Source organism: Corynebacterium sp. (assembly GCF_022712275.1).
In the GTDB taxonomy this organism is placed as follows: domain Bacteria; phylum Actinomycetota; class Actinomycetes; order Mycobacteriales; family Mycobacteriaceae; genus Corynebacterium.
The window spans coordinates 1-104977 of the sequence record NZ_JALAGU010000055.1 but is presented as its reverse complement, the minus strand read 5'-3'; the positions used below and the strand labels follow the sequence as shown (position 1 = coordinate 104977).

Sequence of the window (104977 nt, the reverse complement as noted above, 5' to 3'; positions counted from 1 at the left end):
GGGCCGGAGCGGGGTTGGGTGATGGTCCCCCTGCCGTTGCTGCGCCGTCGCTTCGCTGGCCGTCCCCGTACCCGAGGTAACACCGCAGACTCACGGGTTTCAGAAATGTGACATCTGGACCCGATAAATCGGCTCCGCCGTGGATATTCAATCCAACGGACGGGCACACCAGTCTGGAATACGTCCACAGCAGATATGCGACGGTTGAGTCCCCTAGCGTGGTGTCAATTCCCCCGGCAGGTTCACCGTCTCCTTGCACAGTGAAGGCCACCGCGGGAAGCTCTGTAGGTTCCGCCTAAAGAATCCACAAAGGAGCTGTGCCCACGATGGCCACACCCCATTCTGCCGTATCCACGCTCATCCAGAAACTCCTCGACGATCCCAACGTCGCCCACAACGACATGTTCCGCGAACTGATGCAGGCCGGCCTCCAGGACCTCGTCAACGCCGAAGCCTCCGCCACCATCGGCGCCGCCCCCTACGAACGCACCAGCGAACGCAACAACCGGCGTAACGGCACCCGGTCGAAGAAGATCTCCACCACCTCCGGCGATGTGGACATCAACATCCCGAAACTGCGGCACGGGTCCTTCTTCCCCTCGCTGCTGTCGCCCAGACGCCGGGTCGACAAAGCCCTGCACGCGGTCATCTGCCAGGCCTACATCGACGGAGTATCCACCCGCAAAGTCGATGACCTGGTCAAAGCTCTCGGCATCGACTCCGGAATCTCGAAGTCCACCGTCTCGCGGATCTGTGCCGACATCGACGAGGCCGTCGAGGAGTTCCTCACCCGACCGTTGACCCACACCTGGTTCCCCTACGTCTACCTCGACGCGACCTACGTCGACGTCCGCCGGGGTGGTGGGGTCCACAACAAAGGCGGCAGGGTCATCTCCCAGGCCGTTGTCGTGGCCACCGGCGTATCTGCCCAGGGTCGTCGAGAGATCCTCGGCATGGCCGTCGGCGATTGAAGAATCCACCGACATCTGGACCGAATTCCTCCGCAACCTGCGTGAACGCGGCCTGAAGGTCTCCACCGATACCGATCCGTTAGGTGTGGCGTTGGTCATCTCCGACGCACACAGCGGTATCAAGGCCGCGACGACAGCGATCCTGCCCGGGGCCGGCTGGCAACGCTGCCGGGTCCACTTCGCCTGCAACGTCACCCAGAAGTTGGGCTCAAGGCACTCCAAGCCGATCAACGCGCTGATCTCCGCGGTATTCGCCCAGACCGATCAGCAGGCGCTGGTCGCCCAGTACAAGCAGGTCACCACCGCACTGAGGTCCTCGTGCCCTGACGTCGCCGACATGCTCACCGCCGCGGAAACGGACCTGACCGCGTTCACCGGCATGCCGGTGGAGCACTGGGGAGAAGATCTGGTCGAACAATCCGATTGAGCGGCTCAACCGGGAGATCAAGCGGCGCGCTGACGTTGTCCAGGTGTTCCCCGACCGGGCGTCGGTGACCCGGCTGATCGGTGCTGTCCTGGCCGAACAGCATGAGGAGTGGCAGTACGGTGAGCGTCGGTATCTCTCAGAGATCAGCATGAGGAAACTCGCCCACACCCTCTACGACCCCGACGACGGTGTCCACGACTCCGCTGACGCGGTCGGGGTTCCGGATGTGCAGTTCATGATCGGAGCTTGATGACCGTGATCCCCACGGTCCCCACGGTCCCCATGGTCCCTATGGTCTACGACGACGGCTGAGCTGGTCGACTCGTCGCTGACAATCCCCCTGTTCACAGGGACCGACAAAGAACACCACTCAAAGAGACTTGACCGCAGGTCTGAAAGAATCGCCTACTCGGGAGCTGTCTACTCCGGGTTGACGATGCTCTTGAGAAGCTGCTGAGTGGCCGGATCTGTCGAGTACACCACCACACCCCTCATTCCGCGGGTAAGCAGCACGCGGTAGCCATTGCGCAGGCGCTGGACAGCGCTGTTCTTCGTGTCGCCGGGTACTCCCTCCCGTTCCTGCTTCCTGGCCAGCCGCTTGAGCGTCGTGTACTCGGACGCCTCGTAGTCGGGTTTCAGCCTCGCCTGGGTGGCGTCGTACCGCAGATCGGGGCCCATGATCACGCCGCAGTAGTCGAACTCGAAGCCCTGTCCGGAGAATATCGAGCCAGCCTGCTTCGCTCCCTTGTCCTCGAATGCCCAGAAGTCAGACTTCGGGTAACCCTCGGTGTTCGACGGCAGGTTCCACTGGATAGACCAGTCGCCTATGACGATGTCATAGGGGACATCCTCGACATGGGAGAATGACTTCTTCGTTTCCGGATCCTTCTGCGTCCACGGCCAGCAGAAGCCCGCCATGATCCGTGGATCCTGCTCCGAGTGCGCGGCGAGAATCTGTTCCATCTGTTCGGGGGAATCCGCGACCTTGACCCAGAAATTCTCCTCGTCATGCCACACGGCAGGCTCATCGTCGACGAGGTGGTCCACCCAGGACTCGAAGGTCTTTGAACCACCGCTTCGGTGCTGCTCCTCCAGCTCGTAGAGCTGGAAGTCTGCCCCGATGAGGTCTGCGACTTCCTTCACCTTCTCCGTGGTGAGGTAGTCGGTGGCCGTGGTCTGCTGCCAGTCATCCATCATCAGCACCAGGACCTTGGCGGAGTTCGCCAGCTCCCGGAGCTGCGTCATGTTGAAGCGCTCCAGCTCCTCCTGGATGTCCTTCCGGTTCGCATTGCCGGTGCGGACCGTCCACTCGTTGAGCCGCTGGGCCTCATCGACGATCAACAGATCGAGAGAGTCCCAGATCTCGTCCTTCCAGTAGGTCCGGGCAGAAGTGATCGTCTCCGCGACCGGCTTTGTCTCCTTCGATCGCTTAGCGACCTTCTTCAGCGTCTCGCGCAGCGAGGTAGAGTTCGTTGCGAAGGAGACCTGCCGCTCGGCAGCGGCTTCCCTGCCCAGAAGGTTCATGCAGATCCAGGTCTTGCCGGAGCCGGGCTTACCGTTGACGACGATGATCGTCTTCCCTCTGGGATTCCGGGGGTCGAGGGCGTCGTTGAACTTCTTCTGGATGTCGTTGACGACCTCCCGCTGCTCTTCACTGAGTGGGAACGTTTCCGGATTCTGGAAGATCTCGCCTGCCGCCTCCAGGATGTCCTTGCTCTTCTTCGGCGCGTTGTTCTCGAGGGCCTCGGCAACCACGCGTCCGTTGATGTTGTCGAAGTGCTTCTGAAGGAATGCGGTGAACGCCGCGTCCCCGCTGGTGTCGCCGGAGAACAATCGGTCGGCGTACCACTGCCCGGCAGACTTCAGCGACTGGAGAGACTCTGCGGTGGCGTTGTGAAGGTAGGCGGCGGCCTCCGTGGTGGCTTCCTCCGGGTGGAAGCCTTCAATGTAGTGCTGGACTACCTGCGCGTAGCCGAATGCCTGCCGTACCGGATGCTCGACCTTGCCGTAGCGCGCAGCGATCTCGGAGACCCAGTTGTTGGTGGGGTCCCAGGTAGCTTCGCTCCACTGCTTCAACTCGATGACGAGCACGCTGGGCAAGCCGTCCTTGTATCCGGAAAGGATCACGTCGGCACGACGGTGACCGTACTGAGGCGGGTTGAACTCCAGCGAAACGTAGACGCTGGACAGTTCGGCATCGCGGATCACCTCGGCGATCCGCGGGAGGCTGTGCTTCCAGGATCCTTCTTCTCCGGTGTCGCTGATGCGCTCGGCAGCAGACTTCTTCTTCATCATGGACCGGATCAGGTCATCGATGGCGGCGGGGCGGGTGGAGTTGTAGAAATTCTCGGCGGAATCCACGTAACGGGAACGGTCGGCCATATCGGCTCCTTGCAGCACGAAATTCGTGCGACGTGGAGGCGTGTCCCAGTGGAAGCCTGTCGGGGTCGCTTGTCAGATGAGGTGGCGCGCAGTACGCCGGAATGTGGGGAGCGTCGTCCTGCTACGGCAGAAGCGACGGCTCAGGTCAGTCGGCTCCCTGACCGAGGAGCTGTCTGAGCACCTCGCGGGTCCGCCGGTCGGGCGAGTAGATCAGCGTGCCCTGCATCCCGCGGGTGAGCAGGACCTTGTAAACGTGCCGGATCAGTACGTCGAAGTCGTGGTCGGTCAGTGACTTCTTCCGCAGCGCCGGATCGAGGTTGGCGGCGCGGACCGTGCGGAAACCACCGTCGCGCCAGACCATGTCCGGGCCGATGATCACGCCGGACCAGTCGTACTCGAAGCCCTGGGCCGTGTAGATGCAGCCGACCTGGCCGAAGCCGCCGTCGCCGGTCGCCCAGAGGAAAGACTGAGGTGCGTTGCCGACTCTCCTCTTCTCCGGGTTGTTCCAGGGCTTCTCCCAGTCACCGATACGGACATCCGGGGCGAGCTCGGTCTGTCCCTTCGAGACCTTGCTCCATCGCCAGCAGAAGCCGGCGGCGATACGGGCGGAGTACCCCTCGGCCGCCTTGAGCGACAGGATGCGCTCCATCTCCTCCGGGGTTTCAACGACTGAGATCGCGACCTCATGCTGAGGTTTCAACACCGGTGGATGCTCAGGGTCGAGGGCATGGACGGTGATGTTGGGTACTGCTGCGACATCGAAGTCTGGAGTGAAGACGGAACCGTCGGTGTCGGCGTCCTCCGTGGCGTCCTTCGTGGCGTCCTGCGGGGGATCGGCAAGCCCGAGGACCTCCTCGACCCAGTTGGTGTAGACCAGACTGCCGCCGCAGCGGAACTGCTCGGTGAGCTCCACATGCTGGACCTCAAGGCCCTTGGACTTGGCAAACTCCGTGATCTCGTGGAGGGACCCCAGCTCGCCGGGGCGCACGACCTGGTTCTCGTCCAGGAGGAACACCGGGGTGCGGGCGACATCGATGAGCTCATCGATCTGTGGGCGACCGGTGCGCAGATGGGCCTGGGTATACCGGTTGGTGGAGGTCTCCCGGATACGGTGGGCCTCATCAGCGATGAGCACGTCGAGGGAGTTTTTCTCCGCCTCCAGGAAGCTGTTGAAGTACTGGAAGAGATCCTGGGTAGCGCGGTGCCGGTGGCCGGCAATCTTCTCCATTGTCTGTTTGAACGCCTGAGACCCCGTGGCGTGCAGGACTTTCTTTCCCCGCCGGGCCAACTCGCCGAGCAGTGACAGCGCGACGACCGACTTGCCGGTGCCAGGGCCGCCAGAGACGACGATAACTCGCTTGGCGTCCGTCTTGTCCGCACGCTCCACCGCGTGGAGGACCATGTCGACGGCCTGACGCTGCCGGTCGAGGAGGATGAACTGCTCGCGGTCCCGGATCTCCGCGGCGGCGGAGGTGAGCAGCTGCTGGGACGGTGCGACCGCGGATTCGATGAAACGGTCGATGACGGAGGCATCCCGGACGGGGGAGATGCGGGCCTTCAGGAAAGAGGCGAAGGTCTCGATGTCGGCACCGGTGAACAGCTCCGAACGCAGGTCGGAGGTGTAGTCGTCCAGCTCGACGACGGCGGCACGGTGACTGACGTTGTGGAGGAAGACCGCTCCCTGGACGCTCTCAGGGTGACCGTCGAAGATGGTGAGGAAGTTGGTGAGCAGTTCCCGGTAGGTGTCAACCTGGCGCAGCGGGTGCAGGCGCGGACCACCGAGCGTGCCGGGCACGTCGACCAGTTTCGGATCGTCCTCGAAGAGAGTCGCTGAACTCCATTGCTTGAGTTCGATCACGACGAAGGAAGGGAGCCCGGTTGCCGGGTTGGTGCCGGCGATGATCGCGTCCACCCGCTTGGAATTCAGGGGAAGCTTCTGCTCCAGAAGGACGTCGACATCCTCGAGCCCGGCATGGGTGAGGACCTTGGCCAGCTCGGGGATGCTGTTCTCCCAGGAGCGGCGCTCAGCCGAGGAGCAACCGAGACCTTCGTATCCAGCCTGGGTGGCCATATGGTCACCGAGGTCCTTCGGGTTGGCGAAGCGGGACAGGAGCTCGGCGGCAGTCGTCCGAAGCAGAGGCATGGGGTTCTCCAGGCAGCACGAATACTCGTGCGACGTGGAGGCATGTCCCAGCGGAAGCCTGTCGGGTCGCTCTTACCTGATTCACAGTACCTGGTGGGGTTCGGTGCGGGGGTGGGATGGTGGCGAATGTCTTTGTGGAGGAACAGAAGACCATGAACCCCGAAGGCCGGGGTAGTTCATTGTTTGACAGTCAAGTTCGATGACATCCACGCTGAGCTTCGTGCCGCGTTGCCTGAAGTGCTGATGGGCCGCTGAGCGCCCCGGGCCGATTACACTGGGCGACCGTGAACCTCCCCGCCACTCTCGCTGATGTCGCCACCGCCGCTGGAGTCTCCCGTTCCACCGCCTCGCTGGTGCTCAACGGTCGGCCGGGACCTGCGAGTGCGACGGTGGAGAAGGTGCAGCAGGTGGCCGACGAACTCGGCTACCGGCCCGACGTTCGCGCGCGGCGGTTGCGCGGGGCGAAATCCCACTGTGTCGCCCTGCTCACCACGGTGCCCGAGGCTGTCGCCGGTGACGAGTCCGGTTACAGCTTCCAGATCGCCCTGGCCGTGCCGCTGTCCCGCCTACTTCTCGCCCGCGGCTATTCGATGCTCCTCGTCCCACCACTGCAGGACATCCGCCAGCTCGACGACCTCGACATGGACGCCGCCGTGATCGTCGAACCGCGTAGCGGGGAACCCCTCACCACCGAACTGCACCGCAGGGGCGTGAAGACCGTTGCCGTCGGCGATGCGCCGGGGCTGCAGGTGGACGGAGTGGTCGACCGCGGTGCCTCCGGTGCGGACGTGATGCTCGCCCATCTCCGGGACGTCGGGGCCCGGCACATCGGGGTGCTGCTGGGGGAGGCGGACAACTCCGTGACGGTGAGCGTCCGCAACTATCTCCGGCAGGTAACTGGTGACACGTCAGCAGGCTCCGGCCCCGATAGTTCCGTGGAATACCTGGTGACCACCTGCCAGGTCGACCGGGCAGCGGCGAGGACGGCAACCCGTGAACTCCTTGCTGCCCAACCCGAAACCGACGCGGTCTACGCGCCCACTGACCTGCTGGCGCTCGGTGTCCTAGATGCAGCGGCCGATCTAGGGCGTGCCGTGCCCGGTGACCTGCTCGTCGCCACGAACTTCAACGGGCCGCGCGCCCTGGGGGCAACACCGCCGTTGACCTCCCTGGACCTGGACATGACGGCGGTAGCTGAGGCCTGCGCCGAGCTCATCATCGAGAGCGTTGACGGGGGGGCGGAGGACGGCGTCCTGCGTCAGGATGTACGGCAGCCGGGCCTCGTCATGCGCGGCTCCACCGTGCCGGGCACCTCCACCGTTTCGGGCCGGTAAAACCTTCCACCTCCGGCGTGCGGATCTCAGAATTGTGTATTTCAATCGATTTAAACCAGGATAGAGGACAATCGAGAGGAAACCGACCATGTCCACCGCAGCCGCCCGCACGGACCAACACACACCCACCGGCCACCAACTACACCCCGTCGACACGATGCCCGCCTGGCCCCGGGCGATCATTCTCGCCCTCCAGCACGTCATCGTGATGATCTCTACACCCATCGCATCCGTCTTCCTCATCAGCGGGGTACTCCAGCTCGACGGCGACGTCACCCGTAGCGTCCTCTGCGTGACCCTGCTCGCCTGCGGCATCGGATCGATCCTGCAGTCCATGGGCTGGCTGAAACTCGGCGCGAAACTCCCGTTCGTCATGCTCCCCGGCGGCGCGGCCGTGGCGATCTTCATCCAGATCGCCACGGAACACTCCGCCCCCGTAGCAACCGGTTCCGTCATCATCGCCGCCGCCGTCTGCCTCATACTCTCCCCGCTGGCGGGTGTGATCGTGAAGGTCATCCCGCCGGTTGTGCTTGCCGTGATGATCACCGTCATCGGCGTAAACGTCGTCAAGATCGCCGGTGGCCTGATCTCCAAAGACGAGAAAGCCCCGCTGTGGGCGATCGGCCTGGCCGCCGCGACGGTCGGGGCCATCATCGTCCTGCAGATCGTGCTGCCCCGACGCTTTCGCTCTGTCGCGATTCTCCTCGGCATGGTCGTCGGTACCGTCCTCGCCGCAGCAACCGGCCACTTCGAATCCGTGAGCACCGATGATGTGCTCCGCCTGCCCACCTGGCTGCCCTACGGCTCGGTGACCTTCGACATCGTCGCCGCTGTCCCGCTCATCGTCTTCAGCATCGGTTCCATGGCCGAGGCCACGGGCCAGACCACCCTGAACGCCGACATCGTCGGCAAGAAGATCGACAAGGGCGCCACTGTTGCGGCCACGGTCCGTGGTGACGCGCTCACCTCCCTTATCGCCGCACCGTTCGGCGGCCAGACGATGCTCACCAGCGGTGAGAATATCGGCATCGTCCGGGCGACCGGCGTTACGAGTCGCTTCGTGACTGCACTGGCCGGTGTCTTCCTCATCCTCATCGCCCTCATTGGACCGGTCGCCGATCTCATCCAGTCCATCCCCGCACCCGTGATCGGCGGCACCGCCGTCTACGCCTTCACCATGATCGTCGTCTCCGGACTGCGCATGTTCCAGGGCATCGACATGACCGACGACGCCAACTTCCTCACCGCCACCGCCGGATTCGCCGCCGGCCTGCTACCGATCCTCGCACCCTCTCTCTACCTCAACCTGCCTACCGACCTGCGACTTCTGCTAGGCAACGGCGTGACCATGTCCGCCATCGTCGGTATGGTCGTCGCCGGACTGATCCTGCTGTGGAAGAAGGCCACCCGATGACACCTGATGCACTGTGCTCACTGCCGGACTCTTACGTCCTCACCCCAGGACACACCTGGACGGCCGACAGATTCCTGACCGGACAAGCGGTGGTCGTTGAGAACGGGCAGTTCGCGTGGGTCGGCCCAGAGTCCGAGCTGCCGGAGATCTACTCCGACCACAGCCGTGTGGAACTCGGCGACCATGCCCTCGTCCCCGGCATGGTCGACTGCCACCAGCACCTGGCCCAGACACTCGGTCGGCCCTACGCCTTCGGTGAACCCTCTGAAATCTTCCGTCGGGTGTGGGTTCCGCTGGAAGGTTCTCTCAACGAGGATGAGCTTGCGGTGAGTGCACGCCTTGGGCTGGTGGACGCTCTGCTCGGCGGCTTCACCGCCGTCGCCGACGCGGGGGCCCGGTCAGCCCACGACCCGGGCATCATCGCCGACCAGGCCCGCAAGGTCGGAGTGCGGCTGGTCCTGGGCAAGATCAGCCACGACATCGGTGAGGGTACTGCTGACGCCGTGGTCGCCTCCGCGGAAGAGCACCTGCGACGCTTCGCCGGCGACGACTGGGTCCACGGCTCCGTCGCTGTCGCCACCCCGGAGATGGCGACCCCAGGCACCTTGGCGCGGCTGGCGGACCTGTGTCGGGCGGAGGACGCGGTGCTGCAGACACACGTCAATGAACACCTGGCAGGTGTGGAACGTACCCTTCTCGCCACCGGGCGGCGTCCTCTCGGACTTCTCGAGGACGCCGGCGCGCTCGACCGGCACCTTCTCGCCGCGCACACCACGCTGCTGACGCCGGAGGAGAAGATCCGGCTGGCACACTCCGGTGCAGCCTGGTCATATAACCCTGTCGCCAGCGCCTGGAAGGGCAATGTCATCGCCGACGCCCTGACCATGCTCGCTCTCGGTGCACGCACCGGACTCGGGACCGACGGCACCCGGGCGGACGCCTTCCGCCTGATGGATGCCGCCGAGACCGCCCAGCGTTTCGCCTCCGCCATCGAGGTCGGTGACCCTGTCGCCGGTGGTGGTGACGACTGGCTGCGGGCGGCCACCACTGGTGGGGCGGACGCGACGGGCCTCGGAGACGAGGTCGGGTCCATCGCCGCCGGGTTCCGGGCGGACATGCTCGTGCTCCGACTCGACACCCCGGACTTCATCTGCCCGGTCGACCTCGCCTGGGAGCTGGTCCGTCTCGGTCACCGCGATCAGATCCACGCGGTGATCACCGACGGGACGACCCGTGTCCTCGACGGGGAGTTCCTCCACCTGGATTACGACCAGCTCATCGCGGACGCCAGGACGGCGTCCGCTGCGGTCTGCGCGCGGGCAGGGCTCGGTCGACGGGGACATCACGGCGGGCAGCGATGACCACCGCCACCATCGTTATCCTGTCCCTGGTGGTCTTCGTCGCGGCCCTGGTGCAGGGGACCAGCGGCATCGGTTTCGCACTCATCGTCTCTCCGGTGGCGACACTGCTGGCACCGGAGCTGGTTCCGACGATCGTGCTGTTACTCATGCTGCCGCTCAACGCATTTGTCGCATTGCGGGAGTGGCGGTCGATTGATTGGCGGGGCGGGGCGTGGATCAGCGCCACCCGGATCGTGTTCACTCTGGTCGGGCTGCTGATGGTGGCAGTGCTTTCCACCACCGGTCTGACTGTCCTGGTCGCCCTGGTGACGATCGGCGCGGCCCTGGTCAGCCTTTTCGCGCCGCCTTTCGCACCGACCCCGGCCGCGTTCCTCGCGGCCGGCGCAGTGACCGGAATCAGCGAGACAGCGACGGGCGTGGGCGGGCCTCCGATGGGCCTTGTCTACCAGCACAGTCGACCGGCGGTTCTGCGGTCCACCGTTGCGACCTGCTTCTTCATCGGGGAGGTGGTCTCCCTGGTCGCGCTGACGGTCACCGGCTCCGCGCCGGACGGGTGGCTGGGAGACTCCCTTGTCCTGCTACCTGCGCTCGTGCTGGGCACCGTGGGCAGTACCCTGGTTGTCCGCCGCTTCCCATTGCTGGATCTGCGGATGGCGGTTATCGTCTTCTCGGTCCTCTCCGGTGCAGTTCTGCTGGTGCAGGCGGTGGCGTGACGGGCGGGGTTCTTTACCGTCAGCCCAGTTCAGCCAACCGATCCATATAGCCGGACATGGACCCGTCGATGATCGACTGGTGTACCGCACCGGCGCCGAACATGGACTCCATGGCGAAAAGCCCTGAAATCACCGCCAGTACCTGCTCGGCAGTCATCTGGTCGACCGGTGTCGCGGCGGTGAAGGAAGCCAGCGGCTGACCACCCAGATCCTGCATCCAGGAATCCCGCCGGAACTCAGTGAATTCGCCGGAGAACTCGGTACGGAGATCAGCGGTTCCGGAAGGCTCCGGTTTCAGCTCCGCGTCCTCATCCATCTCCGCCCGGAACTTGGTGAGAGCAGCGTAACGACCAGTGGAACCTCCGTCATCGCCCTTCCCACCATCGTCTCCCCCGGAGAGCGAACCGCCAGACACGCCACTCGCCGCAGCATCCTTCGACGGGCGGAGTGTGAAGATCAGCTCCTCGGGATCGAGGTGAAGGGCCTCGAAGACCCGTCTGAGCAGAGTCACCTTGGTGTTGGTGTCATTGTTGACCCACACCCCGAGGCCCGGATCGGCCACCCGAAGCCCCCGCTTTCCCTCGTGCGCGGCAGGCTCCGTGGTCAACAGGTTGTCGGTTCCGGCGAACCCCAACAGCGCTGCACGATGCTGCTGGAGCAGCACATGCAGCACCTTGGGTACGAGGTTCGCCCAGTCGGTGACGGTCTCGGAGACATCCCCGTACTCGTAGGCTGTCACCTCGCGGCCACGGAACGATGTGTCGGTCCCCATCGGCTCGGTCGGACGGACCACCTCAGGAGGCCGGAAATCGGTGTCGACGAAAGACCAGTACTCGAGCGCCTGGTGGACGAGCCGTGCCGACCGGGCACGGAGAGCGTCCTCGTTCCAGTGATCGGCAGACTTCACGTCCGCGTTGAGCCGGTACGGCGAAGAATTGAACCCCTCAGGCATTGTCTTCTTCTTCTGGAATGACGAGTTTGAGTAGGCCGAGTTATAGCCGGTGACCGTGAGATTGCCGATACGGTTCTCCCAGGTGTCGTGGATGTCCACGGCATCCGGTCCGAGTTCTTCCTCCCACGCACGGGTGAGGGTCTGCGGCATGATGTGCTCCACCGTGAGGTCACCGGAGGCGATCTTGTCGGCGATGTCCCGGTTGTCCTTCGAGTCACCGTTCTCCAGGACGTCGAAGAGGTACCGTCGGTGAGCCGGTCGTAGACGGTAGGTGTCCCGCGTTTCAAAGCTCTCCCGGAAGTCAACGTCATTCGGAAAGCGGCCGGAACCACCGTCACGACGGCGCAGAATCCAGGTGAGTAGATCTGCATAACTCTGGTGGGCGGTCCGGAGTTTGCGGAGTTCGCTGTACGCCGTGGCGAAGATCTTGTTCAGTGCATTAGCGCCGACCTGACATATCGTCCGTCGGAAAAGGTAGGACTCGATGATGTGGAGGACAGCATCAAGGTCACTCTCAGTGGTTTCACCGCGCCGGGCGTCCGCGACGACCGGCATGAGGAACGGATGAACCACATCACCGACAATGAGGTTCGCCCGGCTGAGCCGACGGTCCACGGTCGAGAAGCCGGTCGATGCGTGGGTGATGGCGCGACTGTTCTTCGAGTACTCGTAGATGTCGTCGAGAATCTGCGGGACCGAGTCGTCGCTGCGCTGCACGAAGAGTTTGAAGGCCTCGAAGATATCCGATTCTTTCGGCGTCTTGTTCGTCTTCGAAGTCAGGTACCAGCGGATGAACCAGTCCGTGCGGTAGTCGACGTTCTCCTCGATCGGGTTCCACCGCTGCTCGTAGAGCCGGTTCTGTTCCTCGAGCTTCTGGTTCATCAGCACGAAGTTGCGGATCTTGTCTGATTCGCTGAGGTTGAGTCCGGTGGAGTTCAGGGACTCGAAGATCCGCTGCGGATCATCGTGGGCTTCCAGGTCCAGGTGCATCACCTCAAGACGGGAAACGGCGTCCCACACCTGGTACGCGGTGAGATCGGTTGTGCGTAGCCGTTCGCGGAAGTAGCGGTAGTTGGCGGTGACATTGGAGGAGTCGACGAAGTCGTCCTCGGGGCCGAAGAGTGCCATGTAAGCTGCAGCGTCGTTCTTCACCGGCTTGAGTTTGAACTTCAGGCTATTCGGGTTGGCATCCACCAGCAGGTAGTCATCGACGAGCTTGCGTCCGAGGTCAGGGTCTTTGCCGACCTCGACATCCCCGGCGGCCACCGAGTGTGCGATAGCGAGAATGAGCAGACTGATCGTGGTGAGCCGCTGCTGGCCGTCGATCACGATCCAGGTCCACGAGTCCTCGGATTTACCGACAACGGCACCGAAGAAGTGCTTGGGCTGCTTGTCCCGGTCAGCGTGGGCGAGGGCTTCGAGATCGTCGAACAGTCGAGCGCACTGCGGCGTTCCCCAGTCGTAGTTGCGCTGGTAGACGGGGATCTCCAAGGTCGAGTTCGCCTTGTTGTAGATCTGCCAGATCTCGGTCGGCTGGCCCTTCATCGTGCTCCCTCAGGTCGTGGACAGGAAAGACTCGTCAGCAAGTGTATCGGGGGAGCAGGAATCAGCCCTCGAACACCGACGCCGACCTGTCCTGCCCACCCGCTACAGTTCTTCACTGTGACTAATGAGAATCAGGGACTCTCCTTCGCCGTGGTCGATGTGGAGACCACCGGCTTCACCAACCGCGACCGCGTCCTGGAAGTGGCCGTCGTCCACGCAGAGGCCGACGGGACCGTCACCGGGACCTGGAGCACGCTGGTCAACCCGGACCGGGACATCCCCAACACCCGGATCCACGGCATCAGCGCCGCCGATGTCGTCGGCGCACCGACCTTCGCCGACATCGCCGGAGAACTCTCCGACCAGCTCAACGGGCGGATCTTCGTCGCGCACAACGCCGCCTTCGATTCCCGGCTTCTCGCAGCGGAATTCGGGAGGCTGGGGCTTACCGACACCCCGTTCACAGGCGCCAGCCTGTGCACACTCACGCTGACCGGTCGGCTGCTCCCCGGCTCCGGCCGGGGGCTGTCTGCCGCACTGTCGGCAGCCGGGATCGTCAACGCCCACGCCCACGCCGCACTCGGCGACGCCGAAGCCACCGCCGAACTGCTGGGCCACTATCTCCACCGTGCCCCGGAGACCGTCGCACAGTTGCTCCGGGGCGTCCATCCGGTGTCGATATCCCGTGCCGATCTGACTGCACCGGCGTCCCACGTCTCGGATTCGCCGGCGATCCTCCACCGCCGCACGACGAAGGCCACCGCACCGGACGGCCGGTGGCTCAACCAGCTCGCCACCGGCGTCCCGGTCGTCGGACAACCGAACGTGGATGCCTACCTCGACCTGCTGGCCACGGCGATGCTCGACCGCGAACTCTCCGTCCACGAGATCGGTGAACTCACCGACTGTGCCGCCACCCTCGGCATCGGCCGGGACGAAGCCCTGGACCTGCACGCCGGTTTCGTCCGGCAGCTCGCAGTGCTGGCCTGGGCGGACGGCATCGTCACCGAGGAGGAGCGCGAGGAACTGCACGCGGTGGCCCGTGCCCTCGGCGTCGCAGCCGCAGCGGTCGACGCACTGCTTGATTCTCCGGTCACAGGCGGTGACGACGGGCCCGGGCAGTCGGCCGGTACCGGGTTGCGTCTGTCCCCCGGGGATCGCATCACCTTCACCGGGGAGACCGAGATCCCGCGCGCCGTGTGGGAGGCACGCGCGGTCGACGCCGGCCTGGACGTCGGCGGAGTGATCAAGAAGTCAGTCCTACTTGTCGCCGCCGACCCGGATTCCCTCAGCTCCAAGGCGAAGAAAGCCCGGAGCCTGGGGGTGCCCGTGATCTCTGAATCCGGTTTCGCCCGCCTGCTCGGTGAACTGGAGAACTCCGGGAGCGGTGCCGTCGATCCCCGCCTGGTGGTCGCTGCCTCGCATCCGGAGGCGGAGACTGTCGTCGGCGAGTCGGAAGACCTCGGGGACGACCTTGGAGAAACGATGCAGACCGGCGGATTCTACGATGACGAGGACGCCGTCCCGGTCGTCGAACTGGGGGACGAGGGTATGACGTTCGATGCGGACTCCCTCGGCAGCGCTTTCGACACCGCCGTCGGACTGCTCGGATTCATCGCCCGTACCCAGGGCAGTCTGCGCGCGGCGGTGGAACACGCAGGAATATCCGCGGTCGACGGGGAGCTTCCCGCCCACGTTGAGGCACTGCTTGCCCAGGCAGGAGAGGAGTCCGGCTGCTTCCACCTGGCACTGTCACAGCGCAGGGGAACTGTCGCCGATGTCCTCGGCCGGTTCTGGGAGTCCTGTGACGACCGTGATCAGCGGATCCTGCGTGACCGGATTATCGCCGAGAAACCGGCGACTCTCGACGAGATCGGACAAGCCGTCGGAGTCACCCGCGAGCGGGTCCGGCAACTCCAGAAGAAGCTCACCGCCCGCCTACGTCCAATGATCATCGCCGGGCCGGTCGCCGACCTGCGGGCCGGGGTCCGGGCGCACGCGTACCCGGTGGGGACGCTCGAACAGATCACTGCCGTCTTCCCGGAACTGGCTTCTGCCCTGCCCGGATGGGACGCGCCGTTGTGGCGGATCCTCGATGCCTTCGACGACGACTTCCGGATCGAAGACGGCTGGGTCTGTTTCCCCGATCTGCCGACCGCAGCCCAGCGCACCGGGAACCTCCTGGCACCGATGATCAACGACGAGGGCGTCGCGGAGCTGTCCGACGTCCTCGACCAGTCAAGCCTCGATGACGCGGCGACGCTCACCCAGTGGCTCACCACCTGCGGTTACCTCGTTCTTGACGACCACGTGCTCACACGTGTCGGGTCGCATCCGGCGCGGGCAGCGTCCCTGTTGTCGATCGCCGGCAGGCCGATGAGCGTCTCTGAGATGTACGCGGGCATCGGTAGCTCGAAGTCTGAACGGTCCTTCCGCAACGGTCTCTACAACAGCGACGATCTCATGCGCGTGGGAGTCGAGCAGTGGGCCCTGACCCGGTGGGGACTGCCGGAGTACACCGGCATCGCCGACCTCATCGGACAGCGGGTGGATGCCGCGGAGGCGGACGGCGCCGAAGGCGTCGTGCTGTCCGATCTCGTCGATGAACTGACCCGGGAGTTCGGTGTCTCCGCGAACTCGGTCACAACGTACGCAGCGACCGGCGACTTCACCTCAACGGGCGGTGTGGTCCGACGCCGGACCGAACCGATGGTCAACAACGCCACCCCGGAGGAGTCCAACGGCATCTACATCCATGACGGACGCTGGTGCAACCTGGTCACCGTGACGAAGGACCATCTGCGCGGTTCCGGGACCTACATCCCCAACGGACTGACAGCGATGCTGGACCTGGAATGGAACGAACCACGGATGATCCCGAGCGATTACGGTGAACAGCGCATTATCTGGGGCAACCTGGGCACCAGTTCCGTCGGGTCGATCCGACGGTTCCTCGAACCCCTCCAGATCACCGAGGGTGACCGTATCTGGATCGACCTGCACGACGGGGAGCACTTCTCCGTGACTCCGGCGCACTCATCGGATGCGGCGGAACTCGACGGACTGGACTGGCTCGTCGACCATGTCGGGGAAACTCCCGGGAAGGATGACGCGGCGTCCTACGGGATTGTCGCCGAAGCCCTCGGTCTGGCCCCAGATGCACCACGGCGAAAGGTCCTCGCCAGGTTCCGGCACCGCTCGGACGCCGAGGCAGTGGAAGTCCTCGAGAGAATCTGGATGTAGCGGAACGCCTCCGGGACGGCGATGCGAAAAAAGTGACCGCCGCTCTGTCCAGGATCCCCGACGTGGCTATCCCGCAGAGCTGACAGTATCCGACACGGCTTCCGGTCACTGATTCTGCAGTCACGGCGACACTCCGTTCGGCCAGTGGAATGGCAGGGAAGGCCTAACGCCCCCGGAACTCCGCCGCGAGATTGTCGAACTTCCCGCGGCGCACGGCGTCCTCCTCGTCCCAGCGGACAGCGTGCAGGGACAGACGCGCCGCACGGTCCGCCCACAGGTTGCCCTCACAGTCGGCGTGTCCCTTCACCCACCGGACCTCGGCATTGGGGTGGCTCTTCTTCTCGTGGACCGCATAGCTGCGCAGTGTCGACCAACGCCCCGGAATGGACTCCAGATCCGCCCACCACTGCAACGCCGGACGGGAGTCCGAATGGACGATGATCCTGCGGGCAGAGTTGCAGAACAGCATCACCCCGGCGGCGATCGCCGCAGTCTCCGCGACCCGGATCCGGGCATGGTCCTTGATGAACTCCCGGTCCAGTACCGCAGAGGCGACAACCCCCAGCGCCGGGCAGGACATCCCGATCGCCGACCACGGTGAACCCGGGACACACGAGGCATCCGTGTATACGTCGATCTGCTCCGGCTTCTCCTCCAGATCAGGGAACTCGGAGACCAGCAGCGGACGGTCCCCCGAACCCCACCAGCGGTCGGTGTAGCGGGCCCGGATCTCGAAGTTGTTCCGGTAACGCTCAGCAACCGAGCGGGTGGCAGGGTCGGTACGTACCCGCTGGTTTGTCGGCGGGTTCAGGACTCGACCTGACGAGCCAGCCAACGTAATGACATCCGGAACACCCCTGGACAGTGCCGTCATCGTCGTCAGATCCACGCTGTGGCACCGCTCCACGCCGGAAATGCCGAGCCCCGCTGACACAAGACCGGAGGCGACGTAGGTGGAATCGATCGGGAAAGGCTTGTTCCGAGAGGACGAAGGGTGCAGGCGCACCTGCAGCGGCAGGGGAGAGCGGCCGAGCTCGGGATGCCCGGCGATCCACTGCGCGAGGCTCTGCACCACCTGGCCCCGGTTCCCGGCGACCACCGGTGAATACGTGCCGCGGATGCTCACACACCCGGCGAACGTCGAGAAGCCGGGGCGGAAGAAATCATTGAGCTTGCGCACCGTGATGTCCACCGGAAGGTAGACCGTCGTGCCGGCACCCGCGGTCTGTGTCCGCGCTCTTCGCCGGGGCATACACGCGGGGCTGGGTGCGGACGGGCGACGGGTCGGGGCAGTACTCGCGGCGAGGGCGACGGTCACGGCTTCTCCTGTGTTCTGTGGGCGACAGGAGAGCAACCTAGTGGTGGTCAGGACGGGGAACCGTGGTGATCGAACACGGTGTTCGGGTGGCGGTGTCCATCGCTGCTACGCTCCGATTCATGACCTCTCCGGCCCCGCAGAGCACACCGGACCACGGCGACCGACCGCTGATCACCGCGATCCGCTCGGGTGGGCAGACCGGTGTGGACCGGGGTGCCCTCGATGCCGCCCGCGCCGTAGGCGTGACCACCGAAGGTTGGTGCCCCGCCGCCGGATGGGCGGAGGACCTGCCCGAGGCGCCGGGATTGCTCGTGGACTACCCGGAACTGCGGGAGACTCCCTCATCCGAACCAGCCCAGCGCACGGAGTGGAATGTGCGGGACAGTGACGTCACGCTGATCATCGGCTCCGACGTGGAACCGGGTGGCTCCGAGGTGTCACCGGGAACCACGTTGACGAGGGGCCTGGCGTCCTTCCACGGTCGTCCCGTCCGGGCGGTGGGAAGGGAAGACATCGAAGACGCCTGCGGGTGGTTGCAGTGTCAGGGCACCGGACTCACCGTGAACATCGCCGGGCCGCGGGAGAGTGAGTGGCCCGGCGCATACGAGGCGGCTTTCCGGATCGTCGGTGAACTGCTGCGGCGCAGTTCTGGTCCGCCGTCAGCCACTCGTTGAGAGTATCGCCGGTGGTGGGGCCGCCAAGGTCGGTCCAGACAGCGGCCTCTCCGTTGTGATGAGGCGCAGTGCCTCCACACCGGTACGAGGCGTGTCCTGGCCCCGGCGGTCCTTTAACCAGGCACGGTGAGGCGCGAGCGCAGAATCGGACAGCTCGGCGTCGGGGATATCCTCCAGCCGGGGTGCCTCACCCCACCCGTCATTGATTGCCAGGGTGAAATACCCGACAGCGAGCAGCCGCAGCACCGACAGTGCATCGGAGAACGTTGCCTACAGACACGACCCCGGCCCGGAGCCGTGGTTCACAACATGCCGGACGCCGTCATCGTCGAGCCAGAGACGGAACGTGGAACCCTCCCCGCCGTTGTAACCGATCGCGTACAACCGTTCCGGATCCGGCAGGTGGCCCTCGGGGAAGAGGTTCCGCGGCCCGCCGAAGAGCTTGGCGTCCGCCGTGTCGTGGACGTCGGGGTCGGCGATGGTGGCGTACTGCTGGCCGGGAGCAGTCCCGCGGACGAAACCCGGCGCTTCACACCGGTCGGCGAGGCTGAGGAACTCCTCCGGAATTGTGAAGTGGTCGGGCATACCTGCACCCAACTGGTCGCGGAAGGTTATGTGGTTGAGCGTAGCGCGAGGCGGGACGGGAGGAACGGCGAACGGGCCAGGCTGCTACGCAGACACCCGCCCCGCCTTACCCGCCCGCTGAACCGTCCACCGGTTCTCCGGCACGTTCAGCCCGTAGGACGAGCGCAGCGTGGTTCCCGGGTACTCGGTGCGGAACAGGCCACGCTCCTGGAGGATCGGCACCACCTCGTCGACGAACACCTCCAGGCCACCGGGGTAGAACGGCGGCATGATGTTGAACCCGTCGGCTGCCCCGGCCCGGAACCACTCCTCGATCGTGTCCGCGACCTGCACCGGCGTACCCGTGAACACCCGGTGCCCACGCGCCCCGGCCAACCGGCCGAGCAGCTGACGCACCGTCGGGCGTTCCCGTTCGATGATGCCCGCCACCACCTGCGACCTGCTGTGGTTGTTGTCCAACGTCTGCCCGGTCGCCTGCACCGCGGACAGCGGGATCACCGTGTCCAGGTCATCCTCCGTGAAGTCCAGGTCGAACAGGCCGTTGAGCGTGGGCAGGTTGAACGCCGGGTTGATCAGCTCGGTGAACCCGGCCTCCAGCTCCTTCGCCTCCTTCTGCGTCGCCGCGATGAACGGTGACAGCCCCGGCAGGATCTTCACATCTTTCTCAGACCGCCCGGCCGCGACGGCCCGGGCCCGGATATCCGCGGCGAAGTCCACCGCGTCCTCCAGCCGTTGGTGGGCGGTGAAGATCGCCTCGGCGAAGCGTCCGCCCAGGGCACGGCCCGCGTTCGAGGACCCGGCCTGGACAAGTACCGGATGCCCCTGCGGCGAGCGCGGCACATTCAGCGGCCCCTTCGTGGACACGTACCGGCCCCGGTAGTCCGCCGGATGCACCCGGGAGGGGTCGGCCCAGCGTCCTGCGACCGGATCGACGAGCAGGGCGTCCTCCTCGAAGGAGTCCCATAACGCGACTACTGCCTCGACGAACTCGGTGGCGCGGGCGTAGCGCTCCTCCGCCGACGGGTGCCCGGTCAGGCCGAAATTTGCCGAGGCGACGTCGGCGGCGGTGGTCACGATGTTCCAGCCTGCCCGTCCGCCGGAGATGAGGTCCAGGGACGCGAACGCCCGGGCGAGGGTGTAGGGGTCGTTGTAGGTGGTGGACGCCGTGGCGACCAGACCGATGTGCTCGGTCCGCGCCGCGATGGCCGAGAGCAGTGTCAGCGGCTCGAAGCCCGCGCCGGGGCGTAGTTCGACATTGCCGGTGACGGCCGGGGAGTCGGCGAAGAAGATCGCGTCGAGCCGGCCACGCTCGGCGGTCCCGGCGATGTCCACGAAGTACTCCGGGTCGAGCAGTCGCTCCGGGGTGGTGGCGGGGTGTCGCCAGGCGGCCTCGTGGTGGCCCTCGGGGTAGACGAAGGCGTTGAGGACGAGCTGGTCGGTACGGTCGGTGTAGCTGGTGCGGTCGGTCATGTCAGTTCTCCTGTGGCGTAGGGGTTGAACTCGTTGGTGAACAGGTCGTCGGGGTTGACCTCGTCCTCGTGGAACTCGCCGTTACGGACCAGCCAGTCGGTCCAGATGCTGAACTCCTCGGGCTGGATCACACCGCCGGGTTTCGGTATCGACGAGCTGCGGTAGTACTCGGCCAGCGCAGGGTCCTCGTCGCGGTCGCGGCCCGCCATGATGGTCTTGTAGCGGTCGATGACGGTCTGTCGGTCGGTGGTCTGCAGCCAGCGGATCGCCCGGGCGACACCCTGGGTGAAGTCGGCGACCGCGTCGGGTGACTTCTCGATGAAGTTGTCGCGGAAGATCCAGGAGCCGTAGGAGAACTCGTCGAAGAGGTCCTTGTCGGTGTAGATCTCCCGGAAGTCCCCGGACGCCGCGGCGCGCTGGAGGAAGGGTCCGCTGACCGCGCCGACGTCGATCTGCCCGGAGCGCAACGCCTCCTCGTTGTTCACCGGTTCGACGACGACCAGGTTGACCTTCCCGATCTCCTCAGGCGTCAGGCCCTGCTGGCGCAGCCATTCGCGCGTGATGAACTCGGCGTGGGCACCCAGGGTGTTCATACCTATGGTCCTGCCGATGAGGTCCTTGCCGGTGTGGATGTCCGAATCCTTCTTGACGAGGAAGCCGTTGTAGGTCTCGGCGTCCGCCCCGTAGGAGTCGACGACGCCGGTGATCTTCGCCCCGGACGCCCGGAGCTTCGCGATCGCACCGTTGAAGGCGGAGCCGAAGTCGGTCTCGCCGGTCGCGACGTTCTGGATCGAGATCGGCCCCGAGGAGGTGTCGCTGACGCGGTTCAGGGCGATGTTGTCGAAGTAGCCCAGGTCCTCGGCGAGCTCGGGGAGGTTCACCGAGCCCGGCGTCCCCTGGTACTTCAGTTCATAGCGTCCGTCGGCGAGTTCGGTGGCCCCGCCGGTGCCGGCGCATCCGGCCAGTGCGAGGGAGGCCAGAAGGGAGAGGACGCCGAACAGAGAGAGCAGCAGGCGTCGCATCAGCGCCACCTCGACAGTCGACGCTGCACGGCGAGCAGGCCGTAGTTCGCGATCAGTCCGAGCGCGGCGATAGCGATGATGCCGACGTACATGTTGGCGATCTGGAAGTTGAGCTGGGACGCCTGGATGAGGTAGCCGAGCCCGGACTTCGCGCCGATCATCTCCGCGGCGACGAGAACGAGGATGGACGCCGCCGCCCCCATCCGCAGGCCGGTGAAGATCGAGGGCACCGCCGAGGGCAGCACGACCTTGGTGAAGATCTGGTGCGGACGCAGGTTCAGCGACCGGGCGGAGCGCACGAGCAGCGGGTCCACGGTACGTACCCCGGTGAGCGTGTTGAGCAGGATCGGGAACAGTGCGGCGTAGACCACCAGGGAGATCTTCGCGGTCTCACCGATGCCGAGCAGCAGAGTGACCACCGGCAGCAGGGCGAGGGCGGCAGTGTTGCGCAGGATCTCGAGGACCGGGGTGAGCAGGTCGGCGAGGAAGCGGTACCAGCCGATGAGCAGGCCGAGCGTCACCCCGGCGACGACGGCGATGCCGAAGCCGATGACCGAGCGCGTCAGGCTGGCCCCGACATGGTGGCCGAGCGTGCCGTCGGTGGTGAGCCGCCACGCCGCATCGAGCACATCACTCAGCGGCGGCAGGAAGATCGGGTTGACCCAGTCATTGCGCGGCGCGATCTCCCACACGGCGAGCAGGATCAGGATGAGCAGCGAGCGGGTCGCGGTGCGTCCCGCGAAACGTGGCAGGGCGTGCAGGATGCCTCGGGCGCGGGAGGACGCGGTGGGCGTGGCATCGGAGTCCGGGGTCGTGGGGTGCTCAGGGGAGGACGCCGGGTCAGCGCCGGCGGGTGAGGTGGTGGACCCGGGGGAGGTCCCGGTGGTGGCGTAGGCGTCCGGTGTGGTGGATGTGGAGGTGAGTGTCGTGCTCATCGGTGGGCTCCTGTGAGGGGTCGTGGGGTGGTCTCCTGCTGGAGCAGTGCCCAGAGGTGGTGACGCAGGGTGCGGAAGTCCTCGGTGGAGCGGGCATCCGGCACCGAGCGGTCGATATGGACGTCTTCCAGCGCCCGGATCCGGCCCGGGCGGGCGCTCATCACCGCGACGCGGTCGGAGAGGTACACGGCCTCGTCGATGCTGTGGGTGACGAAGACGATGGTCTTCTGCGTCTCCTCGCGGATCGTCAGCAGCAGGTCCTGCAGGGATTCGCGGGTGAAGGCGTCAAGGGCGGCGAAGGGCTCGTCCATGAGCAGCACATCCGGGTCGTAGGACAGGCTGCGGGCGATGGCGACGCGCTGTTTCATGCCGCCGGAGAGTTCCCCGGGGTGGCGGTCGGCGAAGTCGGACAGGCCGACGAGGTCGAGGTAGTGGCGGGCGGTCTCGCGCCGTTCGCGCCGGGAGCGGACGCTGTTCTCCAGCCCGAACTCGACATTGCCCAGGGCGGTGCGCCAGGGGAGCAGGGCGTACTGCTGGAAGACGATGCCGCGGTCGGTGCCGGGGCCGTCGACGGGTCGGCCGTCGATGAGGATCTCGCCGCCGGTCGGTGTGGTCAGGCCGGTGAGCAGGTCGAGGAGGGTGGATTTCCCGCATCCGGAGGGGCCGAGCAGGGAGAGGAACTCACCGTCACGGACGTCGAGACTGGTGCGGTCGAGCGCGGTGACGGTGTTACCGGAGGTGCCGGCCGGGAAGATCTTGGACACCTCCCGGACGGAGATTTTCGGTGGGGAGTGCGGTTCAGAGGAGTTTGTCATGGCGCGGAATACTGCCAACCGGCTCCCGAACCATCAAGAGGTTCAGTTCTCGTCACGCTGAACAACAGGCGGGTGGTTGACAGCGGTGACCACGGCTGTCCGGGGCCAGGTCACGCGAACAGCATCATGCAGTCCCGGTCCTGGAGGCCCAGGTCAGTGAGCGCATCCGTGGCGAGGAAGAGTGGATCCTCATCCCGCCGCGCCGGGGAGAACGCGTCCACGATGGCGTCATCGTCACCCCCGTCGAGGGTGTCGGCGCGGGATTCCGCCCGCTCGGCATCCGCATCGAGGGCCCCGGTGAAGGAGCTCCACGGGTCCGGTGCGGTGGAGACCGTCGGACTCAACTCGTCCATCTCTTCGGCAGTGCGGCGCTTCTCGGTGGCGATGCGCCCGGCGGCGTCCCGGATCCCTGCGGTGATCTCAGGCAGGTCCTCGCGGGAGAGTACCGGCCGGGTGACGTCCCGGAAGATCAGCTCGCTGTCCTCGGGGAAGTTCTCGCCGAACCGACGCTCGACGATCGCGGTGCAGATCGACGCCGCCTCCCGGTAAAGGCCGGTGTCCGGGTCCTCCGGCGGCACCAGGGTGAAGACCTGTGCGCAGTCGTGGGAGCCCATGCGGTCCTGGATCTCCTCGGGGAACTCGGCACCTGATTCGCCGGCGAGGCCGAGGAAGGCGCTCTTCATGGCGTCCTCGTCACCGGACTCCAGGGTGCTGATCTGGTCGTTCCACACCTCGGCGGTGGCCTGCCAGGCCTGCCACCACGCGTCCAGCCCGTCCACCTCGGCGACGGGGTCCTTCAGAGACTCCAGCGCGGTCTCCCGGTCATCGACCCGTTGCCGGAGCTCCGCGGTGGCCTCGGTGATCAGGTGCGCGTCGGGGGTATCCCCGGTCATCAGGGCCGTGGCCACCCCGGTCGTCCCGCTGTAGTCCTCCGGCAGATCCTCGGCGGAGCGGTCGTTGATCACCTGGGAGCAGGCGGTCGCCAGCCTGCTCTCTGCCGACCGGTCGGTGGCTGAGGCCGTGGTCGTCGGGGTCGGGTCGGCGTCGTTCCCGGAGCAGGCGACCGTGGCCGCGCAGGCGAGGGTGAGAACCAGGGCCAGGGTCGCGCGGGAGATGTCCATGTCATCAGTATCCGGTACGCGGTCACCCCGCGGCACACCCTCGGCTGTCCGCAGGTCGAGGTGGCCTCCACCCCGGTGAACCGGTCGCCGGGCCGGCAGTCCGGTCCCGTCAGGACGCCGCGCAGATCGGCGTCCTCCCGGATGATCTCGCCGAAGGACCGGCCGTCGGTGGTCAGCTCGCGCGAGTCGAACACCGGCGAGGCCATCGGATCCGTCAGGTCGATGCCGCTGAGGTCCGGGGCGGAGGACGCAGCGTCTTCCGCGGCAGCGGCGGTGGCCCCATCATCCGGGGAGTCGCCGAAGAAAGCGACGGGAGAGTGCAGACGGGATCGTCGGATCCTCGGCTGCGAAACTCGACGGGACGCATCCTGCGGTTTCGGCACTCCAGTGTGGAAACCCCGCCCGGTCACCCTGGGACGGGTGACCGGGCGGGGCAGAAGGAGAGAAGTCCTACAGGGGGCGCCCTACCGAGCAGCGGAGCGGACGCTGTTGGCCTCGCGCTCCAGCTCCTCGATCTCTCGGTTGAGCTCGGCGGCGTGCTCGACGGCCTCTTCCCGGGATGCGGCGGCGGGATTGGAACCCCACATCGGTCGGCCGTTGGTCTCCGGAAGGTAGCGCAGGGCGATCAACCCGATCGCACCGGCGATCATGAGGTAGTAGGCGGGCCACATCAGGTTGTCCGTGGCGGAGATCAGGGCCTCCATGACCGTGGAGGTCGTGCCGCCGAACAGGGAGATCGACACGTTGAAGGCGATCGCCAGGGCACCGGCGCGCACCACCGTCGGGAACAGGGAGGGCAGGGTCGACGGCATGATCGAGCTGAAGCAGATCAGCGACAGTCCCATGATGAGCATTCCCAGGAAGACCGTCACCACGTTGTCGACCCGGACCAGGAGGATCGACGGGATCGCCAGCACGATCAGCGAGACGCAGCCGGCGAGGACGATCGGCTTGCGTCCGACACGGTCCGACAGCCTGCCGAAGACGGGGATCAGCAGCAGGCAGATCAGCATGACGATGATCTCGAGGATATTGGCCGTGAGGCTGGTGATCTCGAAGCCGTCCTGCCGGTTGCCGACCTCGTCGAAGTAGGAGGGCATGAAGGAGGTCAGCATGTAGTTCGTGACGTTCCAGGCGATCACCAGGCCACAGCAGACCAGGACGGAGGGCCAGAGGGACGCGATCTTCTTGAACTCGTGGCCCTCGAAGTCGCGGGCCGCGTGGGTCTCGCTCTCCGGTGCGCTCTTGGCGGCCTCCTGTGCCTCGAAGGCGGGGGTGTCGCTGAGCTTGGCGCGGAGGTAGATGCCGATGAAGCCCAGTGGAAGGGCGACGAAGAAGGGCAGGCGCCAGCCCCAGGACTGCATGGCGTCGTCGCCGAGGACGGACTCGAGGATCACCGCGACAGAAGCACCGAGCACGTAGCCGCCGAAGGTACCGACCTCCAGCAGGCTGCCGAAGAAGCCACGTTTACGGTCCGGGGCGTACTCCGCGATGAAGGTCATGGCGTTGGAGTACTCGCCGCCGGTCGAGAAGCCCTGCAGGAGGCGGCAGAGCAGCAGCAGGAACGGTGCGGCCATGCCGATGGTGGCGTAGTCGGGGATGACGCCGATGAGGAAGGTGGCGGTCGCCATCATGATCATCGTGATGGCGAGGACACGGTTACGTCCGATGCGGTCGGAGAGCGGTCCGAAGATCAGGCCGCCGATCGGGCGGACGAGGAAGGAGACCGCGAAGAGGCCGGCGGTGATGATCTTGCCTGCTGCGCCGGAATCCTCCGGAAGGAACACCCCCTCGATGGTCAGCATGAGGTAGCCGTAGACGCCGAAGTCGTACCATTCGGTGACGTTTCCGATGGCGGCGGCGTTGATGGCGGTTCTGACGGTGGCGGGCTCGGTGACGGTCACGTCGTCTGCCTTCCACCTCTTTCCCTTGGTGGGGGTGGGGGTCTTCGGGTGTGATCCGAACATGGCTGGGGTCAGCCGTCCTTCCGGGGTTCCGGGGTGTGCAGTGGGTGGGGTTGTCCTGGGCCGCGGTCCTTTCGTCGGGTCTTGACGGACGGGTCCCGTGGCACGGAGTGCACGGGACCGTGAGGACGCCGGGGAATGGCGTCCGGTAATGAAATACTCGTTCTACTGTATAGTCGCCTTATCAATATGAGCAACCTGATCGCCTCTCTCTACTGAAGCTGAGAGGCGAAGTGACCGGCGTTTACGCAGGTATCCCCCGTGAATCTGGGGTGAACTACATCGTCGCAGGTCGGGGGAATATTAGGGAGTGGTAAGACCGGTCCTGGCGTCCGTGGTTCACCTCGGACTCATCAGAGCCCGTGCCACTCTGAAGGGGCGGGAGTGGCACGGGCGAGAAGAGGTCAGGCCTTGCCTGCGTCCTTCACCGCGTAGAGCGGGTGGTCCAGGCGCCAGGTGGCCAGGGTGATCAGGGTGCACAGGATCGCCAGGACGGCGAGTGTGTCATCGGTGCCGGCGGAGACGAAGAGTACGGCGCCGGTGAGGATGCCCCCGAGGAAGCCTGCGTAGGTCACCGCCTGGGAGACCCACACCCAGCGGCTCACGCGGGCCATGTGGAGGGCGAACCCCTGGCCCATCTTCACCAGCGTCCCGGTGACATAGGACAGCGGCATCGCGACCTGGTTGTTGCGGCTGACGGAGGTGTTGAGTGCGCCGAGTCCGAAGGCCAGGCACAGGACGGGGATGACGCCGAACAGGTCCGATGCTCCCTCGGTGGCCACGTCCGCGAACCAGGCGAGATAGGCGGCTCCGGTGGTGAGGACCGTGGCGCCGTGCCGGGATTTGCGCCACCAGCGGATCCTGGCCCAGGTCGCGACCATTACACCGAGGATGAAGACGAGGACGGTGGTCAGGGCGCTGATACCCAGGACATGCTCCCCCTTGGCATGCTCGAGGATCATCCGCTCGGTGTTGCCGGTCATGAAGGTGACGTACCAGCCGTCGGTGTGCAGCCAGGCAGCTGCGCCCATCGCGCCGGCCAAGGCGGCAAGCACGATGCCGAGGGCCATTTCACGACCGTCGTGATAGGGGCCGAGGGCGGGGTGCGGGGTGCTCGGCGGACTGTGCTCGTCCGGTCGGTTGACCGGGGTAGCTGTGGTCGGGGTATGCGTGGTCGTGGGATGTGAGGGCACGATCGGGCGCCTTTCCGGGTAAGGGTCTGTCTGGTCTGTCCCGTCTGGCCGGACGGCCAGATCGGTCCCGGGGCGACACCGCCGGTGCGAGGAGAGTCGGCGGTGAGTCCCGGGGTTGGCCAGTCTATGTGGGGTGTACGCTCTTCACCTCATGATTCCGGACACGTCCGACCAGTGTGGAGATGCAGGTCACAGTGCGCTCATGGTTTCCCCGCCTGGCTCGCGCGAATGCTGCTACTGTTTTCAGGAAGGGAACTCACCGGGTTCCGGGGATGACGGCGAGGGGCCGTCGCATACGTCGAGACGAAAGCCGACATGAAAGTTGAGGGCGGGGACATGGGGTTCACGCATACGCGCGCAATGACCACACTGGTGGTCGCCACCTTCGCGGTCCTGATACTCACCGGGTGCTCCGGAGGAGAGTCGGAGTCGGGGAAAGCACGATGGAGGGGGAACACAGCCGACGGACCAGCAGGGGTTCCGACGATCAGCGTCCTGCCGCCGGGTTCGCTGGCCCGGGAATGGAGATGCGGGAATGGAGATGAAAGAACTTCCGGAGTTCCCGGAGAGCAGCGGGATGTCAGACGAAAGGGTGGAGCAGGCGGTCGACACCATGGTGACGGGTGACGTCGACGCAGTTGAGCGACTGTCCCTCCAGCAGTACATGGGGGCGCCGGACGGCAGGACGAATTCCCACTCGGACGAGGCCCTCGAAAATCTCCGGCGCTGACCCGACGCCCACCACAGGATGGGGCCGAGGACAGGGACAAGCCAGCAGACGGCACCCCGCGACTGTGTCCGCCCGTGTCGCTCATCCCGGCCAACCAGGTGGTCAACACAGCTCCTCTCAACCGGGACTACCGGGCGCCCCGGTCCCCGGCGTGTCCTTCGCCGCCCACCGCAGCCCGCGGTTCAACAGCCGCATGACCCCGCGGTACGCCCACGGCATGTTCACCTGTGCCCAGCGTCCCACCCGGATGTCCGGGCTGGTGTACAGCAGGTAGCGGCCTTTGCGCACACCACCGACGATCGAGGACGCCGCCTCCTCAGGTGTCACCGCGATGCCCTGGAACAGGCCCTTCGCCTTCAACACCCGCGGCTTCGACTGGTCGACCCCGTCGATGTCGATGGTACGGACCAGGGGAGTGTCCACCGCACCCGGCACGGCACAGTGCACGGCGATCCCGGAGGACGCCAGGTCGAACCGCAGCACCTCGCACAGCCCCAGCACTCCACCCTTCGACGCCGCATAGGCACCGTGCCACGGCAGGCCCAGGAACCCGGCGGCCGAGGACACACAGCACAGGTGCCGTGAGCGTTTCCGGCCAGGCAGCAGCCCGAAGAGGCGGCGTCCTTCCCGACCTGTCAGCGCCGGCGCCGTAGACATCGGAGGCACCAGCGACTCGACCACGTTCACCGTGCCGATGAGGTTGACGTCGATGACCTTCGTCCACTTGTCGTGTGGCAGCGTGGTCGGATCACCCCAGATCGCGATGCCGGCGACGTGGAAGACCTCCTCCGGTGCGCCGTGTGCGTCCACCAGAGCAGCACCCCAGGAGGACACCGCCTCATGGTCGGTGACATCCAGGGCGCTCACGTCCACGACCGAGCCGGGGGTGGCGTCCTCCAGCTCTGTGCGCAGTGACGCCAACCCCTCCTCGTCCCGGTCGGTGAGCGCGAGTCGTCGCCCCTCACCGGCCAGGGTGCGGGCGACCTCCCGACCGATGCCGGACGCCGCCCCCGTCACCACGCTGTACCCGTTGCTTCCGTCGTTGCCGCCCATCGCCGTGACCTACTCGAACTCGAGGCCGAGCAGGGCGTTCTCCACCAGCTCGGACAGGGACGGGTGCGGCCAGTACTGCTTGCGGGCGAAGTCCACCAGATCCAGGTCGAACTCGATCGCGGTGACGAGCAGCTGGATCAGCGTCGCGGCCTGCGGGCCCATGATGTGCGCACCGAGTAGACGACGCGATCCGGCGTCCGCGATGAGCTTGCAGAACCCGGTGGTGTCCTCCATCGCCCAGCCGTAGGCGACATCCGAGTACTCCTGCACCTTCACGGTGATCGTGCGGTCGTTCTCCTCGGCCCACGCGCGGGCCTCGGTCTCGGTCATGCCGACATAGCCGATCTGCGGGTGGCTGAAGATACCGCCGGGGACGTTGTCGTGCTTGAGCGGCTCCAGGTCGAACTCATCGGAGGAGGCCACGTTGTGGAACACCGCCCTGGCCTCCTGGTTCGCCACATGCTTGAGCTCCGGGCCGGCGATGGCGTCGCCCAGGGCCCAGACCCCGTCAGCGGAGGTGCGGCCGAAGTCGTCGACGATGATCTTGCCGTCGCCATCGAGCTCCACCCCGCCGGCCGCGCAGTCCAGCAGATCGGAGTTCGGGACTCGGCCCTGGGCCAGCAGCAGCTCGTCGCAGTCGATTTCGCGTCCGTCGTCGAGGGTGACGGTGACCAGACCGCCGTGCTCGCGGGCGGCGGTGACGGTGCGACCCAGCAGGTTCGTCCACTGCGTACCCGCGACCTCGGTGAAGCGGCCGCTCACCGTCTCATCGAACTTCCGCAGCAACGTATTCGACCGGTTGATGACGAACACCTCCACTCCCAGGGAGGAGAAGACGTGCGCGAACTCGGTGGCGATGATGCTGCCGCCGAGGATGACCATGGTGCGCGGCAGCTGCTCCATCCGCATCACGTCGACATTGGTGCGGTAGCGCACACCGGACTCCGCGATGACGTCCGGCACCCAGGTGCGTGTACCGGTGGCGAGGATGATCTGGTCGGCGGTGACGGTGATGGTGGCGTCCCCGTTCTCCCCGGTGCCGATCTGCATCGTGCGGTCGCCGGTGAACCGGGCGACGTCGGAGTACAAGGTGATGTTCGGGGTCTCGTCGCCGCGCCGGTACTCCTCACCGCCACGGGAGATCGGGTCGATACGACGGCCGAAGACGCGCTCTTTGAGACCGTCCCAGTCGATGCGCCACTGCGGCTGGTCGACCGGCTCACCGGTGCCGGGGTTGACCGGGGAGAGTCCGTAGCGGGACGCCTCGGAGAGCTCACGGGCGACATCGGCGGTGTAGACGTACATCTTCGTGGGGATACACCCGACGTTGATGCAGGTGCCGCCGAAGATGCCCTTCTCGACGATGGCGATCTTCCGGTCGTTGAGTTCCTCGGGGATGGAGTTGCCCGAGCCGGTGCCGACGATGATCAGGTCGTAGTGTTCTGCGTGTTCTGCGTGTTCTGCGTGCTCTGCGCTGTCTGCCGCGATATCTGCCATGGGCACGATCGTAGTGATCTACAGGCTCGGCCGGTGACCTCCGGCAGTGGAACCTGCACAGCGGCATCTCTCCCTGTCGCCTCGGACCGCTCAGCCGACGCGAAGAGATGCCGGACTGCCGGAAGGGATGCCGACATGTGGCAGCGTCGCGGCCCTGAGGCGCTGACGCTGTGGTGAGCGATTCCGGCGAGAGGGCGGGAGCTGGAAACAGGGAGCTGGGAACAGGCAAGACAGGGGAGAAGGGTGACCGCCTCAGCCCAGGAAGGCGTCCACTGCCTCGAAGGCGGTCTCGCGGACCTCCGGTCGGGAGAGGAAGACGTCGTGCATCGCGCCGGGCACCGTGACGACCACACAGTCCGGGTCGACCAGGTGGGCGGCGTCCCGCATCTGTGAGGGCTTGAGGATCGTGTCGGTGAGGAAGGCGATCTCCTCCGGAACCTCCACCCCGTCGGTGCCCTTGATGCTGCGGCCCGGGCTGTCGGCGTCCGAGCACAGCAGAAGAGTCGGCACACCGGTGGAGAACCGGCCGGTGTGCAGTTTGTCGATCTCACGGGACACACCCACCAGCCAACTGACCTGTTTCGGGCGGGGGAGCAGCGGCTTGTACTCGCGGTCGTAGTCCCACTCGCCGAACTCCTCGGCGTGCAGCGTCCGCCCGTAGGTCGGGTTGATGCCCCCGGGCACGTGCCATGCCGGCGCCACCTTCGCGACCTTCGGGAACACCTGCCGGATGACGAAGTTGGTGAACCCGTCGAACTGGAGGTCCAGCCACGGACTGTTCAGCACGACCGCGTCAATCACACCGTGGAGGACGCCGCGGGCCGCATCACCGCGCCGGGCGGCGGCGTGGAGGCGGGCGACGAACATGGTGACGTCCAGACCGCCGGTGGAGTGGCCTACCGGGACGACCGAGGGGTGTCCCGCACCGAGCAGGGACAGGGCGACGGAGAGGTCCTCGTCGTAGATCGCCTGCGAGGTGACATGGTGCCAGGTCTGGCCGGCGCGGTGGGAGCGTCCGCACTTGCGGAGGTCGATGCCGTAGACGGCGTACCCCAGGGCGTCGAAGTGCTCGGCGACGTGGGTCTGGAAGAAGAAGTCGGTCATGCCGTGGACGAGGAGCATGGCGGGGCGCCCAGCATAGGCGGCGTCTGACCCGGCGTCCTCCCCGGAAGGCCGGTAGCGCACCAGCGTGGTCACCACGGGTGTACCCGGTGCCTCGCCGTCCGGGTCGTCGCCGAGTTCGACGGTCGTCTGCTCGTATCCCTCACCCAGAAGGTCGGGCACAAAGTCCAGGTCATGGATACTTGTTCCCATTGGTTGGGACAGTACGGAGGCAAGATTGAGATGAGTCACAGGCGGTCATGCTACCCGGCAGAACGGGCCCCGATGGTGAACATGGCACGTCACCGCGTACCATTACCTGATTGTGGACGCCCCGACCTCTCCGGTCGCACACCGTACAACGGTGCCGCCCGGCCGGTCGCGACGGCGGAACAGCAGCGATGAAAAGGATTGTGCTAAACGTGTCACCCTCCCAGAATGACCGCGTCGACGTCGCCCTTGTCGGCGCCGGCGTCATCTCGACGACTCTCTCCGTGATGCTCCGTGAGCTCCAGCCCGACTGGAGCCAGCTCATCATCGAGCGCCAGGACATCCCGGCCTCCGAGTCCTCGGACCCGTGGAACAACGCCGGTACGGGCCACTCCGCGCTGTGCGAGCTGAACTACACCCCCGAGGTCAACGGCAAGGTGGACATCACCAAGGCCGTCAACATCAACGAGAAGTTCCAGGTCTCCCGCCAGTTCTGGTCCTACCTCGTCGAGAACGGCACCCTGGGTGACCCGAGCGAGTGGATCAACCCCACCCCGCACATGTCCTTCGGTCACGGTGCCAAGGATGTCGCGTACATCAAGGCCCGCTACGAGGCCCTGAAGGACAACCCGCTCTTCCCGGACATGCACTACACCGACGATCCTGAGGTCTTCGCCTCCAAGGTCCCGCTGATGGACAAGGGTCGCGACTACTCCGAGGGTGTCGGCCTGTCCTGGATCGACGCCGGTACCGACATCAACTACGGTGCCCTGACCCGCCAGTACCTGGACGCGGTCACCGCCCAGGGTGTCGAGGTCCGTTACGGCTCGCAGACCACCGACATCACCCGCGAGGGCAACGGCTGGAAGCTGACCGTCAAGAACCTGCACAACGGCGACACCACCACCGTGCACGCGAAGTTCGTCTTCGTCGGTGCCGGCGGAATGGCCCTGCCGCTGCTGCAGAAGTCGGGCATCTCCGAGATCAAGGGCTACGCCGGCTTCCCGGTCTCCGGCCAGTGGCTGCGCTGCACCAACCAGGAGCTCGTCGACCAGCACGCCGCGAAGGTCTACGGCAAGGCCGCCGTCGGCGCCCCGCCGATGTCCGTCCCGCACCTGGACACCCGCGTCATCGACGGCAAGAAGGGCCTGCTGTTCGGCCCGTACGCCGGCTGGACCCCGAAGTTCCTCAAGCAGGGTTCCTACCTGGACCTGTTCAAGTCCCTGCGCCCGGGCAACATCCCGTCCTACCTGGGTGTCGCCGCCCAGGAGTTCGGTCTGACCAAGTACCTCGTCACCGAGGTGCTGAAGAACCAGGCTGCCCGTGTCGAATCGCTGCGTGAGTACATGCCCGACGCCCGCGACGAGGACTGGGAGCTCGTGACCGCCGGTCAGCGCGTCCAGGTCATCAAGCCGGCCAAGGCCCCGAAGTTCGGTTCCCTCGAGTTCGGTACCGCGCTGATCAACTCCGCCGACGGTTCCATTGCCGGCCTGATGGGTGCGTCCCCGGGAGCCTCCATCGCCCCGTCGGCGATGTTCGAGGTCCTGCAGGCCTGCTTCTCCGACAAGATGGACGAGTGGACCCCGAAGCTCAAGGACATGGTCCCGTCCTACGGCAGCAAGCTCTCCGACGACAACGCTCTGTACAACGAGCAGTGGGAGCGTAGCCAGAAGGCCCTGAAGCTGGCCTAGGCGTCCGGCCGTGCACTGACAACGACCCGGCAGGGTGGTCTGAGGATTCTCAGACCACCCTGCCGGGTCGTTGATGTGCGGGCACTAGACTCGGTGGCTATGAGTCTTGTACTGACCGGGGTACCGGTGCTGGTGGTCGACGGGCCGGAGGCGGATATCGCCGCCGAGCTGCTGCGCGAGCAGGGGGCCGTGCCTGTGGGGTGGGGGGATGTCGCCACGCGGATCGGCCTGGTCCGCATTCCCGCGGGTACGGAGACCACGGCTGCCGACGAGGCGCTGGCGTGGGCGCACCGTAACGGTATCCCCGTCGACGACCGGCGCCCCCGGGAGGAGAGGAAGGACGCCACCCCCGACGCCACTTCATCATCCACTGTCGGCGAGGTCGTCCTCGTCGGTGGTGGACCGGGCGATCCGGAGCTGATCACGGTGGCCGGGGCGAAGGCACTGGCCGAGGCTGACGTCATCCTCACCGACCATCTCGGCCCGGTGGATCTCGCCGAGGACGCCGCAGCCCGCGGTGCCGAACTCATCGACGTCGCGAAGATCCCGTACTCCCGCCAGGTCGCCCAGGAGCGGATCAACGAACTCATGGTCGAGCGGGCGAGCGAGGGGAAGAAGGTCGTGCGGCTCAAGGGTGGTGATCCGTTCATCTTCGGCCGCGGTTACGAGGAGATCGAGGCCTGCACGGCTGCCGGCATTCCGGTCCAGGTCATTCCCGGGGTGACCTCGATGACCGCAGGACCTGCGGTGGCGGGGATCTCGCTGACCCACCGCGGGCTCAACCATGACCTGACGCTGGTCTCCGGACATGTGCCGCCGGACTCGTCGAAGTCACTGGTGGACTGGACCGCACTGGCCGGTATGACCGGCACCCTCGTGCTCATCATGGCGGTGAAGAACGCCGGCGCGATCGCCGCGGAGCTCATCGCCCAGGGGCGGGACGCCGCCACCCCGGCGGTCGTCGTGGAGAACGCCTCCATGCCCGGCCAGCGGGTCACCGCCGCGACGCTGGCGACCCTCGGCGAGACCATTGAGCGGGAGGGCCTCGGTCATCCCGCCGTCATCGTCATCGGGGACGCCGCGGGGCACATCGCCGAGCTGGGGTAGGTCACCGCAGCGGGGATCTACTGCACCCGGCGGACAGTACCCGGTCCGCGGAGCCATTCACCGAGGTGGGGGAGCGTGAATTCGACCTTGCCGCGCCCTGCGGGCTGGATGAGGTCGCGTTCGATGAGCCGGGCGCGGACGTCCGAGGTGGAACCCGCGGTTTTCCCGAGCGCTTCGGCGACATCTGCGGTGGACTGTGGCCCGTCGCCGAGTTCTGCCATCGCCGAGAGATAGCGGCGTTGGCCCGCCGGAACCTCCTTGAGGGAGATGAAGTGGACCTGGGCACCCATGGACTGGACGGCTTCGCTCCGCTCCCTGTCAACGTCCGCGGCTTCGATGACAGTCCGCTCCTTCCGCTGTGCGGTTTCCCAGCAGAGGTAACCGATGAGCTGGACGAGGTACGGATAACCCTCGGCGATGTCGACGGCTGTCTCGACCGCCTCGGGAGTGAACTCGATACCGGACCCGTCTGTGGTGTGCCGGATGACGTCTCCTGCGTCCTCATCGGTCAGTGGCCCCAGGTCATACCGTTCGGCCCGACGGAGGAACGTCGTCCCGGGCAGATTGAGGAGTCGGTCGGTGCCGAACGGCAGTCCGGCGACGACCAGGGAGACCTCCATGCGGTCACGGACGAGATCCTGGTAGGCGACGGCCAGCCGGGTGATGTCCTCCGCATCAGCGTCCTGGATCTCGTCGACCGTGATGAGGACGCCTGTGCCCTCCAGTAGTGCGAGAAGCTCGCGTAGCCGTGTGTTGATGGTCGGAACCGGCTGGAGGGGGTCGGATGTCGATGTGCTCACCGATCCCAGTCCGGCAATGCTCACGCCGGAGACCTTACGGCGTGACGGCGGATCGAGCTCCAGGATCTTGCCGGGGATCACGGTGTCCGTGAGATCGGCGACCGGGTTGTCTCTGCCGGAGGCTCGCAGCACTATCCACCCGCGGGTGGCGGCGATGTCCTCGAGTTCTGTGAGGAGGGCGGTCTTTCCGATCCCTCGGGCACCACTGATGACCATGCTGCGGGTGGGGGAACCCGGGCCGCTCTCCAATGCCCGGGTGAAGTCATCGAGGATGATGCGTCGTCCGGCCCAGTGGCGGGGCGACGCTCCGAAAGTCGGACTGAAGGGATTGGGGACTGTTGCGCTCACACCGTCAGACTGCCAGATAAAACGATAAACCGATAGTCTTCGCGAGTTCCGAGAATCCGATAAAACGATAGAACGGGTGTGGTCGACGCAGTCAGAGACTCCGATAGTCCGAGATTCGGTGACCTTCGGCCGCCTCGGCATCACACCACCAGCGTCAGGGTGTCCTTGGGGGCCTTGCCGCCGACCGCCTCGTTGGTCTCGACGGTCATCCCCGCAGACTCGGCGATCGCGGCGACGTCAGCGGCTGTGCGGGCGGCATCGGCATCTGCACCGGCGGTGGCCAGCACCCGGGCCAGGACGCCTTTGTAGTGCTTGTTGAAGTGGCTGACGACCTTGCGGCTGCCGTCCGGGCGCACCGATTCGACCCGCACCGTCACCGCCGCCGGCACCTTGCCGAGTCCCTGGTAGCCGCCGGAGCGCAGATCGACGATCACACCGTCCCCGGAGCCGTCCGGGGTACACTGCAGGGCCTCGGTGATCAGGCGTCCCCACCGCTTCTTCAGCGTCGGTACCGCGGTGAGCACCGCGGACCCTGTGCCCCGCCCGGCGTTCTGCACCGGCAGCTTCGTGCCCGAGGACAACCGGTAGTGGGGGATGAGGTCGTCGGCGCGGACCACCCCGAACAGGGCAGATCCGACGGCCAGCCGGGACCTGGCGTCCGCGTCCTTGTCCGTGAGGGACGCCGCGTCCAGGGCATCGTAGAGGACCCCGGTGTAGCGCTCCAGCGCCGGCATCGTCGCGGCGGTGCGCAGCTCACGGTTGGCCACAGCCTCCCCACGCAGCGCCTCAGAAATGCCCAGGACCTGCAACGCGGCGTCCTCATCGAGGGATGAGAGATCGTCGAGGATCTCCGAGCGGACCGGGGTGAGAGTGGGGAAGGACAGAGTGTCGAGGTCCAGCGCGGGACCGGTGCCTCCGTCGGCCTTTGTCTCGGACGGAGGAAGGAGAATCAACATGAGGGACACCCTATCGATGTGGACAGAAGCGATGAACTAGAGTACCGGTCATGATCACCCGGATGTCCTCTTTCTTCCTGCGCACCCTGCGCGAAGATCCCGCTGATGCGGAAGTCCCCAGCCACAAGCTTCTCGTCCGTGCCGGCTACATCCGGCGTGTCGCACCCGGTGTGTATTCCTGGCTGCCGCTGGGTCTGCGTGTCCTGCACAATATCGAGGCGATCGTCCGCCGCGAGATGAACGCCATCGGGGCCCAGGAGATCCGGCTGCCCGCCCTGCTGCCGCGTGAGCCCTACGAGCGCTCCAACCGGTGGACCGAGTACGGCGACTCCCTGCTGCGCCTCAAGGACCGCAAGGGTGCCGACTACCTCCTGGGCCCGACCCACGAGGAGATGTTCACCGACCTGGTCAAGGGTGAGTACTCGTCCTACAAGGACTTCCCGGTCACCCTGTACCAGATCCAGACGAAGTACCGCGATGAGGAGCGTCCGCGCGCCGGCATCCTGCGTGGCCGCGAGTTCATCATGAAGGACTCGTACTCCTTCACCATGGACGACGCCGGGCTCGACGAGGCCTACAAGGCGCACCGTGTCGCCTACCAGCGCATCTTCGACTCCCTCGGTGTCGAGTACGCCATCTGTGCCGCCACCTCCGGTGCGATGGGCGGCTCGGCTTCCGAGGAGTTCCTCGCGGTTTCCGCTTCCGGTGAGGACACCTTCGTGCGCGCCACCGACGGTGACTACGCCGCCAATGTCGAGGCCGTCATCACCCCGGCCCCGGCCGAGCGCCCCATCGACGGTCAGCCCGAGGCGAAGGTCTACGACACCCCGGACGCCACCACCATGGACACCCTCCTGGACTGGGCACGGTCCGAGGGGCTGGAGGTCGACGGACGTCCCGCCGAGCTCACCGACACGCTCAAGTGCCTCGTCGTGAAGATCACCGAGCCCGGCGGAGAGCCGGAGCTCACCGGCGTCCTGCTGCCGGGTGACCGTGAGGCCGACATGAAGCGCCTCGAGGCATCCCTGGAGCCGGCTGTGGTCGAGCTTGCCTCCGACGAGGACTTCGCGAAGAACCCCTTCCTCGTCAAGGGCTACGTCGGGCCGAAGGGCCTGGCGGACAACGGTATCAAGGTTCTCGCCGATCCGCGCGTGGTCAACGGCACCGCCTGGATCACCGGTGCGGACGCGAAGAACCGCCACGTCGCCAACATGGTCGCCGGTCGCGACTTCACCGTCGACGGCTTCATCGAGGCCGCCGAGATCCGTGAAGGGGACGCGGCGCCGGACGGCATGGGCACGCTGACCCTGGAGCGCGGCATCGAGATCGGTCACATCTTCCAGCTCGGCCGGAAGTACACCGAAGCCTTCGACGTGAAGATCCTCGACGAGTCCGGCAAGCGCTCCGTGCCGACCATGGGCTCCTACGGCCTTGGCGTCTCCCGCCTCATTGCGGTGCTCGCCGAGCAGATGCACGACGACAAAGGTCTGCGCTGGCCGACCACCGTCGCACCGTTCGACGTCCACGTCGTCATCGCGAACAAGGACGCCGCCGCCGGCGAGGCCGCCGAGTCCCTGGCTTCCGAGCTGGATGCCGCCGGCCTCGAGGTCATCTTCGACGAGCGCCCCAAGGTGGGCCCCGGCGTGAAGTTCAAGGACGCAGAGCTGCTCGGAATGCCGCTGGTCGTCATCGTGGGCCGCGGTTTCGCCGAGGGCACCGTGGAACTGCGCAACCGTCTCACCGGTGAGACCACGAACATCGTCTACGGGGATGCGGTCGCCACGATCCGCGAGCTCGCCGGGAAGTAGTCCACCTTCTGCGCTACGCTGTCCTGCGGTCGTCCTGCACAGATGCGGGACCATGAGCGTAGGAGGTGATGACTTGGCGCCGAAGAAGAAACGTCCAGGGACGTGGAAGATGAGCCCGGAGCAGCTGCAGCAGCATCTGCTGCTGAAGACCCGGGCACGCACCGTCCCTGACAAGAAGAAGCAGAACGACCGAAGGGCCTGCCGGAACTCCCGGCAGGCCCTTCGGGGTATCAGGGCGCCTGTACCTCACGGCTACCTCACGGCTACCTCACGGCTACCTCACGGCTACCTCACGGCCGCCGGAACAGCCGGAGGATCTACTCGCCGCGCACGGCGACCGCGAGGGGATCCTCGCCCAGGGCGTCTTCCAGCGCGGCCTCGCAGCGCGCGGAGACCGCGCACCACATGGCCACGGTGAGCCGGTCCCCGGAGTCCGCGGTCCGTACCGTCCGTCGCAGGTCCACGGTGACCCCGTGTACAGCGTCCAGCAGCATCGCCACGGCGTCGGACCCGGACGGCGCACCGGACGGGAAGGTGTAGCCGGCCGATGAGGCGACCCCGGTGGCGGTGACGAGCGCATCGCGCACCCGGCGCAGTCGCGTCCCGACCGTCGTGACCGCCGAGGTCGAGGACCCGGCCGACGGCAGGATCCGTCCGGACAACCAGATCGCCTCGTGGATCCGGGAGGTGGCGTCCTCCAGCTCGGAGGGGGCGGAACCGGACAGCGGCCCGTCCACCACGGCCCAGTCGACCGCCGGCGCCCCGGCGTCCTTGTCAGCGACCGTGGCCTGCGCGGCGAAGAGTCCTGTGAGCAGGGACGCCTGGTCCTTGTCCGCGGCCTCAGGCAGCAGTGCGGTCATCATGTCCCGCACGGACGCCACGGACGGCATCTCGGCGGGTGCCTCGACATTGTCGACGGACGCGGTGCAGGAGTCGGAGGGCTCGGTGCCGCACTGCCGGATCACTTCCGCGGAGACCCGCTCGGCCTGCGTGCGGAAGAAGGACGACGGGGCGACCGACGACCCGCCGAGAGCCTGCAGGGCACCGAGGATCTCCAGCATCCGCTCATCGGGTTCCGGCTGGTCAGGGGAGCAGGCGGTGAGAGTGCCGGCGGCGGGGAGCGCGGTCACACCCAGTCCGACCAACAGGGTCCGGGTGAGGAATCGACGACGTGACAGTCGGGGCAGGGGAGTCTCGTGCACTCTCCCAGTGTGCCATCTGAGGCCGGTGCTACTGTTCTGGGCATGGCTTTTCCCTCTGAACAGGAGCTCCGCGAGATTGCGGAGCCGTTGGCGGCGTCCCTCGGATTCGATGTCGAGGCGGTGAACGTCACCCGGGCCGGGGCGAAGTCCGCGGTCCGTCTCGCCGTGGACGGTGACACCCGTCCGGACCTGGACCAGCTGGAGGAGCTCAGTCAGGCCGTCTCCGCGGAGTTCGACGCCCGTGAGACCGCTGGCACCCTCAATTTCGGCCCCGGCTACACCCTGGAACTGACCACCCCCGGTCTGGACACCCCGCTCACCGCCGGGCGCCACTTCCGCCGCAATGTCGGACGCCTCGTCCTGCTCCGCGGTGAGAAGCTGCGCATCGCCGGAGTCGACGAGGGCAGCGCCGACGGGGACAGTGGGGACGCCACCGTCTGGCTGATCCGTCCGGCCGTGAAGAAGAAGGACGCCCCGACCGTCCTGGCCACGGAGTTGGCGGAAGCGGCCGGTGCCCTGGTAGAAGTAGAGTTTTCCGATGCCCCCGCCGCCGAATCCGAGCTGGTGGGACTGGACCCCGAGAAGTACCGTGCGCTGACCGCGCAGGAGGACGACAAGTGAAAATTGACCTGAGTGCCCTGAAAGCCCTGGAGGACATGGAACATGTCCAGGAGGAGTCCCTGATCAGGGCCATTTCTTTCGCCCTGCTCGATTCCTACCGGGAGTTGACCAAGGTGGAGGACCGCGCCCGGGTGGAGATCGACCGGGTCGACGGCACGGTGCGCGTTCTGCGCTCCGAGACCGATGACGAGGGCAATGTCACCGGTGAGTTCGACGACACCCCCACCGACTTCGGACGCGACGCCGCCCGCGCCGTGCGCGACGCCATCCGTGGCCAGGTCAACGTCGCCCGCGCCGAGACCAGCTACGGCAAGTACTCCGCCCTGGAGGGCACCGTCGTCTCCGGCGTCGTCAGCCGGGACGCCCGCGCCAATGAGCGCGGACTCACCGTCGTCCACCTCGGTACCGAGGCCGACGGACAGGACGGCATGATCCTCACCGCCGAGCACATCCCCGGCGAGAAGCTCGAGCACGGTGACCGCGTGAAGTGCTACGTCACCGCGGTCCACCGTGGCCAGCGGGGCATCCAGATCCTCCTGTCGCGCACCCACCCCGAACTGGTCCGCGGTCTGTTCGCCCTCGAGGTCCCCGAGGTCGCCGACGAGGCCGTGGAGATCGCCGGCATCGCCCGTGAGGCCGGTCACCGCTCCAAGGTCGCCGTGCGGTCGGCGGTCAACGGTCTGAACGCCAAGGGCGCCTGCATCGGCCCGCGTGGCCAGCGTGTCACCGCGATCATGGACGCCCTGGGCGGCGAGAAGATCGACATCGTCGACTTCTCCGAGGACCCGGCGGTCTACGTCGGCAACGCCCTGGCCCCGGCCAAGGTCGTCCGCGTCGACGTCACCGACCACGACATGCAGGTCGCCCGGGCGGTTGTCCCGGACCACCAGCTGTCCCTGGCGATCGGCCGTGAGGGGCAGAACGCCCGCCTGGCCGCCCGCCTCACCGGCTGGAAGATCGACATCCGACCGGAGTCCGACCCCGGTGAGACCGACGAGACGGGGGAGTACCGCGACACCCGCGAGGACTGATCCGGGGAGCGGACACGGTGCCCGGTGTGCCGGTTGGCTGTGAAGGCCTCTCAGGCGTTACACTGGTCAACGGTCTGAGAACCGGGAGACAAGAGGAGGTACGGCAGTGTCCGATGACAGGCGTACCTCCACCCCGGTGGCGGGTCCCCAGCGGACCTGCATCGCCTCCCGCCGTACACAGTCGGCCGACCGGCTGTTGCGGTGTGTCGCGGTCCGGGACAGTGCGGGCGCCGTGAGCGTCCTGCCTGATCCGGCCCGCCGGCGTCCCGGCCGTGGTGCATGGATCACCGCGACCGTGGAGGCGTACGAGACCGCGGTACAGCGCAGGGCATTCGCCCGTGCGCTGAACGTGCCCGCTGAGGCGGATACACAGCCGGTCCGCGAATACATCGTGGCCGCGAACGAAAAGGAAACCGATTACTGATGAGCGCACGATGAAGCAGCATCAGCGATGAGTGTCCACACGACCAGGAGTCGTACGTAGTCAGGCACGCAGGGAGCTTTCCCGGTGTGCCAGGGCCTGCGACTCCGACCATCACGAAGGAGAGCAGTGCCCGGAAAGCTACGCGTTCACGAGCTTGCAAAGCAGCTCGGCGTAACCAGCAAGGAACTTCTCGCCACGCTCAAGGAGCAGGGCGAGTTCGTCAAGTCCGCCTCATCGACCGTTGAACCGCCGGTCGCCAAGAAGATGCGGAACCACTACGGCGCGGGTTCCGCGTCGAAGGACGCCACCCCCGGTGCCGCGTCCACCACCCCGGGCCCCGTGCCCGGTTCCTCCGCGAAGCCCGGCCCCAAGCCGGGTGCTAAGCCGGGTGCCGCAGCCGGTCAGAAGCCCGGCCCGAAGTCCGCCCCGACCCCGGCCGCCGCCACCAAGGCTGCCGCCTCGGCCCCCGCCGAGAAGAAGGAAGCCCCGGAGCAGCCGGCCCCGAAGTCCTCGCCGCGTCCCACCCCGGGTGCCGCCGCGAAGCCAGCGGGTCGCCCAACCCCGGGTGCCGCCGCGAAGCCGACCCCCGGTGCCAAGCCGGGTGCCGCAGCCGGTCAGAAGCCGGGACCGCGTCCGGGTGGCTCCACCAAGCCGGGTCCGAAGCCCGGTGGACGTGCCCCGCGCGTCGCCAACAACCCGTTCTCCTCCGGTACCGAGCGTCCGGCGCCGCGTCCTCGTCCGGGACAGGGCGCCAAGTCCGACATGCCCCGCCCCGGTGGCAACCGGTCCAACGCGCCGCGTCCGGGGGCGGCCCCGCGACCCGGTGGCGCCGGTGCCGTGAAGCCGGGCGGACGTCGTCCGTCGCCGGCCTCCATGCCGAGCCACCCGTCGCCGGGTCAGATGCCGGCCAAGTCGTCGAACAACGGCGGCGGCGGTCGCGGCCGTGGCGGTCAGGGCGGCCCCGGTGGCTCCGGTCCGGGCGGCGGCGGTCCCCGCGGTGGTCGCGGTGGACGTCGCGGCGGTACCGCCGGCGCCTTCGGGCGTCCGGGTGGCGCTCCGCGTCGTGGACGCAAGTCGAAGCGGCAGAAGCGTAACGAGTACGAGGCGATGCAGGCACCGTCCGTGGTGGGCGGCGTCCGTCTGCCCAACGGTAAGGGCGCGAAGATCCGCCTGCGCCGTGGCGCGTCGCTCGCCGACTTCGCCGAGAAGATCAACGCTGATCCGGCCGCTCTGGTCCAGGCGCTGTTCAACCTCGGCGAGATGGTCACCGCGACCGCGTCCGTCCCGGACGACACGCTGAAGCTGCTCGGCGACGAAATGGACTACAAGGTCGAGGTCGTCTCCCCGGAGGACGAGGACCGTGAGCTGCTCGAGTCCTTCGACCTGACCTTCGGTGAGGATGAGGGCGACAAGGACGATCTCGTCCGTCGTCCCGCCGTCGTCACCGTCATGGGTCACGTCGACCACGGTAAGACCCGACTGCTGGACACGATCCGCAAGACCAACGTCGGTTCCGGCGAGGCCGGCGGCATCACCCAGCACATCGGTGCCTACCAGGTCTCCCTCGATGTCGAGGGCACCGAGCGCAAGCTCACCCTGCTGGATACCCCGGGTCACGAGGCGTTCACCGCCATGCGTGCCCGTGGTGCCAAGGCCACCGACATCGCGATCCTCGTGGTCGCCGCGGACGACGGCGTCATGCCTCAGACCGTGGAGGCCATCAACCACGCGAAGGCCGCCGACGTGCCGATCGTCGTCGCCGTGAACAAGATCGACAAGGAGGGCGCCGACCCGGAGAAGATCCGCGGCCAGCTCACCGAGTACGGTCTGACCCCGACCGAGTGGGGTGGCGAGACCGAGTTCGTCGACATCTCCGCCAAGCAGGGCACCAATGTCGAGACGCTGCTGGAGCAGGTGCTGCTCACCGCCGACATCGAGCTCGGTGACGAGCTCATGGTCAACCCGGACATGCAGGCCCAGGGTGTCGCCATCGAGTCGCACCTCGACCGTGGTCGTGGTCCGATCGCCAACGTCATCGTCCAGCGCGGTACCCTCCACGTCGGCGACTCCATCGTCGTCGGTGACGCCCACGGTCGTGTTCGCCGCATGGTCGACGAGAACGGTGCCGACGTCCACGACGCCGAGCCGTCCCGTCCGGTCCAGGTGCTGGGTCTCACCAGCGTCTCCGGCGCCGGCGACAACCTGCTCGTCGTCGACGACGACCGCACTGCCCGCCAGATCGCGGACCAGCGCAATGCCCGTCGCCGTAACGCCCTGCAGGCCCGGTCCCGCAAGCGCATCAGCCTCGCGGACCTGGATGACGTGCTCAAGGAGACCAGCACCCTCAACCTCATCCTCAAGGGTGACAACGCCGGTACGGTCGAGGCTCTGGAGGATTCCCTCCTCCAGATCGAGATCGACGACGAGGTGCAGCTCAACATCGTCGACCGTGGTGTCGGTGCCGTGACGAAGACCAACGTCGACCTGGCTGCGGCCTCCGACGCGATCATCATCGGCTTCAACGTCCGCGCCGAGGGTAAGGCCACCGAGGTGGCCAACGCCGAGGGTGTCGAGATCCGGTACTACTCCGTCATCTACGACGCGATCGACGAGGTCGAGTCCGCCCTCAAGGGCATGCTCAAGCCGGTCTACGAGGAGCGGGAGATCGGTACCGCCGAGATCCGCCAGCTGTTCAAGGCCTCCGCTGTCGGCCTCATCGCCGGTTGCATGGTCCAGACCGGCAAGATGCGCCGTAACGCCCAGGTCCGCCTGGTCCGTGACGGCAAGGTTGTCGCGGAAAAGGCGACGATCAACTCGCTGCGCCGCGAGAAGGATGACGCCACCGAGGTCAGCCACGGTTACGAGTGCGGTATGGTGCTCTCGTACCCGGACATCCAGGTCGGCGACACCATCGAGGCCTACGAGCTGGTCGAGGTTCCCCGCGACCAGGTCAAGAAGGATGACAAGAAGGACAAGTAGTCCCTTCCGACAGTGACGGCCCCGCGGGTCAGGGTTCACGCCCTGTGCGTCCCCGCGGGGCCGTCCGTCGCCCGCAGTACGAATCCAGAACCTGTTCAGAACACAGTGAAGTGAAGGTGTCTCCCATGGCAGACCACGCCCGCGCAGCCCGAATGGCCAAGCGCATCATGACCATCGTCGCCTCCGCCATCGAGCGCGAGGTCAAGGACCGTCGCCTCGAGTACGTGACGGTCACCGACTGCCGTGTCACCGGCGACCTGCATGACGCCACGGTGTTCTACACCGTCCGTGGCGCGGGTATCGACGAGGAGCCGGACACCGAGGCCGCGGCCGAGGCACTCCACCGTGCCCGCGGTCAGCTGCGCAAGATCGTCGGCGACCAGCTCTCGGTCCGCTTCACCCCGACCCTCAACTTCTCGCTCGACACCGTCCCGGAGGCCTCCGCCCACATGGAGGAGCTCCTGGCGAAGGCCCGCGAGATCGATGAGCGGGTCCGTGCCCAGGCCGCCGGTGCCGCCCCGGCCGGTGAGTCCGACCCCTACCGGGTTCCCGGTGAGGAGGACGCACAGGCCGCGGCTGACGCTGCCGATACGGCTGACGCTGAGGACGGTGCCGACGCCGACCGTGGCTGAGGTGCCGGCAGTCACGTCACGACCGCCGGTGCGGGCAGATGCGCGGACCATTCTCGGTCTCGCCCTGCCCGCACTGGCGGTTCTTGCCGCTACCCCGCTGTACCTGCTGTGGGATACCGCCTGGGTGGGGCGTCTCGGGGCGGTCGAGCTGGCCTCGCTGGCAGCCGGCACGACGGTACTGACCCAGGTCACCACCCAGCTGACCTTCCTGTCCTACGGCACGACCGCCCGGGCCGCCCGTCGCTTCGGAGCCGGTGACCGCACCGGAGCCGTCGCCGAGGGTATCCAGGCCACCTGGGTCGCCCTGGTGGTCGGCTCCACCCTCGCCGTGACCGTGGCCCTGGTCGCCGGCCCGGTGACCGGCTGGCTGGCCGGCGACGGGGAGGACGCCACCCGTATCGCCCACGGGGCCACCCGCTGGCTCCACGTCGCGTGTCTGGCGATCATTCCCGCGCTGACCGTCATGGCCGGCAACGGGTGGTTGCGCGGGATCGCCGACACCCGACGTCCGCTGTGGTTCACCCTGGCCGGCCTGGTCCCGGTGGCCTTCGCGGTTCCCTGGGCGGTCTCCCGGTACGGGATCATCGGCTCGGCGTGGGCCACGGTGGCGGGGGAGACCGTCACCGCCGGCTGCTTCGTGGTCTGCCTGATGCGGACCTGGGGCCAGGTCGGCGACGGGCGTCCGGTGCGTCCTACCTGGTCGGTGATCCGGCCCCAGCTCGTGGCGGGGCGCGATCTCGTGCTGCGCTCGCTGGGATTCCAGGTCGCCTTCGTGTCCGCGGCGGCGGTCGCGGCGCGCTCCGGTCCCGGGGCGCTGGCCGCCCACCAGGTGCTGCTCCAGCTGTGGAACCTGCTCACCCTGCTGCTGGACTCGGTGGCGGTCGCCGCCCAGGCTCTCGTCGGAGCAGCCCTGGGGGCCGGGGCACGGGACGCCTCCCGACAGGTTGCACGACATGTGCTGCGCTTCTCAGTCGGGGCAGGTAGCGTACTGGCCGTGGTGCTGGCGCTCGGTGTGACCGTCCTGCCGGGACTGTTCACCACGGACGACGATGTGCTGGGTGCGCTGCACTCGGCATGGTGGGTCCTGGTGGTGATGGCCGTGGTCGGAGGAGTGGTCTTCGCCCTTGACGGGGTGCTTCTCGGAGCCGGTGATGTTGCATTCCTGCGGACTGCGACGATTGTCTCACTGGCATGTGGTTTCATTCCCGGTGTACTTGTGGCGGGTGCCGCCGACCTGGGACTGACCGGTGTGTGGTGTGGGCTGCTGGCCTTTCTGCTGTTGCGGTTGGCGGCGGTGGCGCTACGCTACCGGTCGGACCGGTGGCAACGCACCGGTGTGAACTGAGTGACAGATGTTACTTGTGTGACTAAAGTGACCTGGGAACCAGGGATTGATGACGTCGAGGACAGGAGGCAGATCCGGACCATGACAGAGCACCGCACGCTCTGGGCAGTCTCCGACCTGCACATCGCAGCCCCGGGAAACCGGGACCTCGTCGACGACCTCGTCCGCCCGGAACACCCCGAGGACTGGCTGATCGTCGCCGGCGACGTGGCCGAGCGCGTCAGTACCGTCCTCAAGACCCTGGGCAGGTTCACCGAGTGCTTCGCACGGGTGATCTGGGTACCCGGCAACCACGAGCTGTTCTGCCGTTCCAGTGACCCCCACCGCGGTCGTGACCGCTACCGGGAGCTCGTCGAGGGCTGCCGGGAGATCGGCGTCACCACCCCGGAGGACATCTACCCCGTCTTCGGCGCGCACACCGTCGTCCCCATGTTCACCCTCTACGACCACAGCTGGCGCGATCCCGCCCTCAGCGTCGCCGAGGCGCTCACCGCCGCCGAAGGCAACGGCGTGATGTTCACCGACCAGGTGGCCATCGCACCGTTCGTCGACGTGCCCGCCTGGTGCCGCGAACGGCTGAGCTACACCGTCCGTCGGCTGTCCCGGGTCACCGGTCCCACGGTCCTGGTCAACCACTGGCCGCTGATCCGCGAGGTCACCGACAATCTCGTACTGCCCGAGATCGCCCTGTGGTCCGGAACCCGGGACACCGAGGACTGGCCGGTGCGGTTCCGGGCCTCCACCGTGGTTTACGGGCATCTGCATATCCCCCTGGTCCGGGAGTTCGACGGCGTCACCCACGCCGAAGTCTCCCTCGGTTACCCGCGCGAGCACGAACGGTCCCTGCCGCCGCGCCGCGACCGTCGTCTCTGGCCCTTCCCCGTCCTTACGGAGGTCGTCCCATGATCCTGTCCGCCCCCCGCATCACCTCGATGAACCGCGACGGTTCCCCGCGTGAGTCGCTGCTCGCCGCACTCGACCTGCCGGCCGGCACCTCGGTGGTCGAGCTCCACACGGACGGCACCCCCGACCTCGGCCGGTTCCACCGGCTCCATGATCTGGAACGCCGCCTCGTCGCCCGCGCCGTGGCCTCCCGCAAGTCGGACTTCGGCGACGCCCGCTGGTGTGCCCACGAGGCCCTGCGACGCTGGGGGAGGGACGAACCGATTCTGCGCGGGGAGAAGGGTATGCCGCTGTTCCCCCACGGCATTGTCGGCACCCTGTCCCACACAGAAGGCCTGCGCGGCGCACTGGTGGGGGACGCCGGCGTCTGGCGCAGCGTGGGTCTGGACGTGGAGAAGGCGCAGCCGTTGACCGGCGGTGTCTTCAACGCGGTGACCTCGCCGCTGGAGCGGTGGTCACTGTCCCGGCTGACGGGCAGTGAGCGGTGCGAGAACATGCTCGGCACCGTGCTCTTCTCCGCCAAGGAGTGCGTCTACAAGTCCTGGTTCCCCCTGGCAGGACGCTTCCTCGACTTCGACGAGGCCGAACTCCACCTGGAGATCGACAGCGGCATCGGCCGGGGGTCCGTCGGCTCCGGGCACGTCGGCGGGACCTGGCGGGCACGGCTGCTCACCAGCCCCACACCGGTCGACGAGATCACCGGGTCGTGGGTCATCAGGGACGGCTATGTCGCCACCGTCTGCGGAATCCGCAGGTGACGGTGACGACACAGGGGTGACGGTCACAGGGCCGTCGGGGAAGATGACCGGGGCGGGGCTACCGGATCAGTAGTAGGCGCCCTGGCGGAAGTCCCAGCTGTTGAACTGCTCGGACAGGATCAGGACGATCTCGTCGTTGTAGACGCCCTTGCGGATCAGGGTCGGGCACGGGGTGATGCCGCGCTCGCCGTGCTGTTCCGGGATGATGGTGCCGTCGGTGTCGACCATGGAGACCATGACGCCCTGCTCATAGCGGGTCTCGATGGACTTGTCGGGCTGGATGGACGCCACGTAGGAGTCACCCTCGATGACCAGGTCAGCCTCGTTGGCGATCTCGTCGCCGATGCCCTCCACCAGGCCGCGGTTGCCCTTGCCGGACGGGTTGGCGGAGGAGGCGAAGACCAGACGACGGTCCTTCTCCCACAGCTCACGGGCGATGTTCTCGCCGGGGACGCCGAACTTCAGCACGAAGCAGCTGGTGCCGCGGACATCGGTGGCCAGCTCGTCGGCACCCTCGGGCAGGTACTTCTCCTGGGCACCCTCCTTCCAGGGGAGGATGCAGCCCATGAGGATGTCGCGGTCGACACAGGTCTGGTAGAACTTCTCGATCTCCGGGGTCAGCTGGGCGAGTTCCTTGAGCTGCTCGATGGAACCGCAGAGGACGACACCCGGCTTGTTGCGCTTCCGGTGCTTGACGGCGAACTTGCGCTCGAGGCCCTCGCGGTCGCTGGTGGCGATGATGTAGCCGACCTTCGTCGGGGTGACGACGATGTGTCCGGGGGTGCGGAGGAGCTCGACGGCCTCCTCCTGGAGTCCGCCGTTCCAGGTGATCTGGTTGTTGGCCATGGGTTCCTCACTCATCCTTCGTGGTCTTCAGGGGCTGGCGCCGTCTCACAGGTCGGGAGACGGCGTCTCACTGATTGGCATTGTAGAGCATCCGGCGGGAGCGGTGGGAATCCGGGTGATGTTCGCGGGGGATCGGCGGGGGAGGTGTGCGAAGTATCACAAAGTCCTTGTTTTCCGGTCCGTGTCGCGGGAAGGTTCAGCCACGGCCGCCCGTACACCAAGGGGAGCCTAACCACATTTCACCACGATCAAGGAGTCTTACGTGACAGAAGTGCAGGAACTCGCCACATTCGTCGAGAATGCCCGGCTTGAGGATCTCAGTCCCGAGGCCCTGGAACAGCTCAAGATCCGTGTCCTCGACACCCTCGGTGTCGCCGTCGGTGCGCTGGACGCCGAGCCCGTCGTCGCCATCCGGGGCCTCCTCGAAGATCTCGGCGGTACCGAACAGTCCACACTCATCGGCGGCGGGAAGACCACCCCGGAGCGTGCGGCCTTCTTCAACAGCGCATTGAGCCGCTACCTCGACTTCATGGACGCCTACCTGGCAAAGGGGGAGACCAACCACCCCTCCGACAACTTCGGTGCCGTCCTCGCCGCCGCGGAATCGGTCGACGCCTCCGGTGCCGACCTGCTCACCGCCTTCGCAGTCGCCTACCAGGTCCACGCCCGGTTCTCCGACGTCGCTCCGGTCCGTGCCCTCGGGTTCGACCACACCACCCAGGGCGCCTTCGCCGCCGCAGCGTCCGCCGCCAAAGCCCTCGGCCTGCCCGCCGAACAGATAGCCAACGCCGCCGCCATGGCCGGTACCGCGAACGTCGCCCTGCGCGTCACCCGCACCGGCAATCTGTCGCACTGGAAGGGCCTGGCCTACCCGCACGTCGCCAAGGAAGGCACCTGGTCGGCGCTGCTGGCGTCCCGCGGAATCACCGGCCCCGAGGAGGTCTTCGAGGGCAACAAGGGCTTCAAGGATCTCGCCGGCTACTACGAGCTGGACTGGTCGAAGGAGAACCTGGAGCGCGTCACCCGGTCGATCATCAAGAAGTACAACGCGGAGATCCACTCCCAGTCCGCACTGGACGCCGTGCTCAAGCTCCGTGCCGAGCACGACATCGACCCGGCGCGGATCACCGCCATCGGCCTCACCACCTTCGACGTCGCCTACTCCATCATCGGCGGGGGAGAGGAGGGCTCCAAGCAGCTCGTCCGTACCAAGGAGGAGGCCGACCACTCCCTGCCGTGGATGCTGGCGGTCGCCGCCCTCGACGGTGAGCTCAACCCGGCCCAGTATGAGCCGGCCCGCATCGTCGCCGACGATGTCCAGGACCTCATGCGGAAGGTGACCATCACCCCGGATGACGCCCTGTCCGACCGCTTCCCCGACGAGATGCCTGCCGTGGTCACCATCACGCTCGATGACGGCACCTCGTACACCCGGGAAGAATCCGCCTACGACGGCTTCTTCACCCAGCCCCTGGACTGGGAGGGGGCGCGCCGCAAGTTCGACGCGCTCACCACCCCCTTCGCGGACCAGGCGCTGCGTGACGAGATCGCCGAGCTGGTCCACGACCTCGAGCATCACCGGGTCGGCGAGCTGACCGCCGCGCTGGCCAAGGTCAGCACCGTGCGCGGGGCCGTGCCCGCGACCGCCTGACCCCACCTTCCCCGGCACACCACCGTGCCCCCCGGCGCACCATCACCACACCACCATCACCACACCAGGAGGCTCAGCCATGAGCAACGCCATCAACGAGAACGTCTCATTCAACTTCGTCCCCCGTGCCTACCGTCCCTCGAAGCCACGCTCCTTCGGCATGACCGAGATCCGCGCGCCCTACTACAACACCTTCGGCACCCGTCACCTGCAGGACGTCTTCGACGTCGCAGGGCAGTGGGTCGACGGCATCAAGTGGGCGGGCGGGTCCTTCTCCCTGGTCCCGCCGGAGCAGGTCCGCGCGTTCAGCGACATCGCCCACGAGAACGACGCCTACGTCTCCTCCGGAGGCTGGATCGAGACCGTCCTGCGCTACGGGGACGACGCCGTCGACCAGTACCTCAAGGAGGCCAAGGACGTCGGCTTCGACGTCATCGAGATCTCCACCGGCTTCATCATGCTGCCCACCAGCGGCCTGGAGCGCCTGGTGGAGAAAGTCGTCAAAGCAGGTCTGAAGGCCAAGCCGGAACTGGGCATCCAGATCGGCTCCGGCGGCGACTCCACCGAGGCTGAACTGGCCGCCGAATCCGCCAAGGACGTCGGCGACCTCATCGACCGCGGTCAGCGCGCCCTCGACGCCGGCGCGTCGATCATCATGATCGAGTCCGAGGGCATCACGGAGAACGTCGTCGAGTGGAACACCGGCGCCGCGGCGTCCATCATCAACGGTCTCGGCCTGGAGAACGTCATGTTCGAAGCCGCCGACGGGCCCGTGTTCGAGTGGTACGTGAAGAACTACGGCAACGAGTGCAACCTCTTCGTCGACCACAGCCAGATCCTCCAGCTGGAGGGTCTCCGTCAGAACATCTGGGGCAACAAGTCCACCTGGGGACGGGTCATCAATCCCCGTCCCTAGAATCTGTCAGATCACAGCTCTGACCTGGGTGAACGACGGGTACTTCAGCAAGGGTGCAGTATATCTGCTCTTTGTGGTGGTGAAATCCTCCGGGTGCTGTAGATACAGGCGCTGTCACGCAGTGCCCCACGACAGAAGAGTATCCACATGTCCCCTGTCGTCCAGATCAACGAGATCGTCAGCGGCCCGCTGATCAGCTTCCCGCAGCTGCCTCCCCGGTCAACATCCAGATCGGACCGGAGGTCGTCAGTGACATCCCGCTGGGTTCCTCCTTCGGGGACGCCCCGACCTTCGGCTCCAGCAACGGCGACCAGGTCCTGGGTTCCTCCGGGCTGACCCTGCGGTTCCTCCGGGCTGACCCTGCCGAGCATCCCGACTATCCCGGGTCCGGGCTCCTGGGGGAGTCTCACTCCATTCCGGCCGGACGGGCGACGAATACACTCGCCGCCCGTTTCCCCTTCTCCTCCAGCAGCGCCACGGCGTGACCTGAGGGGGTGACCGCTGCGACCACCTCACGGTCGCCCACCGGTTCCAACCATTTACCGAGGGCCAGGGCACTGCCCTGGTCCTCGGTCACGTTCCGGACCGGGAAGCACCGCACCATCGCCTCGTCGAGCGACAGTGACAGTTCCGGGGAGACGCTCCGCGGATCCGTCCCCTCCGGGAAGGACGCCAGTACCGCGTCCTTCTGCCTGTTGAGCTCGTCGAGCGTGCGCGCCTCCGCGATGTCGAAGGGGCCGGCAGAGGTCCGACGCAGTGCAGTGAGGTGCCCGCCGACCTCGAGTTCCGCCCCCACATCCCGGGCGATCGAGCGGATGTAGGTACCGGAGGAACAGTGCACCCGGATGTCCGCCTCGACCGACCCCTCGCTGATGCGCACCGCGTCCACCTCGAGGGAGAAGACAGTGACCGGGCGCTCCGGCAGGACCACGTCCACCCCCTCGCGCACCAGCTCATGGGCACGTCGACCGTTGATCTTCACCGAACTCACCGAGCTCGGCCGCTGCATGATCTCCCCGGTCTGCGCCGCGAACGCCTCGCGCACCTGCTGCTCGGTGAGGGACGCCAGCGTCGCGGCGTCCGCGGTGGTGAGTACCTCCCCCTCGGCATCGTCGGTGAGGGTGGACGCGCCGAGTCGGACCGTCGCCGCATAGCGCTTGTCGTGGGTGACGACGTGGGCGAGGAAGCGGGTGCCGCGCTCGATACCGACGACGAGCACTCCGGTGGCCATCGGATCAAGCGTGCCGGAATGGCCGACACGACGGGTGCCGAAGATCCGGCGCAGCCGCGAGACCACATCATGGCTGGTCATCCCGGCCGGCTTGTCGACGACGACGAGGCCGGAGCGGTCGAGTACAGGGCGGGGGTCCGTTCTGGGCATGGAGCACAGTCTAGGAGGTGGCCGGTCATGTCGTATTCTGGTGCCCGTGGATATCTGGAACGGACTGGAACAGGTGCCTGCCGATCTGGCTGGCTCGGTCGTCACCATCGGCGTTTTCGACGGCGTTCACCGTGGTCACCAGCAGCTCATCAACTCTGCGGTGCGGCGGGCACACGATCTCGGTGTGCCCGCGGTGATGGTCACCTTCGACCCGCACCCCACCGTGTTCTTCCGGCCCGACGCCATCCCGCCGGCCCTGGCATCCCTCGAGCAGCGGTCCGTCACCGCCGCGCGCTACGGCATCGACGCGATGCTCGTCATCAACTTCGACCGCGAGCTCGCCGGCTGGACCCCGGAGGAGTACTTCGACCGCGTCATCGTCGACACCCTCCACACCCGTGCCGTCGTCATCGGCGACAACTTCACCTTCGGGCACCTCGCCGCCGGCACCAGCGACACCATGAGGACGCTCGGCGAGGCCAGGGGAGTGGAGGTCATCACCCACGGCCTGCTGAGCGACGCCGGCGATCCGGCACTCGGTGGGGCGTCCGCCGAGGACCATGTCGTGTGCTCCACCTGGATCCGTGACCGGCTCGCCGAGGGCGACGTCGCCGCCGCCGGACGCGCCCTGGGCCGCAACTTCACGGTCCGCGGCGTGGTCACCCGCGGCGCAGGACGCGGTGGTGCGGCCCTCGGGTTCCCCACGGCGAACCTCTACTTCCCGGACGCGCAGGCGCTGCCCTCCGACGGTGTGTATGCCGGTGACCTGCGCATCCTGCCGACCCACAAGGATCCGGCCGGGGAACTCGTCGGTGATATGCCGGTGGAGGTGCACATGCCCGCGGCGATCTCGGTGGGCACCAACCCCACCTTCGGTGACGAGACCCGCAGTGTGGAGGCGTTCGTCCTCGACCATGAGGCCGACCTCTACGGACGCAAGGTCACGGTGAGCTTCATCGACCGGATCCGCGGCATGGAGGCCTACGGCGACCTCGACACGCTCATCGCCGCGATCAACCACGATGTCTCCGAGACGAGGCGTTTGGTCCCACGGGACCGCTGATGATAGTCTCATCCGGTTGCGTGACTGTGGTTCGCGGTAGTCACTGACGGTTTACCTTCACTTTGCGCGGACTGAAACAACTAACAGGAGATTCACCATGGCTCTCACCAAGGACCAGAAGGCCGAAACCCTCAAGGAGTTCGGCCTCCACGAGACCGACACCGGTTCCCCCGAGGCTCAGGTCGCCCTGCTGACCGTCCGTATCCGTCAGCTGACCGAGCACCTCAAGTTCCACAAGCACGACCACCACTCCCGTCGTGGCCTGCTGCTTCTCGTCGGTCGCCGTAAGGGCCTGCTGAAGTACCTGCAGGAGAACAACGTCGAGCGTTACCGTTCGCTCATCGAGCGCCTCGGCCTGCGCCGCTAGTCTCCTCGAGGATCAACCCCGCTCCCCGGAGCGGGGTTTTTCTGTGTCCGGGGTGTACACCTCGGCCCGTGAACCTCTGCATCTCACGTCCTCTCCCACGGCGGGGTGTCCCAGGAGTTCGCCTCCTCATCGCGTCTCAGCCGCCGGAGCCTCTTCAGCGCGAAGCGCACCGTGTCCGCCACCTCGTCCTCCATGTACTCGTGTTCGTGCGTCACCATCACATCGGTGTACCGGAGCAGCAGGTAGCCCCATCTCGTCGCCTGGTTCCCTTGCCGACGGTCGCGTTCGAACGACGATCCCTGCGCCTGTCCCTCACCGTGGTACGTGTAGCTGTCGATCTCGATGAGGCCGCGGGCCTCCTCGATGACCACGTCGAAACGGTAGCCGCGGACAGGAACGTTCGTGGTCACCGTGATGTCACCGGCGTCAATCTCCGCCTTCAGGGCTGTCCTGATATGCCACAGCGCGATATTCTCGGGTCCGCTTGCGGTGCCGATGACTGCATCGGCGATGAGCGGTTCCGCGGCTTTCCGGTCTCTCGGGGAGAGTGCATCGAGGTCTGCGTCCAGCCGTTCGGTACCGGTGAGCCCTCTGTAGTGCCGCTCAAGCAGCCAGCGGGCGTCAACGTCAACCGCCGTCTGCACGGGTGTGGTTGTCAGGACGCCGTGGACGGGGTGCGTCCGCTCTACGTCTCTGCGGCGGACGGTGAGTAGGGTGCCACCGTGTGCGGACCTGTTCCGGGGGAGGTCCCCGGTCGCCGGCCAGTCCAGCGTCCTTCCCCATAGGAGGAATGCGGCGGTCCTGCCGGTGAAGACGACATCCGTATAGCGGACGGCGAGGGTCTGCAGCTTGAGAAGGTCATAGGGCACTTAGGTGGTGTAGAGACCCCGGTCGATCCTGAAGAGCTCGCCGACGGCGACTGTGTCAGTGATCCGGCGCCGTGTCATTGAGGCCATGAGGTCGGCGTGAAGCCGGATGCTGTCCATTATGCCCCCCTGTGAAAGTTCCCCTGGAGTGGACAGTAGCACGCAGGAGGTGACCTCGGGGGCGGCCGACGTCCCCGACGTTACGGCCGACGTAGTGTACGCTTTTAGCGGTAATTGTCCGAGAATTTTCCGACGCCGACACCGATGATCGGCGCCCGCGACCGCGGGGCAACGGAGAGATGACCCGAAAGGGACTGCAGCACCGTCATGACGACGAAGAACACCAAGAAAAACACCCCGGCGCCCACCCACACCGCCGAACTGATCGACCCGGACTCCGGAGTCTGGGAATCCAACGCCACCATCGACAACGGCGACTTCGGCACCCGCACCCTCACCTTCGAGACCGGGCTGCTCGCCCGCCAGGCCGACGGTTCCGTCACCGCCTACCTCGACGATGACACGATGCTGCTGTCGACAACCACCGCCTCCAGGCACCCGCGCGAGAACCTCGACTTCTTCCCGCTCACCGTGGACGTCGAGGAGCGCATGTACGCCGCCGGCCGCATCCCCGGCAGCTTCTTCCGCCGTGAGGGCCGTCCCGGCACCGAGGCCATCCTCGCCTGTCGTCTCATCGACCGCCCGCTGCGCCCGACCTTCGCCAAGGGCCTGCGCAACGAGGTCCAGGTAGTCGTGACCGTCCTGTCCATGGACCCCGAGGACATGTACGACGTCGTGGCCATCAACGCCGCGTCCGCCTCCACCCAGCTCTCCGGCCTGCCGGTCTCCGGTCCGGTCGGTGGCGTCCGCATGGCCCTCGTCGTCGACGAGGCCCACCCCGAGGGTCAGTGGGTCGCCTTCCCGACCCGCGAGCAGCACGAGCAGGCCGTCTTCGAGCTGGTCGTCGCCGGCCGCGTCTCCGAGGTCAAGAAGCCGCGCGGTCGCCGTAAGGCCACCCCGGGCGACAATGTCGTCGTCATGATGGTCGAGGCCGGTGCCACCGAGAACGTCGTCGAGCGCATCGCCGAGGGTGCCCCGGCCCCGACCGAGAAGATCGTCGCCGAGGGCATCGAGGCCGCCCGTCCGTTCATCGCCGAGCTGTGCGGTGCCCAGGCCGCCCTCGTGGATGCCGTCGAGGCGTCGCAGCGCGAATTCGAGCTCTTCCCGGCCTTCGGCGAGGACGTCTACGCCTCCGTCGAGTCCGAGTCCGCCGAGGCCCTGCGCGGCATCATGGCGATCGCCGACAAGCAGGAGCGCGATGAGTCGCTGTCCGCGAACATGGACGCCGCCGTCGAGGCGCTCGGCGAGCAGTTCGACGGTCGCGAGTCCGAGATCCGCAACGCCCACAACGAGGTCTCCCGCCAGATCGTCCGCGAGCGCATCCTCACCGACGGCTTCCGCATCGACGGCCGCGACACCACCGCGATCCGTGACCTCGGCGTCATGATCGACCTGGTGCCCCGCGCCCACGGCTCCGCCCTGTTCGAGCGTGGCGAGACCCAGATCCTGGGCGTCACCACACTCGACATGCTCAAGATGGAGCAGCAGATCGACAGCCTCGGCCCGGTGGCCTCCAAGCGTTACATCCACCACTACAACTTCCCGCCGTACTCCACCGGTGAGACCGGCCGCGTCGGTTCCCCGAAGCGTCGCGAGATCGGCCACGGTGCCCTCGCCGAGCGCGCCCTGATCCCGGTCGTCCCGTCCCGCGAGGTCTTCCCGTACACGATCCGGCAGGTCTCCGAAGCCCTCGGCTCCAACGGTTCGACCTCCATGGGCTCGGTCTGTGCGTCCACCCTGTCGATGTACAACGCCGGCGTGCCGCTGAAGGCCCCGGTCGCGGGTATCGCCATGGGTCTGGTCACCGGTGAGGTCGACGGCAAGGACACCTACGTCACCCTCACCGACATCCTCGGTGCGGAGGACGCCTTCGGCGACATGGACTTCAAGGTCGCCGGTACCGCCGACTTCATCACCGCCCTGCAGCTGGACACCAAGGTCGACGGCATCCCCGCCAAGGTCCTCGCCGAGGCCCTGTCCCAGGCCCGTGGCGCGCGCCTGGAGATCCTGTCCACCATGGCCGAGGCCATCGAGGGCCCGGAGGAGATGAGCGACTTCGCGCCGCGCATCACCACCGTGAAGATCCCGCAGAACAAGATCGGTGAGCTCATCGGCCCGAAGGGCAAGACGATCAACCAGATCACCGAGGAGACCGGTGCCAACATCTCCATCGAGGACGACGGCACCGTCTTCGTCTCCGCCGCCGACGGCAAGGCCGCCGAGGCAGCCCTCGACAAGGTGAACTCCATCGCCAACCCGCAGCTGCCGAAGGTCGGTGACCGTTTCCTCGGCACCGTCGTGAAGACCACGGCCTTCGGTGCCTTCATCTCGCTGCTGCCGGGCCGCGATGGTCTGCTGCACATCTCCAACCTCGGCGGCGACCGCCGGGTGGAGAAGGTCGAGGACGAGGTCTCCGTCGGTGACTCCCTCGAGGTCGAGATCGCCGACATCGACAACCGCGGCAAGATCTCCCTCATCCTCGTCGAGGATTAATCAACCCCATCCCCATCACCAACACGAAGGAGCAGATGACAATGACGAAGGTCGGCGTTCTCGGAGCACACGGCAGGGTCGGCACCGCGGTGGTCGCCGCGGTCGAGAAGACGGAGGGCCTGGAGCTCTCCGCGGCACTGGACCACGAGGACGATCTGCAGGCCCTGGTCGACTCCGGCACTGAGGTCATCGTCGACTTCACTGTCCCCGACGCGGTGATGGGCAACCTGGAGTTCTGCGTCAACAACGGCATCCACGCCGTGGTGGGCACCACCGGTTGGACCGCTGAGCGCTACGAGACCCTGCAAGGCTGGCTCAGTGCCAACCCGTCCGTCGGCGTCCTCGTCGCCCCGAACTTCGCCATCTCCGCCGTGCTCACCATGAAGCTCGCCGAGATCGCGGCGCCGTACTTCGACTCCGCCGAGGTCGTCGAGTTCCACCACCCGAACAAGAAGGACGCGCCCTCAGGTACCGCCGTGCACACCGCCGAGGGCATCGCCCGGGCCCGTGCCGCAGCCGGTCTGGGTGCCCAGCCGGACGCCACCGACCAGACCCTCGAGGGCGCCCGTGGCGCCGATGTCGACGGCGTCCCGGTGCACGCCGTGCGCATGACCGGCATGGTCGCCCACGAAGAGGTCATCCTCGGTGCGGCCGGGCAGACCCTGACCATCCGTCAGGACTCCTACGACCGCGAGTCCTTCGTCCCGGGCGTGCTGCTCGGCGTCGACAAGGTCCCCGCCACCCCGGGTCTCACCGTCGGCCTGGAGAAGTTCCTCGGCCTCGACGGCCTCGGCGTCCCGGCCGCTGAGTAGGGGAGTACGGCGACTGTGACACCCACGAGTTCCACCCCGGCGGAGTTCTCGGTCCGGCTGATCGCCCACACCACGTTCACCCCGCCCGAGGACGTGGACTGGGTGCCTGACGGCGAGGCCGGGGACGCCGCGTCCCTCATCGAGTTCGCGGGGCGCGCCTGTTACGAGACCTGGGACCGCCCGAATCCGCACACCGCGGCGACGGACGCCTACGTCCGGCACATCATGGATGTCGGACACCTCAGTCTGCTGGAGCACGCGTCGTCGTCGATGTACCTGCGCGGTGTGTCACGGTCGTGCGCCCAGGAGATCATGCGGCACCGGCACTTCTCGTTCAGCCAGCTCTCCCAGCGCTACGTCCCCTCCGGGAACTCGCAGGTCGTCATCCCCGACAGTGTCGCCGGGGACGAGGACCTGGAGAAGCTGTTCCTGCGGTCGACCGACATGGCCCGCGAGGCCTATGAGGAACTACTCGGCGGGCTGGAGGAGAGGTTCGCCGGCGAGTCGAACACGGTGCTGCGGGCCAAGCAGGCCCGCCAGGCGGCGCGCTCGGTCCTGCCCAACGCCACCGAGACCCGCTTCGTGGTCACCGGCAATCTGCGGTCCTGGCGCCACTTCATCGCCATGCGCGCCGCCGAGCACGCCGATCCGGAGATCCGGCGTGTCGCGGTCGCCTGCCTGCGGCTGCTGCAGGAACTGAGTCCGGAGGTCTTCTCCGACTTCACCGTGACCAGGCTGCGCGACGGTTCAGAGACCGCCACGAGCCCGTACGTGGCCGACATGTGAGACCACCGGGGGTCGCCGACCGGCGACCCACCGTACCCCGGTACACACGAACGCCCTCGGGGACGGTAACCTGTGGGGTCATGAGCACAGGTATTGCAGCGACGTCGGGCGCTGAGTTCTTCGGCACGGTCTCGGTGGCGATGGTCACCCCCTTCACGAAGGACGGTGACCTTGACACCGACGCCGGAGTCGCCCTCGCAGGGCACCTGGTCGACAAGGGACTCGACGCTCTGATCATCGGCGGTACGACCGGGGAATCCCCGACCATCACCCCTGATGAGAAGCTCAACCTGCTCAAGGCCATCCGTTCCGAACTGGGTACCGGCGTCAAACTCGTCGCCGGATCCGGCACTTACAGCACCGCGGAGTCCGTGGCGCAGTCGAAGGCCGCCGAGGCGGCCGGTGCGGACGGTCTGCTCGTGGTCACCCCGTACTACTCCCGCCCCAGCCAGGAAGGCCTCTACCGGCACTTCACCACTGTGGCTGACGCGGTCGACACCCCCATCTGCCTCTACGACATCCCTTCCCGGTCGGTCGTCCCGATCGCGACGGACACGTTGCGTCGGCTCTCGGCCCACCCGAACATCCGGGCCGTCAAGGACGCCAAAGGCGACCTGGCAGCCGGTATGGAGCTGATGGAGGAGACCGGTCTCGCGTGGTATTCCGGGGATGACCCTCTCAACGTCCCGTGGCTGGCAGTCGGCGCCACCGGCCTGATCTCCGTGATCGGCCACGCCGCTCCCGCCCAGCTCCGTGCCCTCCGTGACGCTGTCGACGCCGGGGACATCCTCGGCGCCCGCGCCATCTCCAACCGGCTGCGCCCGCTCATGGCGGCGCAGGGCCGGCTCGGTGGTGCGACCTTCGCGAAGGCGGCACTGAAGCTCCAGGGGATCGAGGTGGGCGCACCGCGCCTGCCGATCATCGAACCGACGCCGGAGGAATACTCCCGGCTTGAAGAAGACCTGCGTTCCGCAGGCGTGTAAGGACACGAATGACTGACAACCGCTCCCGGGCCCGCAAGGTGACCCGCAAGGCAGCTCCGCCGAGCGCGGAGACCGCCGCCCCGGCGGCAGGCACCCCCGCCTTCAACGACGGTGGAGTCGCCGACGCCGCCCAGTCCGAGGGGGCGTCCGTGCCGGCCAAGGAGTCCGGCAACGAGGGCCGGAACTCCCAGGGCGGCAACCGCAACCGTTCCCGTCGTTCGCGCGGCAACCGTTCCGAGCGCAATGACAACAGCCGCAACGACAACAACGACAACAAGGGCGGCAACCGCAACCGCGGCGGTCAGAACAACCGCAGCAACAACGGTGGAAACCGCGGCGGCGACCGTCGCCGCAACGCCGTGCAGACCATGCAGGGCGCGGATCTGACCCAGCGCCTGCCGAAGCCGCCGAAGGCCCCGAAGGACGGCCTGCGTCTCGTCGCGCTCGGCGGTATCTCCGAGATCGGCCGCAACATGACGGTCTTCGAGTACCACGACCGGCTGCTCATCATCGACTGCGGCGTGCTCTTCCCGTCCTCCGGTGAGCCGGGCGTCGACCTGATCCTGCCGGACTTCTCCTACCTGGAGGGCAAGTGGGACAAGGTCGAGGCACTGGTCGTCACCCACGGTCACGAGGACCACATCGGTGCGATCCCGTGGCTGCTCAAGCAGCGCTCGGACATCCCGATCATCGCCTCCCGTTTCACCTGTGCGCTCATTGCCGCGAAGTGCCAGGAGCACCGCCAGCGTCCGAAGCTGATCCAGGTCGACGACACCTCCCATGAGAAGCGCGGTCCCTTCGACGTGCGGTTCTTCAATGTGGGCCACTCGATCCCGGAGTGCCTCGGTATCGCGCTGAAGACCCCGGCCGGCCTGCTGATCCACACCGGTGACGTGAAAATGGACCAGACCCCGGCCGACGGTCGCCCGACCGACCTTCCGGCCCTGTCCCGCTTCGGTGACGAGGGCGTGGACCTCATGCTCTGTGACTCCACCAACGCGACCACCCCGGGTGTGTCCCCGTCCGAGGCCGGCATCGCGCCGACCCTGGAGCGTCTGATCGCGAACGCGAAGCAGCGCGTCCTCGTGGCGTCCTTCGCCTCGAACGTCTCGCGTGTGCAGATGGCCGTCGACGCCGCCGTCAAGGCCGGTCGCAAGGTCGCCTTCAACGGCCGCTCGATGATCCGCAACATGGAGATCGCCGAGCGTCTCGGCCTGCTCACCGCCCCGCGCGGCACCATCGTCTCGATGGATGAGGCCTCTCGCCTCGCGCCGCACAAGGTCGTGCTGATCACCACCGGTACCCAGGGTGAGCCGATGGCGGCCCTGTCCCGTATGGCCCGCCGCGAGCACCGCCAGATCACCATCCGCCCGGGTGACCTCATCATCCTGTCCTCGTCGCTGGTCCCCGGCAACGAGGAGGCGGTCTTCGGTGTGATCAACATGCTGTCCCAGATCGGTGCGACCGTCATCACCGGCAAGGACGCGATGGTCCACACCTCGGGCCACGGCTACTCCGGGGAGCTGCTGTTCCTCTACAACGCCGCCCGTCCGAAGAACGCCATGCCGGTCCACGGCGAGTGGCGCCACCTGCGCGCCAACCGCGAGCTGGCGATCTCCACCGGTGTGAACCCGGACAACACGGTCCTGGCGCAGAACGGTGTCGTCGTCGACCTCGTCAACGGCCACGCCAAGGTCGTCGGCCAGGTTCCGGTCGGCAACCTCTACGTCGACGGTGTCACCATGGGTGACGTCGGAGCCGAGGAGATCGAGGACCGCACCCAGATGTCCGAGGGCGGTCTGATCTCGGTCACGGTGGTCATCGACAACCGCAGCGGTCGTCCGCTGGAGGACCCGCAGGTCGTGGCCAAGGGCTTCTCCGAGGGCTCGAAGGAGATGATGAAGCAGGTCGCAGAGGTCGTCGACAACGCGATGCTCGATCTCGCCGGCCAGGGTGAGAATGACCCGTACCGGATGGCGCAGACCCTGCGCCGCAAGGTCGCCAAGTTCGTCAAGGACAAGTGGAAGCGCGAGCCGATGATCATCCCGACGATCGTCCCGATGACCAGCGAGGTCGTCGAGGAACTCGATCCCGAGGATCACGCCCCCTCCCTGTAGGGGAACACCTGGCTGACATCACAGCAGCCACAGCGGTCCGCCGGGACAGCGCGTAGCATCCGGAGACATGACAGTCTCCCGTGATGAACGCACTGCCCTGGCGGACCTTCTCCTGTCTGTGGGACCGGACGCCCCGACCCTCTGCGAGGGGTGGACCACCAGGGACCTCGCCGTACACCTCGTGGTGCGTGAGTACCGGCCGGACGCCGCCGCCGGAATGTTCCTCGGTCCGGCGCGCACACACCTGGAGAAGGTGACCGGGGACGTGTCGGCCCGCCCGTACGAGGACCTGGTGGCGTCCTACCGGCACGGACCGCCGAGGTGGAATCCGATGCGCCTGGTGGACCGGTTCGCCAACCTCACCGAGAATTTCGTCCATCATGAGGATGTCCGCCGTGGGGGAGGGGAGTGGTTTCCCCGTGCGCTGCCGAAGGAGACGCGCGACGCCCTGTGGCGGGCCACGGGCTTCGCTTCGCGCGGGCTCATCATCCCCTCGGGCCCGACCGTGCGCCTGGTACGGACCGACGGTGCCGGCGGCGACGGGGACACGGTGACGGTGGGTCGAGGGACGCCCGATGTCACGGTGACAGGTGCTGCTCCGGAGCTCACGCTCTGGGTTTTCGGTCGGGACAAGGCCTGCGACCTGACGTTCGCTGGGCCGGTGGAGAAGGTCGCCCGACGGGACCTCTGACGGGCAGTTACGGATGTGACGCGTGTTGCAACTGTTGAAGAAGTTGTTATCGGGTTAGACTGGCTGGCATGCCTACGACCAGCCGCAGCAGTACCTCGACGTCGCGGTCCACCAGGACCTCCCGGAGTTCCGCCAACTCCGGGTCCTCCGGGTCCTCCGGACGCCCCGGTGGGTCCGGCCGGTCTGGCCGTACCGGCCGTACCTCCCCGTCCTCGCGTCCGACGCGGCGTACTCCGAGCTACGACACGAGCGACTTCGAGCGCACCTCCGGCGCCTTCGGCGTGGTCGGGTCCTCACTCGGCTCGATGTTCGGTGGCGCCGCGCGCGGCCTCGGCGGTCTGGCCCGCAAGGTATCCCTCCAGGGGGATCCCGATGACGACCTGGTGATGGACGTCGTCGACGACGCCCCCGCCAGGGAGACCCCTGCACGGAAGAAGTCCTCTCGACGCTCCGGAGGTTCCGCCCACCCGGACGACCGATCATCGTCGCGCGATGCGGAGGACGCCCGCCCGGCCGGCCGGAAGTCGAGCTCCCGTCGTCGTGCGGCCGAGGACAGTCAGGCCGGCCCGCAGGATGCCGTCCCCACCACGGTGATGGACCGTGCTGCGGCACGTGGTCTGAGCGCGCCAGACGACGCTGCCGATGCTGCAGCGTCGGCAGAAGCCGCTGAAGGTCCGGAAAAGGTGCTGATCGGCCGTAATTACGACGGCCCCGCCTTCGTCAGCCTTGCGCTGGCCGTGATCCTCGCTGCGGCCCTGTGGTTCGGGATCGGTGGCGCAGTCGGCTCCGGCGTGGCCTTCGCCCTGACCTGGCTCATCGGTGCCGGTGCTTATGCTGTCCCGGTGCTGCTCCTCGGCGCCGGCTGGGTGTTCATGGTCGGCGTCGAGGTGACACAGCGTTCCCGGGTGCGTCTGGGGATCGGACTGGCACTCATCGTCGTCGGCGTCCTCGCGGTCTTCCACATTCTCGCCGGGCAGCCGGACGACGTGGAGGGTCGTGCCACGGCCGGTGGCATGGTCGGCAACGTCGTCGGCAGCCCGATGGCCGTCGGCTTCAGCGCGTTCCTGGCCGTTCCGCTGCTGCTGCTGATCATCGTCTACGGTGCACTGCAGCTCACCGGAATGACGGTCGCGCAGCTCTACCGCTCGGTGACCTCCTGGCTGGGTGTCTCACGCGGTGCGCGGTCCGCACGTCGTGAGGACTACGCCTATGACGACTACGACGCCGAGGATGACCCGTTCGACGAGGGGCCGATGCCCGACCACGACGGGTACCGGAGCGATGCCCGCCCGGTCGACCGCACCCCGGTGCGTCGGCCGCGGCCCGCCGCCCGGAACTTCGCGCACCCGGAGCGTCCTGCCCCGGCATCGCCTGTCACGCCCGCCGCGCCGGAGGCTCCTTCGGCCGGCAGCCCCATGGACAACTACCCGGTCGACGAGACCCTCGCGTCGGCGGAGACCGAGTACCTCGGGGACGCCCCGCTGAGTGATTCCGAGTACGACGCCCCGGTCCCGCAGGCCTCGGCTCCGGTCGACGACAACCACGACGTCGGCTACGACGACTACGGCACCGACGAGGTCGAGGTCGCGCAGGCCGCACCTGTCCCGGCTCCGGTCGCTGAACCCGCCCCGGCGTCGCGTCCCTCTGCCGCCATGGAGGAGGCCCGTCGGCGTATCGCCGCCCGTTCGGGGGTCGACGCCGCAGAGGTCGCCACCCGACGTCCGGCGGCTGCGGATCCTGCCGCGGCGTCCGGGACGCCGGCGCGTTCCGCGTCCGAGGACGACTACATCCTGCCTTCGTCGACGGAACTGCTCGTCCCCGGCGACGCGCCGAAGACCCACAGCGCCGCCAACGACCGGATGATCGCCGCGATCACCGAGGTCTTCACGGAGTTCAAGGTGGACGCACAGGTCACCGGATTCTCCCGTGGCCCGACAGTCACCCGCTACGAGGTGGAGCTCGGCCCGGGCGTGAAGGTCTCCAAGATCACCAACCTGCAGTCCAACATCGCCTACGCTGCCGCGACCGACAATGTCCGCCTGCTCACCCCGATCCCGGGGAAGTCGGCGGTCGGTATCGAGGTTCCGAACACCGACCGCGAGATGGTCCGGCTCGGCGACGTGCTCAACGCCCCGTCTGTCGCCCAGGACCCCGACCCGATGGTCATCGGTCTGGGCAAGGACATCGAAGGTGACATGGTCGCCCACTCGATCCAGAAGATGCCGCACCTGCTCGTGGCCGGTTCCACCGGTTCCGGCAAGTCGGCTTTCGTGAACTCGCTGCTGGTCTCGATCCTCACCCGGGCCACTCCGGAGGAGGTCCGCCTCATCCTCGTCGACCCGAAGATGGTGGAGCTGACCCCCTATGAGGGCATCCCGCACCTGATCACCCCGATCATCACCCAGCCGAAGAAGGCCGCGTCCGCGCTGACCTGGCTGGTCGAGGAGATGGAGCAGCGGTACCTGGACATGAAGTCCGCGCGAGTGCGCCACATCAAGGACTTCAACCGCAAGATCATCTCCGGTGAGCTCGAGACCCCGGCCGGCTCCGAGCGCGAGTACCGTCCCTACCCCTACATCGTCTGTGTCGTCGACGAGCTTGCCGACCTGATGATGACCGCCCCGAAGGAGATCGAGGACTCGATCGTCCGTATCACCCAGAAGGCCCGCGCCGCCGGTATTCACCTGGTGCTCGCGACGCAGCGCCCCTCCGTGGACGTGGTCACCGGTCTGATCAAGACGAACGTGCCCTCGCGCCTCGCCTTCGCGACGTCCTCGCTCACCGACTCCCGCGTCATCCTGGACCAGGGCGGCGCCGAGAAACTCATCGGTATGGGCGACGGCCTGTTCATCCCGCAGGGGGCGAACAAGCCGAAGCGCCTGCAGGGTGCCTTCGTCACCGACGAGGAGGTTCAGGCCGTGGTGGACGCGGCGAAGGACCAGGCTGATCCGGAGTACACCGACGGTGTCACCGAAGACAAGTCCGTCGAGGCGAAGAAGGAGATCGACGCCGACATCGGTGACGATCTCGAGGATCTGATCCAGGCTGTGGAGCTCGTGGTCAGCAGTCAGTTCGGCTCGACGTCGATGCTGCAGCGCAAGCTGCGCATCGGTTTCGCCAAGGCGGGTCGTCTCATGGACCTCATGGAGACCCGTGGTGTCGTCGGCCCGTCCGAGGGATCGAAGGCCCGCGAGGTCCTGGTGAAACCGGAGGAGCTGGATACTGTCATCTGGATGATCAAGGGTGCTGACCCGGCCGACGCGCCGAAGGAACTGTTCGACGGGCAGGACGCCGCGGACGGTACCGCTGCAGTGGAGACTGACTCCGGTTCCGCCCCCGACGCCGGGTCGGATGACCCCGCGGTCCGTGTGGCCCGGGCGGATGCCTCGGGCACCGGCGGGGTGTTCTGAGAGGCTTCACCCCCGGTGGGTTCCGGGGGTGGCTCTGCTAGACTCGCTTCTTGTCATGGAGGGGAGTACCCCGCCCGCGACACAGATCGTCAACACGGTGGTCACCGTCCGTCTGCTCCGTAGTGGGTGTGGCGTCCACCCGGTCGTGTCGGCCACGTACCGCCCCGCGTGAGGGTGCACCGTGGTGGGGGAGACCTCCGGTCAACGAACTGTCGCGACCGGAGGATATTCCGTCATGGAAGTCAACGCTCTCACCTGGATCATCACTATCGCGGTGATCGCCGGGTTCTTCATCTTCGATTTCTACTCGCATGTCCGCACACCGCATGCCCCGTCGATGAAGGAATCCGGATTCTGGACCCTGTTCTACGTCCTTCTGTCCGTCGCCTTCGGCGTCTTCCTCTGGGTGACCTGGGGTGAGCCGGGTGACCCGCACGCGCACGGCATGGAGTTCTTCTCCGGCTATGTCACGGAGAAGGCGCTGAGCGTCGACAATCTCTTCGTCTTCGCCCTGATCATGGGCTCGTTCAAGGTGCCGCCCAGGTACCAGCAGAAGGTGCTGCTCATCGGTATCGCACTGTCCCTGGTGTTCCGTGGTCTGTTCATCGCCATGGGCGCCGCGATCATCGAGGCCTGGTCGGATGTGTTCTACCTCTTCGGGCTCTTCCTGCTGATCATCGCGGCGAAGACCGTGCTGGACGAGGTCAGGGACGTCCCGGAGACCGACCCGAACGACATGAAGATCATCAGATTCATCCGGAAGGTCATCCCGGTCTCCGAGGGCTATGAGTCCGACAAGCTGACGCTGCGTCGGGCCGGAAGAATCATGCTGACCCCGTTGGCTGTCTGCCTGGTGGCCATCGGGCTCACCGACGTGATGTTCGCCCTGGACTCGATTCCCGCGATCTACGGCATCACCCAGGAGCCGTACATCGTCTTCACGACCAACGCCCTGTCGCTGCTCGGCCTGCGCCAGATGTACTTCCTGCTCGGGGGTCTGCTGGAGCGACTGGTCTACCTCCCCTACGGTCTGGGCGTCATCCTGGCCTTCATCGGTGTGAAGATGGTCCTCCATGCCCTCCACGAGAACAACCTTCCGTTCATCAACGGCGGCGAAGGCATCCACGGGGCCCCGGATATCTCCACCAGCGCCTCTCTCCTTGTGATCGTCAGCGTGCTGGTGATCACCGTCGTGGCCAGTCTCATCAAGTCCCGCAACGCCGTGGTGGAACGTCCGGAACGGCACGTCCTCGAGGATGCCGGGGCGGAGAAGCCCGCACACGAGGACTGACGACCTGCACGGGGTGCCCTCGCCACGCCCACCTCACGGGCGGACGGGTAGTGTGAGGGGCGTGCAGGAGACAGAGCGACAGACGCAGCATGGCGGGCGACCCTCCCGGAGAGAGAAGCGGTCGACCGTGGGGAAGGCCGTGCACAGGTACAACGTGCCGAACGTCCTGACCACGGTCAGGATCCTCCTTATCCCGGTGTTCGTGTGGCTGCTCATCGCAGCCGGTCCGCTCGACGGCTCCCGTGAGCTGGACACACCACTGCGGTGGTGGGCCCTGGTCGCGTTCTGCGTGCTCATGGGCACCGACCAGCTCGACGGGTTCCTGGCCCGCCGCTACGAGGTGATCACCGACTACGGCAAGCTTGCTGATCCGATCGCCGACAAGGCGCTGATGATCTCGGCCATGGTCTCCCTCAACATCCTCGGTGACCTGTGGTGGTGGGTGACGATCGTCATCGTCATCCGTGAGCTGGGCATCACGTTCTGGCGCATGGCACTGGCACGCCGTGGCAAGGTCGTTCCGGCATCCAAGGGCGGCAAGCTCAAGACCGTCCTCCAGACCTTCGCCGTCGCGATGGTCATCGCCCCGCTGCCGGACTGGACCGACTGGATCACCGTCCCGCTGATCCTCCTCGCTGTGGCGGTCACCGTGATCACCGGTGTCCAGTACCTGCTGGACTCCCGGAACCGTCCGGAGAACTGACCGACGATGACGGTGCCGGCGTCCGGGGCGGGGGAGGAGACGGCCGGTGCCGCTACGCGGGTGGTGACGTTGTGCCGGGAGGCTGGGCTCACCCTCGCCACCGCCGAATCACTGACCGCAGGTCTTCTCGCTGGGACGGTCGCCGACGTTCCCGGAGCATCGAATGTGCTGCGCGGGGGCCTGGTGGTCTACGCCACCGACCTCAAACACTCGCTGGCGGGGGTGGACGACGCCCTGCTGGACCGACAGGGCCCGGTGGACCCTACGGTCGCCGGACAACTGGCACGGGGAGCCGCGCAGCACTGTGACGCCGATCTGGGCGTCGGGGTGACGGGGGTGGCCGGACCCGACAGCCAGGACGGTCATCCTGTCGGCGAGGTGTGGCTCGGTGTCTGGTGCCGGGACCTCGACGGTGGGGAACCGCGGGTCACCGCCCTGGATGACGGCTGGCATGCCCTGGTCGACGCGGGTTCCGGGATCCGGGACGCGATCCGTCGTCACACCGTGCGCCGCGCCCTGGAACTGGTGTGTGCGGCGGTGGCGGACCGTGCAGCGGATCCGCTGTGAGCCCTTCATGGTGCGGTGGCCGGCATGCCGGGTAAACTCGTGGGAACATAACCGCTCCACCGTCCGTTGGAGATAGTGATGGCAAACCACACGACACTTCTCGAGCCCAGGCACCCGGATCTGCGGGCCGGTGCCACCGTCAACGATGTCCATGAAGTCACGACCACCCCGGTCGTCCCGACCGTCGCTGAACCGCTGCTGCGTGAGGCGCTGGGGACCACGCTCCGGGCGTTCCGTGAGGACGCCCGACGGACGTTGCGTGATCTCGCGGTCGCCGCGAACGTCAGCCCGGGGTATCTCTCCGAGCTGGAGCGTGGACGCAAGGAAGTGTCCTCGGAACTGCTCGCGAGCATCTGCCACGCACTCGGCGTGAATGTGTCCCGGTTGATCCTGGAGGCTGCGGAGATGATGGCCTTCGATGTCGCCGCCGCAGAGCTGGCCGCCGGGATGGACCACGCCCAGGCCGCACAGGCCGGTCAGCCGCACTGATATACTCGGCGCGTTATCGCTGGTGAAATCCCCGTCAAAGGAGACGTTGCAACCCATGGCTAACCCGTTCACCAAGGGGTGGAAGTACCTCATGGCCCTGTTCGACTCGAAGATCGAGGAGAACGCCGACCCGAAGGTGCAGATCGAGCAGGCCATCCAGGAGGCCCAGAACCAGCACCGGGAGCTTTCCAAGCAGGCCGCTGCGGTGATCGGCAACCAGCGCCAGATCGAGATGAAGCTGAACCGTCAGCTCGCGGAGGTCGAGAAGCTGCAGGCCAATACCAGGCAGGCTCTGACCCTGGCTGACCAGGCACGGGCCGGTGGGGACAACCAGAAGGCGACCGAGTACGAGAACGCCGCCGAGGCATTCGCTGCCCAGCTGGTCACCGCCGAGCAGTCTGTCGAGGACCTCAAGACCCTCCACGACCAGGCTCTGCAGCAGGCGGACCAGGCCAAGAAGGCCGTCGAGCGCAATTCCATGCAGCTGCAGCAGAAGGCCGCCGAGCGCACCAAGCTGCTCAGCCAGCTGGAGCAGGCGAAGATGCAGGAGAAGGTCGCCGAGTCTCTCCAGACCATGGACCAGGTCGCCGGTGGCAGCACCCCGAACCTCGACCAGGTGCGGGACAAGATCGAGCGCCGCTACTCCAACGCCCTCGGCCAGGCCGAGCTCGCCCAGAACTCCGTCCAGGGTCGCATGGCCGAGGTCCAGCAGGCCGGCGTCCAGATGGCCGGCCATTCCCGCCTCGAGCAGCTGCGCGCCGAGATGAACCAGCCGGCCGCCGTGGAGGGCAATGACCAGCAGGCCATCGGTCAGTCCCAGACTGACGCGGAGCAGCCCACCGCGCAGAACGTCAGCGCGGACGCCGTCGCCGAGAAGATGCGGCAGCTGCGCGGCGAGTAGCCGTCAGTCCGCGGCACCACGGGCCCGCAGGGCGTCAGCGACGCCCCGGGCCCGCAGGATCGTCCGCACGATGACGGGGACGCCGAAAGCGACCGGGGAGAGGCCCGCGGACCGGGATCCGCGGGCCTTTCTCGCGTCCAGGACCTCTCCGACCATCTGGACCTGCAGGGGGATCAACCGGAGGGTGAGGGTCAGCGCCAGGCTGATCTGGTCGACCGGCAGCCCGAACCGGCCGAAGGGACGCAGTCCCTTCCCGAAGGAGTCCATCATCGCCGCCACGCGTGTCGTCAACGTGACGAGCAGTGCCGCGGAGATGGACGCCAGGAGCACGAGCACGGTGGTCAGTGCCTTCTCACCGGTCGTGCGCCACCACAGCAGCAGACCCACCGCCAGCAGGATCGGCAGGACCAGGGTCAGCTGTCGCAGCAGTGCCCGCAGCGGTACCCGCGCCATCACAGTGGTCACGAGGACGACCGCGACGAGGCAGCCGACCGCCGCCGGCCAGGATTTCACGACGATCGCCGTGGTGACGAGGAAAACCGCCAGGACGAGCATCTTGATACCCGGCCGTTCACGGTGGACGATGCTGGTGCCCGGGACGTAGAGCCCCAGGGGGACGCGGGAGGGACTGATCACAGCAGTGCCCGCCGTTCCATCCGGTCGATGTAACCGCTGATGACCTCGGCGGGGGAGCCGTCGTCGATGATCCGGCCGTCGTCGATGCACAGGGTACGGTCGGCGTCCGCTGCGAGTTCCAGGTCGTGGGTGACGACGATGAGCTGCTGGGTCAGCGCGTCGAAGCGGCGACGCAGCCGGTTACGGTTGACGAGGTCGAGCAGGCCGGTGGGCTCGTCGGCGACGATGACGGCGGGTTCGAGTGCTGTCACGGACGCGAGGGCGAGCATCTGCTTCTCACCTCCGGACAACAGGTGCGGGGACTGGTCTTCCTTGCCCGAGAGCCCGACCGACGCGAGTGCTTCAGCGACCGCATCCGCGGTCTGAGCGCGGTTCAGCCCGGTGCCCCGCAGTGAGAACGCGACGTCCTCGGCGACGGTGGGCATGATGATCTGGTTGTCCGGGTCGGAGAAGAGGAATCCGACGCGCTGGCGGACCTTCCGGCCCTTTTTCGTGACATCGAGACCGTCGACCGTGACCTGTCCGGTGGTGGCGGTGGTCAGGCCGTTGATCATCCGGATGAAGGTGGATTTCCCGGAGCCGTTGGCCCCGATGATGCTGATGCGCTGTTCGCCCAGTGTGCAGCTCACGGGGTGCAGAAGGACCTGGTTGTCGACGGTGACGCCGGCGTCCGTGAAGGTGACAGGTGAGGAGAGGGTGGGCATCAGGCGACCGTTGCTGCGGGGAGTTCGGGGTCCCGGTCGGTGGCGGAGGTACGGGCCCGGCGGTCGCGACGCAGGTCGGGTACCGCACGCAGGACCGCGGCGGAGACCAGCGCAGCGACGACGACCTTGGCGGCGTCTCCGGGGATGAACGGGCCGTTGGAGACCAGGGCGGCGCCGAAGTCCATGTCGGTGCGGAGCATCAGACCGACGGAACCGGACAGGTACTGGACACCGACGCAGATGGCTCCGGCGACGATGAACCAGGTGACCTGCAGCCACTGCGGGCGGCGCGGGGCGAGTTCGCAGAGGGCACCGACGAGGATGCCGGTGATGGCGTAGCCGACGAGATAACCCACGGTCGGGCCGGAGACCGAGGTCAGGGCGGGGGTCCAGCCCGCCATGTTCGGGACGCCGAGGAAACCGACGCCGAGGAAGAGCAGGACCGCGAGGCTGCCGCGGCGCCAGCCGAGGATCATGCCGGCCATGAGGACCCCCATGTTCTGCAGGACGATCGGCACAGCGGCACTGCCGACGGGGATTGAGACCGCACCGAGGACGATGATCAGGGCGGCGAAGGCGGCGATGACCGCGATATCGGCGGCACTGACAGTCCGTGACGTGCGCGCGACGGGAATTCTGTTCGACATGCGAAGGAGTCTAGTCTGCTGACTGTACGGTGTTCAAGCAACGGTGTCCGAGGTAACGCGGGGACGCGGCGGAGGGGTGTGCGGTGCTCTGTTAGCGTGGTGGTCATGCGTCGCACAGAATTCGACCGGTTGGTCGCAGGGGAGTTCGGCGACTCCTTCGGATCCTGGATTGCGGGGTCCCATGTCCTCTCGGGTCTCGGGGCGACATCGGCCCAGCTCATCGAGCAGGGGCACGATCTCCGTGAGCTGTGGTGGGCACTGTGTGACGACTTCGATGTCCCGGAGGAGCGCCGGCTCGGCGAGGATGAGTGACATTCGAATAGGTGTTCGTGTACTGTCTCAGGTGGTCCGGTGGTGACGGTACAACTGTGGTGAACCACGGAGGGCTCTGCGGAGTCTTAGAACAGTGGGGCAGGTCAACCGGGCCTGTCCCGGGACAGTCCGCAGGGTCTGAGCCCGTACACACGTGAAGGAGAGAACCATGGCTGCAAAGAAGAAGGGCCCGGGCGGGGCAGGCACCGACCGGCAGAAGGCGCTCGACCTGGCGATGGCCCAGATCGAGAAGGACTACGGCAAGGGCGCCGTGATGCGCCTGGGCGATGACGAGCGCCCGCCGATCCAGGTCATCCCCAGCGGAAACATCGCCATCAACGTCGCCCTCGGCATCGGCGGCTTCCCCCGCGGCCGTGTCGTGGAGATCTACGGCCCGGAGTCCTCAGGTAAGACCACCGTGGCGCTCCATGCCATCGCCGAGGCACAGAAGGCCGGCGGTATCGCCGCCTTCATCGATGCCGAGCATGCCCTGGACCCCGAGTACGCCAAGAAGCTGGGTGTGGATACCGACAACCTGCTGGTCTCCCAGCCGGACACCGGTGAACAGGCCCTGGAGATCGCCGACATGCTGGTCCGCTCCGGTGCGATCTCGATCATCGTCGTCGATTCAGTCGCCGCACTGACCCCGAAGGCCGAGATCGAGGGGGACATGGGCGACAGCCACGTCGGTCTGCAGGCCCGGCTCATGAGCCAGGCGCTGCGCAAGATGACCGGTGCGCTCAGCCAGACCGGCACCACCGCGATCTTCATCAACCAGCTCCGCGAGAAGATCGGCGTCATGTTCGGTTCCCCGGAGACGACGACCGGTGGTAAGGCCCTGAAGTTCTATGCGTCGGTCCGTTGCGACGTCCGCCGCATCCAGACCCTCAAGGACGGTCAGGACGCGGTGGGCAACCGCACCAAGATGAAGATCGTCAAGAACAAGGTCTCCCCGCCGTTCAAGATCGCCGAGTTCGACATCGTCTACGGTGAGGGCATTTCCCGCGAGGGATCGATCATCGATCTCGGCGTGGAGAACGGCCTGATCAAGAAGTCCGGCTCCTGGTACACCTACAAGGGTGACCAGCTCGGCCAGGGCAAGGAGAAGGCCCGCGAATTCCTCAAGGAGAGTCCGGAGCTTTCTGTCGAGATCGAGGACGGCATCATGCGCGCTCTCAAGGTCGGCCCCTACGCCAAGGCGGACGCCTCCGCGGAGGAGGATACCCCGATGGACGTGCCCGGTATGGACATGGATCCGGCCGATGCCCCGATCGACGTGGTGCCGACCTTCGACGACGACGAGGACGACGACTAGACCGTGACCGGGGAGAAGCCGGGGAAGCCGGACCCGGAGCTGATGGACCGGCTACGGCAGGCGGTCTCCGAGGTCGGCCAGGGTCAGGTGGAGCCGATTGTCGACCGCGAGCTGGAGAAGGCACTCGCACCTCTGGTCGCCAAGGCCACCCGGCTGATCAACCACCGGGACCGCTCGGAGGCGGAACTGCGCCGCCGGCTCACTGAGTCGCTGGAGGAGGGGGAGGACCCCCGGCTGGTGGATACGGTTGTCAGCCGCTGCCTGGACAACGGCATGCTCGACGACGAACGCTTCGCCCATGAGTGGGTCCGGCAGCGCCAGCACAACCAGAAGAAGTCTGTGTCGGTGCTGCGTCGCGAACTGCGGGACAAGGGGGTGGCGTCGGCCATCATCGAGGACGCCCTCGGTCAGGTCACCGAGGAGGACCAGCAGGATATCCTGCAGGCCCTGGTGACGAAGAAAGCGGCAACGGTGAAGACCGTTCCCGCGGACCGGGCGGAGTACGAGAAGGCACTGCGGCGCATCGTCGGCGTCGCTGCCCGCCGGGGATTCCCCGCCGGAGCCGGTATGGACGCAGCCCGTGCCGCCCTGGACGCCAGGATCAGCGAACTGGGCGGTTGACTGACATCCCTTATTCGAAGGTGCCGCGCAGATCCTTGTGCGAGGGATCGTGCCAGTCGACCAGGGCCTCGTCCTTGGTCTCCAGACCCTGACGGTCCGGCTGGTGGGGGACCTTGGCGACCGGGTTGCGACGGGCACGACCGGCGCGGAGCTGACGCTCGATACGCTCGGCCAGCTTCGTCAGACCGAAGTTGATGATGATCATGATGGCGGCAACCACCAGGAGCGACGGGAACAGTGCACCGTAGTACTCGCCGAGCTGACGGCCGGAGCGGACGACCTCGACGAAGCCGATGGCGTAACCGAGGGCAGAGTCCTTCAGCGCGATGACCATCTGCGAGATGATGGCCGGCATCATCGCGGCCACCGCCTGCGGCAGCAGGATCTTGCGCATCGTCTGACCCCATGACAGGCCCAGGGCGAAGGCGGCCTCGGACTGGCCCTTGGGCAGGGACTCGATACCGGAACGCAGCGTCTCGGCGATGACCGAGCCGTTGTACATCGTCAGACCGAAGACCACGGCGGCGAAGCCCAGTTGAGACGAGGGGAACAGCGCGTACTCGCTGAACAGTGCGTAGGCGAAGAGCATCAGCACCAGCACAGGGATGGAGCGGAAGACCTCGACGATGACCGAGCAGATCCACCGGATCGACCGGTGGGTCGACAGGCGTCCGATACCGAGCACGGCACCGACGATGAGAGCGAGGATGATGGACAGGACCGCGGCCTTCACCGTGGCCCACAGGCCCGGGAGGATGTAGGTTGTCCAGGTGTTGCCGTAGAGGAAGATGTTCCACTTGTCGGCGTCGAGTTGGCCTTTGTCACCGAGGACGAACAGGACCGACGCCAGGATGGCGAGGAGGAGGAGAGCGACGATGACGGTGAGAATCCGGTTGATCCGGACCGCCTTCGGGCCGGGAGCATCATAGAGAACTGTTGCGCGGGTGGTGGACATCAGCGCTTCACCGCCCATCGTTTGCCCGCCCAGCCGAAGAAGAGTCCGGTGGGCAGGGTGAGAATCATGAATCCGACAGCGATGATGACGAAGATGGCATACAGGTCACTGGCGTAGTTTTCCTGCATCGTCTTCATCAGCAGGGATGCCTCGGAGACACCGATCACCGAGGCGATGGTGGTGTTCTTCGTCAGGGCGATGAGGGTGTTGCCCAGTGGCACGATCGAACCACGCACCGCCTGGGGGAAGATCACGTAGCGGAAGTTCTGCATGAAGGTCAGCCCCAGTGAACGGGCCGCCTCGGCCTGGCCGAAGGGGATGGTGTTGATGCCCGACCGGAGCGACTCAGCCACGAAGGTCGAGGTGTATGCCACGAAGGCCAGCACGGCCAGGCGGAAGTTCTGGTCCACGATGAACGACGTGCTCGAGTTCGAGGCCAGCAGAAGATTCATCTGGTAGTACAGTCCCAGCGACACCAGCAGCATGATCAGTGTCAGCGGGGTGTTACGGACAATGTTGATGTACGCCGTGGCCACGGTGCGCAGGATGCCCACCGGGCAGACACGCATGGCGGTGAGGATCGTGCCCAGGATCAGGGCACCGATGCCCGAGACGACGGTCAGTTTGATCGTCATCCAGAACGCCGACCACAGTTGTGGGCCCATATCGGCCCAGAGTTCGGAACTCATTGGTTACGCCACCTCCCTTTCTAGCTCTCGTCCAGGAACGAGAGGTCTCCGATGTCCGGCATGTCACCGGGATCGAAGTCCTCGCCGAGGTACTCGTCGATGATCTTCCGGAACTCGCCGGACTCCCACATGTCGGTGAGAGCCTCGTTGACCGCGTCCCGGTCGGCGCCGTCACCCTTGGGCAGTCCGACACCGTAGTTCTCGTCGGTCCAGTAGGAGCCGTCCTCGTTCTTCAGCTCCACGACCTTGAAATCGTCGCCGTAGCGCTCCTTGTAGCGCTCGGCGAAGCCGGCGAGGATGGTGGCGTCCGTCGTGAGTGCGTCCACCACGCCCTGCTTCACGCCCTCGGCGCAGGCGGCGTAGGTGTCGAACTCCTGGAGCTGCACCTTCGGCAGCGCATCCTTGACCTTCTGCGCCGGAGTGGAGCCGGAGACCGAGCAGAGCCGGGTTCCGTCGGCGATGTCCTGCAGGCTGCTGATGCCGGCGTCGCCGCGGACGAGCAGAGCCTGGTGGGTGACCAGGTAGGGCCCGCCGAAGTCGACGGCCTTGTAGCGTCCGGCGTTGATCGAGTAGGTGGCGGCGATCATGTTGACCTCGCCGTTGTTGATCAGTGTCTCGCGCTGTGAAGACGGGGTCTCACGCCAGGTGATGTCCGGGTGGTCCCAGCCGTTCTTGTCGGCGATGTAGTTGACGACGTAGCGGGAGACATCGGTGTCGACACCGATGAACTCCTTGTCCGGGGTACGTTCACCGAGCCCCGGTTGGTCGAACTTGGTGCCGAGGGTGACGTGGCCGCTCTCGATGTCGTCGAGCAGCGACCGGGCCTCGGTGGAGCCGCAGGACGCCAGTGCCAGGGCACCGGCCGTCGCAACGACCGCGGCGGTCACTCTGCGGAGGAATCTGCGTGTACTCATCTGCACCTCTCCTAGTGGCCGAGGATCTTCGCTAGGAAGTCCTTCGCCCGGTCGCTCTCCGGGTCGGTGAAGAACTTGTCCGGGGTGGAGTCCTCGACGATCTTGCCGTCGGCGAGGAAGAGCACCCGGTTGGCGACCTTCTTCGCGAAGCCCATCTCGTGGGTGACACACACCATGGTCATGCCCTCGGCGGCCAGTGAGGCCATGACGTCGAGGACCTCGTTGATCATCTCCGGGTCGAGTGCGGAGGTCGGCTCGTCGAAGAGCATGACCTTCGGGCGCATGGCCAGGGACCGGGCGATGGCCACACGCTGCTGCTGACCACCGGACAGCTGGGCGGGGTACTTGTCGGCCTGGGCGTCGATACCGACCCGGCGGAGCAGGGCGTGGGCCTCCTCCTCGGCGTCCTTCCTGGACATGCCGCGGACCTTCATCGGTGCCAGGGTGACGTTGTCGAGGATCGTCATGTGGCTGAAGAGGTTGAACTGCTGGAAACACATTCCGACCTCGGAGCGCAGTGCTGCCAGGTCCTTGCCCTCCTCCGGCAGGAGAACGCCGTCGATGTAGATCTCACCGGAGTCGATGGTCTCCAGGCGGTTGATCGTGCGGCACAGGGTCGACTTGCCGGATCCTGACGGTCCGAGGAGGACGACAACCTGACCGGCGGGTATGTCTAGGTCGATATCCGTCAACGCGTGGTAGTCGCCGAAATACTTGTTCACCCCGGTGAGGCGGATCATGCTGTTGGCATTCTCTGTTGCTGTCATAGTTGCAGCCTACTGCTATCGGGGTGGAATGTGATTCGGCGCACCAGATTTAACGGTGGTGAAACACCGGAACCGGTGGCTGCAGACGGTGGTGTTCACCGTCAGTCCACCCGTTCGGTACCTGAGCTCCGCTGCACTAGAATGTGCTGACGTGGTTGACTACCAGAACGCTCATGCGCCGGTGACTCCGGCGGTCTCGACGCCGGACGCCCCTGCCCGCACGTACGAGGTCCGTACCTTCGGCTGCCAGATGAACGTCCACGACTCCGAGCGACTCTCCGGTCTGCTGGAGGACAGTGACTACGTGCCTGTGGGGGAGGGCGACACCCCGGACGTGATCGTCTTCAACACCTGTGCGGTCCGCGAGAACGCCGACAACCGTCTCTACGGCACCCTCGGTCAGCTCAAGAAGGTCAAGGCCTCCCACCCCGGGATGCAGATCGCCGTGGGCGGCTGCATGGCCCAGAAGGACAAGGACGCCGTCGTCTCCCGCGCCCCGTGGGTCGACGTCGTCTTCGGCACCCACAACATCGGCTCCCTGCCGACCCTGCTGTCACGTAGCGCCCACAACGCCCGGGCCGAGGTCGAGATCGTCGACGCCCTCGAGCAGTTCCCCTCGGTGTTGCCCGCCAAGCGCGAGTCCGCCTATGCCGGCTGGGTGAGCGTGTCCGTGGGCTGCAACAACACCTGCACCTTCTGTATCGTGCCCTCGCTGCGTGGCACAGAGCAGGACCGTCGTCCCGGCGACATCCTCGCTGAGGTCCGGGCGTTGGTCGACCAGGGTGTCACCGAGGTGACCCTGCTGGGCCAGAACGTCAACGCCTACGGCGTCCACTTCTCGGATCCCTCACTGGAACGCGACCGCAGCGCCTTTTCGAAGCTGCTGCGCGCCTGCGGGGAGATCGAGGGTCTCGAGCGGCTCCGTTTCACCAGCCCGCACCCTGCCGAGTTCACCGACGACGTCATCGACGCGATGGCGGAGACCCCGGCCGTCTGCCCGCAGCTGCACATGCCGCTGCAGTCGGGCTCCGACAAGGTGCTCAAGGACATGCGCCGGTCCTACCGGTCGAAGAGATTCCTCGGCATCCTCGACAAGGTCCGGGAACGGCTGCCGGACGCCGCGATCACCACCGACATCATCGTCGGCTTCCCCGGAGAGACCGAGGAGGACTTCCAGGAGACGCTGCGCGTCGTCGAGGAGTCCCGTTTCACCAGCGCCTACACCTTCCAGTATTCGCCGCGTCCCGGTACCCCGGCCGCCGAGCTGGACAACCAGGTGCCCAAGGCCGTCGTCCAGGACCGCTACGAGCGTCTCGAGGAACTCCAGGAGCGGATCAGCGGCGAGGAGAACGCGAAGCAGATCGGACGCACCGTTGAACTGCTCGTCCAGGCCGGTGGCGGACGCAAGAACGACCGCACACGAAGGATGACCGGGCGCGCCCGCGACGGACGTCTGGTGCACTTCACCCCTGGCGGACTCGCGGACCAGATCCGTCCCGGTGATGTCGTGGAGGTCGCCGTCACCGGCGCCGCCCCGCATTTCCTCACCGCCGACGACGGTGTCCTGTCCCACCGCCGCACCCGTGCCGGGGACATGGCGGAGACCGGGAAGACCCCGACCACCGCCCCGGTGGGTGTCGGACTCGGCCTGCCGACAATCGGAGCGCCCCCTGTCCCGGTCGCGGGTACCGTCGGGGATGCGTGCTGTTCAACCAACGAAGGAGCCTGCGGCTGTGAGTGACGTGACCAAGGAGGGGACTCCGTCCCTGGAGGAGCGGCAGCGTCGCCGCACCGAGGCGATCAATGCGCGGGTGGATTCCCTGGCGGAGGAGGCCGGTGGTGATCTCGCGCGCGCCGAGCGGCGAGCCGCCGGGACGATCATCCTCGGCTCAGCGACGGTGCCGCTGATCATCGGCGTCCTGCTCGTGGTCATCGCCTTTTTCCTGCCTCACTCCGGTGAGGTCCGCGGATACGATGTCCTGCTGTTCAGCGACCGGTCCGACCAGTTCCTCACCACCATGCCCGAGCGGATCTTCGTCTGGCTCGCGTTCGTCGGTGGCATTCTGCTGACGGCAGCCACCCTCATCTCCACGGCGACGATCGTCGGCTGGGTGAACTGGGTGGTCTGCGGGATCGGCGTCTTCTACTGCTTCCTCGCGGTGGGGATGCGCAACACCCGTGGCCCGGACGAGCCGGGATCCGGCCCCGGTATCGGTCTCTGGCTCACCGGACTCGGACTACTCATCATCGTCATCGCCCTGTCCACCCGGGTCTTCCGGCGGACTGCGGTCCAGTCAGCGATCAACACCCGACGACGCGAGGCCGCGGACAAGGACGAGGAGTCACTGGCCGCCCAGCAGCGGCTGCGGGTCGGTATGCCGGCTGTGCCGCGCACCACGGATGTCGATGACCGTCGGGCCCGGGTAGCCGCCCGCCGACGTGCCCGTGAAGAGCGCGACAAGCAGCCGGGGGAGTTGGACCAGGGTGCCGACACGGACGCTCACCAGGGGTCCGACGAAGAGTGATCCCCGGGGACCGGGCCACGGGGAGAGAATCAGTCCTCCACGGCGCCGGCCGCGGCGTCCGCCCACTCCGACCACTGTGCCGCCTGAGCCCTGAGCTCGGCGGCCTTCGTGGTCTTGCCCGCCTTCTCCGCCGCCTCAGCGGCCTCGGTGAGGTCGGTGACCTTCGCCCGGAACTGGTCGATGCGCGCCTGTACCTCGGGGTCGGTGGCCTTCCACTGTGCGTCGGCGTAGTCGGTCACCCGGGACTCCAGGGCCCCGATCTTCGCGTCGAACTCGGCGACGCGGCCACGCGGAACGAAACCGATCGCATCCCACCTGTCCTCGAGCTCGCGCAGCAGGGTGCGGGCGCGGTCCAGGTCGGCCGCGGGATCGATGCGGGAATCGTACTCGTCGAGCAGGGCCTGTTTGGCGGTCGCGTTCTCCTCGAACTCCGCGTCCTTGCGCTCGTTGTCTGCGTTGCGGGCGTTGAAGAAGACGTCCTGTGCGGCACGGAACTGAGCCCACAGCCGGTCGTCCTCGGCACGGTGGGCACGGCCGGCGGCCTTCCACTCGGTCATGAGGTCGCGGTAGATGCGGGCCGTGGCGCCCCAGTCCGTGGAATGCTGGACGGCTTCGGCGCGGGCGACGATGTCCTCCTTGACGCGGCGGACCCGGTCACGGGCGCGGTCAAGGTCGTCGAAGTGGGCGGTGCGGCGCTCATGGAAGGCGTTGCGGGCGGCACCGAACCGCTTCCACAGCGCGTCATCGACCGACCGGGTGGTCCGCGGCAGTGCCTTCCATTCGTCGAGGACGGCGTGCAGCCGGTCTCCGGCGGCGCGCCAGTCGGTGTCCGCCCCGGTGCCGAGAAGCTCGACCTCGGCGATGAGTTCCTCCTTACGGTCACCGGCGGCCGCCTTGCGCGCCTGGGCCTTCTCCGCCTCTTCGGCGGCGACGAGACCGGCGCGGTCGACGAGTGACCCCAGCTGCCGGTCCAGGTCGTCGAGGTCACCGACGACGGCGGCGGTCGGCAGGGACTCACGCAGTGCGGTGGCGTCCTGACCGATGCGCACCGCCTCGGCCGGGTGGCTCCCGAGCCTGGCGGTCAGCAGTGCAACCTCACCGACGAGGTCGTCGAAGCGGCGTCCGAAGTGCGCCAGACCCTCCTCGGGGGATCCGGCCTGCCACTCACCGACGCGGCGCTCGCCCCCTGCGGTTGTCACCCACACCACATTGTCCGCGTCGATCCGGCCGAAGCGCGTGGGATCGGTCGGCTCGACCGGGGCAGCGGCCACCGGGGTCGCGGCGGGTGTCCGACTGACGGATCCGGCCTGGGCGCCGGGCATGGCACCGGGGGTCGGTCGGGGTCCGGGCTTCGGAGTGGTCATGGTGAAGAACCTCCACGGGGAGAGTTGTCTGAGACGGCAGGAATACCTCCACCGATTATGTCAGAGGACCGAAACCACCCTGCGGACAGGGTTTGCCCCTCCGCTTTGTACAGTCGGTGCCATGACCTCACCAGTCCCCGCACATCTGCCCAGTCCGGTCGCGGTTGTCGGACCCACCGGCGCCGGCAAGTCCGAGATCTCCCTCGCCCTGGCCGAGGTGCTCGACGGTGAGGTCGTCAACATCGACTCGATGCAGCTCTACCGCGGCATGGATATCGGCACCGCGAAGCTCCCGGTGGACGCACGCAGGGGCATCCCGCACCACCTCTTCGATGTCCTGGACGTCACCGACGCCGCCTCCGTCGCCACCTACCGGGACGCCGCCGTCGCCGTTGTCGAGGAGATCCGTGGCCGCGGACGCACCCCCGTCGTGGTCGGCGGTTCGATGATGTACGTCCAGGCACTGTTCGACGCCTGGGACCTGCCGCCGACCGATCCACAGGTCCGGGCGCGGTGGGAGGCTGAACTGGAGCGCATCGGGGTGGAGGCCCTGCACGACGAACTAGCCCGGCAGGATCCGGCCGCCGCGCAGATCATCGAGCGCCGCGACCCCCGCCGTACCGTCCGTGCCCTGGAGGTCATCGAACTGACCGGGAGGCCTTTCGCCGCCTCACAGCCGCCGAAGGACCGGCCCACGCGGTGGGACGCACTGCTGCTCGGCCTGCAGGCCGACGCCGACTGGCTCAACCCCCGGCTCGAACAGCGGGTGGCGACCATGGTGGACGCCGGCCTGCTCGACGAGGTCCGCGGGTTGGTGGACCACGGACTGCGCCGTGACTCGACCGCCGGTCAGGCCATCGGCTACGCCCAGATGCTCGACCATCTCGCCGGGGAACTGACCTTCGACGAGGCGGTGGAGGCCACGGTCACCGGCACCCGTCGCTACGCGAAGCGGCAGCGCGCGTGGTTCCGCCGTGATCCGCGGATCCGCTGGATCGCCGCCTCCGGCGCTGACCCGGCCGGTGAGGCACTGCGGACGGCCACCGAGGCCGCGCAGGCCACCCGGGGTGCGGCGACGTAGACTCGGGCACCATGAGCACACTCGACTTCCTCAAGGGACACGGCACCGGCAACGACTTCGTCATCCTCCCGGACACGGGTGTGGATGTGGACCTCACCCCTGAGCTGGTCCGTGGTCTGGCGGACCGCCACCGGGGAATCGGCGGCGACGGTGTGATCCGGATCGCCGCCACCGGTGCACTCGTGGCAGCCGGCGTCATCGACGGAGTTCCGGAGGGTGTCGCCGACGATGACTGGTTCATGGACTACCGCAACGCCGACGGTTCCCTGGCCGAGATGTGCGGCAACGGGGTGCGGGTCTTCGGCCATGTACTCCACGACCTCGGTCTCCTCGAGGGAGACCATGCCGTCATCGGCACCCGGGCCGGACGCCGCGAGCTCACCGTCCACGCCGTCGCCGGATCCACCGCCGATGTCAGTGTGGACATGGGCGCCCCGGTGGTGTCCGGAGACTCCTCCGCCACACTGGCCGGCGACACCTACCACGGCACTGCCGTGGACATGGGTAACCCGCATCTGGCCTGTGTTGTTCCGGGGCTGAGCCCGGAAGCACTGTCGGGGCTGCCGGTGGAGGTGCTCCCGGAATGGGATCCCGCCGTCTTTCCGGCGGGTGTGAACCTGGAACTCGTCACTCCGCCGGTCGACGGCGTGGTGCACATGCGTGTCCACGAGCGGGGTGTGGGGGAGACACTGTCCTGCGGGACCGGGACCGTCGCCGCTGCGGTGGCGGCACTGCGCTCGACCGGGGAGGACGCCGGGCTGGTGCGGGTGTGTATCCCCGGCGGTGAGGTACAGGTGACGGTCACCGCCGACAGCTCGGAGCTGCGCGGCCCCTCCCAGCTTCTCTTCCGAGGCACGGTGGAGACAGCGGACCTGCCCGTCCTCAACTGATATCGGGGGTGCCGGACTCCCGCCGCGCGCGCTGCCACAGCGCGTCGAGGCTGGCAGCGTGACGGTCGGTGTCGTGGAGCAGGGTGGTCAACGCGGCGACGGTGGTCGTGCCGTGGATTCTCGACGGCAGTCCGTGGAGGAACTTCTCGGAGGACCGGGCGGCGTGGTGGAACCGGCGTACGCTGTCCACCCCGCAGTCGGGGTTGAGCAGCCGGGGTCGGTGGTGCGTCCGGTCGCGGACGTGCTCGGGTGCACCGGAATGGTGGAACTCGTGCCACTGGTGCAGGACACGGGAGATGTCGGACGCCGAGTGCTCGATCGAGCAACGCAGCGCGTGGAGTTCCCGGTCCGAGTCGCGGCGGAAGACGACGATCGCGGTGACCGCGACCAGGGCGGCGCCGGTGAGAGCGCCGGGGTACCCGAATCCGTAGGCGAGCAGCAGTGCCGTGACCACCGACCCGACGGAGAGGAGAACGGTGGCCGGTAGGCCACCTCTAGCCACATGAGCCTCCACAGCCGCAGCCGTCGTCCCCGCAACCGCCGCCGCAGGACGCCGGGTCCACGGCAGTCAGGGTGAACTGGACGTCGCCGGAGAGGATGGTGCCGGGGGCGGGGGTGTCGGCCTCGGTGGAGTCCGGGTCGGCGGGAACGACGACGGTGAAGTCGAAGGGGGCGCTCACCGTGCAGGCCCAGAAGGGCTGGCCGGTCAAGGCGGTGGTCCGACGTTCCGCAGCGGTGACCTCGACAGTGATCGTGGCGCCGGCGTGCGGTGCCACGGAACCGGAGTTCAGGGCCTGTGCACCGGTGGACTCGACCTGACCGACCGACAGGATGCCTGCCCGGGCGGCCTCGTCCCGGGTGCGGTAGACACCGACCTGGGCGGCCAGCGCGGTGAGCTCGACGGGCTGGTAGCGCAGTTCGCCTTCGTCGGCGAGCATCGCACCCTGGGCGACAGTCGCGGTGAGGGTGGACAGGACCGGTGCCTCCTGGGCGCCGATCTGCAGCAGGGGCGAGTCGGCGACGACGTCGACGAGCCCGATGATGTCGTTGATCATCGACAGGTGGGCACTGGTCTGGCTGCCGCCACTGAAGCTGGCGAAGGAACCGTACGGGGGAACCGCGAGAATGACCAGTCGGGCACCGCTCGGATCGTCGTACTGGAGCACCTGACCGTCGCGGACCTCTCCGGTCACCCTCAGGGCACCCGAGCCGTAGGCGGCCTCCAGTGCGTCCTGCCAACGGGCGAAGTCCAGCCCCACACTTCTCAGTTCCGGAATCATGGTTCATATTGTATCCACGTGAGCGGGGGATCCACGACCGGGCTCCGTTACACCCGGCGTCACGGCGGACGGTTCCGTGCCAAGATAGAAAGCAATGAACGACATCAACCGCACCGACGGTACCGAACCCACACCCGAGCCGACCGGAACCCCGACAGTCGGTGACCTTGACCTGGAACAGCGGTCGAGCCTGCGCCGCCTCACCCGCGGTACCGCCGACCACTCGACCGAGCAGTCCGACGGTTACGACGTCGAGTACCGACGCCTGCGCCTGGAGCGTGTCGTCCTTGTCGGGGTATGGACCGAGGGCACCGTCGAGCAGGTCGAGGCACGGCTCTCGGAGCTCTCCGCCCTCGCCGAGACCGCCGGCTCCGAGGTCGTCGACATGCTCTACCAGCGTCGCGACAAGCCGGACTCCGGCACATACATCGGCTCCGGAAAGGTCGAGGAGCTGCGCCAGGTGGTCGTGGAGACCGGTGCGGACACTGTCGTCGCCGACGGTGAGCTCAGCCCCGGCCAGATGATCGCCCTGGAGAAACTCCTCGACGTCAAGGTCATCGACCGGACCATGCTCATCCTCGACATCTTCGCCCAGCACGCCAAGTCGCGGGAGGGCAAGGCGCAGGTCCAGCTCGCCCAGCTGGAGTACCTCATCACCCGGGTGCGTGGCTGGGGTGGTGCGCTGTCCCGTCAGGCCGGTGGCAGGGCGGGCTCCAACGGTGGCGTGGGGCTCCGTGGTCCCGGCGAGACGAAGATCGAGGCCGACCGTCAGCGCATCCGCAACGACATGGCGAAGCTGCGCCGGGAGATCGAGGGGATGAAGAAGGCCCGCGACATCAAGCGCCGTCGACGTGACTCCTCGGCCGTCGCCCAGGTCGCGATCGCCGGCTACACCAACGCCGGCAAGTCCTCGCTGCTCAATGCGCTGACCGGGGCCGGTGTCCTCGTGGAGGACGCGTTGTTCGCCACCCTGGACCCGACGACGCGGCGGGCGGAGCTCGCCGACGGTCGCACCGTCGTCTTCTCCGACACCGTCGGTTTCATCCGCTTCCTGCCGACCCAGCTGGTCGAGGCCTTCCGCTCCACACTGGAGGAGGTCATGGCTGCGGACGTCGTCCTCCATGTCGTCGACGGGTCTGATCCTTTCCCGATGGAGCAGATCGCCGCGGTCAACACGGTGATCGGGGAGATCGCCGAGGAGACCGGGGAGGACGCCCCGCCGGAGATTCTCGTGGTCAACAAAGTCGACGCCGCTGATCCGCTCGTCCTGGCGGACCTGCGCAACCGGCTCGATGACGTGATCTTCGTCTCCGCCGCCACCGGTGAGGGCATCGCGGAACTGGAGAGCCGGCTGGAACTCTTCCTCAATTCGATGGACGCCCGGGTCACCCTGTCCGTGCCGTTCTCCCGCGGGGACGTGGTCTCCCGGGTCCACGAGCTGGGTACGGTGCTTTCCGAGGAGTACACCTCCGGCGGCACGGTCCTCGACGTCCGCCTGCCGAAGGTGCTGGCGGCTGAACTCGCCGCTTTCGTGGTGCAGTCCTAGACTGTCGTGCGTGACTGCATCAAGAGAGAATTCCACGGGGGACGCCCCTGTCCGGACCCGGGTCTGGACCCTCCACGGGGACGGACGCCATGTCCGTCCCGGCGCCGTCGTCGCCCCCGATGAGCGGCTGAGCTGGCCGCGCACCGTCGGCATCGGCATGCAGCACGTCATCGCCATGTTCGGCTCGACACTGCTGGTGCCCACCATCACCGGCTTCCCGGTGAACACCACCCTGCTGTTCTCAGGCGTGGGCACGATGATCTTCCTGCTGCTCACCCGCAACAAGGTGCCCTCCTACCTGGGCAGCTCCTTCGCCTTCATCGCGCCGCTGGCGGCGTCCCAGGCGGACGGCTTCGCCGCACAGCTCGGCGGCATCGTCGTCGTCGGTGTGGCCCTGTTCCTCGTCGGTCTGGCGGTGCAGGCAGCGGGCCGTCGCGTCATCGACGCGGTGATGCCGCCGGCGGTCACCGGTGCGATCGTCGCGATGATCGGTCTGAACCTGGCCCCGAACGCCGCCGGAAATTTCGGTGAACAGCCGCTGGTCGCCGCCGTCACGTTGGCCGCTGTGCTGCTGTTCACGGTCGCCGGTCGCGGCATGATCGGACGCCTGGGCATCCTGTTCGGTGTCGTCATCGGCTGGGCCTTCGCGGCCGTCACCGGGAACCTCGCCGGCGGCGCGGGCGACATGATCCGGGACGCGGACTGGATCGGTCTGCCGCACTTCGAGACCCCGGAGTTCCAGCTCAACGCGATCCTGCTGACCCTCCCGGTCATCGTGGTACTCATCGCGGAGAATGTCGGCCACGTCAAGGCGGTGGCCGGGATGACCGGCCGTGACCTGGACGACGAGCAGGGCGCTGCCCTCATGGCCGACGGTGTGGCGACCGCCCTGGCCGGCGGCTTCGGTGGTTCCGGTACGACGACCTACGCGGAGAACATCGGCGTCATGGCGGCGACCCGGGTGTACTCGACGGCGGCCTACTGGGTTGCAGCGTTCACCGCCGCGGCTCTCGCGTTCGTCCCCAAGTTCGGTGCGGTCATCCAGACCATCCCGACCGGTGTGCTCGGTGGTGCGGCGATGGTGCTCTACGGCATGATCGGCCTGCTCGGCGTCCGGATCTGGCAGGAGAACAAGGTCAATCTGGCCCATCCGCTGAATCTCACCACCGCGTCGGTGGCGATGATCGCCGGCATCGGCAACCTGACGCTCACCTTCGGCGATCTGACCCTCGAGGGTATCGCCTGGGGTTCGGTCGGCATGATCGTCGGCTACCCGCTGCTGCGTTGGTTCTTCGAGAACGTCGGTGAGGGACGGGACACCCGGGTCCGGGGCTACACCCTGGAGGGGTGACGCCCGGGGGTGGGGGAGTTACTCCTCGTCGAGGTTCTTCTCGACGAGGCCGGCGATCTCGGTGACGGCATCGGCGTTGTCCGAGGACACGGTGACCTGGTCGCCGTGCTCGGCACCGAGCGCCATGATCATCAGTGAGGACGTCGCGTCCGCCGGCTCGTCATCCTCGTCGGCGTCAACGAGGGCGATGAGGATCTCGTCGTCGTAGTTGGCGGCAGCCTCTGCGATGACGGTGGCCGGGCGGGCGTGCAGACCGACGGTCGAGCCGACGGTGACGGTGGTCGAAGCCATGATGATGTTCACGGTCCTAACTGTGGTTCCGGAGTGATAGGCGGGTGGACGGTCGTGTCCGTGCCCCAGCGTATAGCGTTCCGGCCGACGGGGGTGGGGACCGTCTGAGGAAGCAGGTCACGCCCGGAGAACGTCGATCTCCTCGCGCTCCAGTGCCTCGAGGTACTGGGCGGGGATACCGGTGTCTGTGACCACGGTGTCCACCTCGGAGACCGGGGCGAAGCTGACGAGGTAGTCACGGCCGAACTTCGTCGAGTCACACATCGTGACCACACGGTCGGCGTTGGCGATCATCGCCCGCTTCACGGCTGCCTCCCGGGCGTCCGCGGTGGACAGTCCGTGGTCCAGGGAGAGCGCATTGGTGCCGATGAAGGCGATGTCGGCGTGGTTGATACCGATGGCCCGCAACGTGATGTCGCCGACGACAGCCTGGGTGATCGCCCGGATGTGACCGCCGAGCAGCTGGACGTCACCTATCCCTGCCGCGCCCAGTCGGACGGCGATGGGCAGACAGTTCGTGATGAAGGTCAGGTTGCGTCCCTTGGTGGGGTCCTCGGCGATGGAGTGGGCGAGCATCGCGGTGGTGGTTCCGGCGTCAAGGAAGACGGTCCCGGTCTCCGGCAGCAGTGTGGATGCCGCTCGGCCGATACGCACCTTGGCTTCCGGGGCGGCACCGCGGCGTTCCTCGATCGCGGTCTCCCTCGTCTGGAAGGTGTTGGTCGGCACCGCACCGCCGTGGACGCGGTGCAGCGCGCCCTCGTCGTCGAGGACCGTGAGGTCGCGGCGGATGGTCTCGGGGGTGACGTCGAAGCGGTCGGCGAGCTCGACCACGGTCACCCGGCCGTGGACGGCGGTGAGGGACGCGATCTGTCGGCGACGTTCTTCGGAATTCACGGTGCTCGTTTCACAGGCCAGGGAGGGGTGGACAAGGGGGTACGCCCCGATCATAGGTGGGTGGACACACGGGGTACACGGAAGGGGGCGGCGGATGGAGGTGACGGGTGTAGCCGGAAGACACTGGACGGGGGTGACCCGCGGGCGGACCGGAGGCATCGCTCGCGCGTATCGTGGTGCTGACAACGAGTCGCCGAAACACCAGTGGGAGCCTTCCGTGAGCAAGTCAGACAGCACGTCCGCCGTCGGTGAATCCAGTCCCGTGGAGGATGCGGGGGTGGTGAAGGGAAAGCCGGTGGTACCGGGTGTGGTTTTCGCACCGGCAACCTGGGTCACCGCCCGCCCGGAACTCCCCGAACCGACCGCGACAGTGGCCGAGGATCAGCGGGATGCAGAGTACGAGGCCTTCACTGAGGCGGTGGAGACTGTCGCCGGCCGTCTGACCGAGCGTGCGGAGCAGGTCGACGGGCACGCCCGTCAGGTTCTGGAGGCCACTGTGGTCATCGCCCGTGACCGCGCCTGGGCGAAGAAGGTGAAGAAGTCCGTCGCCGCGGGGCAGACGAACCTCTATGCCGTGCGCCAGGCCACCGACTACTTCATCGACATGTTCCTCAAGGCGGGAGGAGTGATGGCAGAGCGGGTCACCGACCTCGCCGATGTGCGGGACCGTGTCATCGCCGAGCTCCGTGGTGAGCCTGAACCGGGCATCCCCCAGGTCACCTCGCCTCACGTGCTGCTCGCCGATGATCTGGCACCGGCGGACACCGCGACTCTGGACCCGTCGCTGATCGTCGCCGTGGTGACCGAGAAGGGTGGGGCCACCAGCCATACCGCCATCATCGCCCGACAGCTCGACATCCCCTGTGTGGTGGCGACCGGTCGCTCGCTGCGGACCCTGTCCGACGACGAGCAGCTGCTCGTCGACGGTGGCGAGGGCACCGTGGAGTCCGGTGTGGACCCGCAGGATGCTCAGCGCCGGGTGGCCGAGGCCGCGGAGTACGCGGAGAAGGTCCGCAGCTGGAGTGGTCCGGCACAGACCCGGGACGGACAGCGTGTGCAGCTGCTGGCGAACGTGCAGGATGGTGCCACCGCCGAACAGGCCGCGGCATCGGTCGCGGAAGGTATCGGCCTGTTCCGTACCGAGCTGTGCTTCCTCAGCGAGACCGAGGAGCCGTCGGTGGAGCAGCAGGCGGAGAAGTACGCGGAGGTTTTCCGGGCGTTCCCGGAGGGCAAGGTCGTGGTGCGGACGCTGGACGCCGGGTCCGACAAGCCGGTGCCCTTCGTCAACGCCGAGGAGGAGGAGAATCCGGCACTGGGTGTGCGCGGACTCCGTATCGCCCGGGGAAACACGGAGCTACTGGTGCGTCAGCTCGACGGTATCGCCGCGGCGCAGAAGCTCGCGGGCCGGACGGAGCCTTCGGCACACACCTGGGTGATGGCGCCGATGGTGGCGACGGTCTTCGAAGCCAGGTGGTTCGCGGAGATGTGCCACGAACGGGGCCTGACCGCCGGCGCGATGATCGAGGTGCCCGCTGCCGCGCTGATGGCGGAGAAAATGATGTCCTACCTGGACTTCGTCTCGATCGGTACCAATGATCTGACCCAGTACACCATGGCGGCGGACCGGCTGTCGTCGTCACTGGCGTACCTCACCGACCCGTGGCAGCCGGCGGTGCTGCACCTGGTGCATACGACCTGCCGTGCGGGATCGGTGACCCGGACCGCGGTCGGAGTGTGCGGTGAGGCGGCGGCTGACCCGCTGCTGGCCTGTGTGCTCACCGGCCTCGGGGTGAACTCCCTGTCGGCGGCGACCCCGGCACTGGCTGCCGTGGGCGCCCAGCTCGGTGACGTCGATTTCGTCACCTGCCGGGAGATGGCGGCTGCCGCCCTCAACGCCGAAGGTGCGGAGGAGGCGCGGGCTGCAGCTGCGGCGGTCATCGGCCGCTGACCCCGGTTGACCCTGCCTGCCCCGGTCGGGCGAAGGCCCCGGTGACGACTCCCCGGCGGAGACGACTCCGGGGCCTTGCCGGATCTGGACGGGAACTCGACGCGGTGACGTCAGATCTTGCGCAGGACGGCGACGACCCGACCGAGGATCTGGGCTTCGTCACCCCGGATCGGCTCGAACAGGGGGTTGTGGGGGAGAAGCCACACTGTGCCGTCGCTGGGGTGGAACTCCTTGACGGTGGCCTCGCCGTCGATCATCGCGGCGACGAACTCACCGAGCTCGGCGGTCTGCTGGGAGCGTACGACCACCCAGTCTCCGTTGAGGATGCCGGCATCCTGCATGGACTCGCCGACAACCTGGAGAAGGAAGAGCTCGCCGCCGCCGACGAGCTCCTGGGGCAGCGGGAAATGGCTTTCGACGTGCTGCTCGGCGAGGATCGGGCTGCCGGCTGCGATCTGACCGACAACCGGGACGAAGGACGGCTCCGGCATCCCCTTGGGCAGCACGGACGCCGGCTTCGGACCGGGCTTCGAGCTCGAGTCCGTCGGGTCGAGGCCACGGATGTCCACGGCGCGGGGCTTGTTGCCTTCGCGGCGCAGATAGCCTTTCCGCTCAAGCTCCTTGAGGTGGTACGAGACCGACGAGGTGGAGTTCAGGCCGACTGCATCGCAGATCTCGCGGATGCTCGGCGGGTACCCGCGGAACTGGATGCCGTCCTTGATGACGTCGAGGATCCGACGCTGTCGTTCGGAGAGCTTCTCCCGCCCCTTGCCGTCGGCCGCGTCCGTGCCCTTGGCGGTCACCGATCCCTTGGGACGGCCGCGACGGACCTCTCCGCCTGTGGCGTCGTCCGGCTGTGTGGTCTGTGCCATCGTTCTTCCGCTCCCTGCCTTGTCCGGCTTGTTCTCTCTCGACCATACATGAAAGTCGGCGGTTTCCCTACCAACATGTTCGAAAACTTCGGCAGGTTCCTGGACTGTGTCGAACATCCGTGCTATCTTCGCGATTGAACGAGAGATTTCGAACGTACGGACGATGTTCGATAAGGAACCGGGATCCGCTGTCCGGCTCGGATGCTGAACTGTCGTCCGTGTCCGGGAGACAGGATTCCCGGGCCTCAACGTCGAGAGGAGCACACACCATGTCCACACCAGTGATCACCACCTGCCCCGACCGGGACCGCGCTTTCCGGGAGCCGGTCCGCCGACCTGACTGGTCCACCGTTGCCGCCGCTGGTAGTTCGAACACTGCCGGCGCCGGAGCAGTCCTCCGTCCCTCCGCACGGACCGTGGAGTCCCGGGAAAGGACCGCCCGCGGTCCGGAACGGGCGTTCGAGGGACGCGGCTGGTGGTGGCGGACCCGCCGGCGCACGATCATGGTGCTCCAGTCTCCGGGCGTCGTGTTGTTGGGCGGTCTGAGCTGCCTGCTGATGATCGGGCTGAGCCCACTGCTCACCGATCCCGGTCAGGTGGAGCAGGAGTCGGTCCCCGCACTGGTCGGACCGGCGACCGCGGGGGATCTGACGGAGTCGGTTCCAGGTACCGCGAAGTCGGGGCAGTAGTACTGCGGGACTACGATGGGCGGCATCCGAATCCCGGTATGCCCCAGGAGAATCCATCATGCTCTGCCCTTCGTGTCGGTCCGAACAGTCCAGGGTCCTTGACTCACGCACCGTGGAATCCGGTTCGGCGATCCGCCGTCGCAGGGAATGCAGCAACTGCGGTACCCGCTTCACCACACTGGAGCGGTCCATTCTCCTGGTCACCAAGCGCAATGGTGTGACCGAGGAGTTCAGTCGCGACAAGGTCATCCGCGGTGTCAGCCGGGCTTGTCAGGGACTCGAGGTCCCGGATGACGCGCTCAAGGTCCTCGCACACGAGGTTGAGCAGTCGATCCGCGCAACCCACGGATCACAGGTGGACGCCAACGACATCGGCCTCGCGATCCTCGAACCTCTGCGCAATCTCCACGAGGTCGCCTATCTCCGGTTCGCCTCGGTCTACAAGTCATTCCGCAGCGCCGAGGACTTCGAGAACGAGATCCGGCTGCTCCGCGAAGCGGGGCAGGCCGGTCAGCAGACCACGGAGGATGTCGTCAGCTGATCTTCCGGAGGGCCTTGTGTACCCGTTGCACACTGGCCGTCCGGGTGGTGCCCAGGTTCTGGGCGAACAGTGCGACGCGCAGCTCCTCGATGAGCCACTCCACGTCCTTGACCTGCGGGGAGGCGGCGCGGCTCTTCGGCAATCTGTCGCGGGTCGCCTGCACTGCATCGAGGCATTCCCGGATCTGGTCGGCGAGATCTGCCTCGCGGTCCGGATCCTGCTCCATCATCGTCAGTCGTGCCTGCATCGCCGCGACATAGCGGGGTACATGGCGCAGGTGTGCCGCACCGTTCCGGGTGATCCGGTGGGGACCCAGGTAGAACTTCAGCTGATCACGCATCTCGGTGATTGACTCGCCGTCCCAGTTCTCCAGTTCGGCGGACATGTCGGCCACCGCAAGGGCGGCAGGCGCCACAGCCACGACGGTCTGGCGGACCATTCCCGGCCCGCGGTCCCGGGCCGCGGCGACAGCTTCGGCGCACCGGTCGGGATCCCGGATGACCGGACCGAACTCGCCCAGCAGTTCCCTGCAGGCCAGCACCCGGCAGTCCTTGACGAGAGCATCCGGTCCACCGTAGGGGTAGTTCTCCACGGCCACCCGCTGCCGCAGCGGCAGACCTTTGATCATCTGCCTGGGCTGTACCCGGCAGGCGTCGAGCATGAGATGCAGGACCGCGGTGAACTGGGCCCCGGCGGCCGCCGCCTGGGACGGGTAGGCGCGGAGTGCTACACCGGAATCATCGATCACCAGAGCAGGGTAGGCGGTCACCGGCTGTCCGTCGACCACGGATTCCACGGTCTCCGGGATCACACCGATCCCTTCGACGCTCCACTCGGTGTCACGGGCGAGGATGCCGACGTCACCGCCGGAGGGGCCGTTGCCCTCCGCCTGTCGGCCCGCCTCTCCCTTCTGTCCCTGTCGACGACGCTTCCCGCGGTGGTTCGCGGCATCCGACGGGGCGGGGGAGCCGTCCTTGCCGGAGGACTGCCGCGCGGCGACGGTGGCGATGGACCGGGTGATCTCGCCGGCGAGTTCCTGCCGAAGCGCCGCAAGATCACGCGACCGGGCGACGACCTTGCCCCGTCGGTCCACGGCGGCGAAAGCCATCCGCAGGTGATCGGGGATTCTCGACCAGTCGAAGTCGGTTCCGCTGATCCCGGTGCCCCCGAGACTGCGCAGGGCGTCCGCCAGGGCGTCATCGAGCGCTCCGTCGTAGGGGGTCATCCTGGCCAGTGCAGCCCGGGCGAATTCGCCGGCGGGAACCACACTGGTGCGCAGGTGCTTCGGGAGAGTCCGGATCAGGGCGACGCACAGTTCCTCGCGCATACCGGCGACGAGCCAGCGCGTGTCGGTGTCGTCCAGTCCGGCGAGCAGCGGCAGCGGCACCCGCATGGTGATGCCGTCGGCCGGATCTCCGGGGCGGAAAACGTACTCCAACTCGTACTCGACCGACCCCTGACGCCAGATGTCAGGGAATTCCCGCGCCTGGGCGGCCTGGCTGTCCGAGCTGATGAGAGCATCCTCGGTGAAGTCCAGCAGGTCCGGGGAGCCGTGACGGGCCTTCTTCCACCACGAGTCGAAGTGGCGGGCGGAGACGACCTGGGAGGGGATCCTGGCGTCGTAGAAGTCGTAGAGGGTGTCGTCGTCGACGACGATGTCACGGCGGCGGGCCTTCTCCTCGAGCTGGGTGGCGTTCTCCAGCAGCTCGCGGTTGTGGGAGAAGAACTTGTGGCGGGTGTGCCAGTCACCCTCGACGAGTGCGGAGCGGATGAAGGTCTCCCGCGCCGCCGTCGGATCGACCTTCGACAGTGGTACCGTACGGTCCGCGACAATCGGCAGTCCCAGCATCAGCGCCTTCTCGTGGATCATCGCCGCACCACGCTTCGACGACCAGTGCGGCTCCGCGTAGGTGTACTTCACCATGTGCGGGGCGACCTCCTCGACCCACTCCGGGGTCAGCGGGGCGACCGCCCGGGCGAAGACCTGCGAGGTCTCCACCAGTTCGGCAGCCATCACCCACTGCGGCGGCTTCTTCGACAGGTGCGAGGAGGGGTGGATGACGAAGTGGGTGCCGCGGGTACCGAGGAACTGGCGGGAATTCCCCTCGCGCAGTCCTGTGTTGGTCAGCAGTCCGGACAGCAGCGCCTTGTGCACGTCGTCTTCGGCCAGCGCCGTGGCACCACCCTTGTCGAGCTCGAAGGTGAGGTTGCGGACGTGCCGGATGTTCGGGACCTTCCAGTGCAGGTCCTGGATCACGGTGAGCAACTGGCGCACCAGGTCGATCCATTCACGGACGCGCACGTAGTGGATGAACTCGCGCTTGCACAGCCGCCGGAACTGGTTGCCCGACAGCGCCTGACGGTTCTCCTGCAGGTGGTTCCACAGCTTGAGCAGGGACATGAAGTCGGAGTCCGCCTTGTAGCGGGCGTGCGCCTGATCGGCCTGCGCCTGCTTCTCCATGGGACGCTCGCGGACGTCCTGGATGCTCAGTGCGGCGACGATCACCGCGATCTGTTCGAGGACGCTACGTTCATGGGCGGCGACGAGCATACGTGCCAGTCGCGGATCGGTGGGGATCCGGGCCATGTCCCGTCCGGTGTCCGTCAGCGGTCGGGCGGTCGAGGTGGCAGAGGTCCCGTCATTGCCCGGGGCGAAGGCGCCCAGTTCCTGGAGCAACTGGATACCGTCACGGACGGACTTCTTGTCCGGTGGCTGGAGGAAGGGGAACTCGGAGATGTCTCCGAGGCCCAGTGAGGCCATGGAGAGGATGACGCTCGACAGGTGGGTACGCAGGATCTCCGGGTCGGTGAACTCGGGGCGGGCCTCGAAGTTCTGCTCGGAGTACAGGCGGACGGCGATGCCGTCGGAGGTGCGGCCGCACCGTCCCGACCGCTGGCGGGCGGAGGCCTGGCTGATCTCCTCGACAGGCAGCCGTTGGACCTTGGTCCGGTGGGAGTAGCGGGAGATGCGCGCGTAGCCGGTGTCCACGACGTACTTGATGCCCGGCACGGTCAGGGAGGTCTCGGCGATATTGGTCGCCAGGATGATGCGTCGCCTCGGGCCGGTGGAGAATACCCGGTGCTGCTCGGCCGAGGACAGGCGTCCGAACAGAGGGAGGATGTCGACACCGCCGCGTAGCTTCGCGTCGGAGAGGGCGTCTGCGGCGTCCCGGATCTCACGCTCACCGGAGAAGAAGCAGAGGATGTCGCCGGGCCCCTGGGCCGACAATTCCCGGACCGCGTCCACCAGGCCGTCGAGCGGATCGGTCTCGACCTCTTTCCCGCCGTCGCCGTTGTCGTCGGCACCGACGACCTGCACCAGCGGGCGGTAGCGGATCTCGACGGGGTAGGTGCGGCCGGAGACCTCGATGACGGGTGCAGGGTTGCCGTCGGCATCGGCGAAGTGTTTCGCGAACGATTCCGGGTCGATCGTCGCCGAGGTCACGATGATCTTGAGATCGGGACGCTTCGGCATGATCTCGCGGAGGTAGCCGAGCAGGAAGTCGATGTTGAGACTGCGCTCGTGGGCCTCGTCGATGATGATCGTGTCGTAGGCGCGCAGCAGTCGGTCATGCTGGATCTCGGCGAGCAGGATGCCGTCAGTCATCAGTTTGACGGCGGTCGAGTCGGAGACCGTGTCATCGAAACGGATCTTGTAGCCGACGCGTCCCGCCGGCTCGCCGACCTTCTCGCCGAGTTCGTCGGCGATGCGGTCGGCGACGGAACGGGCGGCGATGCGACGGGGCTGGGTATGTCCGATGCGACCCCGGGTGCCCCGGCCCAGGGCCAGGCACATCTTGGGAAGCTGGGTCGTCTTGCCGGAGCCGGTCTCGCCGGCGACGATGACGACCTGGTTGTCGCGGATCGCCTCCATGATCTCGTCACGGCGGGCGGAGACGGGCAGTCCCTCGGGGAAGTGGAGGTTCCGGTCGAGGTTCTGACGCAGCGGCCCCTTCGTCCGTGAACGCCCCTGCCCGGCAGGACGCCGCTTCCGGCGTCTCGCGGAGCCCTGTCGTGCCTGCTGTGTCGGCTTTCTGTCCTCGGAATCCACCCGGCGATTCTACCACCGGGCCCCATATGCGGAACGCCGGGCACCGTTCCCCCGGATCGGGGGAACGGTGCCCGGCGTTGCTCCCGCACGAGGTGCGGGGGACCGGTGTAACCGGTGGGTCTAGCTGGCGTCCGCGATCTGCAGCGCCTGGGCGACGCCCGAGACGGTGGCGGCGATCTTGACGGCCTCGAAGACCTGCTCCTTGGTCAGACCCTCTTCGCGCACGGTCTTCTCGTGGGCGATGGTGCAGTGTTCACAACCGTTGATGGTGGAGACGGCGAGGGAGAAGAGCTCGAAGTCGACCTTCTCGATACCCGGCTTGGAGATGACGTTCATGCGCAGACCCATGCGGACCTGGGCGTAGTCGTCGCCGAGCCAGCCGCGGGCGCGGTAGGCCACGTTGTTCATCGCCATGATGGACGCGGCGGCGAGAGCGGCGTTGTAGGCCTCGTCCGAGAGGTGGGACTTGGCCTCCTCGGAGATCTCGGAGATGATCTGGTCGTTGCGGGTGGCGGCGGCAGTGGCGACGAAAGTGCCCCACAGCTGCTGCTCGGAGAGCTCGGTGGACCGGGCTAGGGTTCCCAGGTTCAGCTTGAGGTCCTTGGCGTACTCGGGCAGGCCACCCTTGAGGTTGTCGATCGACATTACTTGAGCGCCTCCTGCACGACATCCATCTTGTTGATGTTCTTGGTCGGGTCGTTGGCCTGCCAGTTGCAGGCGCAGACCTCTTCGGACTGCAGTGCGTCGAGGACACGGAGGACCTCGTCGACGTTGCGGCCGACGGCATCCGGGGTGACGGAAACGAACTGGATCACGTTGTCCGGGTCGACGATGTAGGTGGCGCGGTCGGCGACACCGGCGGCGTTCTCGACACCGAGGGCCCGGATCAGGTCGTGGCGGACGTCAGCGAACATCGGGAACGGAACGGTCTTCAGCTCCGGGTGGGTGGCGCGCCAGTTGAAGTGGGCGAACTCGTTGTCGGTGGAGCCGCCGAGGATCTGGGTGTCGCGATCCTGGAAGTCCTCGTCGAGCTTGCCGAAGGCGGCGATCTCGGTCGGGCAGACGAAGGTGAAGTCCTTCGGGTAGAAGAACACGACCTTCCACTTGCCCTGGTACTTGTCGAGGGTCACGTTCTCGAAGTAGTCCTCCGGGGACTGGGCGTTGGCCTCGTGCAGGTCGCCACCCTTGAGGGCGGTGAGATCGAACTCGGGGAACTGGTCACCGACGGTGAGAATGGACACGGTGTTTGCCTCCTAAGGCGAAAGACGCTTGATCTTGAACCACTTCTGATTATGTCACGATGATGACTGAAGTGCAAAGGCAAAGACGATAGGCAGGACGGCTTACGATAGGTCTAAGCTTATATGTTCGCTCAGATAGGGTGTTGAGTGGCCTGGAGAGTACCTTTATAGGTATGGCCAATAGAGAGTATCGTCCGACGGTCTCCCAGCTGCGCACCTTCGTGACCATCGCAGAAAACGGACACTTCGGCACGGCGGCACACCGACTCGGCATTTCCCAGCCCTCCCTCTCCCAGGCGCTCGCCGCGCTCGAGCAGGGACTGGGCGTCCAGCTCATCGAACGGTCCACCAGACGGGTGATCGTCACCCCCGTCGGCACCGCCCTGCTGCCCTACGCCCAGGCCACTCTCGACAGTCTCGACGCCTTCGTCTCCCACGCCCGGGGCGTCAAGGGAGGGCTCGCCGGCCCGATGAATCTCGGCATGATCCCGACCATCGCCCCCTTCCTGCTCCCTGATCTGCTGCGCCGGCTGCCGTCGGTCGCCCCTGACCTGCGGCCGCAGATCGTCGAGGAGAAGACCGACGACCTCATGGACTCGCTGAAGCACGGTGGGCTCGATGCCGCCGTCATCGCCGGCGAAGCTGCCGCGACCGGGACCGAGAGCCTCCATGTCTACGACGAGGAGTTCGTGCTGGTGATGCCGTCCGGGCACCCCCTGGCAGGACGCAGTGACCTCACCGTGTCCGATCTCGATGATCTCGACCTGCTCCTGCTCGATGACGGGCACTGCCTGCGTGACCAGGTCCTCGACCTGTGCCGGTCCACGACCGTCGGACGGGACGCGGCCCAGGCCGTCACCCGCGCCGCGAGTCTGACCACCATCGTCCAGTGCGTCATCGGTGGACTGGGCTGCACCCTCGTCCCGATCAGCGCGGTCGCGGCCGAATGCGACCACCCGGACCTGGAACTGGCCACCTTCTCCGGCGGAGCCGGAACCGCGGGACGTTCGGTGTACCTGTGCTACCGGTCGAGCTCCGGACGCGCCGAAGATTTCGAGGCCGTATCCGCGACTCTGGCGACGTCGTACGCCGGCGCAGTCGTCGCCGGGCGCGACGTCCTCGACAGGTCACTCAACCGCGGATGATCCGCAGGCTGCGCAGCCGCACCTCGCCGGCCTCATCGGTGGCGGACAGATCCACGACGCCCTCGAACGCCCAGCCGTGGTCACCCTCGGGATCGTCGATGATCTGACGGACGGTCCAGGTTCCGGCGTCCTCGGTGATGAGGACCAGGTCTCCGGACCGTGCGGCGGTGTCGGTGCCGACATCGTCGTACTCGTCGAAGTAAGCGTCCATCTCCGACGGCCAGTCCGGCGGGTTGTCCAGGTAGGAGTCGAGGTCGGCGAGCTGGTTCTCCCGCTCGAAGGCGAAGAGTTCCACATGGCGGAAGAGGTGGTTGCGCACCATCCGCCGCAGCGCCCGCGGATTGGAAGAGAGCAGGGTAGCCTCCCCGACGCCGAAGGCGTGTTCGGCGACCTGCTCGGCGGTGACCGGTGCATCGGGGTCGGACATCGCCGCCCACTCGTCGACGAGGGAGGAGTCCACCTGCCGGATGAGCTCACCGAGCCAGACGAGGATGTCCTCCAGTTCCTCGGTCCGGTGCTCCGGGGGGACACTGTGGCTCAGCGTCCGCCAGGCGTCCGTGAGGTAGCGCAGCACCACGCCCTCGGCGCGGGCCAGTGAGTAGGTCGAGACCAGGTCGGAGAAGGTCATCGCCTTCTCGATCATCTCGCGGACCACCGACTTCGGCGACAGTCGGAAGTCCTTCGCCCACGGGTTGGTCTCGCAGAAGATCCCGTAGGCCTGCTCGAGCTCGTCGTGCAGCGGCATGTCCCAGGAGATCTCCTCGACCAGGGCCATCCGTTCGGTGTACTCGACACCTTCGGCCTTGAGCGCGGCGATCTCCTCACCCCGACGTGCACGCTGCTGGGCGGTGAGGATCTGGCCCGGATCATCCAGGATCGCCTCGAAGGTGCTGATGACATCCAGGGTGTAGGTGGAGGACTCCGGGTCCAGCAGATCCAGTGCAGCCAGGGCGAACGGGGACAGTGGCTGGTTCAGCGCGAAGTCGCGCTGCAGCTCACGGGTCAGTCGGGCGTCCTTCCCGGAGGGGGTGTCCGCCGCGACCTCCTCGACGATGCCGGCGCGCAGCAGGCCGCGGTAGAGGTCGAGGGTGGTGAGGATCTCCTGGTTCTGCTTCGTACGTGTGTCGTGGTTGCCACGCAGCAGCGCCTTCAGTGCGGCGTAGGTCCACTGGTCGCGGGCGACGACGTTGATGAGCATCGCATTGCTCATCCGGAACTGGCTGACGAGTTCCTCGGGTTCCGCGGTGGTCAGCCGGTCGAAGGTGGACTCCGACCAGGTGGCCCGACCCTCCGGCGCGTGCTTCTTGCGCATCTTCTTCAGCTTCTTCGGGTCTGAGCCCGCCTTCTGCCGCAGCCGGTAGTTCTCGATCTCGTGGTCGGGGGCCTCCACGATGACCGTGCCTTCGGTGTCGTAGCCCGCGCGCCCGGCGCGGCCGGCGATCTGGTGGAACTCGCGGGACTTCAGCACGCGGTGCCTGATCCCGTCGTACTTCGCCAGCCCGGTGAGCACCACGGTGCGGATCGGCACGTTGATACCCACTCCGAGGGTGTCCGTTCCGCAGATCACGGTGAGAAGACCCTGCTGGGCAAGCTTCTCGACCAGTCGCCGGTACTTCGGCAGCATGCCCGCATGGTGGACGCCGATACCCTTGCGTAGCAGCCCGGAGAGGGTCTTTCCAAAGGCGGAGGAGAAGCGGAACGTGCCGATAGCCTCGGCGATGGCGGCCTTGCGCTCGGCGGTCCGGGCCTTGTCTCCCAACAGGTTGATGCTGGTCAGTGCCTGGGCGCGCTCGGCGGCCTCACGCTGGGAGAAGTGCACCAGATAGACCGGGGCCCTGCCGTGGTCCAGCAGCTCCTCCACTGTCTCGTGGACCGGGGTGTAGACGTAGTGGAAGTCCAGCGGCACCGGGCGGGTGGTTCCGGTGACCGTGGTACTGGTGCGTCCGGTGCGCTGCTCGAGGTCTTTCTCCAGCCAGGTGGTGTCGCCCAGCGTCGCACTCATGAGCAGGAACTGGGCCTGGTGCAGTTCCAGCAACGGGACCTGCCACGCCCACCCCCGGTCCGGCTCGGAGTAGTAGTGGAACTCGTCCATGACGACCTGGTCGATCTCGGCGTCCGACCCGTCGCGCAGCGCGATATTCGCGACGATCTCCGCTGTCGCGCAGATGATCGGGGCACGGCCGTTGACGGTCGCGTCACCGGTCATCATTCCGACCTTCTCCGGGCCGAAGATCTCGCACAGAGCGAAGAACTTCTCGCTGACCAGTGCCTTGATCGGTGCGGTGTAGAAGGTGCGCTTCCCGTGTGCCAGGGCGATGAAGTGGGCGGCCGTGGCGACGAGCGACTTCCCGGACCCGGTGGGGGTGGCGAGGATGACGTTGTCCCCGGCGGCCAGCGCTGTCGCGGCCTCCTCCTGCGCCGGGTACGGGGTGATACCGCGCTCCCGGGCCCAGGCCAGGAAAGACTCGAGGACCGCATCATCCAGCAGGGACTCCGGAACCTCGGCCAGGTCGGGCAGCTGATCGGCGAGCGTGGGCTGGACGGGGGAGTCAGGGTGCGCGGATTTCACGCCCTCTACCGTACCGTCAGCCGCCCACCGGCCAGGTCAGGCGTCCCCGTCGCCGTCCTCGGGGTCGTCCCCGTGATCCCCGGTGCTGCCGGAGGAACCGGTCCCGGCGTCCTCTCCGTCGCTGTCGCCGGACATGCCGGCGAGGAAACGTTCGAACTCCGCGCCCAGTTCCTCGCCGGAGGGCACGTTCTCACCCGGGGCCAGCAGACTGTTCTCCCGGCGACGACGTATCCGCGCCATCTCCTCGTCGTACTGCCGTTCCAGTGCGGCGACCACTGTGCCGATCTCACCGGACTCCTCGACCTGTTCTGCGAGCTGTTTGCGGACCTTCTCCATGTCCGCCCGCAGGGCACGCAGCGGAAGTTCGAGGTCACCGACCTGCTCCACGGCGTGCAGCAGACCGTAGGTTGCCTCCGGGTAGTCCGACGCCGCGATGTAGTGGGGGACGTGTGCGGTCAGCCCGACGGTGTCCACTCCTGCCTTCGACAGTGAGATCTCGGTCCGCAGTGCCGCGGATCCGGGGATGATCATCCGGGACTCCCACCGCTGCAGGTCAGCGACCAGGGTCGGGTCCGAGGCGTGGGCGGAGACCACCAGCGGGCGGGTGTGCGGGACGGTCATCGGCGCGGCATACAGGGTCATCGACCGGTCCACCCCGAGGCTCTTCGACAGTTCCGTGACGGCCCGGCTGAAGGCGTTCCACCGCAGATCCGGCTCCGGGCCTTCGAGGAGCAGGAAAGGATGGCCGGCGGAATCCTCCAGCCGGTGCAGGGTCAGTGCGAGCTCTTCGCTGCCGATGAGGCGACTGCGGTCGATGGTCACGCCGGGGCGTCGCGACCGGTAGTCGATGAGGGCATCGACGTCGAAGGTTGCCACGGGCCGGTGTTCCAGCGCCTGCAGCAGGTGCTGGGCGGCCTGATTGACGCCCTGACCTGCGTCAGCGTATCCCTGGAGTGCGATGACCAGCGGCACTCCACCGATCCCGTCGCCGACACCGGGAGCGGGGTACTCGAGTTCATACATGCGGTCATTCTCGGACATTGTCCGCTGCTCCTTCCACTCCGACAGCCTGACGGTCCACCCAGAGTACCAATGTTGTCCACAACCCCCGAGTTATCCACAGGCTCCTGCGGAAACGCGGTCGGAGCGGACAGTGGAACTTTCGCGGTAGGGGATGATCACCCCATGACGTACACATCTGACAACAGGAACCCCGCCCCACCTATTCCCTCCGGTGCTCCGCCGGGACGGGCCAACGTCGATCTGGGTGACGACACCGCCGCCCTCATCGCCGCCGTCCCCGCGATGCTCGGCTTCCGTCCGGAGAACTCGATGGTCTTCCTGGGGCTCAGCCGCCCCGCCGACGGTCCGGCCACTCCGCCGGGGATCCGTCCGACATCTTCGGAGGTGGGACCGGTGGTGCGCGCCGACCTGGTCGAGGGAGCGGTGACCGGTGCGGCGAAAGCCCTGATCCGGGCCAACCGTAACCGTGTGGACCGGTCGGTGATCATCCTGGTCGTGGGCGGGGACGCGGGGCCTCTGGTCGATACGGCGGTCAGGCTGTTCCGGTCGGCGGGCACTCCGCCGGCTGCGGCGTACCTGGCCACGGACCTGTGCAAGGGGGCGTCCTGGTGGAAGATCCCGCTCGACGGGTCGGTGCAGAGCTCCCTGGATCCTCACTGGCCGATCGGAGCTCTGCCGGATCCGGCGTCGAGTCCCGCTGCCGGGCACGCTGCAGGACAGGATCCGGGCACACTCCCGGACCAGGCTGCGTTCGACCGGCTGCTGGATGAGGTGCCGGTACCGGAGCACCTCCGGGGGCTGCTCCCGGACTGCTGGACGTGCCGGAACCACGGAGAGGTCGGGGAGGTCGGGGACGACGGTGGAGACAGGGGAGACGGGGGAGCC

At 67.0% G+C, this 104977-nt stretch carries 87 protein-coding genes and 1 pseudogene; 49 read left to right on the top strand and 39 right to left on the bottom strand.

Going from position 1 to position 104977, the window contains the following annotated elements:
- Nucleotides 1–326 precede the first annotated feature (326 nt).
- A pseudogene (locus Q0A27_RS14990) lies at nucleotides 327–1648 on the top strand (IS256 family transposase).
- Nucleotides 1649–1818: 170 nt separating this feature from the next.
- Here the strand turns inward: Q0A27_RS14990 and Q0A27_RS14985 are convergent.
- Nucleotides 1819–3780: a DNA/RNA helicase domain-containing protein gene (locus Q0A27_RS14985; RefSeq protein WP_291476676.1), complete on the bottom strand. Its 1962-nt coding sequence runs from the start codon at nucleotides 3778–3780 to the stop codon at nucleotides 1819–1821.
- Between the two features lie 145 nt (nucleotides 3781–3925).
- Nucleotides 3926–5923 (bottom strand): DNA/RNA helicase domain-containing protein, encoded by a 1998-nt coding sequence (locus tag Q0A27_RS14980; RefSeq protein WP_367273332.1) that lies wholly within the window; start codon nucleotides 5921–5923, stop codon nucleotides 3926–3928.
- A 284-nt stretch (nucleotides 5924–6207) separates the two neighbouring features.
- Here Q0A27_RS14980 and Q0A27_RS14975 point away from each other — a divergent pair, with 284 nt between their 5' ends.
- The 4 genes from Q0A27_RS14975 to Q0A27_RS14960 all read left to right on the top strand — a co-directional run bounded on the left by Q0A27_RS14975 (nucleotide 6208) and on the right by Q0A27_RS14960 (nucleotide 10745).
- Entirely contained in the window at nucleotides 6208–7257 is a 1050-nt protein-coding gene (locus Q0A27_RS14975; protein WP_291476671.1) for a LacI family DNA-binding transcriptional regulator, read from the top strand.
- 88 nt (nucleotides 7258–7345) lie between these two features.
- Nucleotides 7346–8671, top strand: coding sequence for a solute carrier family 23 protein (locus tag Q0A27_RS14970; RefSeq protein WP_291476669.1), 1326 nt, complete (start codon nucleotides 7346–7348; stop codon nucleotides 8669–8671).
- Nucleotides 8672–8760: 89 nt separating this feature from the next.
- The gene (locus Q0A27_RS14965) at nucleotides 8761–10032 is read left to right on the top strand and encodes an amidohydrolase family protein (RefSeq protein WP_291476668.1); all 1272 of its coding nucleotides are present in this window, start codon (nucleotides 8761–8763) and stop codon (nucleotides 10030–10032) included.
- Complete coding sequence (locus Q0A27_RS14960; protein WP_291476666.1) at nucleotides 10029–10745, top strand: sulfite exporter TauE/SafE family protein; 717 nt, start codon at nucleotides 10029–10031, stop codon at nucleotides 10743–10745. The genes Q0A27_RS14965 and Q0A27_RS14960 overlap by 4 nt, the downstream gene beginning before the upstream one ends.
- A gap of 19 nt (nucleotides 10746–10764) precedes the next feature.
- Here the strand turns inward: Q0A27_RS14960 and Q0A27_RS14955 are convergent, their stop codons facing one another.
- Entirely contained in the window at nucleotides 10765–13242 is a 2478-nt protein-coding gene (locus tag Q0A27_RS14955; protein WP_291476664.1) for a DUF262 domain-containing protein, read from the bottom strand.
- Nucleotides 13243–13359: 117 nt separating this feature from the next.
- On the opposite strand from Q0A27_RS14955, the gene Q0A27_RS14950 reads away from it, so the two are divergent.
- Nucleotides 13360–16485, top strand: a complete 3126-nt coding sequence (locus Q0A27_RS14950; protein WP_291476662.1) for an exonuclease domain-containing protein — start codon at nucleotides 13360–13362, stop codon at nucleotides 16483–16485.
- A gap of 163 nt (nucleotides 16486–16648) precedes the next feature.
- On the opposite strand, the gene Q0A27_RS14945 is transcribed toward Q0A27_RS14950, so the two are convergent.
- Nucleotides 16649–17737, bottom strand: a complete 1089-nt coding sequence (locus tag Q0A27_RS14945) for a hypothetical protein (protein ID WP_291476660.1) — start codon at nucleotides 17735–17737, stop codon at nucleotides 16649–16651.
- A gap of 185 nt (nucleotides 17738–17922) precedes the next feature.
- On the opposite strand from Q0A27_RS14945, the gene Q0A27_RS14940 reads away from it, so the two are divergent.
- Nucleotides 17923–18477 carry a putative molybdenum carrier protein gene (locus tag Q0A27_RS14940; RefSeq protein ID WP_291476658.1) on the top strand — a complete coding sequence of 185 codons (555 nt, stop codon included), beginning with the start codon at nucleotides 17923–17925 and terminating at the stop codon, nucleotides 18475–18477.
- Nucleotides 18478–18747: 270 nt separating this feature from the next.
- Here the strand turns inward: Q0A27_RS14940 and Q0A27_RS14935 are convergent, their stop codons facing one another.
- From Q0A27_RS14935 to Q0A27_RS14900, 8 genes are all read right to left on the bottom strand, one after another.
- Nucleotides 18748–19062: a hypothetical protein gene (locus Q0A27_RS14935; protein ID WP_291476656.1), complete on the bottom strand. Its 315-nt coding sequence runs from the start codon at nucleotides 19060–19062 to the stop codon at nucleotides 18748–18750.
- An 84-nt stretch (nucleotides 19063–19146) separates the two neighbouring features.
- Complete coding sequence (locus tag Q0A27_RS14930) at nucleotides 19147–20532, bottom strand: LLM class flavin-dependent oxidoreductase (protein WP_291476654.1); 1386 nt, start codon at nucleotides 20530–20532, stop codon at nucleotides 19147–19149.
- Nucleotides 20529–21554 carry an ABC transporter substrate-binding protein gene (locus tag Q0A27_RS14925; protein WP_291476652.1) on the bottom strand — a complete coding sequence of 342 codons (1026 nt, stop codon included), beginning with the start codon at nucleotides 21552–21554 and terminating at the stop codon, nucleotides 20529–20531. Before Q0A27_RS14925 ends, Q0A27_RS14930 begins: the two co-directional genes overlap by 4 nt.
- A complete protein-coding gene (locus Q0A27_RS14920; RefSeq protein WP_291476650.1) occupies nucleotides 21554–22489 on the bottom strand; it encodes an ABC transporter permease in 936 nt (311 codons plus the stop codon). Before Q0A27_RS14920 ends, Q0A27_RS14925 begins: the two co-directional genes overlap by 1 nt.
- Complete coding sequence (locus Q0A27_RS14915; protein ID WP_291476648.1) at nucleotides 22486–23304, bottom strand: ABC transporter ATP-binding protein; 819 nt, start codon at nucleotides 23302–23304, stop codon at nucleotides 22486–22488. Before Q0A27_RS14915 ends, Q0A27_RS14920 begins: the two co-directional genes overlap by 4 nt.
- Nucleotides 23305–23414: 110 nt before the next feature.
- Complete coding sequence (locus tag Q0A27_RS14910; RefSeq protein WP_291476646.1) at nucleotides 23415–24425, bottom strand: hypothetical protein; 1011 nt, start codon at nucleotides 24423–24425, stop codon at nucleotides 23415–23417.
- 464 nt (nucleotides 24426–24889) lie between these two features.
- On the bottom strand, nucleotides 24890–26392 hold the full coding sequence (locus Q0A27_RS14905) for an MFS transporter (protein WP_291476645.1): 1503 nt from the start codon (nucleotides 26390–26392) through the stop codon (nucleotides 24890–24892).
- Between the two features lie 401 nt (nucleotides 26393–26793).
- Nucleotides 26794–27582: a YoaK family protein gene (locus Q0A27_RS14900; protein ID WP_291476643.1), complete on the bottom strand. Its 789-nt coding sequence runs from the start codon at nucleotides 27580–27582 to the stop codon at nucleotides 26794–26796.
- Between the two features lie 535 nt (nucleotides 27583–28117).
- Between Q0A27_RS14900 and Q0A27_RS14895 the strand changes: the two genes are divergently transcribed.
- Nucleotides 28118–28312 carry a hypothetical protein gene (locus Q0A27_RS14895; RefSeq protein ID WP_291476641.1) on the top strand — a complete coding sequence of 65 codons (195 nt, stop codon included), beginning with the start codon at nucleotides 28118–28120 and terminating at the stop codon, nucleotides 28310–28312.
- Between the two features lie 117 nt (nucleotides 28313–28429).
- On the opposite strand, the gene Q0A27_RS14890 is transcribed toward Q0A27_RS14895, so the two are convergent.
- From Q0A27_RS14890 to Q0A27_RS14880, 3 genes are all read right to left on the bottom strand, one after another.
- Nucleotides 28430–29365, bottom strand: a complete 936-nt coding sequence (locus Q0A27_RS14890; RefSeq protein WP_291476639.1) for an SDR family oxidoreductase — start codon at nucleotides 29363–29365, stop codon at nucleotides 28430–28432.
- A gap of 9 nt (nucleotides 29366–29374) precedes the next feature.
- Nucleotides 29375–30862, bottom strand: a complete 1488-nt coding sequence (mtr, locus tag Q0A27_RS14885; protein WP_291476637.1) for a mycothione reductase — start codon at nucleotides 30860–30862, stop codon at nucleotides 29375–29377.
- Nucleotides 30863–31114: 252 nt separating this feature from the next.
- The gene (locus Q0A27_RS14880) at nucleotides 31115–32176 is read right to left on the bottom strand and encodes an alpha/beta hydrolase (RefSeq protein WP_291476635.1); all 1062 of its coding nucleotides are present in this window, start codon (nucleotides 32174–32176) and stop codon (nucleotides 31115–31117) included.
- A 188-nt stretch (nucleotides 32177–32364) separates the two neighbouring features.
- On the opposite strand from Q0A27_RS14880, the gene mqo reads away from it, so the two are divergent.
- Together mqo and cobA are read left to right on the top strand one after the other, a co-directional pair.
- Complete coding sequence (mqo, locus tag Q0A27_RS14875) at nucleotides 32365–33864, top strand: malate dehydrogenase (quinone) (RefSeq protein WP_200859043.1); 1500 nt, start codon at nucleotides 32365–32367, stop codon at nucleotides 33862–33864.
- Between the two features lie 99 nt (nucleotides 33865–33963).
- Nucleotides 33964–34971, top strand: coding sequence for a uroporphyrinogen-III C-methyltransferase (gene cobA / locus Q0A27_RS14870; protein WP_291476631.1), 1008 nt, complete (start codon nucleotides 33964–33966; stop codon nucleotides 34969–34971).
- A gap of 17 nt (nucleotides 34972–34988) precedes the next feature.
- Here cobA and Q0A27_RS14865 read toward each other — a convergent pair whose 3' ends face one another.
- Together Q0A27_RS14865 and yaaA are read right to left on the bottom strand one after the other, a co-directional pair.
- Nucleotides 34989–36119 carry an ATP-binding protein gene (locus Q0A27_RS14865; protein WP_288629446.1) on the bottom strand — a complete coding sequence of 377 codons (1131 nt, stop codon included), beginning with the start codon at nucleotides 36117–36119 and terminating at the stop codon, nucleotides 34989–34991.
- A 140-nt stretch (nucleotides 36120–36259) separates the two neighbouring features.
- Entirely contained in the window at nucleotides 36260–37075 is an 816-nt protein-coding gene (yaaA, locus tag Q0A27_RS14860; protein WP_291476627.1) for a peroxide stress protein YaaA, read from the bottom strand.
- 50 nt (nucleotides 37076–37125) lie between these two features.
- Here yaaA and Q0A27_RS14855 point away from each other — a divergent pair, with 50 nt between their 5' ends.
- Nucleotides 37126–38883, top strand: coding sequence for a proline--tRNA ligase (locus Q0A27_RS14855; protein WP_291476626.1), 1758 nt, complete (start codon nucleotides 37126–37128; stop codon nucleotides 38881–38883).
- 317 nt (nucleotides 38884–39200) lie between these two features.
- Here Q0A27_RS14855 and Q0A27_RS14850 read toward each other — a convergent pair whose 3' ends face one another.
- The gene (locus tag Q0A27_RS14850; RefSeq protein WP_291476625.1) at nucleotides 39201–40085 is read right to left on the bottom strand and encodes a hypothetical protein; all 885 of its coding nucleotides are present in this window, start codon (nucleotides 40083–40085) and stop codon (nucleotides 39201–39203) included.
- 42 nt (nucleotides 40086–40127) lie between these two features.
- Between Q0A27_RS14850 and rimP the strand changes: the two genes are divergently transcribed.
- The 8 genes from rimP to Q0A27_RS14810 all read left to right on the top strand — a co-directional run bounded on the left by rimP (nucleotide 40128) and on the right by Q0A27_RS14810 (nucleotide 48778).
- Nucleotides 40128–40706, top strand: coding sequence for a ribosome maturation factor RimP (rimP, locus tag Q0A27_RS14845; protein WP_291476624.1), 579 nt, complete (start codon nucleotides 40128–40130; stop codon nucleotides 40704–40706).
- Entirely contained in the window at nucleotides 40703–41737 is a 1035-nt protein-coding gene (gene nusA, locus Q0A27_RS14840) for a transcription termination factor NusA (protein ID WP_291476623.1), read from the top strand. The genes rimP and nusA overlap by 4 nt, the downstream gene beginning before the upstream one ends.
- 106 nt (nucleotides 41738–41843) lie before the next feature.
- Nucleotides 41844–42161: a YlxR family protein gene (locus tag Q0A27_RS14835; protein ID WP_291476621.1), complete on the top strand. Its 318-nt coding sequence runs from the start codon at nucleotides 41844–41846 to the stop codon at nucleotides 42159–42161.
- 126 nt (nucleotides 42162–42287) lie between these two features.
- On the top strand, nucleotides 42288–45140 hold the full coding sequence (gene infB, locus Q0A27_RS14830; RefSeq protein ID WP_291476619.1) for a translation initiation factor IF-2: 2853 nt from the start codon (nucleotides 42288–42290) through the stop codon (nucleotides 45138–45140).
- A gap of 125 nt (nucleotides 45141–45265) precedes the next feature.
- Nucleotides 45266–45772: a 30S ribosome-binding factor RbfA gene (rbfA, locus tag Q0A27_RS14825; RefSeq protein WP_291476617.1), complete on the top strand. Its 507-nt coding sequence runs from the start codon at nucleotides 45266–45268 to the stop codon at nucleotides 45770–45772.
- Nucleotides 45773–45800: 28 nt separating this feature from the next.
- The gene (locus Q0A27_RS14820) at nucleotides 45801–47117 is read left to right on the top strand and encodes an MATE family efflux transporter (protein WP_291476682.1); all 1317 of its coding nucleotides are present in this window, start codon (nucleotides 45801–45803) and stop codon (nucleotides 47115–47117) included.
- An 81-nt stretch (nucleotides 47118–47198) separates the two neighbouring features.
- A complete protein-coding gene (locus tag Q0A27_RS14815; RefSeq protein ID WP_291476614.1) occupies nucleotides 47199–48023 on the top strand; it encodes a metallophosphoesterase in 825 nt (274 codons plus the stop codon).
- Nucleotides 48020–48778, top strand: coding sequence for a 4'-phosphopantetheinyl transferase (locus tag Q0A27_RS14810; RefSeq protein WP_291476613.1), 759 nt, complete (start codon nucleotides 48020–48022; stop codon nucleotides 48776–48778). Before Q0A27_RS14815 ends, Q0A27_RS14810 begins: the two co-directional genes overlap by 4 nt.
- A 66-nt stretch (nucleotides 48779–48844) precedes the next feature.
- Here Q0A27_RS14810 and Q0A27_RS14805 read toward each other — a convergent pair whose 3' ends face one another.
- A complete protein-coding gene (locus Q0A27_RS14805; RefSeq protein ID WP_291476611.1) occupies nucleotides 48845–49624 on the bottom strand; it encodes a Sua5/YciO/YrdC/YwlC family protein in 780 nt (259 codons plus the stop codon).
- A gap of 262 nt (nucleotides 49625–49886) precedes the next feature.
- Here Q0A27_RS14805 and Q0A27_RS14800 point away from each other — a divergent pair, with 262 nt between their 5' ends.
- Together Q0A27_RS14800 and Q0A27_RS14795 are read left to right on the top strand one after the other, a co-directional pair.
- Complete coding sequence (locus Q0A27_RS14800; protein ID WP_291476610.1) at nucleotides 49887–51275, top strand: MmgE/PrpD family protein; 1389 nt, start codon at nucleotides 49887–49889, stop codon at nucleotides 51273–51275.
- Between the two features lie 79 nt (nucleotides 51276–51354).
- Nucleotides 51355–52191, top strand: a complete 837-nt coding sequence (locus tag Q0A27_RS14795; RefSeq protein WP_291476609.1) for a phosphosulfolactate synthase — start codon at nucleotides 51355–51357, stop codon at nucleotides 52189–52191.
- A 406-nt stretch (nucleotides 52192–52597) separates the two neighbouring features.
- Here Q0A27_RS14795 and truB read toward each other — a convergent pair whose 3' ends face one another.
- Entirely contained in the window at nucleotides 52598–53572 is a 975-nt protein-coding gene (gene truB / locus Q0A27_RS14790; protein WP_291476608.1) for a tRNA pseudouridine(55) synthase TruB, read from the bottom strand.
- Nucleotides 53573–53618: 46 nt separating this feature from the next.
- On the opposite strand from truB, the gene Q0A27_RS14785 reads away from it, so the two are divergent.
- Both Q0A27_RS14785 and rpsO read left to right on the top strand, forming a co-directional pair.
- Nucleotides 53619–54635, top strand: a complete 1017-nt coding sequence (locus Q0A27_RS14785) for a bifunctional riboflavin kinase/FAD synthetase (protein ID WP_291476606.1) — start codon at nucleotides 53619–53621, stop codon at nucleotides 54633–54635.
- Between the two features lie 97 nt (nucleotides 54636–54732).
- The gene (rpsO, locus tag Q0A27_RS14780; RefSeq protein WP_014010153.1) at nucleotides 54733–55002 is read left to right on the top strand and encodes a 30S ribosomal protein S15; all 270 of its coding nucleotides are present in this window, start codon (nucleotides 54733–54735) and stop codon (nucleotides 55000–55002) included.
- A gap of 83 nt (nucleotides 55003–55085) precedes the next feature.
- On the opposite strand, the gene Q0A27_RS14775 is transcribed toward rpsO, so the two are convergent.
- Complete coding sequence (locus Q0A27_RS14775) at nucleotides 55086–55871, bottom strand: hypothetical protein (protein ID WP_291476604.1); 786 nt, start codon at nucleotides 55869–55871, stop codon at nucleotides 55086–55088.
- A 324-nt stretch (nucleotides 55872–56195) separates the two neighbouring features.
- Here Q0A27_RS14775 and Q0A27_RS14770 point away from each other — a divergent pair, with 324 nt between their 5' ends.
- The 12 genes from Q0A27_RS14770 to Q0A27_RS14715 all read left to right on the top strand — a co-directional run bounded on the left by Q0A27_RS14770 (nucleotide 56196) and on the right by Q0A27_RS14715 (nucleotide 71231).
- Entirely contained in the window at nucleotides 56196–58481 is a 2286-nt protein-coding gene (locus tag Q0A27_RS14770) for a polyribonucleotide nucleotidyltransferase (protein WP_291476602.1), read from the top strand.
- A 41-nt stretch (nucleotides 58482–58522) separates the two neighbouring features.
- On the top strand, nucleotides 58523–59293 hold the full coding sequence (gene dapB / locus Q0A27_RS14765) for a 4-hydroxy-tetrahydrodipicolinate reductase (RefSeq protein WP_291476681.1): 771 nt from the start codon (nucleotides 58523–58525) through the stop codon (nucleotides 59291–59293).
- A gap of 15 nt (nucleotides 59294–59308) precedes the next feature.
- Nucleotides 59309–60079, top strand: coding sequence for an FAD-dependent thymidylate synthase (gene thyX, locus Q0A27_RS14760; protein WP_291476600.1), 771 nt, complete (start codon nucleotides 59309–59311; stop codon nucleotides 60077–60079).
- Between the two features lie 80 nt (nucleotides 60080–60159).
- Nucleotides 60160–61062, top strand: coding sequence for a 4-hydroxy-tetrahydrodipicolinate synthase (gene dapA, locus Q0A27_RS14755; RefSeq protein ID WP_014010149.1), 903 nt, complete (start codon nucleotides 60160–60162; stop codon nucleotides 61060–61062).
- Between the two features lie 8 nt (nucleotides 61063–61070).
- Nucleotides 61071–63179, top strand: a complete 2109-nt coding sequence (locus Q0A27_RS14750; RefSeq protein WP_291476597.1) for a ribonuclease J — start codon at nucleotides 61071–61073, stop codon at nucleotides 63177–63179.
- 67 nt (nucleotides 63180–63246) lie between these two features.
- Nucleotides 63247–63870 (top strand): TIGR03085 family metal-binding protein, encoded by a 624-nt coding sequence (locus tag Q0A27_RS14745; protein WP_291476596.1) that lies wholly within the window; start codon nucleotides 63247–63249, stop codon nucleotides 63868–63870.
- A 68-nt stretch (nucleotides 63871–63938) separates the two neighbouring features.
- On the top strand, nucleotides 63939–67280 hold the full coding sequence (locus Q0A27_RS14740; protein WP_291476594.1) for a DNA translocase FtsK: 3342 nt from the start codon (nucleotides 63939–63941) through the stop codon (nucleotides 67278–67280).
- Between the two features lie 235 nt (nucleotides 67281–67515).
- On the top strand, nucleotides 67516–68571 hold the full coding sequence (locus Q0A27_RS14735; RefSeq protein ID WP_291476592.1) for a TerC family protein: 1056 nt from the start codon (nucleotides 67516–67518) through the stop codon (nucleotides 68569–68571).
- Nucleotides 68572–68725: 154 nt separating this feature from the next.
- Nucleotides 68726–69274 (top strand): CDP-diacylglycerol--glycerol-3-phosphate 3-phosphatidyltransferase, encoded by a 549-nt coding sequence (gene pgsA / locus Q0A27_RS14730; RefSeq protein ID WP_367273331.1) that lies wholly within the window; start codon nucleotides 68726–68728, stop codon nucleotides 69272–69274.
- A gap of 6 nt (nucleotides 69275–69280) precedes the next feature.
- Nucleotides 69281–69841 carry a CinA family protein gene (locus tag Q0A27_RS14725; RefSeq protein ID WP_291476589.1) on the top strand — a complete coding sequence of 187 codons (561 nt, stop codon included), beginning with the start codon at nucleotides 69281–69283 and terminating at the stop codon, nucleotides 69839–69841.
- Between the two features lie 78 nt (nucleotides 69842–69919).
- Complete coding sequence (locus Q0A27_RS14720; RefSeq protein ID WP_291476587.1) at nucleotides 69920–70330, top strand: helix-turn-helix transcriptional regulator; 411 nt, start codon at nucleotides 69920–69922, stop codon at nucleotides 70328–70330.
- Nucleotides 70331–70385: 55 nt separating this feature from the next.
- Nucleotides 70386–71231 carry a PspA/IM30 family protein gene (locus Q0A27_RS14715; RefSeq protein ID WP_291476584.1) on the top strand — a complete coding sequence of 282 codons (846 nt, stop codon included), beginning with the start codon at nucleotides 70386–70388 and terminating at the stop codon, nucleotides 71229–71231.
- A 3-nt stretch (nucleotides 71232–71234) separates the two neighbouring features.
- Here Q0A27_RS14715 and Q0A27_RS14710 read toward each other — a convergent pair whose 3' ends face one another.
- From Q0A27_RS14710 to Q0A27_RS14700, 3 genes are read right to left on the bottom strand one after another with little or no spacing between them, the layout of a single operon-like run.
- A complete protein-coding gene (locus Q0A27_RS14710) occupies nucleotides 71235–71867 on the bottom strand; it encodes an energy-coupling factor transporter transmembrane protein EcfT (RefSeq protein ID WP_291476582.1) in 633 nt (210 codons plus the stop codon).
- A complete protein-coding gene (locus tag Q0A27_RS14705) occupies nucleotides 71864–72571 on the bottom strand; it encodes an energy-coupling factor ABC transporter ATP-binding protein (RefSeq protein ID WP_291476581.1) in 708 nt (235 codons plus the stop codon). Before Q0A27_RS14705 ends, Q0A27_RS14710 begins: the two co-directional genes overlap by 4 nt.
- Entirely contained in the window at nucleotides 72571–73218 is a 648-nt protein-coding gene (locus tag Q0A27_RS14700) for a biotin transporter BioY (protein WP_291476579.1), read from the bottom strand. The genes Q0A27_RS14705 and Q0A27_RS14700 overlap by 1 nt, the downstream gene beginning before the upstream one ends.
- 105 nt (nucleotides 73219–73323) lie before the next feature.
- Here Q0A27_RS14700 and Q0A27_RS14695 point away from each other — a divergent pair, with 105 nt between their 5' ends.
- The 3 genes from Q0A27_RS14695 to Q0A27_RS14685 all read left to right on the top strand — a co-directional run bounded on the left by Q0A27_RS14695 (nucleotide 73324) and on the right by Q0A27_RS14685 (nucleotide 75466).
- The gene (locus Q0A27_RS14695) at nucleotides 73324–73530 is read left to right on the top strand and encodes a DUF3046 domain-containing protein (RefSeq protein WP_291476577.1); all 207 of its coding nucleotides are present in this window, start codon (nucleotides 73324–73326) and stop codon (nucleotides 73528–73530) included.
- Nucleotides 73531–73699: 169 nt separating this feature from the next.
- Nucleotides 73700–74845 carry a recombinase RecA gene (gene recA / locus Q0A27_RS14690; RefSeq protein ID WP_291476575.1) on the top strand — a complete coding sequence of 382 codons (1146 nt, stop codon included), beginning with the start codon at nucleotides 73700–73702 and terminating at the stop codon, nucleotides 74843–74845.
- A gap of 3 nt (nucleotides 74846–74848) precedes the next feature.
- Complete coding sequence (locus Q0A27_RS14685) at nucleotides 74849–75466, top strand: regulatory protein RecX (RefSeq protein ID WP_291476574.1); 618 nt, start codon at nucleotides 74849–74851, stop codon at nucleotides 75464–75466.
- A gap of 10 nt (nucleotides 75467–75476) precedes the next feature.
- On the opposite strand, the gene Q0A27_RS14680 is transcribed toward Q0A27_RS14685, so the two are convergent.
- Genes Q0A27_RS14680 through Q0A27_RS14665 form a run of 4 tightly spaced genes read right to left on the bottom strand, consistent with a single transcriptional unit; the run spans nucleotide 75477 to nucleotide 78764 of the window.
- Nucleotides 75477–76421 carry an amino acid ABC transporter permease gene (locus Q0A27_RS14680; protein ID WP_291476573.1) on the bottom strand — a complete coding sequence of 315 codons (945 nt, stop codon included), beginning with the start codon at nucleotides 76419–76421 and terminating at the stop codon, nucleotides 75477–75479.
- Nucleotides 76421–77110: an amino acid ABC transporter permease gene (locus Q0A27_RS14675; RefSeq protein WP_291476572.1), complete on the bottom strand. Its 690-nt coding sequence runs from the start codon at nucleotides 77108–77110 to the stop codon at nucleotides 76421–76423. The genes Q0A27_RS14680 and Q0A27_RS14675 overlap by 1 nt, the downstream gene beginning before the upstream one ends.
- A gap of 20 nt (nucleotides 77111–77130) precedes the next feature.
- Nucleotides 77131–78024, bottom strand: coding sequence for a glutamate ABC transporter substrate-binding protein (locus tag Q0A27_RS14670; protein WP_291476571.1), 894 nt, complete (start codon nucleotides 78022–78024; stop codon nucleotides 77131–77133).
- A gap of 11 nt (nucleotides 78025–78035) precedes the next feature.
- Nucleotides 78036–78764 carry an amino acid ABC transporter ATP-binding protein gene (locus tag Q0A27_RS14665; protein WP_291476680.1) on the bottom strand — a complete coding sequence of 243 codons (729 nt, stop codon included), beginning with the start codon at nucleotides 78762–78764 and terminating at the stop codon, nucleotides 78036–78038.
- A gap of 208 nt (nucleotides 78765–78972) precedes the next feature.
- Between Q0A27_RS14665 and miaB the strand changes: the two genes are divergently transcribed.
- Both miaB and Q0A27_RS14655 read left to right on the top strand, forming a co-directional pair.
- Nucleotides 78973–80532 (top strand): tRNA (N6-isopentenyl adenosine(37)-C2)-methylthiotransferase MiaB, encoded by a 1560-nt coding sequence (miaB, locus tag Q0A27_RS14660; RefSeq protein ID WP_291476679.1) that lies wholly within the window; start codon nucleotides 78973–78975, stop codon nucleotides 80530–80532.
- Nucleotides 80525–81316: a hypothetical protein gene (locus tag Q0A27_RS14655; protein WP_291476569.1), complete on the top strand. Its 792-nt coding sequence runs from the start codon at nucleotides 80525–80527 to the stop codon at nucleotides 81314–81316. The genes miaB and Q0A27_RS14655 overlap by 8 nt, the downstream gene beginning before the upstream one ends.
- Before the next feature lie 29 nt (nucleotides 81317–81345).
- Here the strand turns inward: Q0A27_RS14655 and Q0A27_RS14650 are convergent, their stop codons facing one another.
- On the bottom strand, nucleotides 81346–82680 hold the full coding sequence (locus Q0A27_RS14650; protein ID WP_291476568.1) for a DUF349 domain-containing protein: 1335 nt from the start codon (nucleotides 82678–82680) through the stop codon (nucleotides 81346–81348).
- Nucleotides 82681–82801: 121 nt separating this feature from the next.
- On the opposite strand from Q0A27_RS14650, the gene miaA reads away from it, so the two are divergent.
- Together miaA and dapF are read left to right on the top strand one after the other, a co-directional pair.
- Nucleotides 82802–83761 (top strand): tRNA (adenosine(37)-N6)-dimethylallyltransferase MiaA, encoded by a 960-nt coding sequence (miaA, locus tag Q0A27_RS14645; RefSeq protein WP_291476566.1) that lies wholly within the window; start codon nucleotides 82802–82804, stop codon nucleotides 83759–83761.
- A gap of 11 nt (nucleotides 83762–83772) precedes the next feature.
- On the top strand, nucleotides 83773–84651 hold the full coding sequence (gene dapF / locus Q0A27_RS14640) for a diaminopimelate epimerase (RefSeq protein WP_291476564.1): 879 nt from the start codon (nucleotides 83773–83775) through the stop codon (nucleotides 84649–84651).
- Here dapF and Q0A27_RS14635 read toward each other — a convergent pair.
- Together Q0A27_RS14635 and Q0A27_RS14630 are read right to left on the bottom strand one after the other, a co-directional pair.
- Entirely contained in the window at nucleotides 84644–85153 is a 510-nt protein-coding gene (locus Q0A27_RS14635) for a hypothetical protein (RefSeq protein WP_291476563.1), read from the bottom strand. The two genes, dapF and Q0A27_RS14635, sit on opposite strands and share 8 nt — an antisense overlap.
- Complete coding sequence (locus tag Q0A27_RS14630; protein ID WP_291476562.1) at nucleotides 85146–85931, bottom strand: hypothetical protein; 786 nt, start codon at nucleotides 85929–85931, stop codon at nucleotides 85146–85148. Before Q0A27_RS14630 ends, Q0A27_RS14635 begins: the two co-directional genes overlap by 8 nt.
- A 94-nt stretch (nucleotides 85932–86025) precedes the next feature.
- Between Q0A27_RS14630 and hflX the strand changes: the two genes are divergently transcribed.
- Together hflX and Q0A27_RS14620 are read left to right on the top strand one after the other, a co-directional pair.
- A complete protein-coding gene (gene hflX / locus Q0A27_RS14625) occupies nucleotides 86026–87477 on the top strand; it encodes a GTPase HflX (protein ID WP_291476560.1) in 1452 nt (483 codons plus the stop codon).
- Nucleotides 87478–87487: 10 nt separating this feature from the next.
- On the top strand, nucleotides 87488–88828 hold the full coding sequence (locus Q0A27_RS14620; protein WP_291476558.1) for a solute carrier family 23 protein: 1341 nt from the start codon (nucleotides 87488–87490) through the stop codon (nucleotides 88826–88828).
- 18 nt (nucleotides 88829–88846) lie between these two features.
- Here the strand turns inward: Q0A27_RS14620 and Q0A27_RS14615 are convergent, their stop codons facing one another.
- Nucleotides 88847–89119, bottom strand: coding sequence for an HPr family phosphocarrier protein (locus Q0A27_RS14615; RefSeq protein WP_041630594.1), 273 nt, complete (start codon nucleotides 89117–89119; stop codon nucleotides 88847–88849).
- 117 nt (nucleotides 89120–89236) lie between these two features.
- Nucleotides 89237–90013, bottom strand: a complete 777-nt coding sequence (locus tag Q0A27_RS14610) for a DeoR/GlpR family DNA-binding transcription regulator (RefSeq protein WP_291476556.1) — start codon at nucleotides 90011–90013, stop codon at nucleotides 89237–89239.
- A gap of 217 nt (nucleotides 90014–90230) precedes the next feature.
- On the opposite strand from Q0A27_RS14610, the gene ptsP reads away from it, so the two are divergent.
- Entirely contained in the window at nucleotides 90231–91961 is a 1731-nt protein-coding gene (ptsP, locus tag Q0A27_RS14605) for a phosphoenolpyruvate--protein phosphotransferase (RefSeq protein WP_291476551.1), read from the top strand.
- Between the two features lie 110 nt (nucleotides 91962–92071).
- On the opposite strand, the gene lexA is transcribed toward ptsP, so the two are convergent.
- Nucleotides 92072–92833 carry a transcriptional repressor LexA gene (gene lexA, locus Q0A27_RS14600; RefSeq protein ID WP_291476549.1) on the bottom strand — a complete coding sequence of 254 codons (762 nt, stop codon included), beginning with the start codon at nucleotides 92831–92833 and terminating at the stop codon, nucleotides 92072–92074.
- A gap of 269 nt (nucleotides 92834–93102) precedes the next feature.
- Between lexA and Q0A27_RS14595 the strand changes: the two genes are divergently transcribed.
- Both Q0A27_RS14595 and nrdR read left to right on the top strand, forming a co-directional pair.
- Nucleotides 93103–93522: a hypothetical protein gene (locus Q0A27_RS14595; protein ID WP_291476547.1), complete on the top strand. Its 420-nt coding sequence runs from the start codon at nucleotides 93103–93105 to the stop codon at nucleotides 93520–93522.
- 58 nt (nucleotides 93523–93580) lie between these two features.
- Nucleotides 93581–94063 (top strand): transcriptional regulator NrdR, encoded by a 483-nt coding sequence (nrdR, locus tag Q0A27_RS14590; RefSeq protein WP_291476546.1) that lies wholly within the window; start codon nucleotides 93581–93583, stop codon nucleotides 94061–94063.
- Here the strand turns inward: nrdR and hrpA are convergent.
- The 3 genes from hrpA to Q0A27_RS14575 form a co-directional block, all read right to left on the bottom strand.
- Complete coding sequence (gene hrpA, locus Q0A27_RS14585; protein ID WP_291476544.1) at nucleotides 94056–98114, bottom strand: ATP-dependent RNA helicase HrpA; 4059 nt, start codon at nucleotides 98112–98114, stop codon at nucleotides 94056–94058. The genes nrdR and hrpA overlap by 8 nt on opposite strands.
- A 120-nt stretch (nucleotides 98115–98234) precedes the next feature.
- The gene (locus tag Q0A27_RS14580) at nucleotides 98235–98759 is read right to left on the bottom strand and encodes a carboxymuconolactone decarboxylase family protein (RefSeq protein WP_291476542.1); all 525 of its coding nucleotides are present in this window, start codon (nucleotides 98757–98759) and stop codon (nucleotides 98235–98237) included.
- Nucleotides 98759–99355: a peroxiredoxin gene (locus Q0A27_RS14575; RefSeq protein ID WP_291476540.1), complete on the bottom strand. Its 597-nt coding sequence runs from the start codon at nucleotides 99353–99355 to the stop codon at nucleotides 98759–98761. The genes Q0A27_RS14580 and Q0A27_RS14575 overlap by 1 nt, the downstream gene beginning before the upstream one ends.
- Before the next feature lie 173 nt (nucleotides 99356–99528).
- Here Q0A27_RS14575 and Q0A27_RS14570 point away from each other — a divergent pair, with 173 nt between their 5' ends.
- Nucleotides 99529–100500: a LysR family transcriptional regulator gene (locus Q0A27_RS14570; RefSeq protein ID WP_291476538.1), complete on the top strand. Its 972-nt coding sequence runs from the start codon at nucleotides 99529–99531 to the stop codon at nucleotides 100498–100500.
- Here Q0A27_RS14570 and Q0A27_RS14565 read toward each other — a convergent pair.
- Nucleotides 100487–103069: an RNA helicase gene (locus Q0A27_RS14565; protein WP_291476536.1), complete on the bottom strand. Its 2583-nt coding sequence runs from the start codon at nucleotides 103067–103069 to the stop codon at nucleotides 100487–100489. The genes Q0A27_RS14570 and Q0A27_RS14565 overlap by 14 nt on opposite strands.
- A 36-nt stretch (nucleotides 103070–103105) precedes the next feature.
- Complete coding sequence (locus Q0A27_RS14560) at nucleotides 103106–104110, bottom strand: PAC2 family protein (protein WP_291476535.1); 1005 nt, start codon at nucleotides 104108–104110, stop codon at nucleotides 103106–103108.
- 144 nt (nucleotides 104111–104254) lie between these two features.
- Here Q0A27_RS14560 and Q0A27_RS14555 point away from each other — a divergent pair.
- The coding region (locus Q0A27_RS14555; protein ID WP_291476534.1) for a DUF4192 family protein at nucleotides 104255–104977 on the top strand (723 nt) is incomplete at its 3' end.

Bases quoted from the DNA above. Each gene is read 5' to 3' on its own strand.
- Q0A27_RS14945 (WP_291476660.1), bottom strand. From the start codon at position 17,737: ATGCCCCGGCGAAGAGCGCGGACACAGACCGCGGGTGCCGGCACGACG.
- Q0A27_RS14725 (WP_291476589.1), top strand. From the start codon at position 69,281: ATGACGGTGCCGGCGTCCGGGGCGGGGGAGGAGACGGCCGGTGCCGCT.
- Q0A27_RS14980 (WP_367273332.1), bottom strand. From the start codon at position 5,923: ATGCCTCTGCTTCGGACGACTGCCGCCGAGCTCCTGTCCCGCTTCGCC.
- nrdR (WP_291476546.1), top strand. From the start codon at position 93,581: ATGCTCTGCCCTTCGTGTCGGTCCGAACAGTCCAGGGTCCTTGACTCA.
- Q0A27_RS14670 (WP_291476571.1), bottom strand. From the start codon at position 78,024: ATGAGTACACGCAGATTCCTCCGCAGAGTGACCGCCGCGGTCGTTGCG.
- Q0A27_RS14675 (WP_291476572.1), bottom strand. From the start codon at position 77,110: ATGAGTTCCGAACTCTGGGCCGATATGGGCCCACAACTGTGGTCGGCG.
- Q0A27_RS14740 (WP_291476594.1), top strand. From the start codon at position 63,939: ATGCCTACGACCAGCCGCAGCAGTACCTCGACGTCGCGGTCCACCAGG.
- recA (WP_291476575.1), top strand. From the start codon at position 73,700: ATGGCTGCAAAGAAGAAGGGCCCGGGCGGGGCAGGCACCGACCGGCAG.
- mtr (WP_291476637.1), bottom strand. From the start codon at position 30,862: ATGGCAGATATCGCGGCAGACAGCGCAGAGCACGCAGAACACGCAGAA.
- Q0A27_RS14910 (WP_291476646.1), bottom strand. From the start codon at position 24,425: ATGGACATCTCCCGCGCGACCCTGGCCCTGGTTCTCACCCTCGCCTGC.
- Q0A27_RS14570 (WP_291476538.1), top strand. From the start codon at position 99,529: ATGGCCAATAGAGAGTATCGTCCGACGGTCTCCCAGCTGCGCACCTTC.
- Q0A27_RS14905 (WP_291476645.1), bottom strand. From the start codon at position 26,392: ATGTTCGGATCACACCCGAAGACCCCCACCCCCACCAAGGGAAAGAGG.
- rimP (WP_291476624.1), top strand. From the start codon at position 40,128: ATGGCTTTTCCCTCTGAACAGGAGCTCCGCGAGATTGCGGAGCCGTTG.
- miaA (WP_291476566.1), top strand. From the start codon at position 82,802: ATGACCTCACCAGTCCCCGCACATCTGCCCAGTCCGGTCGCGGTTGTC.
- Q0A27_RS14745 (WP_291476596.1), top strand. From the start codon at position 63,247: ATGACAGTCTCCCGTGATGAACGCACTGCCCTGGCGGACCTTCTCCTG.
- Q0A27_RS14630 (WP_291476562.1), bottom strand. From the start codon at position 85,931: ATGATTCCGGAACTGAGAAGTGTGGGGCTGGACTTCGCCCGTTGGCAG.
- Q0A27_RS14930 (WP_291476654.1), bottom strand. From the start codon at position 20,532: ATGACCGACCGCACCAGCTACACCGACCGTACCGACCAGCTCGTCCTC.
- Q0A27_RS14560 (WP_291476535.1), bottom strand. From the start codon at position 104,110: ATGTCCGAGAATGACCGCATGTATGAACTCGAGTACCCCGCTCCCGGT.
- Q0A27_RS14940 (WP_291476658.1), top strand. From the start codon at position 17,923: ATGACCTCTCCGGCCCCGCAGAGCACACCGGACCACGGCGACCGACCG.
- cobA (WP_291476631.1), top strand. From the start codon at position 33,964: ATGAGTCTTGTACTGACCGGGGTACCGGTGCTGGTGGTCGACGGGCCG.
- lexA (WP_291476549.1), bottom strand. From the start codon at position 92,833: ATGGCACAGACCACACAGCCGGACGACGCCACAGGCGGAGAGGTCCGT.
- mqo (WP_200859043.1), top strand. From the start codon at position 32,365: ATGAAAAGGATTGTGCTAAACGTGTCACCCTCCCAGAATGACCGCGTC.
- Q0A27_RS14985 (WP_291476676.1), bottom strand. From the start codon at position 3,780: ATGGCCGACCGTTCCCGTTACGTGGATTCCGCCGAGAATTTCTACAAC.
- Q0A27_RS14750 (WP_291476597.1), top strand. From the start codon at position 61,071: ATGACTGACAACCGCTCCCGGGCCCGCAAGGTGACCCGCAAGGCAGCT.
- Q0A27_RS14665 (WP_291476680.1), bottom strand. From the start codon at position 78,764: ATGATCCGCCTCACCGGGGTGAACAAGTATTTCGGCGACTACCACGCG.
- Q0A27_RS14895 (WP_291476641.1), top strand. From the start codon at position 28,118: ATGGAGATGAAAGAACTTCCGGAGTTCCCGGAGAGCAGCGGGATGTCA.
- rbfA (WP_291476617.1), top strand. From the start codon at position 45,266: ATGGCAGACCACGCCCGCGCAGCCCGAATGGCCAAGCGCATCATGACC.
- Q0A27_RS14890 (WP_291476639.1), bottom strand. From the start codon at position 29,365: ATGGGCGGCAACGACGGAAGCAACGGGTACAGCGTGGTGACGGGGGCG.
- Q0A27_RS14680 (WP_291476573.1), bottom strand. From the start codon at position 76,421: ATGTCCACCACCCGCGCAACAGTTCTCTATGATGCTCCCGGCCCGAAG.
- Q0A27_RS14805 (WP_291476611.1), bottom strand. From the start codon at position 49,624: ATGGCCAACAACCAGATCACCTGGAACGGCGGACTCCAGGAGGAGGCC.
- Q0A27_RS14935 (WP_291476656.1), bottom strand. From the start codon at position 19,062: ATGCCCGACCACTTCACAATTCCGGAGGAGTTCCTCAGCCTCGCCGAC.
- Q0A27_RS14855 (WP_291476626.1), top strand. From the start codon at position 37,126: ATGATCACCCGGATGTCCTCTTTCTTCCTGCGCACCCTGCGCGAAGAT.
- Q0A27_RS14960 (WP_291476666.1), top strand. From the start codon at position 10,029: ATGACCACCGCCACCATCGTTATCCTGTCCCTGGTGGTCTTCGTCGCG.
- Q0A27_RS14735 (WP_291476592.1), top strand. From the start codon at position 67,516: ATGGAAGTCAACGCTCTCACCTGGATCATCACTATCGCGGTGATCGCC.
- Q0A27_RS14715 (WP_291476584.1), top strand. From the start codon at position 70,386: ATGGCTAACCCGTTCACCAAGGGGTGGAAGTACCTCATGGCCCTGTTC.
- dapB (WP_291476681.1), top strand. From the start codon at position 58,523: ATGACGAAGGTCGGCGTTCTCGGAGCACACGGCAGGGTCGGCACCGCG.
- Q0A27_RS14915 (WP_291476648.1), bottom strand. From the start codon at position 23,304: ATGACAAACTCCTCTGAACCGCACTCCCCACCGAAAATCTCCGTCCGG.
- dapF (WP_291476564.1), top strand. From the start codon at position 83,773: ATGAGCACACTCGACTTCCTCAAGGGACACGGCACCGGCAACGACTTC.
- truB (WP_291476608.1), bottom strand. From the start codon at position 53,572: ATGCCCAGAACGGACCCCCGCCCTGTACTCGACCGCTCCGGCCTCGTC.
- Q0A27_RS14650 (WP_291476568.1), bottom strand. From the start codon at position 82,680: ATGACCACTCCGAAGCCCGGACCCCGACCGACCCCCGGTGCCATGCCC.
- Q0A27_RS14810 (WP_291476613.1), top strand. From the start codon at position 48,020: ATGATCCTGTCCGCCCCCCGCATCACCTCGATGAACCGCGACGGTTCC.
- Q0A27_RS14615 (WP_041630594.1), bottom strand. From the start codon at position 89,119: ATGGCTTCGACCACCGTCACCGTCGGCTCGACCGTCGGTCTGCACGCC.
- Q0A27_RS14595 (WP_291476547.1), top strand. From the start codon at position 93,103: ATGTCCACACCAGTGATCACCACCTGCCCCGACCGGGACCGCGCTTTC.
- yaaA (WP_291476627.1), bottom strand. From the start codon at position 37,075: ATGTTGATTCTCCTTCCTCCGTCCGAGACAAAGGCCGACGGAGGCACC.
- Q0A27_RS14815 (WP_291476614.1), top strand. From the start codon at position 47,199: ATGACAGAGCACCGCACGCTCTGGGCAGTCTCCGACCTGCACATCGCA.
- Q0A27_RS14795 (WP_291476609.1), top strand. From the start codon at position 51,355: ATGAGCAACGCCATCAACGAGAACGTCTCATTCAACTTCGTCCCCCGT.
- Q0A27_RS14955 (WP_291476664.1), bottom strand. From the start codon at position 13,242: ATGAAGGGCCAGCCGACCGAGATCTGGCAGATCTACAACAAGGCGAAC.
- Q0A27_RS14880 (WP_291476635.1), bottom strand. From the start codon at position 32,176: ATGGGAACAAGTATCCATGACCTGGACTTTGTGCCCGACCTTCTGGGT.
- rpsO (WP_014010153.1), top strand. From the start codon at position 54,733: ATGGCTCTCACCAAGGACCAGAAGGCCGAAACCCTCAAGGAGTTCGGC.
- Q0A27_RS14925 (WP_291476652.1), bottom strand. From the start codon at position 21,554: ATGCGACGCCTGCTGCTCTCTCTGTTCGGCGTCCTCTCCCTTCTGGCC.
- Q0A27_RS14770 (WP_291476602.1), top strand. From the start codon at position 56,196: ATGACGACGAAGAACACCAAGAAAAACACCCCGGCGCCCACCCACACC.
- Q0A27_RS14695 (WP_291476577.1), top strand. From the start codon at position 73,324: ATGCGTCGCACAGAATTCGACCGGTTGGTCGCAGGGGAGTTCGGCGAC.
- dapA (WP_014010149.1), top strand. From the start codon at position 60,160: ATGAGCACAGGTATTGCAGCGACGTCGGGCGCTGAGTTCTTCGGCACG.
- Q0A27_RS14700 (WP_291476579.1), bottom strand. From the start codon at position 73,218: ATGTCGAACAGAATTCCCGTCGCGCGCACGTCACGGACTGTCAGTGCC.
- Q0A27_RS14720 (WP_291476587.1), top strand. From the start codon at position 69,920: ATGGCAAACCACACGACACTTCTCGAGCCCAGGCACCCGGATCTGCGG.
- Q0A27_RS14920 (WP_291476650.1), bottom strand. From the start codon at position 22,489: ATGAGCACGACACTCACCTCCACATCCACCACACCGGACGCCTACGCC.
- Q0A27_RS14705 (WP_291476581.1), bottom strand. From the start codon at position 72,571: ATGCCCACCCTCTCCTCACCTGTCACCTTCACGGACGCCGGCGTCACC.
- hflX (WP_291476560.1), top strand. From the start codon at position 86,026: ATGAACGACATCAACCGCACCGACGGTACCGAACCCACACCCGAGCCG.
- Q0A27_RS14970 (WP_291476669.1), top strand. From the start codon at position 7,346: ATGTCCACCGCAGCCGCCCGCACGGACCAACACACACCCACCGGCCAC.
- Q0A27_RS14580 (WP_291476542.1), bottom strand. From the start codon at position 98,759: ATGTCGATCGACAACCTCAAGGGTGGCCTGCCCGAGTACGCCAAGGAC.